Source organism: Pseudofrankia asymbiotica (assembly GCF_001983105.1).
Classification (GTDB): domain Bacteria; phylum Actinomycetota; class Actinomycetes; order Frankiales; family Frankiaceae; genus Pseudofrankia; species Pseudofrankia asymbiotica.
Genome location: NZ_MOMC01000051.1, coordinates 1 through 102,700, shown reverse-complemented (window position 1 = coordinate 102,700; position 102,700 = coordinate 1). Strand labels below are relative to the sequence as shown.

The following is a 102,700-nucleotide window of genomic DNA, read 5'->3' as shown; positions in this document are numbered from 1 at the left end:
CCAAGAAACAACTCGAGTGGGCGCTAAATACAACGATCGACGAAGCTCTAGTCTATGCTACGGCCGACCCCGATCTAGCGGTCAAGGAGCTACGGACCGTTGCCCGACGCGCTCGCGAATTAAATAGCTCGCGGCGATACGAAATTCGACTTCGGGCCATGATGGCGGCCGGCAACATCCTGAGAGATCATGGCCAGCCCGCCCAACGCGGTGAAGCGCGTCGCATATTTGCGCATCTGAAACGCGCCTATCAAGAGTTTGATGAACCACTCTATGTTGCACAGTCCACTCTGTATCTTGCCGCGACCAATGAAATGGCAAATCGCCTACCTGCGGCGGCCCACCAGTACGCGATTGCCCGGGTGATTGCCGAGTCACTTCACCTACAAAACTTCGCAAGGCGCGTGCAAATTAGGGAATCAACCGTCGCGACGAAAGAGGGTGATCTGGCCACCGCGCAGTCAGCACTCGGCAGGCTTCGCGACGACGCGGCGCATTCCGGTGATGCATCTCTTTTTATTGCCACAAGTTCGAAACTCGCGATATCCCTCATGAGGGGTAATCGCTTGGATGAAGCAGCTAGCGTCCTCTCCTCGCTCGATCAACAGGCGACCCGGACGCCTCTCCAGAGAGTGCAACTGAGGATAGTTCTCCTCGATCTTAGGCTGGCGATGCGTGACAGAATAGGAATCGAAGCAGAATTTGCGGATGTAGCTTCGCTCGTCGACGCCTACCACTTCAGACATCAAGCTGAGTATCTTGGACGTCTCCGACAAAGAATCGATCTTCCATGAGAATTGTTATTGTTTCGGCGAATCGTTATGGCGTGGCGCTGCACAAAACCCTAAAAACCAGGACAGCAAACCCTACTGTTGAGATCGGCGCAATCGTTGGGCCCAACAGACGTATCGACGACCAGATTGTCAACTATTTTACCGAAGCCCAGCGAGATGGAGATCTCGGTCTCGGTCTCCGTACGTCGCCGGGAGGAAATCTACTTCGCGAGTCGGACTACCTAGAGGCGTCAATCCCGGATGTAATTGTGGCCGCAGGTTGGCGTTGGATGATCGATGTAAATCAAGTCAGCGCAAAGCTGGCGCAATTGCGCCCGGATGGTGCACCGACCTTTCTTGGCACGCATCCCTCGCCGCTCCCATACGGTCGCGGTCAATCACCAATATCGTGGACCTTTCTGGAAGGCGCATCGTCTACCGCTCTTTGTCTATTCGAGTTGACTACAGAACCGGATGCCGGGTCAGTCTTGTGGTCCGAGAAAATTCGAATTGATCAAACATGGACATGCCGTGACCTTTACTTTGCTTGCATCAAGGCGCATGAGAATTTAGGGGCTTGGCTAGGCGAGCAGGAGGACTTGGCAGATCTCACATTACCTGAGACGTTTCGTCTAGACCGTGGACCCAGACGCAGACTCGGTGCTAGCGATGCGCAGATTCGAGGAATCTCATCGGCTGATTACAATCAAAGAGTATTTCGTGCCTTCGACTACCCCTACGGCCCGGTTTGGATTGAGATCGGTGGCACGTTGCGAGAGGTCCGCTCGTTGACGGTGCTGAGCGATCTGTCGCGCGGCGAGCCTGGTATGATCGTTCAGCAGTCCGAAAAATGTCTACTGCTACACTGCAACCCAGGGCTCGTCGAGGTTCAAATCGAATGAGGTCAACATGCCCGAACGCATCGACCGTCAATACTCTGGAATTATTTTCCTTACCGCCGAGCGGCAGGTTGTGCTCCAGCGAAGGGACAATAAGCCTGGAATAGTAAATCCAGGAATGCTTACGGCATTCGGTGGTACGGGAGAATCGGACGAGACTCCGGTCGAAACTGCGATGCGCGAGGCGCACGAGGAACTCGATATCGAAATACACGCTGACGAATTGCAGAATCTTTGCGAGCTTCCGAAGCGCGAGAATGACGGCAGTCTCACTCTCTGCACTTTTTTTGTCTACTCGAAACCTATCGATGTGACGGAGATTAACGTTCGTGAGGGCGTGGGAGCTGCGATCGTTGCACTTTCGGAGATTGAGGACGAGAATCTAATTAGTGTAACCGCAAAAAAGGCGATTCTCGAACTCCGCCGTTCACCCGCGGGGAAGTTCTCAAACTAAACCCCGGTCTGATGCAAAGAGGTCACCTCATGACTACATTGAACTCGAAATCACCGTTCAGGCTCCTTACTTCCCGTCTCGTCTACGAAAATCCGTGGCTCTCGGTCACCGAAGACAAGGTGATAAGAGCTGATGGAGGCGGCGGAACGTTTGGCGTTGTCGAGATGAAAGATGGTGTTACGGTCCTGGCGTTGACCGAAGACGGGGAAACATTCCTGGCTCGTGAATATAGGTACGGTGTCGAGCGACATACGCTGGAGCTTGTCAGCGGCGCGATCGAAGAGGGAGAAGATCCGCTGCAAGCCGCACGTAGGGAGTTGAAAGAAGAGATGGGCCTAACGGCATCTACGTGGACAGATCTAGGGCACATCGATCCCTTTACGAGCATTGTTCGATCAAAAAATTATCTCTTTCTCGCGCAAGATTTGACTGAGGGAGCGCGAAACCTAGACTCAGGCGAGGAGATAGAGCCGGTCCGAGTCGGGCTCGATACTGCGGTAAAAATGGCGCTCGAAGGCATGATCACTCATGGTGCGAGCACTGCGCTAATTCTTAAGGTCCGGCTCATGGATTACATGCAATCCGGCGATTAAGCATATAGATTTGATTGGCGGGCGTCTGTCTAATATGTAATATGGCGGCTGCGCCCTGGCTCGCCAGGTGCAGCCATCTTTACAGCCGCCTCGCGCGAACGTCCCTGGAAGAAGCAAGTCAAACGACGGATCAAGCGGTGTCGACCGACCTGCCCGGAGGTCTTTGGCCTCCGGGTCCGCGGTCTGGCGACCAGGACAGGGTGGGTACTGCACCCAAGCGTGTACCCACGCCGGCGGACGGCCTTGGACGATGGCGGACGTCAACGGACTCGACGTGCTACCGGACGAGCGGCACGCACGCCTGTGGACGTCGTCGGACGGCCTGCCTCTCCTCTTAAACCGCAGGTCAAGAACGAGCTGCCGCGCTGCTTCCGTTCCTCGGCGCTAGCGCACCTGCGGTACGGGTCGGCTTGCCAACGGGGACCTGTGCCCACCGGCCGTCGTGGTACAGAGTCAGTGACTGATCGCGATCATGCCGCGCGGTGACACCTACTCCAGCCAATGGTAGCCAGGCTGGCAGCCAAGCCGGCAGACAGCAGCGGATGAGGATGGACGTCTACGGAAACCGACGGCCGCCCGACCTGGACCGGCGGACGTCGGTGGACGACTACAGACGAGTATTCGGGAATCTCATAATCCTCCGGTCGTGGGTTCGAGCCCCACCCGCCCCACAAGCGTCTGACCTGCGGTTTTCCTCGCAACGCGACAACCCCCAAAGATCAATAAGGGGTCCCGAGGGGCGTTCCGGGTACGAACCGGGTACGTTGCGGCAGCAACCATTCCGGGACCCTCGCCCGTCAGCTACGCACCGTAGCGGCGGTGCGGACGCCTCCGGCTGGCCGTCCGGGCACTGCAGATCTGGTGCGCGCAGAAGAAAGCCAGCCGGATGCCGCATCGCCATTTGACAGCGCTGCGGTTATAAGCCCGCACCACAGAGTCGGTCGTTTCACTCTTTGCCCGATGGTCTGTCTGCGACGACACTGGCCGGTCTCGACCACACGAAGTGGTGTTGGTCATAGGCCGATGTCGAACTCTTCGGGTTCCGGCCCGTCATTGTCGGGCGCGTCGTCGATGAGCTCGTCCCAGCCTGCGGGGCGGCGGGTACGGGGAACGATTTTCGCGGCGGCCTCCGCCGCGTCTCGTCTCGCTTCCTCGAACAGCGTGGTGTAGATGTCGCCGGTGATCTGGATCGACGAGTGGCCGAGCATGTCGGAGACGGCCTTCATGTCGCGGGTGGCGTGGTAGACCACGCTGGCCGCGTTATGACGCAGGTCATGCAACCGCGTTGGTGGCAGCGCCGTTATATCGCCTCGGTCATCGACGCGTTCTCCCGGAAAGTGGTCGGCTGGGCCGTCGCCGACCATATGGAGACCGACCTGGTCCTCGACGCGTTGAAGATGGCGATCGCCCGCCGCCGGCCACCCGCCGGTGTCGTCTTCCAYGCCGACCGCGGCAGCCAGTACACCAGCCGCCGGTTCGTCAGGTTCTGCAGGAAGAAAAGGATCAGGAACTCGGTCGGTCGGACCGGTATCTGCTATGACAATGCCGCTGCCGAGTCCTTCTGGGCAACCCTCAAGAAGGAGTTCATCCACCTCCACGCCTTCGCCGGCCTGGGGCAGCTCCGCGCCGGTGTCTTCGACTACATCGAGACGTACTACAACCGCAGACGGCTACATTCCACCATCGGGTATACGACGCCCGCCGAGTACGAGGAGAAATTTGACAGAGAGGCCGTATCGGCGGCATAGTTAAATAGCTGTCTACAAAAACGGGAACGCTTCAGCCGGCATCGCCGTCACCGATCGCGGACACGCACGAACGGCCTGCTCCACGCCATCGGCCTGCCCGCCCTCGGAATCCCAGCCCTGCTCATCGCACTGCTCTCCGGCGCCGACGCCCCCCTCGACACCGACAAGCACCACACCTCGACCTCCCCACCCGCCACGGACAGCGGCTACGCCCTACCCCCACTCGGCCCACGCGCCCTCCCCGCCGCCCTCGCAGACCAAGGCGCCGGCCCGGCGGGACAGGTCCCCACCGACAGCCTCGCGACCGCCGCCGCCTCCCCCGCCATCACCACCGGCCTGGTCCGGCTCACCGCCACCGAACGCCAGATCCCCGCCCGCGTCCTGGCCGCCTACCAGCAGGCCGCCACCACCCTGGCTACCGAACAACCCGGCTGTCACCTGCGCTGGCAACTCCTCGCCGGCATCGGCAAGATCGAAACCAATCACGCCACCGGACGCACCATCACCCCCGATGGCACCATCACCCCGGCCATCCTCGGCCCCCGCCTCGACGGCGCGAGCGGTTTCGCCCGCATCCGCGACACCGACCACGGCACCTTCGACCACGACACCACCTACGACCGGGCCGTCGGCCCGATGCAGTTCCTCCCCGGTACCTGGACCGCCGCCGGCCGCGACGCCAACCACGACACCGCCAAGAACCCGAACAACATCGACGACGCCACCCTCACCACCGCCGCCTACCTCTGCGCCCACGGACGCGACCTCGCCAACCCCACCCACCTCTACACCGCCATCTACGCCTACAACCCCTCCGACACCTACGTCCGCGCCGTCCTCGCCTGGACCACCGGCTACACCAACACCACCCCCATCACCAACCCCCAACCCAGCCCGACACCAACCCCGAACCCGACACCGCCCAACACCCTCCCCAGTCCGCCGGCCACACCCTTCCCGATCAYCGACCTGACACCGCGATCAATTACCCCGACAGCCCCACCTGCCTCACCCATCGCCACAACCCCAACCTGCCCGACGGTCACCCTGACCACCAGCACCCTCGCCGCGACAACCAACACCGCCACCCTCGACATCACCGGCCGCTACACCACCGCCACGGATCTGACGACAGTCATTCACGCCGAAGCCCGCGACACCACCAGCCACACCCTCACCACCACCGACACCACCATCCCCACCACACCACCGACCCGCGACACCCTGCTCACCCGCCTCCCCCTCGACCACCTCACCACCCCCGGCCACACCACCACCATCACCGTCACCCTCACCACCACAGCCTCCGCCGGCTGCCCCACCCAGACCCTGATCACCCTCACCATCACCGGCATCACCCGCCCCAACACCCCCACCCCACCGACCCCCAGCAGCCCAGCAGCGCCCACATCCACCAGCCCAAGCCCGCAGACCGCGGCCTCGACACCAGCAACAGCATGATCACCACCGCGGTGCGCACAGGACGAACAGGACACCAGGCTCGAACCCTCGACGAGGAAGACCAGCCGCGACCGGATCAATGACCGAAGCTCGGAAGGCATGCCTCGACCCTGTGCCTGGCCGGTGCGGGCAGGGTTGATCGTCGTAGACTGAAACTCGCTGTTCGACGAAGGGAGGGCGGCACGATGACCCTGGACGAGATCCAGGCCCTCCGCCCGCGGCTTGCCGCCCTGTGTCGCAGATACGGGATCGCCGAGCTGGCGGTCTTCGGGTCCGTAGCGCGTGGTTCCGCCGGTCCAACCAGCGACGTCGACATTCTGTACGTCCGGGCTCCGGGCAACGACCTTGGTATGTCCTATTTCGACCTCCAGGACGACCTGGAGAAGCTCTTCGGCAGACCTGTCGACCTGGTCGCGAAGGACGGGCTGCACCGAGTGATCCGGGACGAGGTACTGCACGACGCCCAGGTCCTGTATGCGGCATGACGAGCTCTACCTCGTCGATCTCGTAGACAATGTGCGCGCTGTCCAGGACTATCTGGAAGACGTGACCCGGGAGCGTTGGGACACCGACCGGGTCCTGCGTGACGCGGTGCTGTATCGGATGCTGCTGCTCGGCGAGATCGCCAGCTCGCTGCCGGATGACCTGCGCGACCGGTATCCCGACGTGGCCTGGCGGCAGATCCGCGCGTTCAGGAACCTCGCGATCCATCGATACTTCGGCGTCGACTGGGCCGTGGTCTGGAAAATCGCCCACGAAGAGCCGCCGGTCCTTGAGGCACAGGTACTGACGATTATCCGCAACGAGTATCCCGACCTCGCACGGACTCTCATGCTGGACGCGCCCCCGAATACCGAACCCGGTCAGGCGCCCGAGCCGCCGCCGCAGCCGACGGGCTGACTCGCGGGCTCCAGCCAGCATCCCTGTAGGGAACGCGGATAAGTGAGCATTTCGGCCTGCGTCCGCGAGGGGTAGTTGAGCAGTTTTCGGCGCGTGCCCGGCGGGATAGTTGAGCAGTCGTGACGTGCAGGCGGCTGATCTCGATGACTGGTTGTTACCGATTGTGGCCGGTCGCTGTTCGTGGCGCGTCGAGTAGGCCGAGGGCCGGCTGGTTGGCGTCACGATAGGCCCTCCGGGCCGAGGGCGTGGCCTCGCCGTGACCGCAGCCGAGCTGCCGGTGATAAAATGATCAATCCGGACCACGCGCGGGCGTGGCCCCTCCTCCCTACCCGAGGACTACCGATGCGACGTGGCGAAGTCTGGTGGGCCGATTTCGGTGAGCGGCGACCTGTCGTCCTGCTGTCGGAAGGGGCGAACGCCGAGTTCCGGGCGATGCAGATCGTCGATCCGGTCACCATCGACATCACCGACTTCGGCCTCGAAGTGACCGTGGGTGCCGCCGAGGGGCTGCCTCTCGAAGGGGTCGTACGGGTCGCCTTCCCCCGTCCGGGCTTCACCCCCTGYACGTGGCTGGCCACCGTGACGGAACAGGACGTGATCGAGCGGGCGGGAGTGCTGTCCGGGGCGAAGCTCAGCGAGATCGAGGAGGCCCTCCGTCTTGGGGGCATCGCCACGGAGCCTGAGTTTCAGCGGCGGTCCCGGTAAGTTCCGGCGAATGTCCCGGCGAACAGAAACGCCAGGTCGAGCGCTTGCCCGTGGGTGAGGCCGACGCCTGAACCGGCTAGCTCCGCGTGGCCGCCGCTGTTACCGCGAGTCACTGCTCGAATAGCCCATGACCGGTGCTCATGTAGTGCTCAACTACAAGGCCGATTGCTCATCAATCCGCGATCCCTACAATCCCTCGGCACGAGAAACGAGCCTTCCACGGCGACGRCTGACCGATACACCCCATAAAGCCGGTAGCGTGCCAAAAGTCGATTCAGAGGTTTGACCTGCGGTTTTGCTGTTCGCTCACGCAACGCGGTGGTACTGGTTGAWCACGCCATCGAGGATCTTGCGGCGGCGGATCGGGCGGTCGAGAGGTACGACGACGGTGGCTGGGTCGTGGTTCGGTGGGCGCTGGTCTCGTCCTTGATGAGGACGATGGTCATTGAAGTGGCGGGCGTACTCGTCGAGCACGGCGGTGGCGTGGCGCTCACCGTAGAGGAGGATCTTGTCGGTGCACTCCTGGCGGACGGAGCGGATGAACCGTTCGGCGTAGCAGTTCGCCCGCGGCGTCCGCGGTGGAGTTTTCACGACCTGGATGCCGTCGGCGGCGAACACGTCGTCGAACGATCTCGTGTATTTCGCGTCCCGGTCGCGGATCAGGAACCGGAACCCGTCGAGCCGCCCATCGAGGTCCATGACGAGTTGGCGTGCCTGTTGAGTGACCCAGGCTTCGGTCGGGTGGGCGGTCACGCCGAGGATGTGGACGCGGCGCGTCTGGATCTCCATCACGAACAGGACGTACAGCCGGCGCAGCGCGATGGTGTCGAGATGGAAGAAGTCGGTGGCCAGCAGGCCAGCGGCCTGGGCTCGCAGGAAGGCGCGCCAACTGGTGTCGGCGTGGCGGCGCGGCGCCGGGCCGAGACCGGCGCCGGCGAGGATCCGACGGACCGTGCCCGCGCCGATCCGATACCCCAGGCCGAGCAGCTCGCCCTGGACCCGGCGATGACCCCAGGTGGGGTTGTCGCGGGCCAGGCGGATCACCAGAGCCCGCAGCTCCTCATCTACCGGCGGGCGGCCCATCCGGTGCGGGTAGGTCCACCGTCGGCGAACCAGGCGGCGATGCCACGCCAGCAACGTCGCCGGGGTCACCAGGCGGTATGACCTGACCTGCCGGGGCAGCAACCGGGCCAATGCGGCCAGGATGGCGCGGTCGGGCCAGGTCAACCGGGGCCGACCGACCTGGCGGCGTAGGACCGAGACCTCATGCCGCAGCACCAGCAGTTCCGCCGCCCGCGCCGCGTCGCTGCGCGTCAGCAGGACCAGCCAGCCGAACACCCTGACCATCGCCAGATACGTCAACCGCACCACCATGAACCACGATCATGCACCACTGTGGCGGGCAGCGAAATCGCAGGTCAACGGCCCGAAATTGAGTTCTGGCACGGTACAGGCTCTCCGGCCGGAGAGCCGGGACGGACCGGGCGCCGCGCGTCACCGCATCTCGGTCGGGTCCCGCGGGAGTCCCAGGATTCGTTCGGCGAGGATGTTCTTCTGGATCTGGTCGGTGCCGCCACCGATCGACACCATGTGCGCGGACAGCGCCATCAGCTCGACCTCGCCGTCCACCGGGGCGTCGGGCCCGCTCAGCAGAGCGGAGGCGCCGAGGATGTCCAGGTCGAGGTCGCGGGCCTCGCGCGCGAGCTGGGCAGCGGCGAGCTTCGCGACGTTGGCGACGCCGGGAGGCGCATCCTGGCGCATCCGGGCGCTCAGCGCTCTGGTGGCCTCGCTCAGGATGTGCAGCTGGACCACGCGATCGCGCACGAGCGGGTCCTCCCACCGGCCCGCGGCGATCGCGAGCCGCCGGGCCGCCCGGCCGCTGCGGGAGTACAGGCGTGGCGCGGATGCCTCCTCCTCGGCGGCCGCCCGGGCGACCTGCGCCACGGGCTGGTCGAGCCTGCCCGCCCGGACACCAGCCGGCGGCGTACCGCCTCGACGCGAGCCGGAGGAACGCTCGGCCGCCAGCGTCGCTTGGGCGACCTGCCACCCGGCGTCGACCTCGCCGACCACGGCAGCGGCGGGCGCGACGGCGGAGTTCAGAAAGACCTCGTTGAACTCGGCCTGGCCGTTCATCTGCTTGAGCGGACGCACGTCGACACCGGGCTGGTCCATGGGGAGCAGCAGGTACGTGATGCCGCCGCGCTTGTCGGTGGGCGAACCGGTTCGGGCCAGCAGCATCCCGATGTCCGACGTGGCCGCCTGCGAGGTCCACACCTTCTGGCCGTTGACCACCCAGCCGCCCTCCTCGAGGCGCGCGGACGTCCGCAGGCTCGCGAGGTCGGACCCGGCACCGGGCTCGCTGAACAGCTGACACGCGGTCAGGTCGCCGCGGGCGATGCGCGGCAGGAGGGTCTGTCGCTGCTCCACCGTGCCGTGGCGCAACAGGGTGGGGGCGAGCATGGTCACCGCGAACCCGTCGGGCGGGCCGACGACACCGCGCCGGGCCAGCACCGAGCGCACCAACCTGCTCACCCGTTCCGGCGCGCCGCGGCCGCCGCACTCGACCGGCCACGACGGGAAGGACCACCCCGCGTCGGCCAGCGCAGCCCACCACTGCCGGAGCGTCAGCTGCTCGGACCAGTGGGCATCGAGCCAGGCTTCGAACTCCGACTCGGGGCCGATGTCCGTCATGGGCGCAATACCTCCACCGCTTCAGTCCGTCACCCAAGAAGGTATACTAGGTGAGTGATGTTTGGCGATGGCCGCGAGGCGACTGCCGGGGCGTGCGGGTAGTGGCGACCGAGATCACCACGGAGCAGGAAGAGCTGCGCTCCGCGGTCCGCACGCTCGTGAGCGAGCACGCGACGGAGGACCGGGTCCGGGCGGCGATGGACAGCGAGGCGGGGTTCGACGAACGCACCTGGCGGCTGTTGGCCGACATGGGGCTGGTCGGTCTCGGCGTCGACGAGGACGAGGGTGGCTCGGGCGGCTCGATCGTCGAGGTGTGCATCGTCATGGAAGAGCTCGGCGGTGCGCTCGCGTGCGTGCCGTACCTGTCGTCCGTCGTGCTCGCCGTCTCCGCGCTCCGCCGCGCGGGCGACGCGGAGACGACGGCCCGTTGGCTGCCCGGACTCCTCTCCGGTGAACTCCGTGGAGCGGTCGCCTTCACCGAGGACGACGGCGACTGGGCGCTGGAAAGGATCTCCACCACCGCCGAGCCCGCCGGGCCGGACCAGTGGCACCTCAGCGGGCGCAAGAGCTATGTGATCGACGGCCACGCCGCAGACCTGCTGCTCGTCGTCGCCCGCGCCCAGGAGGGACCCACCCTGTTCGCGGTCGAGGGCGACGCGACGGGCGTGACCCGGCGTCGACTGCGGACGGTTGACATGACCCGCCCCCTCGCGACCGTGGACCTCCGCGAGGCGCCCGCGGTGCGGGTCGGCGAGGAGGGCCGGGCGCTCACGGTCCTGTCCGAGGTGTTGGACCTCGCACGCGTCGCACTGTCGGCGGAGTCCGTCGGCGGGGCCCAGCGGGTCCTCTCGGATGCCGTGGACTACGCCAAGCTGCGCGAGCAGTTCGGCCGACCGATCGGGTCGTTCCAGGCGATCAAGCACGCGTGCGCCGAGATGCTCGTTCAGGTCGAGCTCGCCCGCTCGGTGGCCATCCACGCGCGCCGGGCCGCCGACGCACAGTCCCCCGACCTCCCGAGCGCGGCGAAGATCGCCAAGACCCTCAGCGCTGACGCGTTCTTCCGCTGCGCCGCGGACAACATCCAGATCCACGGCGGGATCGGGTTCACGTGGGAGCACTCCGCACACCTGTACCTGCGGCGGGCGAAGTCCGCCCAGCTGCTGTTCGGGGACGCCGCGTTCCACCGTGCCCAGCTGGCCTCGCTTATGGATCATGAGTCCAGGGCGTGATCTGAGCGGTGCGCATCGGTTCAGGGGGATCGGGACGCCGTGATCGACAAGGTCGGTCGGTCCCGGAGGGTTCACCGTCGACCGCGCCCCCTCGGGCAAAATGCGCAACAGACTTGCGTAACAAATAATCAGGGAGCGTCATGGAAGCGTTCATCGTTGCGGCGAGCCGCACCCCGATCGGCCGTGCTCACAAGGGGTCGCTGGCCGGCTGTCGGCCGGACGACCTCAGCGCGCTGGTGATCCGGTCTCTCCTCGAGAAGGTGCCAGCGCTCTCCCCGGACGAGGTCGAGGACGTCATCTGGGGATCGGCACTCCCGCGCGGTGAGCAGAGCGGCAACATCGCACGGATCGCGTCGATCCTCTCCGGCGTCGACTCCCCTGGAACCACCGTCTCTCGCGCGTGCGGCTCGTCGCTCCAGACGATCCGTATGGCCGCGCACGCGATCCGGGCCCTCGAGGGTGACGTCTTCATCGCCGGCGGTGTCGAGTGCGTGAGCCGGGTCCCGGCCAACGACCCGATCGAGAAGATCGCCAACCCGCTGTTCGCGGACGCGAGGAAGCGTACCGAGGCACGCACGAACGCCGCACCCGGGCCGTGGACGCCTCCCGGCGGTCTCCCGGACATCTACATCACGATGGGTCAGACCGCCGAGAACGTGGCGAGCCTGACCGGCATCACCCGTGAGGAGCAGGACGCCTTCGCGTGCCGCTCTCAGGAGCTGGCGACGGAGTCGCAGAAGAACGGGTACTTCGCGGCAGAGATCGTTCCGGTCACGACGCCCGACGGAGACCTGGTCGTGAGGGACGACGGCCCTCGGCCGGGCACGACCGTGGAGGTTCTCGCGGGGCTCAAGCCGGCGTTCCGCGTCGACGGCTCCGTCACGGCCGGCAATTCGTGCCCGCTGAACGACGGCTCCGCCGCCGTGATCGTGATGAGCGAGCGCCGGGTCAGGGAGCTCGACATCGAGCCAATCGGCCGGGTCGTCTCGACGGGTGTCTCGTCTCTCGACCCGGAGATCATGGGGCTCGGCCCCATCGAGGCGTCCCGCCAGGCGATGACCCGGGCGGGGCTGACGATGGACGACATCGACCTCGTCGAGATCAACGAGGCCTTTGCCGTCCAGGTGCTCGGCAGCGCGCGTGAGCTCGAGATCCCGCTGGAGAAACTGAACGTGCACGGCGGCGGCATCGCGCTCGGGCATCCGTTCGGCATGACCGGTGCGCGCATCATGACCACGCTGCTGCACGGGCTGAGCGAGTCCGGCGGCCGGTATGGCCTGGAGACCATGTGTGTCGGCGGAGGCCAGGGCATGGCCATGATCGTCGAACGGCTCTGATCGCACCCGAGCAACGACGAACGGGCCGGCTGGAATAACCCTCAGCCGGCCCGTTCGTCGTCGTGGTGTCCGGCGACCGGTGCTGTCCGGCGCCTGTCACCGCTCAGCCCAGGCTCGGCATCCGCCGCGCCGCAGGATCCTTCAGCAGCTCGATCTGGTGGCGCAGCAGGGCCCGCGGCTCCCGCGCGGCGGGCTCGGGCAGCGTGACGGGCGCCGTCCTCGACGGCAGCACGACCGAGGCCGTCCCCGGCGACGTGACCTCGCCCCGCTGGTTCTCACACCACACCTCGATGCGCGCGATGTGCTGGTCCCCGACGACCTCCCTGCCGGTCACGCGCCCGCGCAGCCAGGTGGTGTCCCCGACGTAGTTGAACTTCCGGTGCTGCACCCGCATGCCGGCCAACCACGAGTCGTCGCCGCCCCAGTCGTTGACCAGCTGCGCGAGCCAGGTCTCCCGCAGGGCTCCGTAGTCGTAGCGCTCCGCCGCGCCAACCTTGCGGGCCCAGGCCGCGTCCCAGTGCATGCGTTGCACGATGTCGGGGACGTTGAGCTCGTTCGGCGTGTACAGGCCCGGCTCCTGCTTCCGTTTCTCGTACGCGAGCCGGAAGGCGTACGTCGGGAAGGCCTGGCCGAACCCGGCGTGCCATAGGATCACGTCCGTAAGGCGGAGCGGGCCCTTCACCCGTGACGGCAGCTCCTCGCCGACCTCGACGTCCTCCCAGAACCGGGGCTCGCGTCCGCGCCTGGTCTCCGCCGCGTACGCCGCCTCGATGGCCTCGATCTGCTCCGCGGTGTAGGGCTCGGGAGCCGGCTGGACCTCGCGGGCCTCGCCGCCCGACCGGTCCTTCGAGTCCTTCGTCGGACGACGCTCGGCGCGGATCCACGTCCCGCGCTGCAGGTGGACCAGCTCACCGCGCTGGTTCCAGCTCACGATGGCCCAGGTCAGATGGGCCGTCCTGCCGCCCCAGGAGCTCATCTTCTCCTCGACGCCCACCAGCGACCGCTTGGTGAAGATGCGGTCGCCCCGCTCGATGGGACGGAAGAACTCGTAGTGCAGGTCGGACTGGAGCGCACCCGTGCCGCGGAGCGGATCCCCGCGGTACAGCTCGGCCAGCCCGGGCTTGAGGCGGCGGGGAGGCACGTCGTCGCCGTCGAGCACGATGTCGTCGTCCGGGCGGGGCAGGTGCATCGACCAGATGAACGTCGGGGGCGCRATGAGCCGCCCCCACCGTGACTTCTCGGCGTACTCCGGGTCGCAGTACAGCGGGTTGTCGTCGCCGTAGCCGTTGACGAAGTGCCGGATGGCGTCCGGGGTGGCCTCGGAGTTGAACGCCCGCTGAGGGGCACGCCAGCCGGCGGCCACCTCGGGATCGACGGGCAGGAAGTTGTCCTCGTCGAGGTCGACACCGATGCGCGCCCGGACAGCGGCAATCTTCTCATCCGTGATCTTCCCGAAATGCGGATCGGGCATGCTGACGAACTCCCTCAGGACCGAACGACGTGCGAACGACAGGTGTCCGGGACGTCAGCTCACGGGAACGCGTGCGCGCCGCTCGGCCACCAGCTGCGCGAGCTTGTCCACCGCACCCGGGATCACGTCCCAGTCGACCTCGGCGGCCGCCGCCTCGCCACCGGCCCTGGTGACCATCTCCTTCGCACGGACCCGCAGGGTCTGCACCGCCCAGTCGATCGGGTCGGCCACCGCCGCGGTGTCGAGCGCGATCGTGTAGTTCGTGTAGGCCTCGTCGTCGTGCCAGTTGCTGAAGTAGTGGTAGTGCGGGATGTCGTCGAACATGTCCAGGCGGACGTACTCGGTGTTCTTGTCCGCGCTGAGCACACTGATGGTGATCCCGCCGTCGACCAGGCCGTCGCTGCCCTTGAGCAGCTCGTCGATCTCGCTCTGCGTCTTCCCGTTCTTCATCAGATACGCCGCGTTCAGCTTCATCTGGCGGACGCTGACCGAGAGGGCCAGTGTCGATGCCACGACGTAGCGTGCGTCGGCGGGAATGGGCGCCGGACGCGAGTGACCGACCGAACCTGCCTGCAGAACCATCTCAGCAACCCTCTCGTACGGCTCGACAGCCRACCGCCGTGCCCGCATCGGGCATCAGCGTCGCGGGATGGACCCGCTCTCCGTGGTCGGCTCGTAACGGGACCACAGACCTCACGACGCGCCGGCGGCACCCTGGCGTCACGGTCGGACGCCCCGGGCACGTGCGCGCCGGCCCCGACCGGTGTGGACCGGGCGCAGCTCCGCAGAAGTCACGGTCGCCCTCCCACCCGGTCGCACGTCCCACTCGCACCTGCTGCGCCGCTGCCCGCACGGAATCGTCCGCAACGGGGCGACGTTAGGACGCTACAGCGCGACGGGGCTCTATGCACAGTACTTGCGCAAACGCGGGTGGCCGCTAAACTCGGACGTGTCCTGGGGTTTGACTCAGCAAGGTCRCCTACCTCGTCCTTGTCGACGTCGACTCCCCGGCATGCGACGACGGCCGCTGACCGACTCTGCTGGGCAGGCACGACCGCAACCACGTCGAGACCGCCCTGCGCAGCGCGAGGCGGTAACAGCCCGCACYCGCCTCCCCGGTGGAACCCGGTGCCGTGTCGGCCGTCGCGAAATCACCCGAGCTGCATCGCCGACCMTGTTACTTCCCCACAGGGTCGACGATCTCCACCGCGGATGAACGTGCCATGAACGAACGCACCGCCGCGTCGGTGGTCAATAAGGAGCGACACATGCTGTTTCAGGATGCCATGGCGCGCGGCCTTCTCGAGCACGGTGTCACAACCATGTTCGGCCTCATCGGCGATGGCAACCTCTTCGTCGTCGACCAGTTCCACAGTCTGCCCGGCACCCGGTACGTCTCCGTCGCCGGCGAGGCGACCGCCGTCGCCGCCGCCTACGGGTACGGACAGGCCACCAACGGACTCGGTGTGGCCACCGTGACCCACGGACCCGGCCTGACCAACACGGTAACGCCGCTCGTGGAGGCCGTGAAGGCTCGGCGGCCGCTGCTGCTGATCGCCGGCGATACGAAGGCGGCGGTGAACCATCACCTGCAGGACGTACCGCAGCGCGAGATCGTGCTCTCCACCGGGGCGGGCTTCGAGCCGGTCCGGGCCCCGCGGACCATGATCGACGACCTTGCGCGGGCCGTGCGGCGGGCGGAGCTGGAGCGGCGGCCGATCGTGCTCGACGTTCCCGTGCAGTTCCAGTGGAAAGAGGTCGACTACTCTCCGCGGCGACTCGCGGTGGAGCCCGTCCAGGACGTACGCCCGTCCGAGGAGGCTCTGGACCGGGCCGCCGGGATCATCGCCAGCGCGGACCGTCCGCTGGTGCTCGCCGGTCGAGGCGCCGTGGCCCCCGCGGCGAGAGCGGCGCTGCTCCGGCTGGCGGAGCGCCTCGGTGCGCCCGTCGCCACGACCCTGAACGCCCGTGAGCTGTTCCGCGGCGAGCCCTTCGACCTGGGCATCTTCGGCACCCTGTCGCACAGCGCAGGGCTCGACGTCATCGCCAACAGCGACTGCATCATCGCCTTCGGGGCCAGCCTCAACCGGTTCACGACGGCCGAAGGTTCGCTGCTGTCCAAGCGTCGAGTCGTGCAGGTCGACCACGACCGTGCAGCATTCGGCGTCTACACGGTGCCGGACGCGGCCGTGGTCGGAGACTCCGCCACTGTCGCCGACGCGATCGTCGAGCTACTTGACCAGGCGGAGATCCCCCCGCGGCGGTTCGCCTCGCCCGAGGTGGCGGCAGAGTTCGTCAAGGCGCAGGCAGAGGAACCGGAGGACCGCAGCGGCGACGGCTTCGTCGACATCACCGCGGCCGTGCACCGTCTCGAGCACGCCCTTCCCCTGGCGCGCACCTTCGTCACCGACGCGGGCCGGTTCCTCGCCACGGCGTGGAAGGGGATTCGCGTCGCAGAGCCCACCAGCTTCGTGCAGAGCACCAATTTCGGCGCGATCGGGTTGGGCATGGGCACCGCGCTCGGCGCGGCTGTCGCCCGGCCCGACCAGCCCACCCTCTTCGTGGCGGGCGATGGCGGGTTCATGCTCGGCGGCCTCAACGAGTTCAACACCGCGGTGCGCCACGGCCTCGACCTGRTGGTAGTGATCCTCAACGACGGGTCGTTCGGCGCCGAGCACATCCAGTTCGTCMGCCGCAACCTCGATCCGGCACTGTCCCTCTTCGACTGGCCCGACCTCGGACCGGTCGCGACCGCGCTCGGCGGTCAGGGCTTCACGGTGCGCACGATGGAAGAGCTCGACGCGGCACTGGCCCACCTCCCCAAGCGTGACAAGCCCGTCCTCATCGACATCCGGATCGACCCGAACAAGGTGCCCGGAGGCGGCCACTGACGGGCCGCACCGATCGGCTGGCAAGTCCGACGAGAACACCCGGCCGTCGCGGTCGGGTGTTCTCGTCTGCGCAGCGCCCAGTTCGGCGCACCCGTGCAGCGGCTTCGGACCCACCCCGGCGATGTGACGGCACGAGAACGGACCGGGCCGAGATCCGCACCTGCGGATCTCGGCCCGGTCCGGTCGAGCTTCATGTCCGGCGACGCCTGCCTGACGGCGCGCCGGCACCAGGTCACTTCTCCTGGACGGTGGTGTGGCCCAGATAGTGCCCCAGGACGTCGTCGCCGGCGAGCTCGGAAGGGTCTCCCGACCTGACGATCTCGCCACGGCTCAGCAGGTAAGCGCATGTCGCCATGCTCAGCGCCTGCTCGATGAACTGGTCGACGAGCAGCACAGCCGTTCCCCGCTTGTTGACCGAGACCAAGAACTCGAAGATCGTGTCGACGATCCGCGGTGCCAGACCCAGGGAAGCCTCGTCGACGAGCAGCATCGCCGGCCTCTCGATGTAGGCCTGGGCCATGGCGAGCATCTGCTGCTCGCCACCGCTGAGCGTGCCGGCGGTCTGCCTCAGGCGCTTTCCCAGGACCGGAAACGCCTCGGTCGCCAGGTCCACCACCTCGCCGATGTCCGACGACGTCGACTGGAGGCGGAGATTCTCCCGCACCGTCATGGAGCGGAAGATRCCACGTCCCTCGGGGATGTAGCAGAGGTTCTCCCGGCGCCGAGCGTGCGGCCGCAGCTTGGTGACGTCCTTCTCGCCCAGCGAGATCGTCCCCTGACTTGGCTGGATCAACCCGGCAATGGTCTTGAGCAGGGTGGTCTTGCCGGCCCCGTTGGGTCCGAGGACGGCGACGAACGCCCCCGTTGGAACGCTCAGGTCGACATCGCGGAGGACGGTGATCTGGCCGTATCCGCTCCAGATCCCCTTCACGTCGAGTGCCGTCGGCGCTGGCGCGGGCGCCTCGACGGTCGTCGGGGCGCTCATCGGTCGGACTCCGAGGTACCGCTCATCGCCGGAGCGTCGAGCTCGGACCGCGACGAGGAGCCGAGGTAGGCCTCCTGCACTGCCGGGCTCGCGGCCACGACCTCCGGCCTTCCCTCGGCGATCAGAGTGCCGAACTCCATCACGTAGATGTACTCGCACAGCGACATGACCAGCGGCATGTCGTGCTCGACAATCAAGATCCCTACTCCTCGCTCCTCGACGACGCGGCGCAGGACCTGCGCCAGGTGACGTGACTCGGAGGCATCGAGACCCRCTGACGGCTCGTCGAGCAGGAGGATGTGAAAGTCACCGGCCAGGCAGCGGGCGAGCTCCACCAGCCGGCGCTCGACCGTGGTCAGGCTGCCGGYCTGGCGGTCGACCAGCTCGCTGACACCGCACAGCTCCATGGCGGAGACCGCCGCGTTGTTCGTGACGACGCGGTCGTTCGGTGGCGCAGCCAGCTGGGTCAGCGGGTTCACTCCCGCGAACCCCGCCTCCCGGCCTAGGGCGACGTTCTCACCGACGGTCAGGGAGTCGAACAGGTCCGGTACCTGGAACGTGCGACCCAGACCACGACGAGCACGGCCGGCCGGGCTCAGACGCGACACGGTGGAACCGTCCAGCCGGATCTCTCCGCCCGCGAGCCGCTCCAGTCCGAGACAGGCGTTGAAGGTCGTGCTCTTACCTGCGCCGTTGGGGCCGATCAGGCCGGTGACCCGCCCGACCGGCGCACTGAGCGTCATCTCGTTGACCGCGACAAGACCACCGAACCGGACAGTGACGCCCTTGATCTCGAGCAACCCGTCCGGCCTGGCCCGCTCGACCGCAGCTTGCCGGCCCTCCGCGGAGAGCTCCGTGAATGTGGGTCTGCGCGACGACGCGCGCCGCAGACGGTCGAACATCTTGCGGGCCTTCTCCGGCATGCTCCGCGGGCCACCCTCCATCGACACCATCACCGCGGCGATACCGAAGATCGCGTTGAGCCAGTCGACCGCCTCCGACGACGCGAAGTACGACGGGATGACGGTCGTGAGGCCGGCGACGATCGCGTACCACGGCAGCGAGGCAAACGGCGCGACCGCCAGAATGACGACGAGGATCAACGAGTTGAAGAAGTCGTAGCCGGCCTCGGCGCCCGTGACCACCTGCAGCGACCCTGCATACAGCGCACCCGCGATCCCGGCGATGAAGGCCGAGATGCAGAAGACCAGGACCCGCGTCATGTTGGTGCCGAGCCCCAGCACGGACAGCCCGACCGGCGAGTCGCCCAGCGCCCGCAGCATGCGCCCCAGACGTGCGCGCTCCAACACCATCAGCACCACCGCGATGATGACGACGAAGGCGAGGAGGAGGTAGTAGTACTCCGAGTCCGACTCGGCGAAGCTCGGCCGCGGGACGAGGCGGCCGTTGCTCAACTCCGTGAACATGAAGTTCTTGTGGTAGAAAAGCTTCTGCACAAGGATGCCGAACCCGAAGGTGGCCAACGCCAGGTAGAGGCCGGTCAGCCGGATCGCCGGAACGGCCACGACAGCACCGACCGGAACGACGATGAGCCCGGCGATGAGCAGGGCCAGCAGCCACGGGAGTCCCCCGCCCTCCCCGAGCAGCTGGGCAAACGCGGCGGCACCGACCGCGGCGAACACTGCGTGGCACAGCGAGACCTGGCCCGACAGCCGAACCAGCAACCCCAGTGACAGGAAGATCATCATCTGCGTCATGGCCGTGCTGTAGATCGGCAGCCTGGTGCCGACGAGCGACGGGACGAGTGCCAGGAGCACGAGGACGACGACCGCCCCCACGAGCCGCACGGAGCCCGGCGCCCTCCACACCGGAGGATTGCCGGGCTCCTTGGTCGTCACGGGGGCCAGCTTGCGTCGGCTCACAACCATGAGCACGACAACCAGAACGATGAAGGGCAGACTCTCCGAGACGCCGCTCAGCCACGACCAGTCGAGCTCCTGCTTCGTCGCCAGACCGCCGAGCACGCCGATCCCGAGGCCACCGACGAAGGTCAGCGGGATGGAACGGAAGAGGCCCACGGCGGCGGCACCGAAGGCGCTGACGACCCAGAACGTCAGTCGGGTCGGGTCCAACCCCAGCGACGGGGCCACCAGCAGGCCCGAGAGGGTGGCGAAGCTGGAGCTCAGGATCCAGGCGAAGCGCCGGACCCGGACCGGGTCGTAGCCCTTGGTCGACAGGAGGTCAGGGTCGTCGACAGACGCCCTCATGGCCAGGCCCAACCGGGTCCTGCGGAGCAGGATGGACAGCCCGAGGACGCTCACCAGGGAGATCCCGATGACGATGACGTTGCTGTAGGCGAAGCTGACGCCGCCCACTTGGATCCGGCTGGTGGCTCCGGGCAGGAACTCCTCGATCGGTAAGTTTTCCTTGCCGTAGAGGATGCTTCCGAAGCCCTGCACGATCAGGATAAGACCGACCGTGGCGAGCACCTTCAGGGACGTGCGGTACTGGGCCAGCCGCCGCGCCAGCTGCTCCATGCCCAACCCCAGGAGAGGGCCGACCACGAGGATCACGACGAGCGCGGACGGTATCCAGTGCAGGCCCAGGGTGACGTGGAGCCAGTAGAACACGTAGACGCCGACCGTGGCGAGAGCTCCGTGCCCGAAGTTCAGGATTCCCGAGGTGCGATAGGACAGGACCAGTCCGGTCCCTGCGAGGCCGTACACGGCACCGGACGCCAGGCCGGCGATGATGAACGGAAGGAACTCTGCCATAAGGGCTGCACCTATTCCCTAGCGGATCATCGCGGCGGGGGTCACGAGATCAGGCACTTCATGTCAGGACCCTGGGGCAGGACGAACTTGTCGCCCGCGTAGCCGTTGACCCAGTAGCAGGCACCACCCGTGGAGGGTTTGCCTTCCTCGAAGCTCACCTGGGGCGAGAGACCACCGACGTCGAAGTCCTTCAGGCCGTACAGCGCATTCGTCAGGTTCCTCGACGTCACCGTCCCGGAGACGGCGCAGGCGGCCGCCCTGAAGCCCTCCAGCCCGACCCGGGAGATCATCGAGGTCCCGTCGGCCTGGCCCAACGCGCTCTGGGCCGCCTTAGCCGCGGGCTGCGTCCCGGTCGAGGCCTTCGAGCTCGGCCCGGACAGATCGACCACTACGCCCACGGCGACCGGTTCCGTGCCGGAGTCGCCGTCCCCGGAACCTCCGGAGGCACTTGCGGACAACACAGAACCATCGCGATCGTGAGCGATGCACCCCAACGGAGTTTCTTCATTGTGACCTCGTCGTCGAGCTTGAACGGTGGAGAGTGCGTCGCGACGCCTGGCAGGCGGACCCGACCCCGGGAGCCGGACACGTCCACGCACCCGGAGACCGTGGATCACATACAGCAGTCGCTGCCGAGACAGTCGAGCGGCAACCGCCGGTCGCCACTGAGCGCACGAGAGACTCGTCGTTGCCGAGGCCGACGACTTGACAGGAGACCCCGATCGGGACGGGCTCCGTCAGACGGAATCCGCACCTGCTCGGGGGCCTCGGCCAATCCTCCGCGCCGTCATGTCGCTACCCACTTGCTGCGCTGCCAGGCAGTTCGGACCCACTGGCAGGCTGTCCTCCCGGCGACGTGGACGCGCCGACCCGCGCCGACCAAGAGCCTCAGCCACGGTCGAACGCATACTCCTTCGAGGAGCGCGAGTTCGACGTCTCCGCGAAGATGAGGGAGCGGCTGTCCTGCGGGAACTGCGGGCGGTCCTTAGGATCAAGCGGCGTCGTCACTGTCTCGAGGCTCGGACCGATGCGGTCGGCGACGCTCTGCAACAGGTCCGTGTCGAAACCGTAGACCTCGGCAGCGGTCCTCCACGCGATCTTCTCGAGCTCGTCAACCGGCAGCCCRCCCAGTGCCACCTGGATCGCTTCCTGCGTGTAGGGCGCAGTGCCCTCCGAGTGCGGGATGTCGGCTCCGAACATCAGGTTCGGAACTTGTGAATTCATAGTCTCGAGCATGTCGAGCGGACCGCCCAGGTAGCAGTTGCTCTCGAAGTACTCGGAAGGCGACTTGGTCAACTTCGACACGGCCTCTTCGAAGCTGAAGAGGTTGCCGGACTTGGACCGATAGATCTCGTCGGCGTGTGCGAGCACAGCAGGGATCGCCGCCCCCGTGGACGTCTCTGTGATGACGAACTTGAGCGACGGGAAACGCGCGAATACGGCCGAGCAGATCATGTGCAGGAGCCCGMGCGCATTGTAGAAAGGCACCTCCAGGACCCCGGCCCAGGTGCCCCCCGCACCGATGATGGCGGGCGACTCCATCGGGATCACCACATGCCGGTGCACCGGCATGTCGAGCTCCGCGCAGACGGCCCACACCGCGTCGAGCTCCGGGTAGTAGAGGTTGACCAGCTTCAGGGTGTGATCGCTGGGCAGCAGGACACCGGACAGGCCTGCCTCGCGCGCCCACCGGATCTCGGCCACCGCCTGGTCGATGTCGTCGAGGAATACCTGCGCCATACCCGCACGGCGTCCCGGCAACTCGTTGCAGAAGTCGACGAGCCAGCGGTTGTGCGCTTTCAGGCCGGCGAAGCGGAGCTCCAGCTCGCGAGACGAACGCGGACCCGGCGCACTGATCGATCCCGACGGGATGAAGGGCGGCGAGGTGTTCGGGAAGAGCACCTCGGCGACCACCCCCTGGTCCTCGGTCAGCTCGAGCCGACGGGCGCTGTCCCAGTTGTAGGTCGTTCCGGCGGACGCGACACCCGGTCGGCGGTCGGGATCGGCATTCGGGAAGTCTGTCTCGACCTGGGCCCACGCGTCGACGTACTCACCCGCCCACGCGTCGAACTCCTCGTGGTACCGCTTCTCCAGGTAGCCACGGTAGGCCATCAGGTCGGCACCGCAATGCCCGTCAGATGACACGATAGGCAGATTGCTCACCACGACCAACACCTTCCACTATCGACTCGCGACAATCTGACATTGGGCACGGGTGGGTCGGTGCACCCGGCGAGCCCGTGGTCCGCGGTCTTCGTCAGGCGCTCAGCGCGGCATGCACCCGGCACCGGCGTCGACCGGGAGCACGGCCCCGGTGATCCAGCGCGACTGGTTCCCGGCGAAGAAGGCCACCGCGTTGGCGACATCCCAGCCCGTTCCCTCGGTCCCGAGCGCCGTGGCCTCGCGCCGGGACTCCCGCCATGCGGGCGTCATGTGCGGGGCGACCATGGGCGTATGGACGTGGCCCGGGGCGACACAGTTGACCCTGACCCCCTGGCGGCCGTGGGCGACCGCCATCGAACGGGTCATGTTGAGGATCCCACCCTTCGTGGTGGCATACATCAGCTCCGGCCGCCCGAACAACCCGCCCATCGATGCGATGTTGATGATGGAACCCGACCCCTGCTCGATCATGATCGGCACCGTGTGCTTCGCCATCAGCATGATCGACGTGAGGTTGACCTGCAGGCCCCGGTTCCAATCGTCCAGCGGGGTCTCGACGGCGTCGACCCGCGGAGCCGAGATCCCGACGTTGTTGACCAGCACGTCGACCCGGCCCCACGTGTCCACGGTGGTCTTGACCAGGTCACCGGTCGCGCCGAGGTCCGACACGTCGGCGATCGCCGTGATCGCCTCGTTGCCCTCGGCCTCGATCATCTTCCGCGTGGTCTGGGCCTCGTCCTCCCGCAGGTCCACAACCACCACGCGAGCCCCAAGACGCGCGAGCAGGACTGCGGCGGCCCGCCCGTTGCCGATCCCGTCGCCGGTAGCACCGGCGCCGGTCACGATCRCCACCTTCCCGGTCAATCCGACGAGACTCTCGACCGCGGGAACCCCCCAACTCATGCTGGGCAACCTAACATCGAGGATACTCTTGTGCAACAAACTTGCGTAAATCATGGAATGCGCTCTTCAGCGGCGTCGCCACGGCTGCCCCAATCGGTACCAGACCCTGAACCGGTCTAGCGGACCAGCCGAGGAAGCTTGATCGATGCTGCCTTGTCACCACCCGGCGCTCGGCCCGGAGAACCGCCCTGGTGCCAGGTCCCTAGTACCGGACGAGGGCCGGGTCGGGTTCGAGCCGCGCATGGTCGGGGCGGTCGGCGGACTGCAGCGACTCCACGGCCTCCGCCGCACGTTCCAGCGGACAGCTACTGGTGGCCATCTTCGGGAGGTCCCATCGCCCGGACGCGATGAGGTCGATGGCCCGGACGATCGAGCGGACGGGCCTGGCCGCGGTGCCCTTGCTGCGCAGCCGTTTCCTGATCACCGTATCGACGTGGATCGAGGCCACCCCCTGGTTGCCCTCCATGCCCGCCATCACGAATGCGCTCTCGGACGAACCGTTCATGACCGACGTCCTGCTTCCGCTGCGTTGTCGGAAATCGGCTGCGCGAACCGGCGAACGCGGGTGAGAGCGACTGCCCGAAGTTGGTGGATCCAGGCCTGTCTGCAAGACCGATCTCGACGATCGGCGGGCGAACCGAAGGGGCCTACAGCCGCGATGCGTGTATCCGCCGAGGTGGCCAGTTCGCACGCCGGCGCACGATCGCGCCGGCGTGCGAACTGTGATTGTGGCGCACCCCCCGTGTCGACGAGGGCGCGGACCGTCAGATAGACGGATCAGATCCCGTACAGGGTCTGGGCGTTGCCGGACAGGACCTTGCGGCGGGTCTCGGGCTTGAGGTCGCCGTAGTACTTCTCGACGTGCTCACTCGGGACCTTCGCCGGGGACGCTGGTCCGGGCGACAGGCTGGTCGGGTGCGGGAAGTCCGTCGAGAACATGAAGTTGTCCGGGTACAGCTCGAGCAGCGGCAGCGTCGTCGTCTCGAACCATAGGCTGCCGTAGCACTGACGCCGGAAGTACTCGCTCGGCAGCAGCTCACCCGGGGTCAGAGCCCCGCCCGCCTGCCACTCCCAGTCCAGGCACTCGAGGTAGTAGGGGATGTAGCCGAAGCCACTCTCCACCGAGACGAACTTCAGTTCCGGGAACCGGTCGCAGATCCCGCTCGTGATGATCCGGCCGGCCTCGAGGTGCTTCTGCCCGCCCGACGCGTGCGCCAAGGCCCGGTCCAGGCGAGCCTGCCTCCCACCACCACGCCGCTCGAAGATCTTCTCGGGCGTCACGTAGTCGACCAGCTCGCCGGTGAAGCCGACATGGTAGTTCACCGGAATCTTGAGCTCCTGGGCGACGGCGTACACYGGGTCCCAGTACTCGTCACAGAAGTTCGGCAGGCCGATCCGCTCGAACTTGTTCGCGAAGAGCACACCGCGGTGGCCCTTCTCAATGCACCGGCGCATCTCGGCGACGCTGGCTTCGCGGCTCCAGTAGGGCAGCATCGCGATCGACGTCAGGCGGGCGGGGTCCGCCTGGGTCCACTCCAGCGAATAGTCGTTGTAGACCTTGATGCACTCGATCGCGGCCTCGCCGCCCAGCTGGTCCCGCAGGACGGGCGCCTCGAACCCGACGATGTTCGGGTACAGGATCTCCTGGTCGATGCCGTACTGGTCCATCCGCTCCAGCCGCACCTTGGCGTCGTATGCGGCGGGGTCCATCTCCTCCATCTCACGCGGCTGCGTGGGCGCGTACTGCGAGTACCCGGCGTGGCCCCAGTGGCCCACCGGCCACAGCCAGTGGTCGCCGATGCGCCAGTGGCTGGCCTTCGTAACGGGGTGCCGTTCGACGCGCGGACATGCGTCGGCGAACTTGTCGCTCACACGCGAGGTCCACAGGTCGGGCGGCTCGATCAGATGCGAATCGGCATCGATAATCAACGGCTTACTGTCCTTCTCGACAGTGGTCACTACTCATCGCTCCTTCGTCCCAACGACGGCCGAAATACGGATTCGCGTCCATTGCCGGGCCATTCGATGCAGAGGCGCCCGCCGACGGCGCTGACTCCGATAACTCTAGGCGCAGGCTGCGACCTATGCAACCAACTTGCGCAAGCAAGGTGCGGCGACCCGGCAGCGAACTGTTCGCGCGACACGCCAGCCCGGATCTTGCATGTCTCGGTCGGGTGCGAGCAGGACGGCCGCCCACCCTTGTTGATGTTGAGTTCTGCCGGCGGGCCGGGGCGTGGCCGTGGCAGGTGCCCGGCTGTCGCGCGGGGTGGACGCCGCGGCATCGAGCGCCCGGCGGCCCGCGGCCGACCACACCCGATGTTGCGCGAGGGCCCTGGCCCGGTCGATCGCCGCGAGCCCCAGGTCGGCGTCGCCGGCGAGGCGGTCGACCGTCCGCGACACCGTCGGATCCGCGGCGACCAGCCCAAACAGCTCCGAATCGGCACGCGACGGCGCGACGTCGGCCAGGCAGTCACCACCCGACCCCAGCCACCGCCAGATCCGTGAGCACCTTCGCCGGATCGTGCCTCGCCAGCGGTGGCCGCCACCGCACCGGCTGCGCCGACAGCTCATGGCCCAGCCCGCTGACCCGGACGGTCTCGGTCAGCAGCAGCCCACCAGCCGYGGACACGACACCGCGCCCAGCCGAATCGACACGGACATCCGGGTAGACACCGGTACTGTGCACCACGAAGGTGTTCCTTGGTGATGGATGGTTCACGCCCTCAGGAGCACTTCTATTTCCGACGCACCCGCCAGACAATCACCGCCATGAAAGCCCTGGGCTACCCGACGTGCGCGGATGTAGCCCGCTCGCCCCTGACGTGCGGAAGGGCCGTCGGGACGAGCCCGGCGGCCCCGCCACGCTATCGGTGCGTCCCCGGCGATCCGTCGACGGTCACCGGCTCGAAGAGAACCTCAGAGACACTTCGCGTCGGAGCCCTGAGGTAGCGTGAACTTGTCGCCTGAGTACCCGGTGACCCAGTAGCACCTCAGCACCGGGGAGGGCTTGTCCTTCTCGAAGCTCACCTTGGCCGAGAGGCCGCCGGCGTCGAAGTCCTTCAAACCGTACAGGGCGTCGACCAAGGTCTCCGACGTCACCGACCCGGAAACCGTGGCCGCCGCCGCCTTGACGGCCTCCAGCRCCACCCAGGACTGCATCGAGGTCTCGTCGGACTTGCCCAACGCGTTCTGCGACGTCAACGCCTCGCGGAATGTCGCTGTGGCGGGCACGTCCGCGTACCACGGCACGGTCGGCACCGCACCCAACGCCTCCATCCCCTGCACCTTCTGGATCTTCGGACCCAGACCGTACCCGGGCAGGAAGATTTTCGCGTCGTATCCCTGAGCCAGACAGTCCCGCCGGAACTTTCCCGCGCGTTCACTGTTGGCCACGAGGTACAGCGTCTCCGTCTGCTGCTCCTTGAGCGCCAGGCACTGCGCGGTGTACGAGGTGTCCGAGGTCGAGTACTTCAACGTGCCGTCGAAGCGGAGACCGAACCCGGGCGCCAGCTTCCCCACCTGCGAGCCCGTGGCGAGACAGACCGCGGCCTGAGCGCAGACCACGGCTGCGACGGACTTCGTGCCACCGTCCTTGATCGCGTTCAGCCCACCTTGGGTGAGGGACACGTTCCTTCCGAAGTCRCTGAACGGGATCCCGAGGGCGAACCATCCTGGGGTCGTGAACCACGCCGGATTACTCGGGTTTGCCGTGAGCACCGGGATGGTGCGCTGCTTGAGATACGGCGCCATCGCCGAGTCGGTCACACCCCCGTCGCTGGCGACAACTGCCACCGCGCCGTCGTTCTGCACCGCGTTCTGCACCGCCGCCAGCCCCTTGGCGGCGTCACTGGCGCTGTCGACCACAAGCACGCGGACGTTCCGCCCGTTGATGCCGCCATGACCGTTGACCCACGCTTCCCAGGCCTTGGCCGCCGGCACCGTACCCGTGTAGGTCGTCGCAGACGGTCCGGAGAGATCGGTGACGATCGCGACCGTGACCGGCTGCGAGTCGGAGCCTGATGCGCCGGCCGTGGAGTTCCCCGAGCTGCACGCAGACAACACGACAGCCRCAGCCACGACTAACGACGCGCACCATTTCATTCTCATGTTGTTTTTTCTCATCTTCTTCATTTTCATCTTCTTCATTTCAACCTCATCCTTGAACGTGGACGGTCATGGAAGTGGGCTCAAGCGTTTTCGAGATGCCGCTGAGCCGGTAGCACGCAACAGGCACTGCGGAGTACTCGGAAGTGCACGTCGGGCGTGGGTGCCACCCCTGGCGGTGGCGGAGCCGTCAAGCTATCGTGATCGCCGAGCCTGCGCAAGTGGGTTGCATTTGTCGGACGGTGACTGACCCGCCACGACGCCGTCGGCCGTCGGCCTGCCCCAAACCCCGGCAGGGCGGAGCACCGGACTCGGCGGAGTTAGGGTGGACGTGGGCGACACGCGACGGAACTTTTTGATGTCCATCGGTGACGCAGAGTGTTCGGTCAGCTCCGGAGAGCTCTAGGCCGTCGAGAACGGGAAAGCGCTGAAGGACGTCGCTCAGCTGGGGAGCTTGCGCACGACGTCGACCGAGTTGGTCGTCAGGTCGAACCACGCTGTGCTGGGACGAAGCCCCTCGGCGAGCCCGTCCGGTCCATCCGTGACCAGTTCGACGATCGCCGACGTCGGCAACGACGTGAACACCACGTCCGACTCCGCAGCGACCTCGCGAGGCGTCGCGGCCCAGCGGGCACCGCGTTCGAGGTACTCGCCGGCGGCCTCCGGCCTGGCGTCGTTGACGGTGAAGTCGTACCCGGCCTTCTGGATGTTCGCGGCCATGCCGCTGCCCATGGCACCGAGACCGGTGAATCCGACACCCATGACTCGCTCCTCAGGGACGTCCGCGCTGGTGGCCAGCCTGGTACCTGCCGACGGTCCTCCCAACGGTCTCTCGCGTAGGAAGGCCATGTCGACACTGCGCTCCGGTGGGGGTCTCAGCCCTTGGCAGGCACCTCGACGAGGCCCTCCCGTTTGAGCATCTCCAGGACGCCGCCGGCGTCGACGATCCCGCAGAGCATCGGCGGCAGCGGCGCCGTGACGGCGGTGGCACCGGTGGTCACGTTCGTGATCGAACCGGACGAGAAGTCCACCCGGACGACGTCACCCTCGGTGACGAGATCCTTGATCCCGGCATACTGCAGCGCCGGGAGGCTGAAGTTGATGCAGTTGCGCAGCGCGAGTCCGTTGATCGACTCCGCGACGAGCCCGGCGATGCCGATCTGTCGCATGACGCGTCCGATCGCGCGCGCGGAACCCATCCCGAAGTTCTGGCCGGCGACGAAGATGTCACCTTCGGTGACCAGATCGATCCAGCCGGGCCGGATCTCGCTCAGGAAGAACTTCTTCTGCTCCGCCGGGTCGGACTGCATCACGGCAAGCATCGGCACCATGTTGTCCGTGTCGATGTTGTCACCGAACATCCAGACCCGGCCCTCCCGGACGAGGGCCGGCGACTTCTCCGAGGTCGTCATCCGTACACCACCTGGTCCGTGTCGACGACCGTTCGCGGGTCGGTGATGACGCCACGCACCGCCGACGCGGCGACGGTGGCCGGTGAGCCCATGTAGATGAGGGCGTCCGGGCTGCCCATACGGCCGCGGAAGTTGCGGGTGCTTGCGGTCAGGCACACCTCGCCGGGCCCGATCACCCCGGTGCTGAGGCCGCAACAGGCGCCGCACGTCGAGTTCGTGACGACACCACCCGCCTCCACGATCGTCTCGACGACGCCCTCGCGCACGGCGTCCAGGTAGACCTGCTGGCTCGCCGGGGTGACGATCAACCGGACGCCCTTGGCCACCTTCTTGCCGCGGACGACGTTCGCGACCTGGCGCAGGTCCGCCAGCATCCCGTTGGCACACGAACCCACGAAAGCCTGGTCGATGGCGACCTCCTCGCCGAGCTGCGACGCCGGCAGCGCGTTCTTGGGGAGGAAGTGGGGCAGCACGACGTAGGGTTCGATCGCGTCGAGGTCGAGCGTGCGGACGTCCGCGTAGTTGGCGTCCGCATCGGGCCCTGCGGGCTCGTAGGGACCGGCTGCCCGTCCCTCGAGGAAGTCACCCAGGACGTCGTCGTACTCGAAGAGGACGAAGTCCACGCCGAGCTCCACGCACATCGTCGAGAGGGTCCGCCGGTCGCTCAGCGGCATCCCCGCGAGCCCCGGACCGCCGAACTCCATGCTCAGCCCGTTGTGGYCCCCCCACACCTGGCCGATGTGAAAGAGCACGTCCTTGCCGTATGTCCACGGCTGCAGACTTCCGGTGATCTCGTACCTGACCGTCGGCGTCACGATGAACCACGCCTGGCCCAGTGTCATCGCCTGGAGGGTGTCCAGACCTCCCACTCCGCGGCCCAGGCAGTTGAAGGCGCCTGCCGCCGCGGCGTGCGAGTCGGAGTTCGTGACCAGCTGTCCGGGCAGGATGTGTCCGCTGTCCGCGAGCACCACGTGGGAGATCCCGTGCCGACCCACCTCGAAGAATTTCTTGATCTTGAACTCGTCGACGAACCGCCGGCCCTCGGTCATGCCCTGGGCGAAGCGTACGTTGACCGACGGCACAGCGTGGTCGAACACCAGCGCGACCCGGTCCGGGTCGAACAGGCGGGTCGGGCGGAACCACGAACCGGGCGACTGCAGGATCGCCTCGTGCTGCACCACGAGGTCTGGCTCGCACACCACAATGTCGCCCGGCGCCACGGTCTCGGCGCCGGAGGACCGGGCGAGAATCTTCTCGATCCCGTTCATCGGCATGGGCTCAGCTCCTTTCCGCCAGGTCCCGCCAGGATGCCCGACGGACCTTTCCCGCGTCGTCCCGCAGAGCCTCGTCCACCCGCTCGAAGGAGCGGGGGATCTTGTAGCTCACGAGCCGCTCGCGGAGGAAGGCCCGCAGGTCGTCGTCGGAGAGCTCCGGGTTCGACAGCTGCACGTACGCGTGCACCCGCTGGCCGAAGTCCTCGTCCGGCTTGCCGACCACGACGCACGACCGAACCTCGGGGTGCTCGATCAGAGCGGCCTCGACCTCGGCCGGATAGATATTGGCCCCACCCGAGATGATCAGGTCAGCTCGCCGGTCCGCGAGGTACAGGAAGCCRTCGTCGTCCATCGAGCCCATGTCGCCGAGTGTGTCCCAGCCGCCGTCGAGCACCTTGGCCTCGGCACCGACGTAGCGGTACCGGCTCRCTACCGGCTGCTCGCTCTTGATCCACACCTCGCCGACCTCACCATGCGGCAGCTCGTCGTGGGTCTCCGGGTCGAGGATCCTCATCTGGCACCCCGTCGGCCGGCCCACCGAACCAGGGTGCTTCAGCCAGTCGTCGCCCTTGATGACCGTCATGCCCTGGCCCTCGGCGCCGCCGTAGAGCTCCACGATCCGCTCCGGCCCGAGCCAGTCGATCCACGCCTGCTTCAACCAGGCGGGGCAGGGGGCGGCGGTGTGCAGGACGACCCGCAGCGCGGACAGGTCGGCGCTCAGCCGCTCCGCCTCCGGCAGCCGCCAGAGGCGGAGCATCGTGGTCGGGACCAGCTGCATCCACTGGACGCGATGCTCCGCCATCAGCCGAAGGGCCTCAGACGCGTCGAACTTCGGCATGACGACCATGTGCCCACCGGAGAACAGCCCTTGGAACGCGTAGCTGAACGGAGCGTTGTGGTAAAGCGGGCCCGGAACGAGCTGGACGTCGCCGACCCGCATCTCGGTTCGCGTGAAGAGCGCCACCGTGGGGTCGGTGACGCCGCGCGCGCCGGCGACGATGAGTTTCGGCCGACCCGTGGACCCGCCGGACGTGGGCGCTTTCCACGAGGTCGCCACACGCTCGGGCAGCGGCGCGTCCGACAGACCGGAGGAGGGCTCGAAGCCCTCCGGCACGCCGATCTCACCGGCCCGCCCGATCACCAGCCGGGAGCCGGCGAGCTCGACGATGGCCTCGATCTCACGTTCGGTCAGGTTCCTGGACACCGGCTGCGGAGTCGCCCCGAGCTTCCACAGGGCGATGGCGGACTCGACGAACTCGAAGCCGTTCGGGAGCGCTATCGTGACGCGGTCGTCCTGAACCACCCCCATCTCCGCGTACGCGCGCGCGAGGCGATTAGTCCGCAGGTCGAGCTGCCGTCGACTGAGGGTGCGACCCGCGCAGGTCACGGCAGGCCGCCCGGGATCCTGATCGGCCAACCAACCGATGGCGGCGCCGATGGGCATCTGCGTCATGTCGAAAATCCTCTGTTCGCTGCGGCTGAACGGTCGACCGCTTGCACGGGCCCGCACCTCCCGGCGCACCCATGCGGAGACGCCACCGGGATCCGAGGGGGCCATCGACGATCACCGCGGCCGACCGCGGGCGCGGTGTGGTGGTCAGGCTTCGGCTTTGCGGCCGGCCCGCAGGCCACCGTCGATCACGAACTCCGTGCCCGTGGTGTAGGCACTCTCGTCCGACGCCAGGAACGTGATCGTGTTCGCGATGTCCTCGGACGTCGCCATGCGACCGAGGGGCAGGTTCGCGTGCAGCTTCTGGAGGGCTTCCTGCTCGTCGACCCGCTTGCGGCCCATGTCGGTGTCCACGCCGCCCGGGTGGACCGAGTTGACCCGAATCCCATACTGGCCGAGCTCGATCGCCCCGTGCCGTGCGACCGAGGCGTTCGCGGCCTTCGACGCGCCGTATGCACCCATTCCGGGGCCCGCCATCTGTATCCCGCACAGCGAGGAGGTCACCACGATCGACCCTCCGCCCTGCCTCTTCATCGACTCGGCCACGGCCTGGATGCCGTGGAAGACGCCGAGCACGTTCACGTCGAACGCGCGGCGAAAGTCGTCCGCCGTGAGGCTCTCCAGCAGCCMTTCGACCATGATCCCCGCGTTGGCGACGAGGACGTTCGGATCGCCGAAGCTGGCGGCGCACTGGTCGATGGCGAGCTTCCAGGCCTCGGGGCTCCGGACGTCCAGGTGCTGGAACCGCGCCTGCTCGCCGAGCTCCGCGGCGAGCGCGCCGCCCTGCTCGTCGAGAAGGTCGCAGATCAACACCTCGGCGCCCTCACGAACGAACTGGCGGACCGTCGCCGCGCCGATTCCGCGCGCGCCTCCGGAGACCACTGCAATCTTTCCCTGTAAACGACCGTTACCAGTCACCGCGCACTCCTTATGAACTTCTCTGTCTGCTCGGACTTGTCAGAGACCGGCGATCCACGCATCGTGCGTCATCACCGACGCCTGGCGCGGGAAGATCTTCGTCATGAGAGTCTCGTGGAGTTCCACGTCGTTGTCCTTGCAGCAGTCCGAGAGGACGACAATGCCGTAATCGAGATCCCCGGCAGTGGTGACCGTGGTGAGCACGACCGCACTGGTGGCCATGCCGGTGATCACAAGGTTGGTGATATTGTGCGCGCGCAGCAGGAGGTCCAGGTCAGTGCCGTGGAAGCTGTTGACCCGCGACTTCGTGACGACCAGATCGTCCTCGGTCGGTTGGAGCTCGGCGAGGATCTGGGTGCTGCCATCGGTACCCAGCATGGCACCCGCAGCMTTCACCCGGCCGAACGTCAGGTTGCGCTCGCCGACCTCGGGGTGGCCGGGGCGAAATCCCACCCGCACGAAGATCGTCAGTATGTCATGCTTCTGTGCTGCGGAGCGCACGCTCTGCAACCGGGACAGCAGCTCGGGGTCACTGCCGTGCAAGGCGAAGATGGCCTGCTGCAGGTCCAACACGAGCAGCGCTGATCGAGAATTGTCGCTCATCGTCACCTTCGTTTGAGGAACCGGCCCCGACTCGCAGGTCCTGATCGTGGCGCCGGTCACCTACGGCCCGGGGCGCCACGCGAGTTCCAGAGGCTCGTCAACGAGACGACCGTACGACGACACATACGGCAGCGCAAGCAGCTTGCGCAAAGCAGTCCGGGAGGTAGCGGTCCCGTCCGTCAACCCGATTCGGGCGAGCCCAACGCTCGGGAGATCCGCCGCGCGGCCGTCTGCAGTGGACCCCGGATGGCCTCGATCCGCGCGTCGGTCATGAAGTGCGTCGAGTTGCTGCTCGAGATGGCGGCGATGGTGTAGCCGTCCTCGCCGCAGACCGGCGCGGCGATGCAGCGCGTGCCGAGCCGGGACTCCTCGTCGTCGATCGCGAAGCCCTGTGCGGCGATCTGCGCCAGCTCCTTCTGCAGCGCCTCCTTGCTGGTGATGGTGTGCACCGTCAGCTCGGGCAGCGGGCAGTCGTCGAGGACCCTGGCGACCTCGTCGGCAGGGCGACCGGCGAGGATGGCCTTGCCGAGCGCGGTCGTGTGGAACGGCAGGGTCCGACCGGGTCGGGGAGGGACCGTGAACCCGTCGTCGGACTGGAACTCGACGAAGTCGAGGTACATGGCCCGGTTGCCACGGGGCACGGCCACGCTCACCGAGGACTTGATCACCGGGATCAGCTCCTCGAGGTGCCTCCGAGCCACGATCGTGAGCGGCCGTTGCTCGATCGCGGCACGGCCGAGGTGCGTCAGGGCCAGGCCCAGGGAGTATCTGTTGGTCGCCGGGTCTCGCTCCAGCAGCTCGCACTGCGCCAGGGCGCTGGCCAGGCGGCTCGCGCTCCCCTCGGTGATCCCCAGCTTGGTCGCGAGCTCGATTACCGAGACGCCGTGACGTGTCCGAGCGCAGTCGAGCGCCAAGCGCACGCGGCCGACAGTGTCGGACAACGGCGCTCGGCCGCGCTTCGTGACGGTGAGGTCACCCTCATCAGGGCGAGAGTCAGCGGCCCATGCCATCTGGGCAGCATAACCGACACCGGATGTCAYACGGGCATTGACGACGTAGCCCTCTGCGTCCCGAGGGGGCCTGTGGCAATAGAATCGCCCACGACACACCTCCGTGCACGAGATGCCGACGGTCGACAGTTCCGTGATGTGGGCGGCTCACGGCACAGATCGCCGGCTTCCCCGAGGGTCAGTCGGCCGACCCAAGGCCGTCACACGACCCAACGGCGTGAGATTGCTCTTAGCCACCAGCAGGGCGCCGGCCTAGGGTCGCCGTGTCGGTGCTCGGCGGTCTAGGAACGTTTGTGCGGCATCGCGAGCGTCGTCGGAGCGGTTCAGGTCGGCCTTCTCCCGGTCCATGTGCTCCCACAGCTCGCTGTCAAGGGAGTAGGCGTACTGCGACACGCGCAGGATCGACGCCACGGCGGCCGGGTGCGCGCCCGCGACCTGCTTCGCCACAACCATGCCAGCCGTCTCGAGGTCCTCACGAGGGACGACGCGGCTGACGATTCCACACTGGAGTGCCTCCGCCGCGGTGACCGCGCGCCGGGTCAGCATGATGTCATTGGCGTGAGCACTGCCCAACCTCCGGATCAGCCGGAAGATGGCGCCGCCGGCAGGCAGYATCCCCAGGTGCGCCTCGGGGAGGATGAACGTTGCGTCTTCCGAGGCGATGAGCAGGTCACAAGCGAGCGCGATCTCGAAACCACCGGCCACGGCGGGCCCGTTCACAACGCCGACGACTGGCTTCACCCTGGGCCGCCGAAGGATCGCCGGGCTGGCCGTCGGCGCGCTCGAAGTGAGGTCCCTCAAGTCACGACCGGCACAGAAGGCGGAGCCGGCGCCAGTCAACACCATGACCCTTGCCTCGGTCGACTCCTCGAACCAGGCGAGCGCGTCGTCCAGCTCGGCCTTCAATGCGCCGTTGATCGCATTGCGACTGGCGGGACGGTTGAGCGTCACGATTGCCACATCGTCGACGAGCTTCCTGAGGACGACGGGCTGCTCCGTTGACACGCTGCCTCCCGACTCCGGTCGAGCGTAGGGCGCCGTCGAGGACGGACCACAATCACCCGAGCGACGACTAGACCTAGTACACTAAGTATACCGCTATAGGCTTCATCGCCTAAACACGTCGCCGTCGGCAGACCGCCTCGGCGCTCGACCAGCATCCGAGGCCTTCCATGGACATTGCCGACGCGCCGACGAGCGCGGTGCTCCGCATCCCGAAGGCGGGTGAAACGCTGGCCGCCGACCTGCGGCGTCGCATCATCCGGGGCCAGCTGACGGCTGGCGACGTGCTGCCGACCGAGTCCGCGCTGATGCAGCACTACGGCGTGGCGCGCCCGACGCTGCGCGAGGCCTTCCGGATCCTCGAGTCGGAGTCGCTGATCGAAATCCGCCGCGGCAAGGCCGGCGCGCGGGTACTCGGGCCGAGCCGCGACGTGTCGGCGCGGTTCATGGGAATGGTCCTGCAGGCCGAGGGGGCCACGGTCGGGGAGGTACTGGACGCCCGTCTGGTCATCGAGCCCCACTCGGCCGGACACATCGCCCGGACCCGCGACGACCACGCCATCCAGGTGTTGCGGGCGGCACTCGACGCCGAGGCCGCCGCCCTGTCCGACGACGAGGCATTCGGGAGCGCGTCGGCCCACTTCCACCAGGTGGTCGTCGAGACGGCCGGTAACAGGGCGCTCGCCCTGATGGCGGCGATGATCGAGGGGATCATCGCTCGGACCAACACCGAGGCAATGTCCGAGCCCCTCGACGGGCACGGTCCGGCGAACCACCGGCGTGCGCACGAGGCGCACGGACGCCTGGTCTCCCTCGTCGAGGCCGGTGCCGCGGCCGACGCCGAGCTGCAGTGGCGCCAGCACCTCCAGGTCGTCACCGAATTGCACCTGCGCCGGATCGACTCCACTCGGATCGTCGACCTGCTGACGGACTGATCGAACCGCAACCAGACGGCCGTCGGCGCGCGGACCGCGCTGCACATGCTTCTGCTGCCCGCGCTGCACCCACGCTCTACCCTAGACTGACCTAGTCAACGTAGTGTACTACGTAGGGAGGTATTGATGAACGTTGCAGAGCACCTGCGGTGGATTTTTCGGCACGGAGATTCGACTCCGGCCGTGCGTTACGACGGCACATGGTGGTCCTGGGGTGAGCTGCAGACGATCAGCCAGGCCGTCGAGAAGGCCCTCACCGACTCAGGACTCGCCGAGCTCGGTGAGGTGGGCGTGCTGGTGCGGAACCGTCCCGGCGTCATCGGGTCGATCCTGGGGCTGCTGGCCAACCGGCGCGGTGTCGTCATCTTCAACTCCCACCTYCCTGCCGCCGGGGTCGCGAAGGACGTCGAGAAGCTGCGTCCGGCGGCCCTCATCGTCGACGAGGCGGACCGCGAGGACGAGCAGCTACTCGCTGCCGTCCGGAACACCGGCACTTTGCTGATCGGGTCGGACGGTCAGGTGCTGCGGCCCCGGGACCCGGCGGCCGCGGACCGGGAGCCGGCCAGGCAGCGGGGCACCGTCGCCTTCCTGATGCTGACCAGCGGCACGACCGGCCCGCCCAAGCGCGTACCGATCTCGTTCGACGACCTGGACCACACCCTCCTCGCGCACAGTCGGATCGGCATCGCCCTCACCGAGGAGCCAAGGTTCAGCAAGGCCGTCGACATCCTCGCCATCCCGCCGGTGAACGTCACCGGGATGTGGCAGATGCTCACGAGCCTGTCGCGAGGGCGCCGGCTGGTCCTGATGGACCGCTTCGTCGTGGATCAGTGGGCCGCGCTCGTGAAGGAGCACCAGGTCCGCAACGGCCGGATCCCCCCGGCCGCGGTCAAGATGGTGCTGGACTCCGATGTCGACCCCGCCGACCTGTCGACTCTCTCCGCGATCTGGGCGGGCGGCGCCCCCATGGACGTGGCCGTGGGCGAGCGCTTCGAGGAGGTGTTCGGAGTCCCGGTCCTGACCACATACGGCGCCACCGAATTCACCGGCGGCATCGCCGTGTGGTCCCTCTCGGACTGGAAGGAGTTCGGCCCGCTCAAGCGGGGCAGCGTCGGCCGCCCGAACGACGGTGTGGAGATCCGCACCGTGGACGCGGAGACCGGCGAGCCACTCGGTCCGCACGAGTCCGGGATGCTCCTCGTGCGGACCGCACAGCGCGCCGAGGCCGGCGAGTCGACGTGGGTGCGTACCAACGACATCGGCCGGCTGGACGAGGACGGGTTCCTGTGGGTCGAGGGCCGCGCCGACGGGGTGATCAACCGCGGCGGATTCAAGGTGTCCCCGCACGACGTCGAGGCCGCACTGCGCAAGCACCCGGCCGTCCGCGACGTCGCCGTGGTCGGTCTGCCCGACGAGCGACTCGGTTCGGTCCCCGGCGCGCTGGTCGTGGCCGGCGCCGCTCCCCCGGAGGTGGCGGAGCTGAAGGACCTGGTGCGGGCCTCACTGGCGCCGTACTGCGTCCCGACCGTCATCCGCTTCACCGACGAGATCCCCCGCAACGCGGGCCTCAAGGTGGACCTGGCTGCGACGAAGCAGGCGCTGACTGCGCCCTGAGGGTCGGACCCCGACCCCGGACCCGGCGTCGCCCCGCCTCTTCGCAGTCGACACGATCAGGAGCACCAGATGACCGACAAAGAAGGCTCAGACGTCGTCACGAGCGAGGTGCGCGGGGATACCTCCGTCATCAGGCTCAACCGGCCGCATCACCGGAACGCCCTGACCGTGCCCCTCGCCCGGCGGCTCATCGAGGAGCTGACGCTCGCCGAGCAGGGCTCACGCGTCGCGATCGTCACCGGCGAGGGGCGGGCGTTCAGCTCCGGCGGTGACCTCGACGCGCTGATGGCCCTCGCCGCAGACGGGTCACAGGCCGCGGTCGAGGCGATCTACAACAACTACCAGCGACTCGTGCTCACCATCCGCGAGCTCGACATCCCGGTGATCGCGGCGGTGAACGGCCCTGCGCTCGGGGCCGGGCTGGACCTCGCCGTCGCGTGCGACTACCGGCTCGTCGCCGAGTCGGGCCGCTTCTCGAGCTCGTGGATCTCGATGTGCCTCATCCCGGGAATGGGCGGTGCGTACACGGTCACCGAGGCGATCGGCTCGTCCAGGGCCACCGACCTCCTGCTCACCGGGCGGGCGGTGAGCGCGGCCGAGGCCGTCGAGATCGGCCTCGCACATTCGGCTCACCCGGACGCCGAGCTGCTGGACGCGGCACTGGCCAAGGCACGCGAGCTCAGCGTGCCCTCCAAGCGGGCAGTCGCCGCGACCAAGACGGCGCTGCGCCGGGCGTCCAACGTCTCGCTGAGGGCCGAACTCGAGAAGGTGGCGGAGGTCCAGGGCGACCTGCTGCAGCAACCGGAGTTCCGCGAACGAGCCGAACACTTCGTCCGGCAGCGAGCGGAAGGCCGCCGATCCGCGGCAGCCCGCCCGGCGACTCCGACCTCAGCACCCGTCGGCCCCTCCGGCCGGGCCGGGTAGCGGCGCCGAGCAGCGCTCCCCCAGCACTCACGCCCCAACGGACCCAGGAGGGACCAGTTGTGAGCGAAGCCTTCACGTCCGTGAAAGGGCGGGTGCTGAAGATCTGCGTCGCGTCGGGCTCGGCGAACGTGCTCGACGCGACGGCTCTCGAAGAGGCCACCCGGCGCATCCGCAGCCTGGCGTCCCCCCGGCAGGCGTCCTCCCAGGGGGTCGGCGCCGTGCAGATCGTGCATCCCGGGCGCAACTTCTGCGCAGGAGGAGACGTACGGTCCTTCCCAGGGTCGCGGCCTGGGCGGCGTCCAGCCGCTCACTGAGCAACATCAGCCGCGCGGCCCGGCTCGGCGTCCGACCAGCTGACGCAGCAGTCAGGAGACCCCGAAGTCCCCGGGCAGCCCGACCTTCACGAAGGCCGACGTGACCATTGTGGACGGACAGCCCACCCGCAGGTCGAAGGCGAGCGCGAGTGCGAGCCCGGCACCGGCGACGGGCCCCGGCAGGGCGGCGACCGAGGGGGTGTCCATGGCCTGCAGGCGCCCGGTGGTCCACAGCTGCATGTCGAGCCTGCGGGCCTTCCACTCGTCGGCCGACTCCCCCGCGGACGGGGTGTCGCCTCCCTGCTCGGCAAAACTGCTCAGGTCCCCGCGGGAGCAAAACGCCCCGCCCGCGCCGGTCAGCGCGACAGCGCCCACGGCGGGGTCGGAGTCGAACCAGTCGAGGACATCTCCCAGGGCGGCGAGCATCGCCGGGGTCGCGGCGTTCCGGCGTCCGGGCCGGTTCAGGACGACGGTGCCTACGCCGTCCTCGACCTCGGCGAGCAGCTCCTCGACCCCGGCGTCGACCGGGCTCACGAGCGCACGAGCCGCTCCGACACGAACAGGTCGAGCCGGAGATCCTCCTCACGCTCGGCCTGCCGGTACTTCGCGAAGTCGGTGACTCCCTCCTCCATCAGCACGGCGTCGTCGAGGAAGAAGTTGCCGGTGCAGCTGCGCGAGTCCCGGGTGAGGATCGCGTGCGCGGCGTCGGCCATGATGTCCACAGTGCGGGCGGTGTCGGCCCGGTCCTCCCCCAGCGCGGCCAGGTTGGTGATCGCCGCGGTGACGATGGGCGTGCGCGGCCACAGCGAGTTGGCCGCCACCCCGACCCCCGCCAGCTCGGCGGCCAGCCCGAGGGTGCACAGGCTCATGCCGTACTTCGCGATGGTGTACCCGGTGTGCGGGCCCACCCAGCGCGGGTCCAGGTCGATCGGCGGCGACATCGTCAGGATGTGCGAGTTGGTGCCCCGCTCGAGGTGCGGGATCGCCGTCTTGGACAGCAGGAACGTGCCCCGACAGTTGATGTCCTGCATCAGGTCGTAGCGCTTCATCGGCAGCTCACGGGTGGGCGAGAGCTCGATCGCCGAAGCGTTGTTGACCACGATGTCGATGCCGCCGAAGCGCGCCACGGCCTCCTCGACCGCCCTGGTCACGTCAGCCTCCTCGCGGACGTCCCCGACGATCGGCAGCGCCTTTCCCCCGACCGCCTCGATCTGCTCGGCGGCGCTGTAGATCGTGCCGGGCAGCTTCGGCTGCGGCGTCGCCGTCTTGGCCAGCAGCACCACGTTCGCGCCGTCCCGAGCAGCTCGCAGCGCAACGGCCAGCCCGATGCCGCGGCTCCCGCCGGACATGAGCACGGTCCGGCCAGCCAGCGTCCGCTCGGGCGGCGTCTGGTCGGACGACGTGGGGTCGGAAGGCGGAACTTCGGGCACGATGACCTCCCCGGTACGCGGAGATGTCTCGACGCGTCGGCTTCAGCGGCACGTCGACCGCAGACGTCGGACATCGCCACAATCTTATGCTGTTGGCGCCCGTCCGCTTATTTCCCTAATGTCCTCCGGACCCGGATCGACGAACCAGGTGCTCCTACAGCGCCACTCCGCGGCGTCTCGAGCTGCTGGATCCCCGACCCGACCGCTCGGCCGCCCCGGCGCCGGGCCCACGAACAAAGGAGGCCTGGTCATGGAAACAGTACACTCATGCCGCTCGGCTCCCCGGTGCTGTCGCCCGGTCTGTCGCCGCCCCCCGATGGCCGCGGCGCGGACCGATGCCGAGGCCGCAGATTGCGCCCACCCCTTTCGGTGACGTCGCGGAGGATCCATGAGACCCAGCCCGTCCCGACCGTTGTCCGCGGCGCCCGCAGCCGCGACACGCCCCGCAGGCCAGCCTGGCGCATGAGACGAGCCACCGTACAGCGCGCGACGTGGCGACCGCCGACCCCGCCCTCACGCGCCAGCTGCGCGTAGACTTTCCGCACGCCATAGACGCCGTAGTTATCGGTGTGTACCCGTTCTATCTCCTTCAACGTCTCGGCATCGGTAGCCGCCCGCCGCGACGGCGGCCGTTTCTTCGAGGCGTAGTAGGTGCTCGGGGCGATCTGGATACCGGCATCCTTCAGCACGGCACAGATCGGCTCGGCACCGAACCGCTCCTTGTGCCCGTCGATATAGTCGACGAATACCGGCGCGGGCGGTCGGTGAAGTCGGCCCGGGACGCGGTTCCGGCCTTTCGGCCGGTCCGTCTTCCCGGGCCGCTTCCCGCACCCGGCGTGCCCCTTTCAAGGCACCGGGCGCTCCGCGGGTCCCGCTGTCGCGCGGATTTTCCCATCAGGCGGCCGTGAGCCAGGGAGAAGGGATAACTGATCCCCGGTATCGGTAACGCGTGGTGCTCATCTTCTCCGGGTTGAAAAGTTCCCCGCTTTGGCCGGTGGGCCACCAGCCGCCGCCGCAGTAGTGGCGACGCAGTTCCTTCCAGGTGGACCGTCGGTGTTTCCGGCGTATCCATCGCCATACCGTCTCGAACGTATATCTTTTCAGGTAGGCGAAGGTCGCCGACGATACTCCCGGCCGGAAGTAGGTGCACCAGCCTCTGATGACAGGGTTGAGTCTGCGTATCAGATCATCGATCGGCTGGTTCACCGCGGCCTCGCGGCACACCGTCTTCACCTTGGCCGTAATAGCCMTGACGGACTTTCTGGCCGGGTAGGAGTAGACATAGTACACGCGCGTTCCCCTCTTTCGATGACGCTGGATGCGCCACCCAAGAAAGTCAAGGCCCTCATCGAGGCGGGTGATCATAGTCTTTTCCCGCGACAGGCACAAGCCCATCGTGGACAGGACCCCAGCGATCTCCTCTCGCAGGGCTTCGGCATCACGCCTGGTGCCCTTGACTACCAGGCGCCAGTCATCGGCATACCGGACCAGCTTGAAGTTCGGCAGACCGTTCCTCAGACGCCTGGCCCTCTCCACCTTGCCGATCGCCGGACCACCCGGCGAGCGAGCGATATGCCCATCCAGGACCGATAAGGCTACATTACTCAGCAACGGCGAAAGGATAGACCCCTGCGAGGTGCCAGTGGTGGTTGGCCTTATTAGACGGTCCTCAACGAGCACACCCGCCTTGAGGAACGCCTTCACTAGGGCAGGGACGCGCCTGTCTCCGACCCGTGCCCGCACCCTGTCCATCAGAGCTGTGTGCGAGATCTCGTCGAAACAGGATCTGATATCCCCTTCCACTACCCAGGGCTGCGGCAAGTTTGCTTGGTAGTGACCGGTAGGCCGTGGTGAGGGTTTCCCTTGGTTCCGGGTGGCGGGTCGGCGTCGGTGGCGGCGCCCGAACRAGGGCGGGCATGACCCTCGGATGATCATGGAGGTTCCTACGCCAGCCTGATCGTCCCCGAGGTGCCATGCCCGCCGCACCATTATCGTCTCCGGCCCCTGCCCTGGATCGGCTGGCTATCGCCGTGCCCACCGTTCCCCACAAGCGGGCCCAGGGCGGCGGGCTCACCCTCGACCAGCAGAACCACAACAGGATGCACAACCCGCTGCGCGCCGTCGGTGAACGCGCGAACGCCCTGCTCAAGGTCACCTTCCGCGCGCTGCGGAACGTCACACTCGACCCCTGGAAGATCGGCCAGATCGTGAAAGCCGCCCTCGTCATCCTCCACACCGAGCACGGCCGCACCACCTGACGACCACCAAACGAACATCCCGTTGTCACTACACAGCGCCACAACCGGTTACCGGGAAAGGCTCACTGTCCCGACCCCGCCATGGTCTGACCTGCCGAGGTGGCRTTAGGGAGAGATCTTGCGGACCTGGCGCAGAACTGCGTCGATGAAGTAGTCCGGCGGCCTGTACTGGTGATCTGTCACATAATGATATATCAGGGTTGGGGCAGCTATCTCGATGCCCTTCTCCTGCTCAACCCGGATCTCCGCGATGCCGAGGGGGGCCTCGTGGTCGTCGAAGCGAAGCATGATGAGCGGCCACGACGGGCGTGCGGGACAGTCCCCTAGGTTGCACTCGTGGAATCCGCGTGTCACGACGGCCTGATGGTTGACGCAAAGATATCGTAGCGCCACAAGGAAATCCTCGTCGACAGCTCCGGTGGGAAATGGGTGGCGCACATCCAGCCAGCCCACGCAGACAACCTGAGAAGAGTMCTTAAAAACTGTGTGCGGACCCCCTGCCACCTTGTACGTGTAGGGCGCGCCGTCCGGGAAGTAAGTCACGGAACTGGCACATAACGACATGCGGCCCAATGGCATGCCCCCATGCCCGGGCGGAGGAGCTGGGAGAGTCTGACAGGTGACGTGACAGTGATCGGATTTCCCATTATCCTCAATCCAGTGGGAGCATGTAGCGTGTAGTCCTGGATGAATTGTCCTGGCCTGTAGATCTTCACCGGAACAGCCGCCGGATTGCCGAGTTCTATCCCGTTTCCAAGGCGGTCGGAGATTGTGTCGCCATGTTTGCAATACATGGAGAGAGAAGTTCCCTGTGGTATGCGGATCGTACCAGCACCCGGCTGCAGCGCGCCATGTCCGCTAAACACGACCTGGCCGTCAGGACGGCCCGACAGCCCCGCCCCGGCGGCGGGGGAGCACCCCATCAAACCCAGGGGGTCCAGCGCCGCGAGCGGGTTGGTGACGTAGGCACGGGGGTTTGGGTCTGGTTCTAGGCCGAGGGGGTCGGGAGTTTCGTAACGGGCGGTGGTGGGGTCGTAGTGGCGGTGGTAGTTGTAGTTCAGGGTGGTTTCAGGATCGTGGTACTGGCCGGGGAAGCGTAGCTGGCAGGTGACCTCGCCTGGCCTGGGCTGGCGCGTGACACCCCACAGGGTCGCGCGGGCGTGCCAGGCGAGGGTGCCGTCGGGGGTGACCAGCTCGGTGGGGGTGCCGACAAGGTCGGTGASGATGGCGTGGAACTGTGCGTCGTACCAGGCCTGGTCGGCGTCGTCGGTGACGTGCCGTTCGGTCTGGGCGAGTGGGCGGAAGGTGCCGGGTTCCCAGTCCCAGGTGGTGACCGCGTGAGCGGTGACGGTGGGATCCTTCAGGTTGGTGTTCGCCCCGGCGGCGTTTGGGGCGGCGCCCGTTCCGGACCTGTCACCGGCGTCTGTTCGAGGTGTGCCTTTGCCGGTTGGTCTCGTGTGCAGGGTGTGGTGTTGCTCGGCGAGGACGACGTCGTCCCAGACGAAGTCGATCTGTTCGGCGATCTGTCCGTCGGCGTCGAGGCGTCGTTTGGCGACGCGGCGGTCGAAGGCGTCGTACTGGTAGCGCCAGGTGGTGCCGTCGGGGGTGGTGACGCCGGTGAGGTGGTCGTCGGCGTCCCAGGTGTAGTGCCAGGTCTGGGGTTTGGCGGAGAGGCGTTTGCGTTGGCGGAGGATGACACGGCCTTGGGCGTCGTGCTCATAGCGGACCGCGCCCGCACGACGGATCAGAGCGCCGGTGTATTCACGTCGACCACGTTCGTCCTCCTCGCCGTTGTCGGCGCTGCCGCCCATCGCGGGCGTCGGCGCCGGCGACGACGTCGACGACAGTGACGTCGCCGGTCGCGGCGGTGGGTCGATGGTCGGCCAGGAGGCGTGGGTGACATTCCCGGCGGTGTCGTAGGCGTACCGCTCCTGCCAGGCGGGGCCGGTGACGGCGGTGACGCGGCGCATCGGGTCGAGGTCGAACCGGCGGAGCCCGCTGGTGAGGTCGTCGATCTCGGCGAGGTAGCCGTCGGGCCGGTAGGTGAAGTCCCTACGTTGCAGGAGCCGGGTGGCGGCCGCGCCTGCCTGCTCGCCAGGCCCGCCGAGCGGCGTTCCGGCCGCCGTACCCGTCGCGGTCGGCAGGCCAGCGGTGATCGTCTGTGACAGCAGCTGGTAGTTGGCGTCCCAGGTCTGGGTGAGCGCCACAGTCGTGCTCAGCTGGTCCGTTTCGACACCGGCCTGGGCGGCGGGGGTGAGGAGGCGTTCGATCTCGCGTCCGGCGGCGTCGTGGGTGAAGCGCAGCGTACGCCCGGCGGTGCGCAGGGACAGCGGTCGGCCGGCGGGGTCATAGTCCCAGTCGCTGACCGCGCCCGACGGGGTGGACCGGCGGGTCCGCCGGCCCAGCGCGTCGTATTCGGAGGTGACCCGGCGGCCGTTGAAGGTCTCGGCGGTGATGCGTCCCGTGGCGTCGCGTTCGAAGGTCACCTCGGCGTCGGGGCTGGCCGCGTGCACCACCCGACCGGCGGCGTCGTAGGCGAAGGTTGTCACACCGTTCGGGCTGTGTTTCTCGATGATGCTGCCGAGGGCGTCACGGGTGAAGGTCACGGTCTCGCCGGCGCCGTTGGTGCGGCTGGCGAGCTGGCCGGCGGCGGCGTAGGAGTACCGCAGGATGCGGCCGTTGTAGTCGGTCTCGGTGATGAGCTGGCCGGCCGCGTCGTACTCGTAGCGCCAGACGAGGCCCTGGGGATTGGTGACCGCCGTGAGGCGTAGTTCGGTGTCGTGGGTGAAGGTCAGTCGGGCGCCGTCGGGGGTGGTGCGGGCGGCGGGCAGGTCGAAGTGGGTGACCTCGAGGCGGGTGGCGTGGCCGGCCGGGTCGACGTGTTCGACGAGGTTGCCTTCGGGGTCGTGCCGGTAGGTGTCGGTGGCGCCGTCGGGCTGGGTGCGGGAGGTGAGCCAGCCTTCGGGCGTCCAGGTGAAACGGGTGACCCCACCGATGGGGTCGGTCACCGAGACCACCCGGCCGTGCGGGTCGCGCTGGTAGGAGGTGGCGGCGCCGGTCGGGTCGACGACGGCCACGGGCAGGCCGGCGAGGTCGGTCTCGACCTGGGTGACCTGGCCGAGCGCGTCGGCGACGGCCAGCGGCCGGCCGCGGTCGTCGTAGTGGAACCGGGTACGGGCGCCGGCCGGGTCGACGGCGGCGGTCAGGTTCCCGGCGGCGTCGTAGTCACGTTCGATACGGCTGCCGTCGGCGCCGACGGTCGTCACCGGTCGGCGCTGCTCGTTCCAGGTCGTGGTGACGACGGTGCCGTCGGGCCGCGCGACCTCGACGAGGTTCCCGGCGTCGTCGTAGCGGTAGCGCACCGTCCGGCCGAGCGGATCCGTCTCGGCGATCAGGTTGTCGAACCGGTCCCAGGCGAAGGCCGTCGTCCGGCCGAGGGGATCCACCYGCCGCAGCGGGCGAAGCCGGTCGGTGAAGTGATGCTCGGTGACGTGCCCGAGCGAGTTCGTCTCCCAGGTGATCCGCCGCGCCTCGTCGTAGGCGATCGTGCCGGCCAGGAAACCGCCGGAGCCGTGCGTCGCCACCACCCGGCCGGCGCCGTCATAGGTGTAGCGGTACTGCGTGCCGTTGCGGTCGACCCAGCGCACGATCCGCCCAGCGGTGTCGTAGTCGAACCGCAGCGCCGCGCCGGAGGAGTTGTAGACGTGGGTGAGCTGGCCGGCGGCGTCGTAGCCGTAGCGAACCAGCTCCCGGCCCGGCCCGCCGCCGGCGGGTGGAGTGGCCCGCATCGAGCTGCAGGCAGCCCTGGCCGCGCTCCTCGACCACGCCCCCACCTGGACACTGGCCGCCGAACCGGTCCAACGCCCCACCTTCGTCCTGCGCGGCTACACCGCCATCCCGTTGACCCAACCACCAGCACACCCCTGAACCACCTGGGTATCCCGGCCAGGCATCCCCGGTCCAACAACGCCACGATCCTCGCCCCTTCGCGTGGCGGCGCAGGACGCGGACGCGTTCCCGCCGGACCTCGCCGGACCTCGCCGGCATCAACACCGTGACGGTCTTTCGCCAGGGCTGAACCGTCATGGACGTGACAACCACGTGGTCGTTCGTAGGTCGAGCGCGCCGATACTCCGGGCAGCGATCCGGTACCCGCGGTCGAGGCAGCCGCCTTCCTCCGGGGCGACCATGGCAGGTATGACGACACCGCCCGCCGGCCTGCCGGCCAGCGCCCCACCCAGCGCGGGCCTGGTCAACCACACGACAGGCGGTACTTCCCAGGCGGGCGTCGGTACGGGCCGGCACGGTACGGGCCGACACGGTATGCGCCGTACCGGCTCGCCTCCCGTCACCGGCCGCGGGGCACGCGCCCACCGGGCTGTCCGGAGACGCCTCTGGCCGAGGCGCTGCTGGATACCCGCCACCACCGCGCTTCTGACCTTGGGCGTGGCCTGGGTCTGCCTGGGTTCCGCCGGCGCGGTCCCCGGCATACCCGGCGTACCTGGCATACCCGGCCTGTCCGGCCGACCGGGCCTGTCCGGCCGCTTCGGCCCGGTCTCCGCGCCGGCCGCCGCCCGGGACTCCCCCGCGCCAGGCCTCGCGAGCCCGGCGCCCGCCCCGATGCTCGTGCCGCAGTCCGGTCCGGGTACCTTCACCGTCGCCACCGCCGGGGTGAACGCCACCCGCGCGGGCAGGGCGTACCGGGTGGAGGTCGAGGACGGCACCGGCATAGACCCCGACGAGGCCGCCGCGCAGATCTCCGCGATCCTGAACGACGCACGGGGCTGGTCACGCGGCGGTGTCGTGTTCCGGCAGGTCGCCGACGACAGCGCGACGCTGGTGATCCGCATCGCGAGCCCGGACACCGCCGATGCCATCTGCGCGGCCGGTGGCCTCGCCACCCACGGCGAGCTCAACTGCCGAGTCCGTCAGACGGTCGCGGTCAACCTCAGGCGCTGGCAGCTTGGTTCGCCCGAGTTCGACGGGCCGCCCGAGGAGTACAGAGCGCTGATCATCAACCATGAGGTCGGGCACTGGCTCGGGTACGGCCACCGCGACTGCCCCGGACCCGGAAAGCCGGCGCCCGTGATGATGCAGCAGATCAACGGCCTGCACGGCTGCCTCTCCAACGCCTGGCCCTACGCCCCGGACGGCACCTTCTACGACGGCCCCCCGGTGCCCTGAACGGGAGTGACGTCGCGCCCATTCGGACAGGGGCGACATCCGACGCCGCCAGAGCGGCCCACCGACGCCCCGGCCACGTCCGGGCAGCCCATGACGACCCGCTTTCGCGACGCGGCTCCGGCGTCGGACGGGCTCGACTTTGGTCGCGGGCCGCGACGACACCGGCCAGGATCGAACCATCCGGGGAGTTCCCGTAGGGAGAGCAGCCGAGCCGTGGCCATGGCCATGGCCATGGCCGCGAGATGGGACGACGATGTGACCTTGGTCAGGCCACTGGCGGCACACCAGGCCGGGAACGACGACTACCTCGACCTGATGAAGCGGGTCCTCACCAACACGATCTACCAGGACCCGCCTGTCTCCCGGGGCGAGGCCGTGTTCGACGGCGACCAGCGGGCCACCGGCCAGGACTGGCCGACCGTCGCGCACACGATGGTGGGGCGCGCCCGGCTGGACAACGTCCACGCGTGCGCCGCCACGGCGATCACCGAGGGCATTCCTGGCGACATGGTCGAGACGGGGGTCTGGCGCGGCGGGACGTCGATCTTCATGCGCGCGATCCTGCGTGCCTACGGGGTGACCGACCGGCTGGTGTGGGCGTGCGACTCGTTCGAGGGGATGCCGGTCAGCGGGCCGGGCAGCCACCCGAGTGACCAGGAGACCCGGCTGCACCTGGCCAACGCGGTGCTGGCCATCCCGCTCGAGCAGGTGCGGGCCAACTTCGGCGTCTACGGGCTGCTCGACGACCAGGTCCGGTTCCTGAAGGGATGGTTCCGCGACACGCTGCCCACCGCGCCGATTGAGCGGATCGCGGTGCTCAGGCTCGACGGTGACCTGTATGAGTCGACCACGGATGCCCTGGACAACCTGTATCCGAAGGTGTCACCGGGCGGGTTCGTGATCGTCGATGACTACCAGATCCCGGCATGCCGCGAGGCGGTCCACGACTACCGCGCGGCACACGGAGTCACCGCGCCCCTGACGCGGATCGACCAGTGGGCGGTCTTCTGGCGTCTCCCGAACTGACTCTCGCGCAACAGAAAACGAGGATCGTCGGTAGCGCCGCGCGCCGGTGCTCGCGGCCTCGGACGCCAGCGCGTCGCTCAGGTCGCGCCCGGGCGGCTCATCCGCTGTTCCCGCGGGTTGCCGCGACCGTGCGAGGGTCGCTCGGGTGCCGCCGCCGGTGACTCCGGGTCGCCACCGGCAGGTGGGCGACGTCACCCGCCGCTGGCGCGCCGACGGGCTTGAGACCAGACGACCCGGCCCGGCCGTGGTTCAGAACCGCCGCGGCGGCCGGCGCACCGGGACGGGACCGCCGAGGGCGGCGAGCTCGGCGAGCCAGAGGTCTGCCAGCTCGGCGTGCCGCGGGACGCTCGCGCTCGCCGTGAACCCGGCGCACACCTGCGTGCCGAAGCCGAGCAGCCCGACCGCGAGATACGACCGGTCGACGAACAGCGGCGGCATAACGATCAGCGTGGAGACCGCCCGGCCCGCGATGGAGAACGGGCCGGGCATCGTCCCGGCGTTGCTCGCCAAGAGCGCCACCTCCTTCGGGCGCGCTCCGGCGGACGCGGCGTCGGCGAGCAGCCGGGGCGGCGCGCCCGCTGGGATCTTCTCCAGAACCCACCGTAAGACCGTGGCGAGGCTGCCACCCGCCTTGGCGCGCTGGGTCTCCGCGGCGACCTGGGCCAGCCGCCGCAACGGGTCGGGGTCCGCGCATGGCAGCCGAATCCGTGTGCCGAAGCTGAAGTTGGAGAGCATCTCACCCTCGCTGGGGGTGCGCAGGTTGATCAGCATCAAGGCGTGGATGGGGCGACTACCGTGCTTCCACTCCGGCAGCGACCAGGCGCGCAGCGCGCCGGCGGTGGCCGCGAGGAAGACATCGTTGATGGTCACCGCGTTCCGGCGGGCGATCTGGCGCAGTGTCTCGAGTTCGGTGATCGCCCAGGTGTGCCGCGCCACGCCTCGCGGCGGCCCGCCCCAGGAGGTCAGCTGGCGCGTCCTGGGGATCCCTCGCAGCAGCGTGGCGGCCGTGCGGGCGTAGTCCCGCGCGTGCGGCGCGCCGAACGTCGGCAGGTTCCGCGTCGCCGGTTCGCTGTCGGGCCCGAACAACAGGTGCAGGGCCAGGTGCAGGGCCTTGCCGTCCTGGTGGATGTGGCTGGCCCAGAACACGACGGCGACCCTGTCGGGGGTGTGCCCGTGCAGCAGCCAGAGCCGCCACAGTGGGCGGTCCAGGTCGAGCGGCCGGGCGGCGAGCTGGTCGAGCCCCGTCCGCAGGCCGTCCTCCCCGCTGCCGGCTGGCAGCTCCTCGGCGCGGACGTGGTAGTCGAGGTCCAGCTCGTGGTCGAGTTCCCAGACGGTGTCGTCCCTGGACGCGGACGAGGACGGCCGGGAAAGGCGTTCGATGAGCGCCGGCCTCTCGCGCAGTCGTTCCGCCACGTGCGCGCGCAGCTGGGCGACGGTCAGTGTCGGATCCTCGACATACAGCGCCACTCCGAATTCCAGACGCTCCCCCGGGTTGAGCCGGCTGAAGTGCAGGAAAGCGCGGTCGCCGGCGCTCAGCGGTCTGGTTTCCGGGCTGCGCGAGGCAACGCCCGCAGATTTCTTCACCACGAGGAATCCTTCTGGTCTCGGCCGCGCCCGGTCTGAGGGCGATCGATCCGATCGGAGATCGGGCCACGTTGGAGCGAAAACTATCAAATACCGCAAACGGGGTTGTCGGCGCATGGTCGCGCGTCGCCGTCGGCCCCTGGGAGCCGGCGGTATGTCGATGGGAGTGCGGCAGCGGAGTGGCAGTGGCGGTGGCGCCCAATAGGCTTCGGACGGCACGCGGCGGAAGACCAGAAACGAAAGGCGGTGCGCAGAAATACCCGCGGCACCTCCGGCTGGCCGCCGCCGGGCGGCTCGGGCGGACGGCTCGGGCGGACGGCTCAGGCGGGCTTGAGTCCGGAGAGGTCCCGCGCGGTGACGCTGTTGCGGTCGCTCACGCTGGCGCCCAGCGAGAACTGCGGCCACAGGCCGGCGAGCTCCTGCCGGCTGCGTTCGCTCCACTCGCGGGCCAGGTCCGTGCGCGACTTGTAGAAGTTCAGCGCGTACCCGCCCGCGTGGACACGCAGGAGGGAGAAGCCGCCCGGGTACTCCTTGGCCGCGCTGACCTCCTGCAGCACGACGCCCGGCGCGGCCGGGCTGACCGTCCGGTGGTTGCGGTGGGTGTGCCCGGCGTGGTGGAGGAACACCCCGGGGGTCGACGCGTAGGTCGCCAGCAGCTGGGTGGCCTGCGTGGCGTCGAGCATGCTGCTCGCGCCGCCGCCGAAGGGCGTCCCCTCGACGACCAGCGGATGGTGGCCGAAGACGATCGTCGGCTGGTCGCGGTGTGCCTTCAGGTCGGCGGCCAGCCAGGACTGCTGGGCGGCGGACATCCCGCCGGCGTCGCCGCCGTTGCCCGCCTTGTCGTACGTGTCGAGCCCGACCACGTGCAGGCCGTGGAGGTCGTGGGAGAAGTACGTCGGCGCCGAGCCCCCGAAGAAGTCGTCGCGGAAGCAGTCGTCGCCCTGCCACTCGCCGGTGCCGCAGCCGGCGTAGGCCGCGCCGGCGTGCGCCCGGTCATGGTTGCCGCGGGCGACGAAGTAGTCCTGCCGGTAGGTGCCGAAGCGGTCGAGCAGCGTCCGGGCCCGGGTGACGTCGGTGGGGGCGGCCTCGCTGGAGATGTCACCCGCGGCGAGCAGATGGTCGGCGCCGCGGGCGGTGGCCTCGGCGACCAGCCCCTCGAGCATGATCTCCGGGTACCGCGGGAGCCCGGGCGCCTGGGAGATGCCCGTTATGGAGGTGCCGCCGACCAGGCCGGCGACGGTCTCACCGAGGTGCAGGTCGTTGCACAGCGCGATCGAGAACAGGTGGCGTCCCGGCGGTGGCTGCGGGGTGGTGAAGGTGAAGGGGCTGTCCGCGCTGGCGGGTGCCGCGGTTCCCGCCGCGTTGCCGTTCACCAGCGGCAGCGGAGTGGGCGTGGCGGGCTTGCCGGCGGAGGCCGCCCGGTAGTAATAGGTCTGGCCCGGTTCGAGCCCGGTCAGCTCGACGTAGTGGTACGGGGTCAGCCCGCCCTTGTCGTGCGCGGTCATGGTCAGCCGGGATGGGCTGGTGCCGTAGGAGATCTGCCCGTCGGCGGGTTTGGGCAGCATCCGCTTGGTGCCGTCGTCCGTGCCGGGAATCCCGGTGTACCAAGTGATCACGGCGCTGGTCTCGGTGAGGGTGACCAGCTCCAGGTTCACCGGGCTGACCGTGCGCGGGTCGACGCCGGCCGTCGTCGCGGCCGCGGTGGCGCGGGCGACGGGCTCGTCCTGGTCGGAGCAGGCGACGAGTGGCGCGGCGGCGACCAGGGCGGACCATCGCAGCAGGTCGCGGCGGGTGACGTGGCAGCGGCAGGGCACGGCGGCATTCTCCCGCATGGGTTCGACACGCGGGTGAGATCATCCTGGCCGTTCGAGGTACGGACGCGGCGCGCGCCGGGTTCGCCGCATGGTCCGGGAAACCTGGCGACGTCGTTTCCGGCGGGCTTCCGTCACGCGCGTCGCCGCTTCGGCGCGGCTGGGCGGGGCACGCCGCCGCGGATCGAATCCGACCGCGGAGCCGCGTGCTTTCCCGCTGAAGAAAGGAACTCGCTGCCGGCTGGCCGGTCCACGTGCCACTCTGTTGGTAACTGCCGCGAACCGTGACCCTCGGGACTCGGCACCCCGAGATCCGGCCCGCGGGAGGACGAACCATGACCCCGTGCGGCCTCGAAGGGAACCCGCCGATGGCCCGTCGCTCCGGCTTGGCGCACCAGCGCGCACGATCCACACAGGCGGCGGACGCGACGGGGAATCCTTCCGGACGTACGCACGACCCGCCACGGGTACCGCGGGACGGTGTAACCGAGACGGCCGGCCGGCGGACCGGCGGATGGCTCACCCGGCAGCGGTGGGGTATGGCATGATCGCGCGTTGAATCCGGCGGGCCCATCCGCCCGGTGCCACCTCCGCCGGCCCAGTCACGGCCCCCTTTCCGCCGCGACGTATCCCTGCCGCGGGCATCCACATCCTTTCTTCTGAGCGAGGCAGCATGTCCGGACGCGTGCACGCGGACCCGACTGAGCTACGGGATTTCGYCGGTGAGATAGAGACCTTCGTCGAAAACATCCAGGCCGAGCTTGAGAAGCTGCGCAAGCGCTTTGACGATCTCGAGTGGGACGACGACGCGCGGCACCACATCGCCGACCTGCTGGAGGAGTCGACCAGCCGGCTCAAGCCGCTTTCCGACAAGATCGGCGAAATTCCGCCGAAGCTGCGGAACAAGGCGCAGAAGCTCGCGGAGTATCTCGAGGCCGGCTGACCGGCAGCCAGATCACGGCACGACCTGGAGTGGATGACGGGTGGCGCTCGTCTCGGTGGTCCCGGCGGTCCTGGTCGCGCACGCGCACCAGCTCGCCGCCCTGACGGCCGGCGTCAACCGCGCCATCGCGACGCTGCGCGACGGGCTCACCGGCCTGCAGGAACAGACCGAGGAGCGGGTGCGGACCACAAGCCTGGATCTCAGGAAGGCCGAGGCCGCCGTGCGCGCGGCCGGGCGGGCGCTGGAACGCCGACGCGAGGACGAGGCACGAGCCGCTGACGCGCTGCGCGAGGCCGAGGCGGCCCTCGGCCAGGCAGGCGAGGCCGCGACGGACGGTGCGGGGGGCGTCGACACCGATGCGGCGTTCCAGGCCGAGCGCAGGGCACGCACGGCGCTCGGCGTGGCCAGCCGCGAGGTCGAGGAGGCCGAGGCGGAGCTGGAGCTCGCGAGAACGGAACGGGCTGGCGCGGTCCGACTGCGGGAGGACGCCCTCGCGCTGCGCGGCCGGGCCCGTGAGCAGGTCATCCAGGGCCAGACGTGCTCGACGTGCGCCACCCGGCTTGGCGACCTCGCGGCGAACGCGACCTTCCTCCTGGCGGGCCTGCTGGACCTGCTGGACGTGTACCTCGCGGACGTGCCAGGCCAGGCCGGGAGCGCGCAGAGCCTCCGTCAGCCCGCGTTCATGACGCAGTTCGCCGGGGTCTCCGCGCGGCACGGCCTCAGGACGTTCGGAGGTGCGGGCGCAGGCGTGGGCATCGGCGGTGTCGTGGACCTCCTCGGCGGCCTGCTCGCCGGACTTGACGCGGGCACGGCCGATCTGGAGAAGGGCTGGAACGACAGCGTTGGCCGCCGCTATCAGGAAAGCCATCTGGTTCCGATGATCAGTGGACTGTTCGAAGTGGTGACCATGGCCTTGGACATTCAGGGCGCCGTGAACTGGATAGTCGGCGGCCTCGCGGATCAGGGCGGCGGTCCTTGACCAGACCCGTCCGATTCCGACCGGTCGTGGTCGTGGGTGGGGCGCGCGGAACCGACGCGGCGGGCGAAAGACGCGGGGAAGGATGAGCGGGACCGATGAGTGAGACGGCCGCGGACGGTCCGGCGCTGGATCTGGCCGGCCAGTGGGACCAGGTGCGCGGCGACGCCCACCGTGCCATCCAGCGAACCGAGCAGGCGATCGAGAAGGCCGACACGGGCCTGGCCGATCGCCGCGGCGAGCTGGACAGGGCGCGCGGCCGAGCACTGACCGGCCACGCCGACTGGCGTGCCCGCGAGGTCGACAACCTGCTGAGCCTCGCGCGCGCGGCGCTCGGCCCCCGCTGGTCGCTGTGGGAGGAGGCGGAGCGGCACGAGACCGGCCCAGCGTCCGAGGCCAGCGTGGCCGAGGTCAGCGCCGCCGCGGCCCTCGCCGAGCTCGCGCTGGCCGTCCGCCGCCTGAAGTCGCCGCTGCGCAGGAAGCGTCGCTGGGTCGCGGTCGCCGTCGCGGCGGTGCGCCGGTGCGACGACCTGATCGCGCGTTCGGAGGCGAACGCCGCGCGCCAGTGGCAGGAGGGCATGCGGGCCGCCACGCGAAGCCGGAACGAGGCCGTCGAGGACGCGCGGCGCGGCTGGCGGCACGACCTCGCCCAGCTGCGGCGCACCGTCGACGCGCTGCGCGCCGAGCTGGACGCGGCGATACCGCCCGCCGACGCCGACTGGAGCGCCTGGCACCCGGTCTCCCGACCGGTCGACGCGCTGCGCGTCGGAACGTACTCGCGACGCGGGTGCGAGGGCGAGCCGCTGGCGGTGCCCGCGCTGTTTCCGTTCCCCGGCACCACCAACCTCGTCGTCCGGGCCGGCCGGGGCGTCCCCGGGCGCGCGGACGCGGTCCTGGGTGTGGTCGGCCGCATGCTGGCCTCGGTGCCCGCGGGCAGGCTGCGCCTCTCGGTGATCGACCCGATCGCGCTTGGCAGCGCGGTGCGGTCGCTCGCCGGCCTCAACTCCGACGACGTCCGGCTGATGGACGACCCTCTCGTGCGCCCGCAGGAGATCGAGAACAAGCTCACCGAGCTGGTCGAGCGGATCGGCCGGGTGGACCGCGACCTGCTGGGGCCGCATCGGCTCGGGTCGCTCGTCGAGTTCAACCGGCGGCCCGGTGCCCGGCCCGAGCCCTACCACGTCGTCGTCGTCTTCGACTTCCCCCGTGGGTTCACCACTCCGGAAAGCCGCACCCGGCTCGACCAGGTCATGTTGAACGGCCCGCGGTGCGGGGTCTACACCATCCTGGTGATCGCCGAGGACAACCCTGACTACCCCCACCACCTGGCCATGGGCGAGGACGGGCAGGTCACGACGGGCCCGGCGATCCTCGCCCCGGCCGGCGTGGGCGAGTGGACGTTCGAGCTGGAGCGTCCGCCCGCGTCGAGCTGGGAGGCCTCCGACGTGCTGCGGACCGTCGTGGACCGGGTCGCCGACGAGGCGCGGGACGCGGACCGGGTCGTCGTCACCCCGAAACGGATGTTCGACCTGCTCCCGGTGGCGACCCGGCCGGAGCTGGGAGGCATCGCCGGTGTCGAGCGGCCGGTCCGCCCGCGTGACCCGTCGACCTGGTGGCAGGGGGACGCGACCGAGAGCCTCGCGATTCCCCTCGGTACGTACGGCCTGGACGACCTGATGATCATGCGTCTCGGCGACGGCACCCGCAACCACGTCATGATCGCCGGCATGACCGGGGCGGGGAAGTCGACCCTGCTGCACACGCTCATCACCGTGGCGGCGGTCCTCTATTCGCCGGCGGAGCTGGAGCTCTACCTCATCGACATGAAGCAGGGCGTCGAGTTCCAGGAGTACGCGCGCCACCGGCTGCCGCATGCCCGGGTCGTCGCCATGCACAGCCAGCGCGAGTTCGGCCTGGAGACGATGCGGACGCTGACGGCGGAGATCGAGAGGCGGGCCGCTCTGTTCAAGAGGTACAAGGCGGCGGATCTCGCCGGCTACCGGCGAGCCCGGGCCGAGGCCGGCGCCAGCACCGGCGTCGGTGCCGGCGCGGACGCGGACGCGGACGCGGACGCGGACGACCCACCGTTGGCCCGGGTGCTGCTGGTCGTCGACGAGTTCCACGTTTTGTTCGACGCCGACGACGAGATCGGGCGGGACGCGGCCGGGCGTCTGGCGACGTTGGTGCGCATGGGCCGCGCCTACGGCGTCCACGTCCTGCTCGCGTCCCAGACGCCGAGCAGCCCGGTCGCCATGGGCAGTGACGCCGTGCGCAACATGGAGATCCGTATCGCGCTGCGCTGCCACGACCAGGTCAGCCGCCGCATCCTCGCCGAGAACAACCCGGCCGCCACCGAGCTGGCGCCGCGCGGTGAGGCCATCTACAACGCCAGCTCGGGCCAGCGCGGCAGGGACACGAAGTTCCAGGTCGCCTACGTCGAGACGGCCGACCGTGCCGCCCTGCTGGACACGTTCCGCGCGCTCGCCCAGTCGCGGGGCCTCCTCCTCGAGCCCCTGGTCTACGACGGCGACCGGCCCGGCGACATCACCAGCGGCGTCTTCGCCGGACTCGCCAACGCGCGGCGGGACCCCGCGGCGCCGTTGCGCGCGTGGCTTGGCGAGCCGCTCGGGCTCTCGGCGCCGGTCCACACCGACTTCTCCGCGCGCGCCGACCGCGCTCTGCTGGCCATCGGCGACGACGCGGCGAACGTGGGCGTCCTGACAGCCGTGTGCGCGTCGCTGGCCGCCGCAGGCGTCGGCCGTGGCGAGGGCCGCCTGGCGGCGGTCTCGGTGGTGGACTTCACCGCGGTCGACCAGCGGTACACCGAGGTACATGACGAACTCGCGACGCTGCTGCCCGGGCTGCGGCGGTACGGCGCGGCGGACGCCCTGGAGCACGTAGGGGAGCTCGCGGAGCTGGTGGAGAAGCGGACCATGAACGACAGCTACACCGTCGATCTGGTCGACGACTGTCGTTTCCTGCTCCTCAACGGCCTGCACCGCTGCCGCGGGATCGCGGCGGCACCGTCCTGGAGCGGCGGCGCCGCGGGGCTGGGCGTCCCTCTCGACTACCTGCTCCGCGAGGGACCCGAGGTCGGGGTGTTCGTCGTCGCGACCATCGACGGCAACGGGCTGCGCCGCGTGCACCGCGACATCCTGAACCAGTTCGGCGTCGTCCTCACCCGCCAGCGCCCGCAGCAGTACGACCGGGTCGACGCCCTGTCCGGGCTGGCGACGAACCGTCTCCGCGACGGCCAGGCACTGCTCAACGACGACGGAGACGTGACCGGCCTGCGCCCGTACCAGATCCCACCAGCCGGCTGGCTGGCCGCCTTCGCCCGCGGCCTGCCCCCACACCCGCGAGGATCCGAGCCCAGCTCATGACGAGCCGGTTCGTGACGAACCGGCTCGTGACGAGCGGACCGCCGCTCGGTGGCGCGCTGTTGTCGCGCGACCGAGCGGCGGTAACGCCCTGGCTGCCTCGTCAGTGCGCGGTCCGGGCCAGCTCCCGTTCGTCCTCGGGCCGGTCGTCGTCGGACGATCCGGATCCGGTGCCCGGGGCCGCGGTGATGGTCGTGGTCTCGTCCGCCGGTTCCACGGAGAAGTGGGGCGTGATGCGGTCGAGCCATTTCGGGAGGTACCAGTTGGCCTTGCCGAAGATGTTCATCAGCGCGGGTACGAGCATCGTCCTCAGGATGAAGGCGTCGAGGAACACGGCCGCGGCCAGACCGGTGCCGAAGATCTTGATCGGCCGGCCCGGGCTCAGGAGGAAGCCGAGGAAGACGGCGATCATGATCAGTGCCGCGGCGGTGATGATGCCGCCGGTCTCGGCCTGGCCGATCGTGACCGACCGCCTGTTGTCGCGGGTGTGCACCCACTCCTCGTGCATGCGGCTGACCAGGAACACCTGGTAGTCCATCGACAGGCCGAACAGGATGGCGAACAGCATGACCGGCATCCAGGCGTCGATCGGCCCGCCCGGCCCGGCCCCCATGCTGTCGGAGAGCCAGCCGTACTGGAAGATCGCCACAGCCAGGCCGAACGAGCCGCCCGCGGCCAGCAGGTTCATCACCGCGGCGGTCGCCGGGATGGCCAGGCTGCGGAACGCGAGGAGCAGCAGGATGAAGGACAGGCCGACCACGACGGTGATGAACAGCGGCATCTTGYGCCCCAGCACCGTCGCGAAGTCCACGTTGATGGCCGTGCCGCCGAACGTGTAGATGTGATTGGCCGAGCCGTCGTACAGCGGCGGGAGCACGGTCGAGCGCAGGTGCCGGACCAGCGTGTAGGTCTTCTCCGACTGCGGTGACGTGGTCGTCTTGAACGTCACGAACGCGACGTCCTTGGCCAGCGTGTTCGTGCCCAGGCTGCCTGGGTCGACGCCCGGGACGGCCGCCAGGGCCTTCGACACGCGCTCCAGGTATGCCTGGTCCGACGCGCCCGGGCCGTTCACCACGGCTTCCAGGGTGGAGTTGTAGCCGACGCCGAAGTCGGAGGTGATCAGGTCGTAGCCGGTAYGGGTGGTGGAGCCCTGCGGATCGCTRCCCTGGTCGCTGGCACCCAGCTGGAGCGAGAAGAACGGCAGAGCGATGACGACCATCACCGCACCCGCGACAACCGCGACCAGGACACGGTTGCGGGCGACGAACTGCGACCACCGCGCCCAGCGTCCCACCGGCCGATCGTCGATGAACTCGCCGGCCCGCACGGCCGCCCGATGCTTGCGGGGCAGTACTTTCAGCCCGAACAGACTCAGGAGCGCGGGTAGCAGGGTAAGCGAGGCGACCATCGTGAACCCGACCGCGAGCGCCGTCGCCACCGCCATGCCGTTGAAGAAGCTCACCCCGAGGGCGATAAGACCAAGGATGGCGATGCACACGGTCGATCCAGCGAACAGCACCGCACGACCGGACGTGTTGATCGCGTTGACGATCGACTCGGCGACGGGCATTCCACGCCGCAGGTTCCGGCGATGTCGCGTGACGATGAACAGCGCGTAGTCGACACCCACCCCGATCACCATCAACTCAGCCAGATAGGGAGTGATGTTCGACACATTGATGGCGTGGCTGAGGATGTAGATGACACCAAGGCCGCTGACGAGCGCGGCTATCGCGCTGGCCAGTGGCAGCACCGTCGCGGCGACGGTGCGAAACACCAGCGCCAGGATGATGAGCGCGGCGAGGAAGCCAATGAACACAGAGCTGCCCGAGCCGTCGCTCTGTCCGATGCCCTGGAAGGCGTCGCCGGTGAACTCGACCTGCAGCTGGTCGCTGTCCAGGGTCTTCAGCTCGTCGTAGACGTTCTTGAACAGGGCGGCGTCGTAGTGGTCACTTTCCCAGGTGATGGTGACCAGAGCCGTGGTGGAGCCGCGGGAGCCGTTGATCAACGTCGGGTTTCCCGGACCGGTCGCACCGTTCTTCGAGCAGTCGATCGACTGCCACGGTGTCGCGATCAGAGCCACGTGGTCGCCCGAGCCGCACAGCTTGGCCAAGGTCGGCTGCAGCTGCGCGGGAGCCGCGGTGAGCGCTCCCGCCCGACTCTTGAGCACAACCGTGCCCGCCGCGCCGTTCTGGTTGTCGAGGCCCGCGTCCTTCAGGATGTCCGCGACTGACGCCGTCTCGGTGTGCGGAAGGCTGAACGTGTCCTTGTAAGATGCCCCACCCATCGCGCCGGCGACACCCTGCACGGCGATGATGAAGACAACCCAACCGGCGACGACAAACCATCGGCGACGGATGGCGAACTCGGCGATCCCTCTCAACGGTGCTCCTGCTCAACGTCTGGCAACCGGCGAAACATCGTGGCATCGACGGTCAAGGTCCAATAGACCGCAGCTTCGCACACGCTCAAAGACGGTCGACACCTGGAGGGGGCGAGAGTGACGCCGCACACATTCTTGACCGGCTGTCGACCACGACCGAATCGTCACGATCAATGATGACGACGTGCGACGCACCGGGATCGGACAAAATCACCCCGACCCACATCGCGGATCTCGGGAGGTGCCCCTCAGGGCTATCCCGGAACGGACCGGCGCGGCCGAGGAGCGAGGGCACGTCGATGCCGATCGGCCGGGCACCGGCCGCCTGAACGCCAGCCGGCCGGGCGCCACCGCGCGAGCCCGCTTCACCAGTTCCTTCGTGACGAAGGGCGAGAGCCACGATGGACGGGTCCGCGGCGCCTCGCGTGAGCGACAGTTCTCGTGTGAGCAACGATTCCGGCCTGCCGGGCACTGATGATCGCGGTCTTCGTGAAGGGGCGGTCGATCCCGTCGCGGCCCGCCCCGCCACGGTCGCCCAGGTGCTGGACGCCGCCCTCGCGTCGCGGCCGGATGCCACCGCGGTCGAGGCGATCTCCGGCGCGTGGTCGTACGCCGAGCTCGACGAGCGGGCCGGGCGGGCGGCCGGCGCCCTGTGGTCGCTCGGCGTCCGCCCGGGCGACCGGGTCGCGGCCTGCCTCCCCAACGACCTGGACATCGTCGCGGCCTTCCACGGCGCGCAGCGGATCGGAGCGGTCTGGGCGGGGATCGGCGAGGCGCTGGCGAAGGGCGAGCAGGAGGAACTGCGGGACATCTGCCAGCCGCGCGTCGTGCTGGCCGGGCCGCGCTGCCGGCTGAGCTCACTCGGCCGCGTCGATCCTGACCGGTGGGCGACGCTGCTGGCTGGCGCCGAGAAGGCCCCCCAGGTCGAGGTCGACGTCGACGCACCGGCTGGGATCGCCTTCACCAGTGGGACGTCGGGGCGACCGAAGGCGGTGGTGCACAGCCAGCGCAACCTGCTCCTGCCGGGAGCGGTCCTCGTCGCCACCCGTGGCTGGGGGCCGGAGCTGCGCAAGGGCGACAGCTTCCCGTTCACGATCCTCAACCTGATGGTGCTGTCCACGCTGCTCACCGCGCAGGCCGGTGGCTGCGCCGTCGTGATGAGCCGGCGGGACGTCGACGGCGTCGCGGAGTGGATCTCGACCCGCCGGCTCACGGTGTGGAACGGAGCGCCGGCCCAGCTCCATGACCTGGCCCGGCGCCCGGAAGCCGACCTCAGCTCTCTGGAGGAGGTATGGAGCGGAGGAAGCGACACCCCGGACGCGTTGCGCCAGGCCTTCGCCGACGCGCACGGACTGCTCCCCCGGGCCACCTACGGCCTGACCGAGGCGCCCACGGTCGTGTCGATCGACCCGCCGGGCGAGGAGTGGCGCCCCGGCCTGAGCGGCCGGGTCCTGCCGCACTACGACGTCGCGGCCTACGACGGCGAGGGGCGCCGGCTGCCGGCCGGCGAGCCCGGTGAGCTGCGGCTGAACGCGGCCGCCACCGGCCCGTGGGCGGGGGCGTGGCGCCCGGCGCTGGGGTACTGGGAGCGGGGAGCCGTCCGCCCGCTGGAGCCGGGACCCGTCGCGACCGGTGACATCGGGACCGTGGACGGCGACGGCTGGCTGCGGGTGCTGGACCGCGAGAAGCTGGTCATCATCCGGGGCGGGGCGAACGTCTACCCGCTCGAGGTGGAGCGGGTCATCTCGGCGCACCCGGACGTCGCCCGGGTCGCGGTGTTCGCGGTGCCCGACGACCGTCTTGGGCAGCGGGTGGCCGCCCTGGTCGAGAGCGCGGGCCCGGTGGCGCTGRATCTCGACGCGCTCGCGGCGCTGTGCCGGCGGGAGCTCGCGCCCTACAAGGTGCMGGAGATCTGGTCCCAGGTCGACGCCCTGCCGGTGAACGCGATGGGCAAGGTACGGCGCACCGGCCTGCTGGAGCTCGCGGGCCTCGACCGGCGCGTCGAGAGCGGCTGAGACGACCCGGCCCGCTGGCACGACCCGCCCCGCGCCGATGCGGGCTGTCGGTCTCGGCTCTCCAGGCGCCCAGGCCGCCAAGCCTCGGGCCTCGGCCGTCGTGGGGTGCCACGCTCAGGGCTGACCCCGGCGAGGGCCGGTGCGGGGGCGAGTTGACGCGCGGCGACGCGTCCCGGTACCGCCGACGTCACCAGGCGAGACCATCGGCGCCGGCCCACGCTGGCAGCGCGGGCACCAGTAGGTGACACGTGCTTCCTCCGGGGCGTCCGACGGCGCCTGCTCAGCCACGCGGATGGCCGTGCCGCACCGACGGCACGGCCGACGGCCACGGCCGTAGACCCATAGCTCCTCGCCCGGCCTCGTCGAACCGGTTGTGATCCGCCTGGGCCGATCCGCGTTGATCATGATCATCTGTCGGGCCCGGCTGACGAGCCTCTCAAGATCGGGAACCTCGTCGACCCGGGTCCACGGCGAGACTCCGGCGACGAAACACGCCTCGATCCGATAGATGTTCCCGAGGCCCGTGAGCACGCTCTGATCCAGCAGGACCGTGCCGATCTCGCGCTCCGGGCGGGCCAGCGCGCCCGCCAGCACGCGGTCGAGGTCCCAGTCCGGCCCGAGCACGTCAGGGCCGAGATGGCCCACGACGGCCGATTCGTCGGCGGTCCGCAGGATGTCGAGAACCGGAAGCCGATAACCGACCGCGACATGCCGCGCGTTGCCGAGTACCACCCGGATCCGCCAGACGGGACCGCCGCGCCAGGGTTCGCCGGCGGCGAAGGTACGCCACGCGCCGTCCATCCGGAGGTGGGAGTGCACCGTGATACCGCCGGAGCAACGCATCAGCAGGTGCTTGCCGCGCGGCACCACCTCGAGCACCGTGCTGCCGGTCAGGTCGGCCGTCGCGTACCGCGGCACCCGGAAATCGCTCACGGACAGAACCTGCCCGGCCAGCGCCTGGTGCAGCCGGCGAGCAGCCTGGTAGACGGTGTCCCCTTCTGGCACCGGCGCCTCCCTCGAAGGACTCCGCTTCCGAGGACTCCGCTTCCGATCCTCGCTCACCCGCCCGTACTAAACGGTGCTCCACGTGTGGCCGTCGCGGGCGTAGACGGTGCGCTGGTGGGTGTCGAAGCGGTCACCGGTCCAGCGCCGGGTCGAAATGGTGAGCTGGTCGCCGTCGGCCTCGATCAGGTTGTAGCTGTTGGGCTCGCCTTTGAGGCGGTCGGAGACGGCCGTGCCGCACTGCGCCACCACCAGGCCGTCGGCCACGCCGCTGTAGGCCATGTGAAGGTGGCCGCCGAGCAGCAGGTCCGCGCGCCCGTGTAGCTGCCGCAGCGCCACATCCGATCTGCCGACCAGTCCGCGGTTTCCTGCTGACCGGGTCAGCAGGAAAGGGTGGTGCGCGACGAGCACGCGCAGGTCGTCCTCCGGCGCCTTGTCGAACGCCTCAAGGATGGCGGACACCTGCCCGGCATTGATCCGGCCCCGCGACCAGTCAGCGCGGGAGCCCCACTGCCGGGCGGTGTTGACGCCGACGACGATCAGCCCGTCGGCCGTGTGGGTGGCCGTGCCGTGCGGGTCGGTGCCGATGTGCTGTCGCCACCGCCGCCACGGGCGGGTAAACCGCGACCACAGCCGCAGGCCGGGCAGGTCGTGGTTGCCGGGCACGACCAGCGCCGGAGCCGGAAGCTCGTCGAGGAAGGCACGAGCCGCCCGGAACTCCGCCTCCCCCGCTGTCTGGGTCAGGTCACCGCACACCGCGATCGTCGTCGCGGCGACGTCGCGCAGCTCGACCAGGAGCGTGTCCACGACGGCCTGGACATTGTGGCCGAAGTGCAGGTCGGAGATCTGCGCGATCCGCGCGTTCGCCGGCTTCACGTGGCCGCTCCCGGCGCGAGGACCGCCAGCGCGCGCGGCCGGATCTCGTAGCGCAGCGGCATCGACAGCTGAGCGATCTCGCCGTCACTCATGACGCTCATCAATGCCAGCCCTGACGCCCTTATCCGTACAGCCGCGCCCTCGTGCTTCGAGATCCTCTTGTCCTCCTGCCAGCTGCCGTGAAACAGCCTGGCGGCGACCGCGATCAGGTCCCAGTTGGTCCGATCGTGCGCGACGTACACCGCGAGCCTGCCGGTGTCCAGCCGTTCCCTGCCAGGCATGGGCGACGGCCCGGCGGCCAGCGGGTTGCACGACACCACCACCGCCCTGGTCCGCGTCTCGTGCTCCCGCTCGTCGACCGTGATCGTGAGCCGCATCCGCGGGTACCGCCGGACCAGGCGTAACGCGCGGCCGAGCAGCCGCGTCGCACCCAGCCCGAGGCCACCACGGGCGTTCTCGCGAAGCCGGCCGAGGTGCGGCATCATCGCCAGCATCGAACGGCACAGGAACGGCTGGYCGTTGACCGTGGCCACGTCGATCCGGTCGACCGGAGCGGCGAGCAGCGCCTCGACGGCGCGGTCCAGATCGTCCGGCACACCCAGGTCACGCGCGAGCGCGTTCATCGTGCCGGCGGGGAGAATGCCGAGCGGTACGTCGCCGCCCAGCATGCGTTCGGCGACCGCCCGGACGGTGCCGTCACCGCCGGCGACGATCAGCGCGTCCGGTTTGCTCGCCAGCAGCTCACGCACGTCGGCCGTGAGCGTGTCCGGGTCGAACGCGCGGAGCTCGGCGGTCACATCCCGCCGGCCGAACAGCTCGACGAGATGCTCCTCCGGCGACGCGTCGCCGCTGGACAGGAGGGCGCCGGCGCGCGCGTTGTACACCACGGCGACGCGATCCACAGCACGCAGTCTACGAACCGGACGGCCATGCGCGAAGCCGCGGACAGGGCGTTATCTGGGCTGGCTGGCGTTGGGCAGCGCCGGCGCGCGCCGTCCGAGGGCGACTCGCTCAATGACGAATGCCTACGGACGCGGTCCGGTCGTCGGCGGGATTCCGACGGCTGACGTTCCTCCGGCTAACGTTCCTCGGTGGCCCCCGCGGCGCCGCTCTCGGCGAGCCAGGCCAGCCGTTCGGTGACGGTGCCCCAGCCTTCCAGGAAGCCGAGGTCCTGGTGTCGGGTGCGGGCCGCCGGGTCGCCGTGGCGCACGATGATTCGGTAGTCGGTGCCGGCGGGGTGGTCACGGAAGGTGATCTCCGCGGTCATGGCTACGGGCGCGGGGGCCGCGGGGCGCCAGGCGCTGTCGATCGCGTTGGTGAACACGATGCGTTCGAGCTCGTCGACGACCAGGAAACAGGCGTCGAGGCGCGGCGTGAACTCGGCGCCGTCGTCACTAAGCCGCGTCACCAAGGCGCCGCCGGCGCGGGGTTCGAGGCGATCGACCCGGCACAGCGTCGGGGCGGGAATCCACCAGCGTTCGAGGCTGGCCGGCTCGGTCCAGGCCTTCCAGACAGTGGCGCGCGGCGCGTGGATGAGGCGTTCGAGCGAGAGGTCGAGGTTCATGCCTGCTCCTCGGGAGAGGTGACGAACTGGTCGGGAGAGGTGACGAACTGGACGAGACGGTCGGTGTGGTCTTCCCAGCCGCGCCGCTGCTCCGCCAGCCAGTTCTCGAGCGGCTTGAGGCCGTCGCGGTTGAGCTCACAGGTGCGGACCCGGCCCGACTTCGCCGTGCGGATGAGGCCGTTCTTCTCGAGCGTGCGGACATGTTTCATGAACGAGGGAAGGGCCATGGGGAAGCCGTCGGCGAGGTCGCTGACGGTCGCCGGCCCGCGGCCGAGGCGGCTGAGCACCGCGCGCCTGGTCGGATCCGCGAGCGCCACGAGCAGCCCGTCGAGCCGCACCGAATACTGTTCCACGCGGCTAAGTATTACGAGCCGCAACACTTAGCGCAAGGGCTAAGTGTTCGTTCCGACCTCCTACACTTCCTCGCGGGGTGAACGACCGTGACCACTGACATTCGGATCACCTGGACGCTGCCMGGAAGCGGCTGGGCCGACTGCAAGGTTGAGGCGGCCGCCACGGTTGTCGAACTCACCGCCTCGTACATCAGCGCGGCTCCCGAGGATCTGCTGACCGCCGTCGCCCGGCTCGTGACGGGCGAGACCAAGACCCGCGCCCAGTTCGAGGCCGAACCCGCCGCCTTCCGCTGGATCTTCTACCGCCAGGGCGACGACGCCTGGCTGCGCATCCTCGAACTGCGCCACGGCCGCGACCACGACAACAGGGGCACCGAACTGTGCTCCTGCCCCCTGAGCGTCGACGGCCTGGCCCGCGCGGTGATCCGCTGCTTCGACCAGGTCGCGACGACCTACGGCGAGAGCGGGTACTACGGCAAGTGGGACAGGCACTTCCCCCGACTGGAACTCGAAGCCCTMCGACGCGTCTGGCGGACCTACCGCTCTACCAATGCCTCGTAGCGCGCATCGCGAGAACCGACGCCATCAGCCCCGACYGACCCGTGAGGACGGTTGTGTCGCGTGCCGCTCGGCTGATGTAGCGCACGGCGACGCCCCTTCGCCACGTCTCGATGTGGCACCGACAATGCCCCGACCGCCGGGCTTGCCGAATATCCTGGTAGGCGATATATATCGGTCATGACGACCAAGCGGGTCATGACCGAGCCCGCGTTCTTCATCCTCACCGCGCTGGTCGGCGCGCCCCGCCACGGCTACGGCATCGTCGCCGAGGTCCGTGAGCTCTCCCAGGACAGAGTGCGGCTCAAGGTCGGAACGCTCTACGGGGTGCTTGAACGCCTCGTCGTGGACGGCCTGGTCGCGCCGGACCGGGAAGAGGTCCAGCAGGGCCGGTTGCGCCGGTACTACCGCCTCACCGACGAGGGCGGCCGCGCTCTGGCTGCGGAGGCGGAACGGCAGGCCGCGAACGCCGACATCGCGTCGCGACGGCTGCGCGCGCTGCGCCCCGCGAGCGCCGGTGGCACCGCGTGAACATGCTCGAACAGCGCTACCGCGCCGTCCTGAAGCTCCTGCCTCGCGCCTACCGGCAGGACTGGGAGGACGACATGGTCGCCACCTTCCTGGCCGGCCAGCCGGAGTCCGACGATCCGGACTACTCCGAGGTCGCGCGGCCGAGCTGGCCCGAGATCGGCAGCGTCGCCGCCCTGGCCGTGCGCCTGCGCCTCGACCTGGTCCGCTTCCGGGTGGGCGGGGCCGGCGCGCCCGCCAGGAACCTTGCCTGGGGTGACACGGTCCGGCTGGTCGCGGTGCTCGGCCTGCTCGTCCACGCCATCCTGGCGGCGCTCGTCGTGGCGGAGACGCTGTGGCTGGACGGCCGGATCCCGGGCCTGGCACCGCCCGCCGTCGCCGCCGGATTCCACCTCGGTTGGCATGAGCTGTGGACCGGMGGGTTCGTGTGGATACCGGCGTTCGCCGCGCTGGTGCTCGGGCACCGACGAGTGGCCCAGGGCCTGGCACTGGTCGCCGCGTCGCGCGCTCTCGCCGCGATCTGTGTGAATGCCGAGGTGTTCGTCACGGGCCCGCCGCCGATCGCCCTGCGGGGCAGCGCGCTCGTCGCCGAGGTCCTCCTCAACACCGCGCCGGTGCTCGCCGTGCTCGCCGGCTTCCACCGTGACTCCCCGCCGGTCCGGAACCCCACGCGGTGGCTGGCCGCCTACGCCGCCCTGGTCGCCGGCGCCCTTGGTCTGGTGGTCCTCGACCGTCACGTCGGGCCGTTTTTCGACGAACCCACCTACTACACCCTGCCGTTCCTGGCCGCGGCTGTTTACTGCCTGGCAGCCCATGCCCGCCGAGGGGCGAGCCAGGGCCCGGCCTGGGCGTTCGCCCTCGTGCTACTCGCCCCGGTGGTGCTGGCCGCCCAGACGACGACCGTGCTCGAGCTCAGCCTGCTGCAGTCTGTTGGGACGACCCGCTCCGCGGCCACCGCCGCCGCCCTGGCACAGGTCGCGGCGGTTCTCGTCATCTCGGCACCGTTGGCGATCGTCGCGGGCCGTTCGTTCCGTCGGCTGCCACCGGCGTCCGCCGCCTCCACCTCCGCCGCGTCCACCTCCGCCGGCCCGCCCGGGAAGCAGACGGAAGGCCACCAGTGACAGTCCGTCGACAGCCATCAGGACCCGAGCGTGGCGAGGGCATCCCGCGGCCGGACGGAGTTGGCCCGCGGCCGGCATTGTGGCGGTGGGGGTGCTCGCGGCGTGGCTAGGGTCGACCGTGTGGAACAGGACGAACGGCTACTTCACAGCTCGTCATTCGGCGCGGCCGCGACCGCATACGCCGAGCACCGCCCTGACTACGCGCAGGCCGCCGTGCGCTGGGTACTCGAGCCCGCGCCTGGCTCGCGAGTGCTCGACCTCGGCGCCGGAACCGGCAAGCTGACCGCCGTGCTGGCCGCGGTGGGCGCCGACGTCGTCGCGGTCGAGCCCGACCCGGCGATGCTGGCGGAGCTGCGCCGCGGACTACCGGCTGTCCGTGCCCTGTCGGGTAGCGCCGAGGCGATACCGCTGCCGGACGGCTCCGTCGATGCCGTGCTGGCCGGCCACGCCATGCACTGGTTCGAGATGGCCGTCGCGGGACCCGAGATAGCCAGGGTCCTCGCGCCCGGCGGCATCCTGGCCGGCCTGTGGAACGTCGTCGACGACCGGGTCGACTGGGTCGCCGAGCTCGCGCGGATCGGCGGCAGCGCGGCCCTTGGCTCGCGAGACCTGCTCAGCAGATGGCGCGCCGCGACGGCGGACCTGCACCTTCCCGACAATGGCCTGGTCGCCCGGTTCGGCTCGCCGGAGCAGGCCGAGTTCGCGCACGGCCAGCGCCGCACCGCCGACTCCCTCGTCGCGAAAATCGCGACGCACGCGGGGATGCTGGTCATGCCACAACAGGAACAACAGGCCACGCTCGGCCAGATCCGCGCCTTCCTCACGAGCAGGCCGGAGACCGTCGACGGCGAGTTCACCCTGCCGATGCTCACCGGTGTGCTGCGCGTCCGGCGGCTGTGAAGCCATCGACCGGCCGATATTCGTGTGAGATCGCCGCACATCATCAGGACGCGCCCACCTTCATCAGGTCGATCCGCGGCAGGGTCTCACCGCGGCCGACTACGCCGCCCTCCACCAGTGGCTGACCGACGCCGCGGCATCGAAAACATGACGTGCGGCTGCGTCGTGCTCCACGCCCGCCGCACGCCCGCCGCGTGCCCTGATCGAGTACGCCTTGGCAGCGCCACCGACCGAATATCCCTACGGCGCGAAGCGGCCGCCCTGGGATGCTGTCCGGGTGACCGCTGTCCGTTCCGTGGTCCTGGTGGGGCTGTTCTCGGCGAGGGACCGTGACTACCAGGCCCGGCTCGACGTCCTCGACGCGAGGGTGACGGCGTTGGGTGGGCAGGTGCTGGAACGGTTCGTCCAGCGCAGGGGCGTCTCCGATGGCGGGGTACGGCTGATGACCACCCCGCTGTCCCGGCGCTTCCTCATCGGTCCGGGAAAGCTCGAAGAGATCGCCACGGCCTGTTCGACGAAGAACATCGACGCCGTCATCTTCGTCAATGACCTGAACGCATACCAGCGCCGCTGGCTGTCGACTCGACTCGGACGTCCAGTCCTCACCCAGACTGACCTTGATCTATCAGCGGATAGCCTGGCCAGCCCAACCCGATCTCAACCTCATACAGGTCAAAGCCACAAGCCCAATCGCCGCCGTTATCGCCGATAGTCAAGATCCATGGAGCGGCGATGCCTCAACCACGCTTGGCCGCCAGATCGACAGTCCGCCCCCGGCCGAGAGACGAGCCGCATGCCTCGGGGCCGGAACCTGAGGGTGTGCGACCGTGCCGCCGCTCCCAGGCAAAGGACTCCTTCGCGCATCCGACGGACAYCTCGTCCGGGCAAGGCGAGCACGCGGGGGCGTGACGCACGCGAACAGCGGCCGAACTTTTCGTGAAGCAGGGGTGCGTCCCGGATCGAACAGTTACCTTCCAAACCGGACATTCGACGCGAATGCGGGGTTCCGATCCACACGTTGGGCGAGTCTGCGGCCAAGGACCCGAAGGTCGGACGCGGCCAGCTCACGGCACGAGCCGTTCAGGGGTCGCGTACCGGGAACTGGGCGGCAGCGACGGTCCGTCGGCCGAGAACGGCAGATCATCATGGATGACGTGAGGCAGGGCGCCACCAGCGAGGACGCGCACATCCTCGTGGCCGATGACCGCCCGAGGAGCATCGGGACGGGCGGGCAGCCGCCAGGCTCGTCCGTCCTCGACGCATCCGGCCCTGCTGGGTACGGGGCCTTCCTCGAATCCTGGCAACGGTCTTCGCCCGCCCCCCGGCCCCGGAGCAGGGTCCCCCTGCGCGTCTGGGTCGCCAGCACCGCGACAGCGGGCTTCGCCGCCGCGGTGACCGCGATCGTCCTGATCGCGGTCACCGCGACCGGCGGCGGCTCGGCTCTGGCCACGAACAAGCCCGCGCTGAGCACGTCCGCGGCGGGTCAAAACCCCGACCGGGGCGCGCGGCCCGGGGCAGCGGCCGGCGCGGGCACAGGGGAAACGCCGGTCGACCTACCGGGCGCGCAGGCAGGGCCAGGGCACGAGGCCCCGTCGCGCTCCGGTGGTAGTTCCGACGCCGGCGCGCTACCTCGGCCGGTCGGTACACAGCCGCCGGCCGTGGGGGCCGCGGCCGGCGCCAACACCGTGGCGGGCGGACCACCGCCCGCCGCGCCCGCGCAGCAAGCGGCACCCGCGCAGCAGGCAGCACCTACTCAGGGATCCGGCTCTGGCGCCGGTTCGACGACGAGTTCGGGATCCGGGGCAGGCTCGGGTGCCGGCTCCGGTTCGACCGGCACCACCGCGCCGCCGGCCGCCGCCCGGACCACCGCGCCGCCGGCCGCCGCCCCCAGCGCGCCGAAGGCGAACCCCTACTCCGCCGCCCAGGTGTGCGGCTCCGGCTACTCCCAGATCGACAGCCACTCCCTCGCCAGCGGCTCCACGACGGCGACGATCGTGTTGATGTACAACGGCAGCTCCAACTGCGTGGTGACGCTGAAGTCCGGCGCCGGCGTGGGCACGGCCCAGGCGATGTCGGCCTCGGTGCAGGCACAGAACGGCTCGTCGAAGGTGACCGACTCCGGTTCCTACGAGTACTACGCCGGTCCGACCAGGGTGTCCGCGAAGGCGATCTGCGTGAAGTGGGGCGGCAGCCTCGGCAGCGCCTCCTGGACCAGCGACTGGTCCCACTGCGGCTGACCCGGCTCTGTCGCGTATCGCCTCCTGAGGTCACCGCCGTGGCACTGTCGTGTGCCGAAGTCGCAGTAGCCCCAGCCAGATCGACACCGCGTCGGCAGCTCATACTCGGGCCCGCATTGCTCCACGCCGCCCATCGCGCCACACACCTGACGGCCGCCCGAGGCAGCGAGGGCCTGTGGGTGGCGCACGCTGGCCCAGCCTGTGGCGCCCGCGCCGACATGCCTGGATGATGGCGCTCCGTCCCGCTACGGGACATGATCGCAGGGAGCGGCAGTGAACGACAAGATCTCGGCGATGCGACTGCCGCCGAGCACCAGTCCTGGGCTGAGCCCTGGATCGCGGATCCGCTCGCCAGCCATCCGCCAGTCGAGCACGGGCCGGTCGGGCTCCCGGCGGGCGAGCACCCGTCGGTCTCCGGCGCGCCGCCAGCCGGGCCGCCCAGCGGCGCGCCGGAAGCCGACCTCCAAGCCTTGGGTGCTGGCGGTGGGCCAGGGCGACGGCGCCCCGCGCGGCTGGTCGTGACCGGAGCCGCGGGGCTGGCAGTCCTCCTGGCGCTGGTGGCCGTCGGCATCTCGGTCTTCACTGGCGACGGCCAGTCATGGGCCGTCAAGCCAGTCTGGTCGAGCGAGCTGACCGCTCTCGGGCCTCCGATAGTGGTCGGCGAGTCCGCCATCGTCCTTCAGCAGGTCGGCAATGACGGCTCGATGGGCCCGATAGTGAAGATCGCCGCACTGGACCCGGCCACCGGGCGGGAACGTTGGTCGGCGCCGGCGAGTTTTTTCCGGCCGGGTGGATTCGAACGTGCCGTTCCGCTGGTGGTCGATGACGGTGAGACCGTCGTGTGGCTGAAGCCGTCGTCGACCAGCGTCGAATCCCCTGTGTCAATGGTCGCCGCCGACGCGGACACCGGCAAGGAGCGATGGAAGTACACGAAACCRCTCACAGGCTGGTCCCCTCCGCGTCTGTGCCAGGGAGAGTCAGCGATATGCCTCCTCGTCGAGCAGGAAGCGGGCCCTCCTACCAGGCTGGTCCTCGATGCCAGGACTGGCGGTGTACGCGGCGAGACCCCGTTCTGGCAGGAAAGCTATCTTGACGAGGTCGGCGACAACCTTCTCTCGTCCGATCGCGGCATAACCGCAGTCGCCGAAGACGGCACGGAGCGCTGGACGAAGCCGGCCGCCGCGATGTTCGGTGAGACGGCCACCGGCCTGCTGTTCCTCGGTCTGGAATCCGTGCGCCAGAACGACGTGTACGTGGCCAGCGTCCGGCACGGCATCGACAGCGTGTACCTCGAACGCGACCCCTCGAGGCGGATCGACCAGGCGGACATGAGGGTCACGGCCGGTTTCAACGCGACGACGGGCGAGCGGCTCTGGACCCAGCCTGGCGCGACGATGGGATGTCCGGGCATTCCGTTTGACCCTGATCACCCGGCTCGGTGTGTGTATCGCGGAGCCCTGCGCTCCACGCGCGTTGACCCCCTGGGAATGGAGGACTACGGCGTCACGCTGGAGGGTTTCGACCTCGCGACCGGACGGACCACGTGGTCGTGGGACGCCGGAGACGCCCTTGTTCTTCTGGGCCTGACCGAGACGGAGCTGGAGAGCCAGGGGCAGGCCCGCGACACCGTCCAGCGGGTGGGCGACAGCCGCTACGTCCTGCGCCTCCGGGGCGAGACGACCGTGCTCGACCTGGACCGCGGGCCGGTCTCCGCCGAACCGCCGGCGACGGGATGGTGCCTCGCCCAGAGCACGAACTGGAGTGGCGTCGGCTGGCCGTATCCCTGCACCGTCGACGGATCAGACGCGACGCCGCCTTCCCCGGTCGGGTCCGGTGGCGCGTTCGCGGGCGGCCACTACGTCTGGCTGGATAAGGACGGCCGGATCCAGGGCGGCGCCCTCGGGCGCTGACCAGGACCACGGAGACGGGCTGGCCGAGCCGGTGCGGTCGCATCCAACGGATCCAGCACACGCCCGATCCTGAAGATCAGCCGGTCAGACAGCCGACCTCAGGATCGGGCGTCATCGTCGTCGTCGCGGTCGCGCGCGTCCCACTCCTCGTTGCGCTGGTCGAGGCGTTCCCGCCATGCCGTCGCGTCCGCCGCGCTCGCGTACGGGCCGAGACGACGGTGGCCAGGGACATCCGGCGGGTTCTCCGGGCGCTGGTGCTCCATGCACCACCACCATCCCGTCGGGTTCCACGCATGCCCATCCGGGGCGCCCGACCCGCCCCGCCCACCCAGCCCGACGGCCGCGGCAGCGCGGCGCAACATGTTGGCCATGATCGGACCCCTACCCCGATATGACCATGATCGATCTTCCGGTTAGTCGGGCAGGGCCTGGCGACGGTTCGCGTCGACAACTCGGCATGCCCGCGACACCTCGGAACCTCATCCGTCCACCACCGTTGTTGTCAGGAGTCGCGGAGAGTCCGCCCGACCCCAATCCCGCACGGCCCCTCACGCGCATCCAACGGAGAGTGTTCGGGTGCACACGGCTGAAATGGCCAGGGAAGGACGACCACGACCGCGGCGGGGTAAACCCCCGGACCCACGCGGTCCGGGGCAGAGTGGTTGTCCGCCGAGACGCCGACACAAACGCGGATCGTGTCAGATCAGCCCGCCCCCAGGCGCGCCCATCCGACACACCCCGATGGGGTGGAGGCGAACTGTGGCGGATTGGCGCGTCCATGGACGCGCCAATCCGCCACAGTTCGAGTTCGGAAGTCGCCGCGGCAGTGGCATCGACAATCCGCAGATTTCGATCAACGTTGTGGCTCGTCATTTGGAGGCGCCTGGACAGCCGGGACGCGCGGCGGGCCTCTGCCAGGCCTAGGCCAAACGGCCAGACCTGCTGATCGTGGTCCGCCGCCCGAAACTGAGGCGTTCCAGGTCGCCTACACAGACCGTCAAATAGCCGAATGTAAGGACAATGCAGACCGGTTCCCCGATGGCTGGGGTCGGGTTGCGGTGGCCAGGGCAGCCGCCGACGATGACTGGGCCATGCGTCGAGGGATGTGGCCGGGGGGGTGACCATGGAGCCGCGGTGTCCGGAGTCGCAGCACACAGACGGCACCAGCGAGATCACCTATCAGGCGCGTCGGTTGACGGTGACCGTCGACGAACCGTTCGATCGTTTCCGGGCGCGCTTCGAGCATGCCGTCCCTCGCTTCGACGCCGACCGATTCGCGGAGCTTGCCCGTGTGGACGCCTCCTGGGACGAGGTGAGGCGCGTGGCGGCCGAGAACGCCCCGCACGAGTTCATGATCTACTGGAGCCTGGACGCCTCGCCCCTGATGCGTCTCGCCGGCGGCACCCGACGATGCGTCGAGTACCTGATGGGCAACCATGTGATCGCCGAGCGGATGTACCGCCACGACCCGGCCGCTCTCCTGTACGCGCCGCTTCGCCTGGCGATCTACGAGGGCCCGCCCGGCAAACAGGCAGCCACGGACTCGCATGACGAAGGCGCGCGGCCCGTCGCCGCCAGGGCCGAGACCGCCGGGGCGGAAACCGCCGAGGTCGAGACCGCCGGGGCGGAAACCGCCGAGGTCGAGACCGCCGGGGTCGAGACCGCCGGCACCCGTACCGCCGGCACCGTGATCGCTCGCGCCAGGGCCTCCGCGTTCTCGCCTGAACCGGCGACCTGCCTGACCATCGACCAGCCAAGCGCGCGGTTCGCCGGACTCGGCAACCCGGACATCACCCAGGTCGGCCTGGAACTGGACCGGAAACTGGCGGACCTGCTGGATCACCTCCACGCTCCGGTTCCCGAGGCGATCGCCGCCATGGGCGGGTTCGGCGCCGGCTAATCGACGGCCCGGCCCGAGACGCCGCGGCCGAGGCCGGATTCTCCAGACAGATCAAGTAGATGCTGGCGAGCAGGCCGTGAGTACGTGGGGAACCGCGCGTGCGGGACTGACTACCGGCCGTTCCCATTGCGCTCGCGGTCAGCCGAAGGTGAAGGAATAGGCGCTCAGGCCTGGCGAAAGGCTGACCTCCAGCGTGCTGTGCTCCGGCGACGGGCGGTCGACCAGCGTGTAGATGTTGGGCGCGCCCGAGACCTGGTAGGTGGTCGTCTTCCCGTCCACGGTGGCGGTGACCGCGCCGGTGCCGCCGATGTTGAGGTAGACCTTGCTGGCGGCGAAGCTCAGCTCGATGCCGGCGTTCTCCTCGGCGGTGAGGGCTTCCTCGTCGACGGTCCAGGTGCCCGTGAGCGCGAACATGTCGTCGGGGACGGACTCCGGGTAGGTGAAGGTTCTGCGGCCCGAGCCCAGCGGTTGCTGGGTGCCGTTGTTCACCCGCGCCGAGCCGAGATAGGTCTCGGGGGTCTGGTCCGGATTGTTGGGCGTGGTGTCGGCGACCTCGGTGCCGGGTGGCAGCGTGGCACCGGGGTGGGCGGCGGTCAGGAGCTGGCGGATCAGTGACTCGGTGGTGGAGTACTCCCCCTCTCCGATCGCGACGTGCCGCACCTGGCCGGTCGCGTCGATGAGGTACTCCGCGGGCCAGGCGTTGTTGCCGAAGTTGTTCCAGGTCGTGTAGTCGTTGTCCAGAGCGACCGGATAGGTGATGTGAAGCCTTTTCGCGCCGGCGGCCACGTTGCCCGCGACCTGTTCGAAGGCGTACTCGGGGGTATGCACGCCGATCACCACCAGGCCGGCGGCCTGATACGCGGAATACCAGGACTGCACGTGGRAGATCGCGCGCTGACAGTTGATGCAGGAGTATGCCCAGAAGTCGACCAGGACCACCTTGCCGGTCAGATCGCTGCCGGTCAGCGGCGCATTGCCCGGGGTGTTCAGCCATTGCTGGATTCCGGAGATCTCCGGAGCCTTGCCGCAGTCCTCCGGGGCCGGTTCCGGATTCTGCGCACAGGCGGCCAGCCCCACGGCCTGGCCAGATCCGAGCAATCCCGAGGCTCCGGCACTGTCGAGATCGTCGTTCAGGCTGGCCGTGTAGTCGGGAACCGTGCGCTGCAGCGCGTCGGTGACGTTGAACGTGAGCGCCACGGCCAGCGCGATCATCAGAGCGCCGGCCGCGATCCGGATGCCACGCTCGCGGTACCGGAAGGCCCGGACACGCTCGGCGACCCCGCGACCGGCCAGCGCGAAGCCGAGCAGGGGCAACGCGGTCCCGCAGGCGAAGGCCACGGTGAGCGCGACCGTGCGCAGCCCGATCGTGCCCGTGGCGCCGGCCACGGTGATCGCCGCGAGCACCGGGCCGGCGCACGGCACGTAGACAGCCCCGAGCGCCAGGCCGAGAACGAGTCCGCCGTGCTCGCCGCTGACCTGGCGTTGGCCGATCCGGGAGAAGGGCCGCTCGAGCAGCTGCTGCACGGGCGGGAACATCATGGCGATGCCGATCAGGACGAGGGCGACGAGGCCGGCCCAACGCACGATGTCCTTCGGCAGGGGCAGGACGCTGAGCACCAGCGTCCCCAGCAGGGTGAAGGCGCTGAAGCTGAGAGCGAGCCCGGCGACCACGAGGTAGGGCCGCCTGCTCGAGCGCCGAGCCGCGCCATCTCGCTCACCCCGCGCGGTCACGTCGCCCCGCGCGGTCACGTCATCCTGTGCGGTCGCGTCGCTCTGCGCGGTCACGGCTTGCCCGGGTCGCGTGCTCTGGACGCCACCGGCGAGGAAGACCACCGGCAGGACGGGCAGCACGCAGGGCGAGATGCCGGTGATGATCCCGCCGACGATCCCGATCAGAACAAGCGTGATCAGTGCAGACCTCCCACACGACGGCCGACCCGCGATCGTCCGCGGCGACGCCCCGCTGCCCTGAGCAGGCTAGATCGCGACCCTGAGCGCCACGTTAAGTCTCCATCGGGGACGGACCGATGAGTTTCGCCCGCCGGTGACGTAATGGCTTCGTAAGCCCGGACAGCTCAGAAAGCCCGAACAGCCCGGAGACGTCGGAATCTGATCAACAGCGCGGCGTGGCATCGGTGGCGGCACGCGCATGAGCAGGTGTGCCGCCCAGCCACGACGCGCTGGCGCCGCCGATACGCCCGCGCATCCGCCTGAGTACCGCCGCATGAGCCGGTCTGCCGCGCGGCGCCGCCCCGCGCCATGGGGCGGCGCAGGGCGGCGATGCAGACCGGCTGGCTGGGCGCTTACTCGGCATCCGGGGCGGGGTCCCCGCCCTTGCCTGCGGATCCGCGGGTCGGGTTGGTATCTATGCCGCGCTCAAGCACCGCGAGGCCTTCGGAGATCGCACTCGCCAGATCGCCGCCGTTCAGGAACCAGTTTGTCTGGGCCGCCTGGATGACGCCTCCCACGGCCCCGGCAAGAATCGTGGGCAGCAGGGCGTCGGCGGGAGCGCCGAGGCGGGAGCGGAGGAAATCGGCGATCACCCTGTGCGTGTTGAGCTGGATTCCGCCGAGCACTCCCCGCAGCAGCATGGGAGTGGCCGCGACGACCGTTATCCAACGCCGAAGCAGCTCTTTGTCCTCCGCGGTGAACGCTTCCTCCAGCGCGACACGTATGGAATGCAGCGGCGGCTCGTCGGCGGAACGGGCCATGAGCCTCGCCCGGAGAGTCCTGCTCCGCCGCTCGAGCCTCAGCTGCAGGACGTCTTCCTTTGAGGGGAAGTAGCGATAGAAGGTACGGACGGAGATCTGTGCCTCGACCGCGATCTCCTCGACCGTCGTCTCCATGAACCCGTGCTGCTCGAAGAGCCTGAGCGCGACACCCTCCAGCTCGGAGGTCATCATCTCGGAACGCTTCTCGCTCAGGCGCAGCGCGAGCGATTCGGATGCCACCTCCGACCTCCGTCCGGTGCTCGGCTCGTTCCTGGCGGCCGGCGAGGGCGCCCGGCGCAGTCTACGTCGGCCGGTTCCGCCCATCGAGCACTCGCCTTACCAGCGAGCGGCCGCTCGCACTCGGGAGCGACCGGCGACCGGCGACCGTGGCCATGGCCACGGCCATGGCCACGGCGTCAAGATCCGGTCAGCCCCAATCGGCACGCTGAGCCCGAATGCGTCGGGCACATTCGGGCTCAGCACGCGAGTACTTCTACTTTCCGATCTGCGAACGTGCGGCGGCGTTCACGAGCTCCACCGCGTCAGCGGGGCGCAGGAATCCACGAACGACGCCGACCGTCGTCGCCTTGCTCCATTGAGCGACGAACTGGCCATGGTTCTTGTAAAGACCGGCGAGCGTGCTGGCACTGAACGGCACGGTGGTACCGAAGAGGCCGCAGAGCACCGGTGTGTTCCCCACGCCGGCGAGCGTCGCGATCGGGGCGTCGACCTGCGGGGACCGCACTCCGCCCAGGGCGTTGCCGTTGGCGTCCTTGGCGAACACCACCGGCGACACACCCGTCGTCTGCAACAGCGGCCCGCGAGAGGGCTCCACGCCCTTGGCGACCCACTGGTTCAGCCAGAAGACAGCCGCGTCGAGCACCCAGTGCGCTCCGCCGGTGTTGATCGGGAGCGTRCAGGCACCGGCCGAGGTATCGGTCGGCGGGTTCTGCATGGCGGTCAGGTTCAGGATCGCGCCCTGCCCGTCGCCAAGATCCGCCGGACCGATCTGCAGCCCGTAGTGGTCGAAGTGCGCTGTCCCCGCGACCTCCCACGCGCGGAATCGTTTCGTGTCCGGCTGACGGGCGGCGAGATTGCTGCCGGCGACGTCCGTCTCGGTCTGGAAGACGAAGACGGGGACGTTGAGGTCGTCTCGGATCAGGGCCGGTGACGGCACCGGCACGGTGGGGGTCAGCGCGGGCGGCGCCACCTGAGCGAGGGCCGCGCCGCTGGCACTGCGACTGTGCACGAGGAACCCGTCGTAGACGCGCGCGAGCGGGTGCACCGCGTCGATGTAGGTGACGAGGCGGGCCGCCGACTGCGACTCCCCGGCCGCGATCAGCTCGCGTGGTTTCAGGCCGCCCAGCATCAGCGCGGAGTCCGCGCGCAGCGCCTGCCCGGCCTGCGAGTAGATGTCGTACGAGTAGCTGTCACCGGGATGGGACAACGGCGCGTACCGCACCGGGTTCCCCGGGAGCAGCGCCGGGTTGTTGCCCTTCGCCGTCTGGACGCCGGTCCACTGCGCCGAGACACCGACCCAGGCGAAGCCCTCCCGGACGAGCTCGTTGTGGGTCAACGTCCAGTCCGGCCCGGCGTCGACCCCGCCGCTCACGTTGAGCCATTCGACGATGACCGTCCCGTTGAACTTCTTCGGGTCGACGGGGCGCCGGACCACCGCACGGGTCGTGTAGGGCGCGGTGCCGCTCGGTGCGACTGCCCATTTGCCGTCGCTCGTCAGCGGGCTGCCGGACGTGTAGCTGGTCGCGGTGCCCGACAGGAAGAACTCCGACTCCTTGTAGCCAATTTTGGCCAGGTCGAAGTTGGTGGAGAACACGAACTCCGCCGGCGTGCCTCCCGCCACCGGTCCGGTGACGGCCGGCACCGGGCCGGCGGCCGAGGCCGCCTCCGCGCCCAGGAGCGCGACCGGTAATGCGGCGAGCGTTACCGCCAACGAAACGAATAACCCAGATAAAACGGTTCTACGACGTTTCCTCATCCGATCGCTCCCACTGGTCATCGCCCCATCATTGGATTTCCGAGAGAAGCGACGACCCACGCGGGATGGCCAGGGCTGTCGTTGCCACTCGCGGACGAAACGTGGATGAAACGGAACCGTAAAGGGTTACTCAGCTCTCGTCAAGACATGACAGAAGTGGCACATCGTGCCATGCATGGCCTGACGCGCATCCAGTCACGGAGCGGGGTCGGCCAGACCCGCACCCCTGGAAGCGGCACAATCCGTGGCGAATCAAAGGCGGAGGGTGCAATCGGGGGCGTGCGGACACCGCGAACCCGCGAGTGTTGCCCGGCCTAATCGGGGAAGTGTGATCACAGAACGATCGCCGGCGGACGATGAGGAGGCCCGCATGTCTGTCACCCCCTTCCACGATCTGCCCCTGGCCGACCGGAAGCGCTCCTGGGACGGCGCGGCGGCCGAGAAGCGGGTCCGGCGTTGGGCGCACGCGCAGGACGCCCCGAACGGCAAGTACCGCGAGGCGCATGTCTGGTACGACCGGGACAAGAAGGACGAGTTCACCGGCTACAAGCTGCTCATCGCCGACGTGATCGACGGCGAGCTGACAGTCGTGCCGCGCGGCGTGATGGCCGCGGCGGCGGTCATGCAGGGCTCGCGCGGCGGCGTCGACCTGCCCGAGGCCGACATCACCCGGGTCAAGAACCACCTGGCGAAGTACTACAAGAAGATGGGCGACGAGGCTCCCTGGGAATGATCGACGGCCATCCGGGCCTCAGGCCGAGCACTGAAAACCGAGAACCGAGAACCCATGTTCGAGAATTTCGTCGACGAGCGGGTCGCTGTGGGCGAGGTGGAGCTCCGCGTCCGGCACGCCGGTGACGGGCCGCCCGTCCTCCTGATCCATGGCCATCCGCGCACCGGCGCCACCTGGCACCGCGTCGCCCCGCGACTTGTCGAGCGAGGATTCACCGTGGTCTGCCCGGACATGCGGGGATACGGCGGCTCGGGCAAGGCGCCGGTGCGCCCGGATCACTCGCAGCAGTCCAAGCGCGCCGCCGCGCGGGACATGCTCCACCTCATGCGATCCCTGGGCCACCGCACGTTCGCGGTCGCCGGGCACGACCGCGGTTGCTACGTGGCCCTTCGCCTGGCCCTCGACCACCCGGAGGCGGTCAGCCGGCTGGTGGTCATGGACGGCGTACCCATCAGCGAGGCTCTCGCCAGGTGTGACGCCACCTTCGCGCGCCGCTGGTACCACTGGTTCTTCCTCGCTCAGCCAGACAAGCCGGAACGGGCCATCATGGCCGACCCCGACGCCTGGTACACCAGCGATCCGGCGGTCATGGGCCAGGCGAACTACCAGGAGTTCCGCACCGCGATCCACGACCCGGCCACCGTGCGGGCCATGCTGGAGGACTACCGAGCCGGCCTCGGAATCGACCGGGAACACGAGGAAGCCGACCAGCGCGCCGGCCGAGCCGTCCAGTGCCCCACCTTGCTGCTGTGGTCGACCCGCGACGACCTCGAAGAACTCTACGGCGATCCCGTGGCGATCTGGCGACCGTGGGCAAAGACGCTTCGTGGCCTCCCCATCGACTCAGGCCACCACATGGCGGAGGAAAACCCATCAGCGGTCCTCGACGCCCTGCACCACTTCTTCGCCTGAAAGCCGACCCGGTACGTGGATCGCTAGGTTTCCGGTCATGACGCAGCCGGTGTACCTCGACGCCACCCGGGCCGCCTACGACGCCATCGCGAGCGAGTACGCCGCGCTGTTCGCTGACCCGCTGGCACGCAGGCCGCTCGACCGCGGGCTGGTGACCACGTTCGCCGAGCTCGTACGTACCGGGCCGCCCGGACCGGTCGCGGACCTCGGCTGCGGTCCCGGCCACCTCACGGCCTTCCTTCACTCTCTCGGTCTCGACGTCTTCGGCGCGGACCTGTCCCCCGCGATGATCAGCCTTGCCCGCCGGGCGTACCCACAACTGCGGTTCGACGTCTCGACGATGACCGACCTCGGCCTGGCAGACGGCACGCTCCGCGGCATCGTCGCCTGGTATTCGATCATCCACGCCCCGCCCGCCGCGCTGCCCGACAGCTTTACCGAGTTCCACCGTCTCCTGGCCCCCGGTGGCCAACTGCTCCTGGCCTTCCAGAGCACCGACCAGTCCGACGGCCCACCCCAGCCGTTCGATCACAAGGTCATCACCGCGTACCGCTGGCCCACGGACACCGCCGCGGCCCTGCTGCGCGACGCCGGCCTCACCGAGACCGCGCGGCTCGTCCGAGCGCCCGGCGACACCGACCGCTTCCAGCAGGCCTTCCTGCTCCTCCGCAAACCCACCTCCGTGGAATAGCCACCCGCCGTATTGACCCGGCGGATCTTCCGGCTCATTCTGAACGCATGTTCAGAACGGATGTTCAGAACGACGGACATGGGAACGAGCCGTTCGACGTAGCTGTGATCGGCGGTGGGCCGGCGGGCATGGCGACGGCCCTCCGGCTGCAGGCCGCCGGCCTTTCGACGGTGGTGCTCGAGGCGCACGGCCATGTCGGCGGGTGCGCGGGCTACTACCGCAGGCGGGGCTTCTCCTTCGACGTGGGTGCCACCACGCTCGTCGACTTCGCGCCCGGCGGAGTCGGCTTCGAGCTGCTCGAGAGCGTCGGAATGAGCGCGTTGGACGCCCGGGAGCTGCCGGGCTACGTCGCCCACCTGCCCGATCGCGAGGTCGTGCTGCACCGCGATCCCGCGCTCTGGCACGCCGAGCGGCTGCGCAAGCTCGGTGACACCGACCGGCATCGGCGGTTCTGGTCCCTGCTCGACCGGTTGGCGGAGACGTTCTGGCGGGCGAGCCGCTCGGGAGTGCGCCTCCCGATACGCGGGCCAGCCGACGCGCTGCACGACCTCCGGGCCGTCGGAGTGGCCGGCGCGCCGCTCGCCCGCTACGCGACCTGGACGCTCGGGGACGCGCTGCGCCGGCATCACCTGCGCGACGACGCCGCTCTCGTCGGGCTCCTGGGAATGCTGGTCGAGGACACCGTGCACGCCGCCGTCGACGACGCCCCGCTGATCAACGCGGCGCTCGGCGTGACGATCCGTGGCGCCGGCCTCAGCCGCCACGCCGGGGGCATGCACGGCTTCTGGCGCGCGCTCGTGACGCACTACCGGGGGCTGGGCGGCCGGCTCCGCACGGGCGGCGCGGTCTCACGGGTGGACGGCGAGACCGGCGCCTACCGGGTGGCGACCCGCCGCGACACGGTCCACGCCCACCGGATCGTGTGCGCGGTACCCGCCGCCACCACGGCCGCGATCTGCTCCGGTCTTCCGGTCGCCGGCAGGCTGCGGGCCTACCTGAAACGCGACGCGGACGCCCTCGGGGGCGCGTGTGTGGTGTTCCTGGGCGTGCCCGACGGTGAGACGGCCGGGCAGGAGCTCACGCATCATCAGTTCCTGCGCTCGTACGACCTGCCGCTGGGCGACGGAAACAACATGTTCCTCTCCGTCTCCGAACCCGGGGACACCCTCAGCGCGCCACCGGGGCACCGCGCGGTCATGATCTCCACGCACACCGAGCTGGCCGCATGGGCGGGGCTCGACGACGACGCCTACGAGCAGCGCAAGAAATGGATCGGCGAGCTGCTCATCACCTGTGCGCGGCGCGCCTACCCGTCGCTCGGGGAGCGGGCCGTGATCGCTCAGACCGGCACGCCACGCAGCTATGAACGGTTCGGGTTCCGCCCGGCGGGCGCCGTCGGGGGCGTCCGCCAGAATCCGCGCAACACCAATCAGCACGCCGTCCCGCACGATCTCGGCGGCCGCGGCCTCTGGCTGGTCGGCGACTCGACCTGGCCGGGCCTGGGCACGGTGGCCTGCGTACTGGGCAGCCGGATCGTCGCGGAGGGGATTCTGCGTGAGCGGGGCTTCAGCCGGTGACCTCGACCGACCTGTCCAACCCGTCCACCCCATCCAGCCCGTCCACCTCATCCGGGCAGTCCGGCCCATCCAGGCGGCCCGGTGCGCCGGGCCTTCCCGATCCGCCCACACYGGCGGACCTCGGCGCTGATCTGCTCGTCACCACCCGCCGGCAGCGGTGGACCGCGCTCGCCCGTCCGTTCGCCGGCGTGCTGTGCTTCACCGCCGCGGCGTGGGCGGGCTGGTGGTGGCTCACTCCGGTGATCGTCTTCGGGATCTTCGTCGCCGTCGTCACGGTCACCCACGACGTCGTGCACGGCACGCTCGGCCTTTCCCGGGCCGCCACCGACCGGGCGCTGTTCGCCATGGGGCTGGTGCTTCTCGAGAGTGGGCACGCCTACCGCGCCACGCACACCCGCCATCACCGCCTCTTCCCGCACCCCGACGATCCCGAGGGATATCCCGCCGAACTGTCGCTGGTAGGCGCGGCGTTCCACGGGCCGGCCTTCCTGCCGCGTCTGTGGTGGTGGTCCTACCGTCAGGGACGTGACCGCGGCTGGCTGCTGGCCGAGGCGGCGGCGCCGATCGCCGCGCTCACGGCGGGCGCGCTGGCCTGGCCGCACACCCCGGGCGTGCTGGTCTACGCGGTGATGGTGATCGCCGGCAGCTGGGTGTACCCCCTCCTGACGGTGTACCTGCCGCACCACGGCTACGGCGACACGCCCCTGACGCAGACCCGGACCCTTCGGGGGAGGATCATTCCGGCCGTGTTCCTCGAGCTCACCTACCACCTCGAGCACCATCTGTACCCACAGGTGCCCAGTCACCATCTCGCCACGCTGGCCCGGCGGCTCGACGGCTACCTCGCCGCGCACGGCGTACGACCGGTGCGCGTTGTCTGACACCCGCGGGCGCGTTCTCGACGCCACCCTGACCTGCCTCGTGCGCCATGGTTATGGAGGCACGACCGCCCGGGCGATCGCGCAGATCGGCGGATTCGCGCCCGGCGTGATCTACTACCACTTCACCGACCTCGACGACGTCCTCGTCGCGGCCCTCGCCCACACCTGCGAGTCGCGCGTCCAGCGATACCGGGACCAGCTGTCCGGCATGGACCGGGCCGGGCAGGCCGTCGAGGTGCTCCGCGGCCTCTACCTCGAGGACACCGAGGTCGGGCACGTCGCCGCCGTCCAGGAGATCTACGCCGGCGCGCGGCCAGGATCGCGGCTGGCCGCCGCCCTGGCGCTGGAGACCCGGCGGTGGGAGGAACTGGCCGTCGAACTGCTCACCACGCTGCTGAACGGCAAGCCGTTCGCCACCGTCGTACGCCTGCCCGTGCTCGCGAACGCGGCCGTCGCGTTCTACCTCGGCGCGGAGACGCTCGCCCACCTCGACAACGACTCGTCCCGAGTGACCGAGTTCTTCGACCAGGCCGCCCGGCTCGCCGTCTATTTCGACAGGATTCCTCGGCTGCGAAAGCGCGGCCACCAGCCTTCCTGACGCCGGACGCGCCGGACGCGCCGGTCACGGCGTCCTCACGGGCCGCCGGACGCCGGACGCGGTCGACGCTGGCAGGTGGCGCGCGCCGGCAGGCGACGTACGCCGCAGGTGACGTACGCCGGCTGGTGACGTACGCCGGCTGGTCACGTACGCCGGCGACCGGCTTACGCCGGCGAGTCCGCGGCCGCGGAGGCCGGGGCCACGCGCGGCCGCGGCACGCCGCGGGCGGCGAGCTGCTCGAGAAGCTCGGCGGCGCGCTGCTCCCGGCCACAGGCCTCGATCTCGGCCCGCAGCCGGCGGGCGGTGGCGGCGAAGGCGGGATCCCCGAGCACCTGCCGGACGGCGGCGCGGACCTGCTCGGCGCTGGGTGTCTGGGTACGCAGGTCCACGCCGACCCTGGAGTAGGCGACCCGCGCGTTGACCTCGATCTTGTCCTCGGTCTTCCCGGCACCGACGATCGGAACGCCGTGGGAGAGGGCGAGCTGCACCCCGCCGTACCCACCGTTGGTCACGAGCACGTCGACGCGCGGCATCAGCTTGTCGAAGGGGATGAACCGCTCGACCCTGGTGTTCGCCGGCAGCGGCCCCAGCACGGCCGGGTCGGGACCGCCGGTGACGGCGACGACGAGCAGGTCCCGCTCCCCCGCGAGGGCGGTGATCGCCGGGCGTACCAGCTGGTCGAGGTCGGTGGCGACGGTTCCCTGGTTGACCAGCACCACCCGCCGGCCGCCCGCCAGGTCGTCCCACCAGGACGGTGGCCGCCAGGTGGGGTCGGGCCGCGGGCGCGGCGGGCCCACGAACCGCACCTGCTCCGGGATGTCCGGCACGGGATACTCGAAGCCGGGCGGGCTGAACTGCAGGTAGAGCCTGGTCGCGAGCGGGAAGTCGAACACGGAGGCCCGGGTCGGCGGCAGGCCGAAGATCTGCCGCGCCTTGTTGACCTCGGTCGTCATGGGGCGGAACAGCACCTTCCTCATGGCGGCGTCCATGGCCCGGTTACGGACTCGGCCAAGGGGTCCGCCCGCGGGCCGCAGGCCGAACCCGAACGGCGCCAGTTCCCGGCTCGGAAATGCCAGGACGCTGATCCCGAACCCGGCGAGCGGCGGTCCGCCCAGGTCCTGGACGAGGGTGCCGCCGATGAAGCCGGTGTCCCCCACCACGACGTCGGCGGGCTCCTCGTCCAGCAGCGCCATCAGGTCACGCACCTGGCCCGCTACCGGGGCCGCGAACACCTGGGTCAGGTCGAACCGCAGCTTGCGAATGCCGGACAGTTCACGGCGCTCGGGGTAATGGCCGTCGAGACCCCGCTCGCTGTAGTCGTGGTCCGGGTTGGTGATGGGGTGGAAGGTCGCGCCCGTGGCGGCGATCCGGTCCGCGGACGCGACACCGGTGTACCAGCGCACCGAGTGGCCGCGGGCGACCAGCGCGCGGGCGATCGGCAGAGCGGGCGCGGTGTGGCCGACGGCGGGGACGGTGGCGAACAGAAAACGAGCCATCTGGTGGCCTCACATTTTAAACAAAGCGGAAAGGATCTCCGTCGTTGACGCACAGTCGCCGCCGAAATCGCGCCAGAGCCAAAAAGGAACGGCGCCACATGCGCGACGGAACCGAATATGAGACAGCCCGCGATATGGGCAGTCCCGGACGCGCGGCCGAACCATGATCGGCCGCGCTCCGGCCGGGACCGTGAACGGGGCTTAACGGGGTGAGCGGCGACAGCGGCGAGAGCGGCGCGGACGCGGTCGACGCCGGCAGGTGGCGCGCGCCGCGCGGTCGGATCGGTCAGGGATCGGATCGGTCAGGAAGTGGGGGCCGGGGTGGGGAGGAGGGCGGCGAGGGCGGCGGGGGCGCGGAGGGGAAGCAGGTGGTTCTCGCCGGGAACGACGGTGGTGCGGGTGTCGGGAAGCATCGCGGCGAGGTACTCGACGAGGCGGTGGGTGAACAGTGGGCTCTCGCCGCCGGCGACGAGATGGACCGGCTGCTCGATCCGGCGGGCCAGCTCCTCGTCGAAGTGCCACCCGACGAGCGAGGGCACCTCGCCGGTGAAGCAGTAGCCGCAGTCGCGTTCGGCGCGTTCGAGGCCGGCCTGACCGAGGGCGGACTCGATCACGGAACGGAAATCGGGGCCGCACAGCGCGCCCAGGAACGTGTCGAAAGCGGTGCGCAGGTCGCCCTGGGCGGCGGCGCCCATCGCCGCGCCGAGGGCGGGGCCGATCGCGGCGGCGACCGCCGCCCGGTCCGCCGGCGGCAGGAGCGGGTCGATCAGCGGCGGCTCGACCAGGACGAGCTCGCCGACCAGCTCCGGGTGGTCGAGCGCCAGCTGCAGCGCGACCACGCAGCCGGACGAGTGCGCGAGCACCCGGGCCCGCTCGATCCCGAGGCGACGCAACAGGTCCGCGCACTCGGCGGCGTGGTCGGCCACCGACATCGGCTCGGCGGGTGCCGGGCTCGAGTACCCGGTGCGGGCGACGCGGATCCGACGCAGGCCGGCGACGGCCGGCTCGCGCTCGAACGGGACGAACCAGTCGGCGAAGGCTGCCGCGTGGATCAGGACGATCGGCTCGCCGTCGCCGCCGGAGTCGGTGTGTCGCATGGAGGTTCTCCTTCTTGGGCTGTGGCCGGTCTCGGGCTGTGACCGGTCTGTGTCCGGCCTGCAATCGGTCTGCAATCGGTCTGGGGTCGGGTCAGTCGGCGTAGAGACGGATCTCGATGCCGTCGGGGTCGTGGAGGCCGACGAGGACGGTGCCGCCGTGATGGCCGGTGACGAGGCCGCCGTGCTTCTGGTCGATGGCGGCCAGGTGGTCGGCCCAGGCCCGGACGCCGTCCCGGGTCGGGACGCCGAGCGCGACGAGGTCGAAGCCGCGAAGGGCTGTCGCGCGCTCGGGGTCGTGCCGGAGCGCGATCGGGGTGGTGCCGTTCGGGGCGTTGAGGGCGACGCCGCGGAGCTCGCCGTCCTCGGTGAACTCGATCGCCACCTCCAGCCCGAGCACCCGCAGGTACCACTCGGCGCTGGCGCGAACGTCGCTGACCGGGATCTTCACGTGGTGGATCGGTGCGAGGTCAGGCATGATCTCTCCATTTCGCTAGAGTCGACTCTAACGACTCATTGGAGTACTCTCTAGCGAGTGAGTGACTCCGTCAAGGACAGGCCGAGTCGGGTCAACGACAAGCCGAGCCGAGCCGAGAAGACGCGGCTGACGAGACGGCGGATCGTCGCCGCGGCGGCGGACCTGTTCCTCGGCGAGGGCTACGGCGCGACGACGCTCGACCAGGTCGCGGCACGCGCGGGCGTCGCTGTGCAGACCGTCTACTTCCATTTCGGGAACAAGGCGACGCTGCTCAAGGAGGCGCTCGACGTGGCCGCCGTCGGCGACGACGAGCCGGTCGCGCTGCTCGACCGGCCGTGGCTCGAGGAGGTGACCGCCGAGCCCGACCCGGCCCGGATCATCGAGCTCTGGATGAACGTTGGCCTCGAGATCCTGGGGCGGGTCGCGCCGCTGCTCGCCGTCGTCCGCGCCACCATGGGCACCGATCCCGACCTCGCGGCGCAGTGGGAGGCGAACGAGGCCGAGCGCCGCACCGCGTTCCGCGCTCTCGCCGGCATGCTCGCCGACCGCGCGGCGCTGCGCCCGGGGCTCACCGTCGACGACGCCGCCGATCTCGGCTTCCTAATCTCCAGCGCCGAGAACTACATCCTCTCCACCGGCGCCCTCGGCTGGTCGCCAGAACGCTGGCGGAACACCACGGCCACCCTGCTCGCCCAGGCACTGCTCGGCGAGACGCCCAGCTAGCGGCCGAGGGGGCGGCCCCGCGGAACCTGGGTCAGCCGAACCGGTCGGCGAGGTCGCGCAATCTGCGCGCGGCGGCGAGGGCGGCCTGGACGCCGTCGGCGCCAAGCATCGCCGCTGTTCCCTCGATGGTGACGGCGTAGCGCAGGTGCCGGTCCCGGGCGTGGTCCCGGCACGGCAGGCAGGTGACGCGTTCGGGATGGGGGGACGTCGAGGCGTATGGCACCTGCGCGCCACATCCCGCCCGCACCGTGCGCGGCGCGTCCCCGACGAGGCCGAACACCGATGCCGTCAACGCGCGCGTGTCGGCGCTGGTGCTAGGCACGGTCCACTCGACATGCACATGCGGGTCGTCCACGTTCCTCCTTCGAACCCGTCATCCCGTTCCGGGTCCGCCGGCGCCGGTGACGTGCAGAGGACTGGACTCCATAACAGCATGCGCCTCCGGCTGCCCGCCGCCGCGGTGACCGTCAACAGCCTGCACCCCGCGACCTACATGCCCACCAAGATCGCGCTCGCGGAGATCGGCCGCCACATCGACAGCATCGACGTCGGCGTCTCCGCCACTCACCGGCTCATCGCGAGCGCCGAGGTCGCCGGCGTCACCGGCGTCACCGGCCGTTTCTTCGACCGGACCCGCGACACGGCACCCAATCCCCAGGCACATGACAGGGAAGCCCGGGCCGAACTGTGGACACGAAGCCTCGAACTCGTCGACCGGGCCGACATCTCTGCCTGACCGGACCTGGCACGGGGCGCGCGGCTCAGCCCCAGCGCGTGAGGTCGGACGTCGCGGCGAGGTCGGTGGCGACGTCCAGCAGGTTGCGCCGCACCGGCCTGTCGTGGGCGGGCAGCCACGCGACGACGGTTTCGGCCCGGTCCTCGGCCAGCGGTACGAACACCACGCCGGTGCGCCGGATGCTGTTCGCCGAGCGGGCGAGCCGGGTCACTCCGACGCCGGCGGCGACGAGCCCGAGCAGGTTCGACACGCCGCCGGCTCGCTGGACGACCCTTGGCGTGATGCCGGCGGCGGCGAAGTCCCGGTCGTATTTCTCGTGCCATGGCGGCCACGACTCCCGCGGCGTCAGCACCCAGTTCTCGTCGGCCAGGTCGGCGAGGCGCAGCTCGGCGTGGTCGGCGAGCGGGTGGCCGACGGGCAGGACCGCGCAGACCGGTTCCGTGGCGAGCGTCCGGGTGGCCAGATCAGCGACGAGGGGCGGACGCGTGAACGCCGCGTCGAATCGGCCGTCGCGCAGCCCGGCGACCAGCTCGTCGATCTGCCCGTTGTGGGTGGTGAGCTCGATGCCGGGAAAACGCTCCCGTAGGGCCCGCACCACCGGCGGCATCATGTAGTTGGCGGTGGAGGCGAGGAAAGCCAGGTCAAGGTGGCCGATCTCGCCGCGGCCCGCGCGCCGTACGACGGTGACGGCGGCCTCGGCCCGGGCGAGCACGGCGCGGGCCTCCGGCAGGAATGCCCGTCCCGCGTCGGTGAGGCGGGTCCCACGGGTGTCCCGGTCGAACAGGCGCACCCCGAGATCGCCCTCGAGCGTGCCGATCTGCTGCGACAGCGACTGCTGGGCGATGTGCAGCTGCCGCGCGGCAGCCGTGAAGCTGAGGTGCTCGGCGACCGCGACGAAGTATCGCAGGTGGCGTAGCTCCACGGTCACAGGATCAGACTGTAACCATGAAAGGAAACATGTGTTGGCCCAGTTCCGGCGCTCCGCGCCAGGGTGGAGGCGACAACGCACGGGAAAGCGTGCGGACGACCTGGACAGGGACGCGAGCGATGATGACTGAGACTGGCCGGGTATGGCTGATCACCGGATGTTCCGCGGGATTCGGCCGCGAGCTGGCATTGGCGGCCCTGGCGGCTGGTGACCGGGTGATGGCGACCGCTCGGCAGCCGGATCGGCTCGTCGATCTTGTCGCCACCGGCGGGGAACGGGTGCGGACCGCGCGGCTGGACGTCACCGACGAGGATCAGGTGGCCGCCGCGGTCGCGCGGACACTGGCCGAGTTCGGCCGCGTGGACGTGGTCGTCAACAACGCCGGCCACGGCAGCGTCGGCGCGGTCGAGGAGCTGGACCTCGCGGACCTCCGGGCCCTGATGGACGTCATGTTCTTCGGCGCGGTCGCGGTGACCAAGGCCGTCCTGCCGCACCTGCGGGCACAGCGGGGCGGGGCGATCGTCCAGGTCAGTTCGATGGGTGGTCAGGTGACCATGCCGGGTTTCGGGGCGTACTGCGCGGCGAAGTTCGCGCTGGAGGGCATCTCCGAGGCGCTGGCCGCGGAGGTCGCGCCGTTCGGCATCCGGGTGCTGATCGTGGAGCCCGGGGCGTTCCGCACCGAGTTCGGCGGGGCGCGGATGCACCGCTCGCGGGTGATCGAGGCGTACGCCGCCTCGACGGGCCCGACCCGCGCGGCGGTTGACGGTATGGACGGCGCCCAGCCCGGCGACCCGCGCAAGGCCGCCCACGCCATCCTCGCCGCTCTGGACAGCCCCGAGCCGCCGCTGCGGCTGGCGCTGGGCAACGACGCCGTCGACAGCATCGCCGCCCATCACGAGCTGGTGCGCGCGGATCTGGCGCGGTGGGAGAAGCTCAGCCGCGCGACGGACCTGGAATGAGCCGTCATCTGTCTCCCGGACCTCGCTGAGCCTCCAAAGGCCGCCAGCCCCTCCAGGCCGCCGGTTTCCGAAGCCCGCCGGTCTTCGAAAACCGGTCCGGGCCGGGCCCTGGCGTGGGTTTGGGCCGGTGGCTACCGTGGGGGCGGTGATCCGCTGGCGGGCTCGGCGTGGCAGGGCGAGGGGACGACGGGACGCGGCGGGGGGCAATGGCATGGACAGGTCACGCAGGTGGGTCTCGCGTGGACCGGTGGCGGTGGTCGCAGGCGTCGCCCTTGGGTTGGGGCTGCTCACCTCGTGCGCCGACGACAACCCGTCGCCACCGCCGCGGACGGCCGCGACGGCCGCGACGGCCTCCTCCGCTCCGCACGGCTGCCTGCCGGCGGATGACCCGGCGGCCTCCGTGCGGGGCGGCTACGGGGTCGGCCAGACCGAGGTCACGTTCGTCGACCACAGCCGGCCGACCGACGCGGTGCCCGAGCGCGGCCTGGCCGGCAGGCCCGACCGCACGATTCCGGTCGTCGTGAGCTACCCGATCGCCCCGGCGGCCGGCGCCGCCCGGGACGCCCCGGCCGTCGCGGGGGCGGCGCCGGCGCCAGGGCGGTTCCCACTGGTCGTGTTGTCCCACGGAGTGACCGCGAACGGGACCGGCGTGGCCACATTCGTCGCGGCGCCGTTCGTCCGTCAGGGGTACGTCGTGGTGAGCCCGACCTTCCCGCTGTCCAGCGGTCCCGGCGGGACGATCTTCGACCTGCCCAACCAGCCGGCCGACGTCAGCTTCGTCATCACGTCGATGGGCACGTGGAGCACGGCCGCGGGCTCACCGCTGGCCGGCCACCTCCAGGCGGACTGCCTGGCGATCGCCGGCCACTCCCTCGGCGCCGCGACCACGCTCGCGGCGGCCTACCTTTCGTGCTGCCGGGACCAGCGGGTCAGGGCCGTCGTGTCGCTGGCCGGAGTGCTCGCCCCGTTCAAGGGGACCTTCGCCGACAACCCGCCGGTCCCGCTGCTGATCGTGCACGGCGACCAGGACGAGACCGTGCCGCTGGCCAGGAGCGCTGACATCTTCACGACGCTTCGCGGGCCGCGCTACTTCGTCACCCTGCGGGGCGCCGGGCATACGACGATGTTCCTCAACCAGGCGGGCCAGACGCTCAACCAGTCGGTGACCGCCTTCCTCGACGCCTATCTCAAGGGCGACTTCACCGCGCTGCGCGCGCTACCCGACGACATCCGCCGCTCCACCATCGCGACCTACCAGGCCGCGGACTAGCGACCTACCAGGCCGCGGACCAGCGACGTACCGGGCCGCGGACCAGCGACCTGCCAGACCGAAGGCTGAGGACGACACCGGACCAGGGTGGCGACACACCGCGCGCCTGTCGCGCCCCCGGACGCACCCCGACGTCACGCGACATCTGGTGCCTCCTGACCAACCTGACGGGGCTTCCGTGATCGCCACGAGCACGCCAGGGACCGACAGTTCACGCGCTGTCGCGGCGGCCACATCGGGCGTGTCGCCGGCGAGGTGCTGTTAAGCTTCTGCACTGCCGCCCATTGCGACGGTGCCGCCGGGATGTTTCCCGAACGAGTTCCGGCCCGATCTGGCCACGATGGTCAGATGGGCCGACGTTCGCGAGCGGCACGTCGTGGCCGCCGTGACGCATCCGGGACTCGTCACCCCGCCGGCTGAGCGCCCGTCGCGCCTTGGCCGCGAGGTATGCCCTCATGAACGCGTCGTCCGGTCCAAGCACGCTCGAAAACACCCCGTTCTCGTCACGATCCAGGACCGCCACGGGCACCACTCCCGTCCCGACGGTCCCCGTCACCCGCGACTTCAGCCCACCGCCCGTCCCGACGACACCGCCGCCGGTAGCACGCGCGGCCCCGGCCCCCAGCACGACAACCCCCGGCACGACAACCCCGGTCACGACGARCTCGGGCACGACGGCAACTGAGGCACCGCGCGCGACGACGTGGCCCGTCGAGGCGCCGACGGCCTCAACGCTCCCGGCCCGCCAGGTCCTAGAGCCGGCCGAGGCCGCGCCCGAGGACAGCGAGGGGACCGACGACGAGGGCGGCGGCGCGGCGGCGTATCGGTGGCTGCTCGGCCTCCCGGGCGCCAAGCCGATGATGGCCGCGGGGCTGCTGGCTCGGCTACCCATGGCCATGATCGGCATCGGTGGCATGCTCCTGGTCGCCGCGACCACCGGCTCCTACCGCCTGGCCGGCGCGGCGACGGCCGCCATCGCGCTCGCCGGAGCCGCCGCCGGGCCGCTGATCGGCCGCCGTATCGACGTCTCGGGCCCGCGGGTGGTGCTGCCGGTGCTCGCGGCCGCGCACGTCGCCACCGGCATCGCCTTCCTCGTCGCCGCGCTCGCCCACGCGCCGGCGTCGCTGCTGCTGCTCGCCGCGGCCGCCACCGGCGCGACCCTTCCCCAGGTGGGCCCGGTGGCCCGGCAGCGCTGGGCGAACCGGCTCGGCGACGACCCGCGCCTGGGCGCCGCCTATGCGCTGGAGTCCGCGCTCGACGAGGTCGCCTTTGTCACCGGGCCGGCCGCTGCCAGCGTGCTCGCCGGGGTCACGCCGTCGGCCGGCGTGGCGGCCGCGCTGCTGTTCGCCGCTGTCGGCACCTCCGCCTTCGCCGCCCTGCCCGCCGCCGCCGCTCCCGCTCCCCCGGCTCCCCCGGCTACCCCGGCCGCACTGACTGCCACGGCTGCCCCGGCTGCCCCGGCTGCCCCGGCGGTCCATCGCCGGGAAGCCGACGTCCAGCGAGGGCCCGGCACCAGCCTCGGCGAAGCGTCGTCGACCCGTGCCGCCGGGACGCGCCGGCGTCCCGAGCGCGAGCGGTCCGTGCTGCGCGCCCGCGGCATGACACCCGTGCTGGTGGCGGCCGCCGCCCTCGGGATGTTCTTCGGGACGATGGACGTCGGGCTGATCGCCTATGCCAGGGCGAACGGCTGGGGCGGCGCGGCCGGGCTGCTGCCAAGCCTGTTGACCGCGACCAGCCTGGGCGCCGGGGTCACCTACGGCATGATCCGCTGGCGGGTGAGTCTGGTACGCAGGTATGCCATCACCGCCGCCCTGCTGGCGGCGGCCACCGCCCTGGTTCCGCTCGCCGGCTGGGTGGCCGGTATCGGTGCCGTCGCGGTCACGGTCGCCCTGRCCGGCCTGCCGCTCGCACCGATGATCATTACCAGCACCACGATCGTCGGCGAGCTCGTCCCCGCCCATCGCCGCACCGAGGGGTTCAGCTGGATCGTGATCGCCAACGGGGTCGGCGTCGCCGCCGGCGCCCCGCTGGCCGGCGCCGTCGTCGACCGGTTCGGCACCACCTGGGCGCTCCTGGCGCTCGCGGCCTGCGGTTGCGTCGTCGCCGCGACGTCGCTGCTCGCCGCCCACCGCCTGCGCGCCGGTCGCATGGGCCCTGGGCAGGTGGATCCGGCCGCGGGACGACGAACGGAAGCAAGTATTCACTAAGTTCTTGTCTCGATCCGTCGACTCGCCTAGCGTGTCCCGTGCCTCGGCGGGAGGCGGACGGTCGGCGTCGGGCCTGAAAGCGGGCGCCTCTCAGCTGGAGGAGACAGACATGATCGAAGACCAGGTCGTGACGGCGTTACAGCGCCACTGGGAGGACGGCTTCAACCAGTACGACCTCGACCTCGTGATGGAACCCGTCGACAAGGACATCGTGTTCAGTTCGCCGTTCGTGCCGCGGCTGACCGGGGACCCCGAGAAGGTGACGATCGACGGGTACGACGCCTTCCGCGCGTACATCGACGACTCGATGCGCCGCGTCCCTGACATCAGGTACTCGCTCGACGCGTCCTTTGTCAGTACTCAGACGATCGTGTTCGTCTACACCTGCAACTTCGCCGACGGGCAGGCCAAGACGGGCGCGGACTCCATCCGCCTCAACACGGCCGGCAAGATCGTCGAGTGGCGCTCCCACTACTCCTTCAACCCCGAGGCCATCGACAGCCTGATCCAGGACTGAGCTGATCCAGGACCGAGATCTCGCCCGCGGTCACGAGCCGCGAGGTCAGTGCTCGGGTGGTCGGGAGCGGTGCCGGCGGCGGGGATCTCGCCGCACTGGACGACGACGAAGCCGCCGGTACCGCTGTACTCGATCTGAGCGAGCTCGCCGGAGGAACGGCCGATCAGGTTGCCGAACTTGAAGGTCGAGACGAGCCGGGTGCTCACGCCCGCCGTCCAGGCGACCGCCGCGTCCCGGTCGACACATACCGGCTCGTCCGTGGGCARCACGAGAGGGTTGCCGAGACACAGGACGGCAACGGCTCCGGTACCGGAGATCTCCGTGTTGAACATGCCGCCGGCGATCATCGCGCCAAACCCGCCGGACGTCTTCGTAATCTTGTAGTGCAGGCCGGACTCCAGCGCGGGCAGACTGCGACCGTTGACGGTGAGCCGGTCGTCGTCCAGGTTGAAGACCGAGATGTGGCTGCCGGACTCGGCGAACCACACGGTGCCGCGGCCTTTCGCCCGCATGAGGTCCTGGCCCTCGCCGGTGACCGCGCGGCGCAGGTGCCCCCCGAGACCGTGCCCCTTGTACGCGAAGTCGACCTGCCCCCGGTAGGCTACCATCGCCCCCTGCTTCGCGTACATCTCGCCGCCGTCGAGGCGGACCCGTAGCATCCGTTCGCCCTCCTCGAGGGCGAACGGCGGGCCACTGGCATAGTCAGCGGCGTGTTGCGCCAATGGTTGACTTCCATGGCCGTAACCTCGCTCGCCACCCTGCCACGCCATCTTGGTCCCTTCCGATGGCCACCAGCACGGCTGGCCTATCGATTGACGAAACCCAACGTCGCTCTGCCTGCTACATATTGGCCCGGCATCGGCTGACGCACACCCGGTCTCCGATTTCCGCCATGCGCGAAAGCCACCCCCGGCTTCACCCCGACCGCAACGAGGAGAGCTGAGATGTCGACCGAGCAACCGTCTCGCCGTGAGTTCCACATCGAGCGCGAGCTCGAGTTCGAGGCCACGCCCGAGGACTACTGGGACGCCGTCACCAACGGCAACGCCGCCTGGCTGTGGCCGATCCAGCCGCCCGAGCCGCGGGTAGGCGGCGCGGTCGACGCTCTCGGCACCGTGGAGGCCTGGGAGCCGCCCCATCATCTGGTCCTGCGCCAGGAGGGGCCGGAAGGCTGGTTCAACCAGCTCGAGCACATCGTCGAGGCGCGGGACGGTGGCACGACCTGGGTCCGCTACGTGCATAGCGGTGTGTTCGTCGACGACTGGGACAACCAGTACGACGGCGCGGACAAGCACACCGACTTCTACCTGCACACCCTCGGCCAGTACCTGCGCTACTTCACCCGCCGCCCGGCCCGCTACGCGAGCGCCGACGGACCGGCGGCGTCGGCCACGCGCGACGGTGTCGACACCCTGCGCCGCGCCACCGGCCTGGCGGACGCGCGGGTGGGCGACCAGGTCCAGGTGACCATCCCAGGCCTGGCGAAGCTGGACGCGGTCGTCGACTACCTGAGCCCGCACTTCGTGGGTCTGCGCACCGGGGACGCGATGTACCGCGTCTTCGGCCGCGGAGCCTTCGGCGCCCCGACCTCCGTCGCAGCCCATCTCTTCGCCCCCGGCGCCGACGAGCCGGCCACCGAGAAGGCCCTGCGCGCCTGGCTCGAGGAGATCTACGTCTGAGCCGGGATCAGGTCACGCCGGGCGCGGCGGACGCGGCGTCCCCGGCTGGCGCGGCCTCCCCGGCCTCGACGTCACCCCCGGCCGGGGCCTGCCGTCGCGGGCGCAGCAGCGCGGCGGCCAGCACGATGCCGGCGGCGACGCATCCGCAGGCCACGAGCAGGCCAAGCCGGTTCCCACCGACCAGCGCCTCGGCCGGGCTGTGGCCGGTCCTCGCCAGCGACTCCGAGCGTCCGGCGGCGACCGTGCCGAAGACGGCGAGGCCGATCGCCGCCGAGATCTGCATGGAGAGGTTGACGATGCCGGACGCGAGACCCGCGTCGCGCGGCGGCACGTCCGCCAGAGCGAGCGTCGTCAGTGGGACGAACGCGGCACCGCCGCCGAGGCCGAGGAGCACGGTGACAAGCAGCATGCGCGGCGCGTACGCCGTCCCGATCCCGGCGCCGACGAACAGGAGCAGTCCCACCAACATGATGACCATGCCGCCGATCAGCACCCGGTGGGGCCCGAGCCGGGCCGTCAGCCACGCCGCGAGTCCGAGTGACATGGCCGCGACGACGGCCGTCTGCGGCAGGAACGCCACGCCGGTGGCGATCGCGTCGAAGCCGAGCACCTGCTGCAGGTAAAGCGTTCCGAAGAAGAAGTAGCCGTACATGCCGGCGGCCATCACGGCGCGCACCGCGCTGCCGGCGATCAGGCTGCGCTGCCGCAGCACCCGCGGCGGGATCATCGGGTCGGAGATCCGCGCCTCCCAGCCAGCGAACAGCGCGAGGAGCACGAGCGCGAGCGCCCCGGTGCCGAGGGTGGTCGCGGAGGTCCAGCCGACGTCGGCCGCCCGCACGATCGCATAGATGCCGACCAGGAGTGCCACGGTGACCAGGACCGCGCCCGTGACGTCGACCCGGCCGCGCGGCTGGCCCCCGTCGCCGCCCGACCGCCGGTCGAGGAGCAGCGCGCCGCCGACGAGCGCGGCGACGCCGATGGGGATGTTGATGACGAAGATCCAGTGCCAGTCGAGCGCCTGCGTGAGGATCCCGCCGAGCAGCAGGCCGACCGAGCCGCCGCCGATCGAGACGAGCATGTAACGGCCGATCGCGCGGCCACGCTCGGCCGGGTCGACGAACTCGGCGACGATGATCGCCAGCACCGACGACGACGCGAACGCGCCGCCGACGCCCTGCACGAAGCGGGCCGCGACCAGCGTCGGCACGGACCCGGCGAGCGCGCAGGCGATCGACGCGGCCGTGAAGACCACGATGCCACCGAGGAACAGTCTGCGACGACCGATCAGGTCGCCGAGCCGGCCGGCGACGAGCAGCAGGCTGCCGTAGCTGATCAGGTAGCCGTTCAGCGCCCAGGTGAGATCGGCCTGGCTCACGTCTAGATCCGTCTGGATCGCCGGCAGGGCGACGTTCACGACGGTGGTGTCCAGCATGACCATCAGCTGCGCCACCAGCACGACGATCAGCGCCAGCCAGCGGCGACGGGCAGCTCCCGCGGTGRCCGCCGCCTCGTCTCCGGGGGCCGGGGCCGCCGCGGCTTGCTCCATGGCGTCGGCCGAGGGCCCCGCCCTTCCAATGTCAATCTCGCTCACGAGATAGTCACTATACAGGGACTATCTATGATCGCGAATCATATACTGTCCGTGACCATCATCCGATCTTGATCGACACCTTCATGTTACGCTTGGGTCGCCATGGCACTCACGACGAGTCCGTCCGTCGAGGCGGATACCACTCCAGCTGACGAGCCGGCCCTCGCGAGCACGCACGTCCCAGGCGCGCTGGTCCTGATGACCCGGCTGAGCCGCCAGGTCTACCGGATCGCGACCGACGACGTCCTCGGCATGGGCCTCAAGCAGTTCGTGCTGCTCAACCAGCTGCACGAGGACGTCGGCGTGCCGCAGCAGCAGCTGGCCGAGCATCTGTGCCTGGGCGCGAACATCCTGGTCCTGCTACTGAACGGGATCGAGAGCGCGGGCTGGGCCGAACGGCGCCGCGACCCGGCCGACCGCCGCCGTCACCTCGTCCACCGGACTCCAGCGGGCACCGCTGCCCTCGCCAGCGCCGAGCAGGCGATGGACAGCGTCGAGGACCATGTCCTCGACAACCTCTCCGCCGAGGAGCGCGCCGTCCTGCGTGACCTCCTCGCCCGCGCGCTCGCGGACTGACCGGCCGGCGCGGCGGCACTGCCTCCACGGCCGCCCAGTACTTCAGGAGCGCGACGGCCTGCGCCCGGCTTCCCTGGCCGCGGCCGGCATGGCCGGCGCCGGCGCGACAGGTAAAGGCAACGGCGACAACGCGGGGACGGACCTGGTGACCTCGTCTTTTGCGACCAGGAACTCGCCAGGATGCGGCTCTAGCGTCGCCGCCGGCGCGCGCCGGGGCACCAGCGGCGGCCTGATCACCTTGTCCGACTAACCGATCCGGCTTCGCCATATGTCTGGCCGGCGGCGCGCGGCGCGGTAGGCTCACATTGCGACATCGGGGACATTGTTGTTTCGGGCACCATCTTGACCGCGCTACGGGGGTGCGCGTGCTTCGATATGTTTCCGCCTCAGGTGGAGAAGCGCCTTCTGATGGATCGCTGGTCAGCGGATCGCTGGTCAGCGGATCGCTGGTCAGCGGATCGCTGATGGTCGGCCATGAGGGTGGCTTCTGATGGCTGGGCTGTTCGCCGCCGATGTGGGCGTCGCCCGACAGCTGTCGAGCGACCTTTCGTCGATTCGGACGTCTCTGACGTCGCTTGGGACCGATCTCAGCGGGATGCACGGGCAGACCGGTTCCAGCGAGGTCGAAGCGGCGCTGGACCGGTTCGTGCGTAATTCCTCAGACAGCCGCGGCAATCTCGACAAGTTGCTGGAAAGGGCGATCGGGCTGTTGAACGGGCTGGTCGACGGCACGGACGCGGTGGACACGGCGCTGGCCCAGGGCCTGGACCCGCTTGTGCCGTCGCCCTCACCGTCGCCCACGTCCGCGCCGGCATCGGCGACCGCGCTGTGAGCGCGGCGGCCACGCGGGCGGCGGTCTCGCGGTTCACCCTGCGCGTGCCGGACTCGTGGTTCGAGTTCGACGTCTGGCGCGCCACCCGCACCGGCGACCTGTCCCGCCTCGTCGACGCGCGCATCGCGAAGTACCCGCGGCTGCGGCCACACCGCGCCACGCTGCTCACGCTGCTGCGCGAGCTCGCCGAGCGGGCCGAACGGCAGGGCGCGGTCTACGGCGCGACCGCCACACAGGACGAGGAGGGCACCGGCGGCCTCGTCGCCACCCTGCTGGTCTTCCACACCCCCGGCGCCGACGACCCTGCCGGCAACACGGTCACAGCGATCGCCAGCCAGGTCAGCGCGACCGCGCGGACGGAGTCAGGCGAGCCGTGGCGAACGGTCGAGATCGTGACGATCCCCGCCGGCGAGGCCGTCCGCGTCCAGGGCGTCGAACGCCACCTCGTCGACGGCGTCCCCTTCGAGACCGTCACCATGCAGACCCTCGTCCCCGTGCCCACCGCTGCCCCTGAGCCCGCTCCGCCTGGGTCGGCTGGGTCGGCTGGGTCGGCTGGCGAGAGCGTTGACGGCCCGGGTGGTGGCGGCACCATGGCGGCGAGCGGGGCGGTGGAAAGCGGGGAGGGCGCTGGCGACGCCGATGGGACCGACGGCGTGCTGAACGTCGTGCTGACAAGCCCCCACACCGCGCTCGCCGAAGAACTGCTCGACCTGTTCGGCGCCATCAGCGACACCCTCACCTGGTCCCCGGAAACTTCGTCGACCTGACCGTTCCCGAGCCGAAAGGCAGGCCCAGCAATGGCAAACATCCACGTCGACTACGAGGCGATCCGAGGCACGGCGACCGCGCTGTCCCGAGCGCAGACCGACATGGAAAACCAGCTGACCACCCTCAAGACGATGATCGACCAGCTGGTCACCAGCGGCTTCATCACCGACCAGGCCTCCGGACGGTTCCAGACGGCCTACACCAACTGGGACACCGGCACCCGCCAGGCCATCACCGGCCTGGAAGGCATGAGCAAGTTCCTCACCGAGGCCGTGACGCAGCACGAGAGCCTCGACACGTCGCTCAGCTCGGCCGCCGGCGGCTGATTCGTCGCGGCTTGAGCGGGCGGGGGCTGGGCCGCCGGGGCTGGGTCGCCGACGGCCGGGCCACCGACGGCCGGATCGCCGACGGCCGGGTCAGCGCTGGACCGTCGGCGGCGGGCCGTCGGCGGCGGGTCGCTGAGCGGCGCAGCCCCAGCCGCGTGGCCGGCGCCGCCCGCACCGGCCACGCGGCAAGGCGACCGCGCCGCGACGACCCCGGGACCTCCTGGTGCCTGCCGCCCACGCCAACGTTCACTCGTGAGCGTTCTCCCGCCGCCGCCTGGCCACTAGATCACCACCACCGTGTTGTCGCAGTCATGTACCGGGCCAAATCACGACCGCGACAACACGCTCGCGACGATCACGATGGATCGTGGACCGGGTAGACCTTCGCTGCCGCGGGACCCGGCGTGATACCAGGCGCCGCGTACTCCCGGCATCCCGCGCCGCCAGCCTCATCGCCGCCAGGACCATCGCCGCCAAGACCGCCGCCGACCAATCGGCCGGTCACGACGTTGGCCGGCGACCGGTCGCGACGAGCCGGTCGCCACGTGGCAGCCCTACCACCCGCGCACCGCCACGCATGGCACGTACCAGTCGGGAGCACGCACGGATGAGTGGTGAGTGGCAGGCGGTTGGTCTGGGGGCTGATCCGACTCCGGGTGATCCGGAGGCGGTGCGGGCGCTGGCCACCAAGCTGGATCTGCATGCGACGACCGCTGATGGGGGCACGACGCGTCTGCGGACGATCGCGACCGGTGGCGGGGGCGATCTGGCGATGGAGGGCGGCTATGCGGCCTCTTATGCGGAGGCGTTGCGTGATCTGCCCGACCAGCTCGCCAAACTCGCGAAGGCCTACCGCGGCGCGGGTGTCGCCCTGGCGGCGTACGCGCGAACGCTGGCTGACGCGAAGATCCAGTCTGGTGCGGCGTTGCGCAATGGTCTCGATGCGCAGGTTCGGTATCAGGGTGCTCTGACGCAGGTCGAGGT

The 102,700-nt window shown here is 69.5% G+C and carries 95 protein-coding genes and 3 pseudogenes; 50 read left to right on the top strand and 48 right to left on the bottom strand.

The genetic code is table 11. The features are described from left to right. The 4 genes from BL253_RS42450 to BL253_RS25305 form a co-directional block, all read left to right on the top strand. The coding region (locus BL253_RS42450; RefSeq protein ID WP_158230416.1) for a hypothetical protein at positions 1-794 on the top strand (794 nt) is incomplete at its 5' end. Then, the gene (locus tag BL253_RS25315; RefSeq protein ID WP_081438680.1) at positions 791-1,675 is read left to right on the top strand and encodes a formyltransferase family protein; all 885 of its coding nucleotides are present in this window, start codon (positions 791-793) and stop codon (positions 1,673-1,675) included. The genes BL253_RS42450 and BL253_RS25315, both read left to right, overlap by 4 nt. 7 nt (positions 1,676-1,682) lie before the next feature. Further along, positions 1,683-2,126 carry an NUDIX domain-containing protein gene (locus tag BL253_RS25310; RefSeq protein WP_076819731.1) on the top strand — a complete coding sequence of 148 codons (444 nt, stop codon included), beginning with the start codon at positions 1,683-1,685 and terminating at the stop codon, positions 2,124-2,126. 29 nt (positions 2,127-2,155) lie between these two features. Next, a complete protein-coding gene (locus BL253_RS25305) occupies positions 2,156-2,719 on the top strand; it encodes an NUDIX domain-containing protein (RefSeq protein ID WP_076819729.1) in 564 nt (187 codons plus the stop codon). Between the two features lie 1,013 nt (positions 2,720-3,732). On the opposite strand, the gene BL253_RS25300 is transcribed toward BL253_RS25305, so the two are convergent. Further along, positions 3,733-4,083 (bottom strand): tyrosine-type recombinase/integrase, encoded by a 351-nt coding sequence (locus BL253_RS25300; protein ID WP_081438683.1) that lies wholly within the window; start codon positions 4,081-4,083, stop codon positions 3,733-3,735. Here BL253_RS25300 and BL253_RS25295 point away from each other — a divergent pair. Beyond that, the gene (locus tag BL253_RS25295) at positions 3,982-4,467 is read left to right on the top strand and encodes an IS3 family transposase (RefSeq protein WP_338013750.1); all 486 of its coding nucleotides are present in this window, start codon (positions 3,982-3,984) and stop codon (positions 4,465-4,467) included. The two genes, BL253_RS25300 and BL253_RS25295, sit on opposite strands and share 102 nt — an antisense overlap. Positions 4,468-4,680: 213 nt before the next feature. Here BL253_RS25295 and BL253_RS25290 read toward each other — a convergent pair whose 3' ends face one another. Next, entirely contained in the window at positions 4,681-5,073 is a 393-nt protein-coding gene (locus BL253_RS25290; RefSeq protein ID WP_131831568.1) for a hypothetical protein, read from the bottom strand. A gap of 30 nt (positions 5,074-5,103) precedes the next feature. Between BL253_RS25290 and BL253_RS42445 the strand changes: the two genes are divergently transcribed. The 4 genes from BL253_RS42445 (at position 5,104) to BL253_RS25270 (ending at position 7,533) form a co-directional block, all read left to right on the top strand. After that, positions 5,104-5,928: a lytic transglycosylase domain-containing protein gene (locus BL253_RS42445; RefSeq protein ID WP_076819724.1), complete on the top strand. Its 825-nt coding sequence runs from the start codon at positions 5,104-5,106 to the stop codon at positions 5,926-5,928. A 185-nt stretch (positions 5,929-6,113) separates the two neighbouring features. Continuing rightward, the gene (locus BL253_RS25280) at positions 6,114-6,413 is read left to right on the top strand and encodes a nucleotidyltransferase family protein (protein WP_076819722.1); all 300 of its coding nucleotides are present in this window, start codon (positions 6,114-6,116) and stop codon (positions 6,411-6,413) included. Continuing rightward, a complete protein-coding gene (locus BL253_RS25275; protein WP_076819720.1) occupies positions 6,403-6,828 on the top strand; it encodes a HepT-like ribonuclease domain-containing protein in 426 nt (141 codons plus the stop codon). Before BL253_RS25280 ends, BL253_RS25275 begins: the two co-directional genes overlap by 11 nt. Before the next feature lie 342 nt (positions 6,829-7,170). Further along, positions 7,171-7,533, top strand: a complete 363-nt coding sequence (locus tag BL253_RS25270; RefSeq protein ID WP_076819718.1) for a type II toxin-antitoxin system PemK/MazF family toxin — start codon at positions 7,171-7,173, stop codon at positions 7,531-7,533. Positions 7,534-7,839: 306 nt separating this feature from the next. On the opposite strand, the gene BL253_RS25265 is transcribed toward BL253_RS25270, so the two are convergent. After that, entirely contained in the window at positions 7,840-8,907 is a 1,068-nt protein-coding gene (locus BL253_RS25265; protein WP_076819716.1) for an integrase core domain-containing protein, read from the bottom strand. Positions 8,908-9,027: 120 nt separating this feature from the next. Next, entirely contained in the window at positions 9,028-10,224 is a 1,197-nt protein-coding gene (locus BL253_RS25260; RefSeq protein ID WP_076819714.1) for an acyl-CoA dehydrogenase family protein, read from the bottom strand. A 92-nt stretch (positions 10,225-10,316) separates the two neighbouring features. Between BL253_RS25260 and BL253_RS25255 the strand changes: the two genes are divergently transcribed. Both BL253_RS25255 and BL253_RS25250 read left to right on the top strand, forming a co-directional pair. Then, positions 10,317-11,453: an acyl-CoA dehydrogenase family protein gene (locus BL253_RS25255; protein ID WP_338013749.1), complete on the top strand. Its 1,137-nt coding sequence runs from the start codon at positions 10,317-10,319 to the stop codon at positions 11,451-11,453. A gap of 140 nt (positions 11,454-11,593) precedes the next feature. Then, positions 11,594-12,790, top strand: a complete 1,197-nt coding sequence (locus BL253_RS25250; RefSeq protein WP_076819710.1) for an acetyl-CoA C-acetyltransferase — start codon at positions 11,594-11,596, stop codon at positions 12,788-12,790. A 103-nt stretch (positions 12,791-12,893) separates the two neighbouring features. Here the strand turns inward: BL253_RS25250 and BL253_RS25245 are convergent, their stop codons facing one another. Together BL253_RS25245 and BL253_RS25240 are read right to left on the bottom strand one after the other, a co-directional pair. Then, positions 12,894-14,261, bottom strand: a complete 1,368-nt coding sequence (locus tag BL253_RS25245) for an FAS1-like dehydratase domain-containing protein (RefSeq protein WP_076819708.1) — start codon at positions 14,259-14,261, stop codon at positions 12,894-12,896. Positions 14,262-14,315: 54 nt separating this feature from the next. Next, positions 14,316-14,774, bottom strand: coding sequence for a DUF7700 domain-containing protein (locus BL253_RS25240; RefSeq protein WP_131831567.1), 459 nt, complete (start codon positions 14,772-14,774; stop codon positions 14,316-14,318). Positions 14,775-15,529: 755 nt separating this feature from the next. Between BL253_RS25240 and BL253_RS25235 the strand changes: the two genes are divergently transcribed. Then, the gene (locus tag BL253_RS25235; RefSeq protein ID WP_076819754.1) at positions 15,530-17,152 is read left to right on the top strand and encodes a thiamine pyrophosphate-binding protein; all 1,623 of its coding nucleotides are present in this window, start codon (positions 15,530-15,532) and stop codon (positions 17,150-17,152) included. A 232-nt stretch (positions 17,153-17,384) separates the two neighbouring features. Here BL253_RS25235 and BL253_RS25230 read toward each other — a convergent pair whose 3' ends face one another. The 17 genes and pseudogenes from BL253_RS25230 to BL253_RS25150 all read right to left on the bottom strand — a co-directional run bounded on the left by BL253_RS25230 (position 17,385) and on the right by BL253_RS25150 (position 35,714). Beyond that, positions 17,385-18,137, bottom strand: a complete 753-nt coding sequence (locus BL253_RS25230; RefSeq protein WP_076819705.1) for an ABC transporter ATP-binding protein — start codon at positions 18,135-18,137, stop codon at positions 17,385-17,387. Next, on the bottom strand, positions 18,134-20,872 hold the full coding sequence (locus BL253_RS25225) for an ABC transporter permease subunit (RefSeq protein WP_076819704.1): 2,739 nt from the start codon (positions 20,870-20,872) through the stop codon (positions 18,134-18,136). The genes BL253_RS25230 and BL253_RS25225 overlap by 4 nt, the downstream gene beginning before the upstream one ends. A 41-nt stretch (positions 20,873-20,913) precedes the next feature. Continuing rightward, positions 20,914-21,270, bottom strand: a complete 357-nt coding sequence (locus BL253_RS25220) for a hypothetical protein (protein WP_131831566.1) — start codon at positions 21,268-21,270, stop codon at positions 20,914-20,916. 490 nt (positions 21,271-21,760) lie between these two features. Beyond that, positions 21,761-23,038, bottom strand: coding sequence for an amidohydrolase family protein (locus tag BL253_RS25215; protein ID WP_131831565.1), 1,278 nt, complete (start codon positions 23,036-23,038; stop codon positions 21,761-21,763). Positions 23,039-23,137: 99 nt separating this feature from the next. Continuing rightward, positions 23,138-23,992 (bottom strand): SDR family NAD(P)-dependent oxidoreductase, encoded by an 855-nt coding sequence (locus tag BL253_RS25210; protein WP_241835104.1) that lies wholly within the window; start codon positions 23,990-23,992, stop codon positions 23,138-23,140. Between the two features lie 148 nt (positions 23,993-24,140). Then, positions 24,141-24,443 (bottom strand): MDR/zinc-dependent alcohol dehydrogenase-like family protein, encoded by a 303-nt coding sequence (locus BL253_RS25205; protein ID WP_076819696.1) that lies wholly within the window; start codon positions 24,441-24,443, stop codon positions 24,141-24,143. Between the two features lie 272 nt (positions 24,444-24,715). Further along, a complete protein-coding gene (locus BL253_RS25200) occupies positions 24,716-25,897 on the bottom strand; it encodes an amidohydrolase family protein (RefSeq protein WP_076819694.1) in 1,182 nt (393 codons plus the stop codon). Positions 25,898-26,206: 309 nt separating this feature from the next. Continuing rightward, positions 26,207-26,627: pseudogene (locus BL253_RS39560) on the bottom strand (transposase); the annotation flags it as partial. A 227-nt stretch (positions 26,628-26,854) separates the two neighbouring features. Further along, complete coding sequence (locus tag BL253_RS25190) at positions 26,855-28,084, bottom strand: ABC transporter substrate-binding protein (RefSeq protein ID WP_081438677.1); 1,230 nt, start codon at positions 28,082-28,084, stop codon at positions 26,855-26,857. Positions 28,085-28,483: 399 nt separating this feature from the next. Next, complete coding sequence (locus tag BL253_RS25185) at positions 28,484-28,804, bottom strand: NAD(P)-binding domain-containing protein (protein ID WP_076819690.1); 321 nt, start codon at positions 28,802-28,804, stop codon at positions 28,484-28,486. A gap of 113 nt (positions 28,805-28,917) precedes the next feature. Beyond that, a complete protein-coding gene (locus tag BL253_RS25180) occupies positions 28,918-29,454 on the bottom strand; it encodes a LeuD/DmdB family oxidoreductase small subunit (RefSeq protein ID WP_076819689.1) in 537 nt (178 codons plus the stop codon). Further along, a complete protein-coding gene (locus tag BL253_RS25175) occupies positions 29,451-30,728 on the bottom strand; it encodes an aconitase/3-isopropylmalate dehydratase large subunit family protein (RefSeq protein WP_076819687.1) in 1,278 nt (425 codons plus the stop codon). Before BL253_RS25175 ends, BL253_RS25180 begins: the two co-directional genes overlap by 4 nt. A gap of 4 nt (positions 30,729-30,732) precedes the next feature. Further along, the gene (locus BL253_RS25170) at positions 30,733-32,172 is read right to left on the bottom strand and encodes an AMP-binding protein (protein ID WP_241835107.1); all 1,440 of its coding nucleotides are present in this window, start codon (positions 32,170-32,172) and stop codon (positions 30,733-30,735) included. 153 nt (positions 32,173-32,325) lie between these two features. After that, positions 32,326-33,096 carry an SDR family NAD(P)-dependent oxidoreductase gene (locus tag BL253_RS25165; protein WP_076819684.1) on the bottom strand — a complete coding sequence of 257 codons (771 nt, stop codon included), beginning with the start codon at positions 33,094-33,096 and terminating at the stop codon, positions 32,326-32,328. A 39-nt stretch (positions 33,097-33,135) separates the two neighbouring features. Continuing rightward, a complete protein-coding gene (locus tag BL253_RS25160; protein ID WP_076819752.1) occupies positions 33,136-33,699 on the bottom strand; it encodes a cysteine hydrolase family protein in 564 nt (187 codons plus the stop codon). 179 nt (positions 33,700-33,878) lie between these two features. Further along, positions 33,879-34,640, bottom strand: a complete 762-nt coding sequence (locus BL253_RS25155) for an IclR family transcriptional regulator (RefSeq protein ID WP_076819682.1) — start codon at positions 34,638-34,640, stop codon at positions 33,879-33,881. Positions 34,641-34,961: 321 nt separating this feature from the next. Next, the gene (locus BL253_RS25150; protein WP_081438674.1) at positions 34,962-35,714 is read right to left on the bottom strand and encodes an enoyl-CoA hydratase/isomerase family protein; all 753 of its coding nucleotides are present in this window, start codon (positions 35,712-35,714) and stop codon (positions 34,962-34,964) included. Positions 35,715-35,881: 167 nt separating this feature from the next. Here BL253_RS25150 and BL253_RS25145 point away from each other — a divergent pair, with 167 nt between their 5' ends. The 4 genes from BL253_RS25145 (at position 35,882) to BL253_RS41865 (ending at position 39,498) form a co-directional block, all read left to right on the top strand. Then, complete coding sequence (locus BL253_RS25145; RefSeq protein WP_076819680.1) at positions 35,882-36,646, top strand: FadR/GntR family transcriptional regulator; 765 nt, start codon at positions 35,882-35,884, stop codon at positions 36,644-36,646. A gap of 126 nt (positions 36,647-36,772) precedes the next feature. Further along, positions 36,773-38,260: a class I adenylate-forming enzyme family protein gene (locus BL253_RS25140; protein WP_076819678.1), complete on the top strand. Its 1,488-nt coding sequence runs from the start codon at positions 36,773-36,775 to the stop codon at positions 38,258-38,260. A 69-nt stretch (positions 38,261-38,329) separates the two neighbouring features. Then, on the top strand, positions 38,330-39,184 hold the full coding sequence (locus BL253_RS25135) for an enoyl-CoA hydratase/isomerase family protein (RefSeq protein ID WP_076819676.1): 855 nt from the start codon (positions 38,330-38,332) through the stop codon (positions 39,182-39,184). Positions 39,185-39,243: 59 nt separating this feature from the next. Then, positions 39,244-39,498, top strand: a complete 255-nt coding sequence (locus BL253_RS41865) for a hypothetical protein (RefSeq protein ID WP_131831564.1) — start codon at positions 39,244-39,246, stop codon at positions 39,496-39,498. 51 nt (positions 39,499-39,549) lie between these two features. Here BL253_RS41865 and BL253_RS25130 read toward each other — a convergent pair whose 3' ends face one another. The 4 genes and pseudogenes from BL253_RS25130 to BL253_RS25115 all read right to left on the bottom strand — a co-directional run bounded on the left by BL253_RS25130 (position 39,550) and on the right by BL253_RS25115 (position 42,863). Then, positions 39,550-40,032, bottom strand: coding sequence for an enoyl-CoA hydratase-related protein (locus BL253_RS25130; protein ID WP_076819674.1), 483 nt, complete (start codon positions 40,030-40,032; stop codon positions 39,550-39,552). Further along, positions 40,029-40,928 carry an SDR family oxidoreductase gene (locus BL253_RS25125; RefSeq protein WP_076819672.1) on the bottom strand — a complete coding sequence of 300 codons (900 nt, stop codon included), beginning with the start codon at positions 40,926-40,928 and terminating at the stop codon, positions 40,029-40,031. Before BL253_RS25125 ends, BL253_RS25130 begins: the two co-directional genes overlap by 4 nt. A gap of 407 nt (positions 40,929-41,335) precedes the next feature. Next, positions 41,336-41,692, bottom strand: a pseudogene (locus BL253_RS44010) (IS3 family transposase); the annotation flags it as partial. Between the two features lie 130 nt (positions 41,693-41,822). Next, the gene (locus BL253_RS25115; RefSeq protein ID WP_081438672.1) at positions 41,823-42,863 is read right to left on the bottom strand and encodes a group II intron maturase-specific domain-containing protein; all 1,041 of its coding nucleotides are present in this window, start codon (positions 42,861-42,863) and stop codon (positions 41,823-41,825) included. Between the two features lie 110 nt (positions 42,864-42,973). Between BL253_RS25115 and BL253_RS25110 the strand changes: the two are divergent. Next, positions 42,974-43,186: pseudogene (locus BL253_RS25110) on the top strand (transposase family protein); the annotation flags it as partial. Between the two features lie 105 nt (positions 43,187-43,291). Here the strand turns inward: BL253_RS25110 and BL253_RS41860 are convergent. Together BL253_RS41860 and BL253_RS25100 are read right to left on the bottom strand one after the other, a co-directional pair. Beyond that, a complete protein-coding gene (locus BL253_RS41860) occupies positions 43,292-43,729 on the bottom strand; it encodes a DUF7919 family protein (RefSeq protein ID WP_131831563.1) in 438 nt (145 codons plus the stop codon). Next, positions 43,726-46,974, bottom strand: a complete 3,249-nt coding sequence (locus BL253_RS25100) for a putative adhesin (protein WP_081438682.1) — start codon at positions 46,972-46,974, stop codon at positions 43,726-43,728. Before BL253_RS25100 ends, BL253_RS41860 begins: the two co-directional genes overlap by 4 nt. On the opposite strand from BL253_RS25100, the gene BL253_RS40455 reads away from it, so the two are divergent. From BL253_RS40455 to BL253_RS25090, 3 genes are all read left to right on the top strand, one after another. Beyond that, entirely contained in the window at positions 46,964-47,113 is a 150-nt protein-coding gene (locus BL253_RS40455; RefSeq protein WP_198946389.1) for a hypothetical protein, read from the top strand. The two genes, BL253_RS25100 and BL253_RS40455, sit on opposite strands and share 11 nt — an antisense overlap. 519 nt (positions 47,114-47,632) lie before the next feature. Then, positions 47,633-48,370, top strand: coding sequence for a DUF3152 domain-containing protein (locus tag BL253_RS25095; protein ID WP_198946388.1), 738 nt, complete (start codon positions 47,633-47,635; stop codon positions 48,368-48,370). Positions 48,371-48,625: 255 nt separating this feature from the next. Then, entirely contained in the window at positions 48,626-49,396 is a 771-nt protein-coding gene (locus BL253_RS25090; RefSeq protein WP_338013748.1) for a TylF/MycF/NovP-related O-methyltransferase, read from the top strand. A gap of 249 nt (positions 49,397-49,645) precedes the next feature. Here the strand turns inward: BL253_RS25090 and BL253_RS25085 are convergent, their stop codons facing one another. Continuing rightward, entirely contained in the window at positions 49,646-50,983 is a 1,338-nt protein-coding gene (locus tag BL253_RS25085) for a wax ester/triacylglycerol synthase domain-containing protein (protein WP_076819666.1), read from the bottom strand. A gap of 317 nt (positions 50,984-51,300) precedes the next feature. Continuing rightward, a complete protein-coding gene (locus tag BL253_RS25080) occupies positions 51,301-52,812 on the bottom strand; it encodes a purple acid phosphatase family protein (RefSeq protein ID WP_241835102.1) in 1,512 nt (503 codons plus the stop codon). A gap of 652 nt (positions 52,813-53,464) precedes the next feature. Between BL253_RS25080 and BL253_RS25075 the strand changes: the two genes are divergently transcribed. The 3 genes from BL253_RS25075 (at position 53,465) to BL253_RS25065 (ending at position 58,093) form a co-directional block, all read left to right on the top strand. Next, on the top strand, positions 53,465-53,734 hold the full coding sequence (locus tag BL253_RS25075; protein ID WP_131831562.1) for a WXG100 family type VII secretion target: 270 nt from the start codon (positions 53,465-53,467) through the stop codon (positions 53,732-53,734). Between the two features lie 40 nt (positions 53,735-53,774). Next, positions 53,775-54,713, top strand: a complete 939-nt coding sequence (locus tag BL253_RS25070) for a hypothetical protein (protein WP_076819662.1) — start codon at positions 53,775-53,777, stop codon at positions 54,711-54,713. 95 nt (positions 54,714-54,808) lie between these two features. Continuing rightward, entirely contained in the window at positions 54,809-58,093 is a 3,285-nt protein-coding gene (locus BL253_RS25065; RefSeq protein ID WP_076819660.1) for an FtsK/SpoIIIE domain-containing protein, read from the top strand. A gap of 100 nt (positions 58,094-58,193) precedes the next feature. Here BL253_RS25065 and BL253_RS25060 read toward each other — a convergent pair whose 3' ends face one another. Then, positions 58,194-60,473 carry an MMPL family transporter gene (locus BL253_RS25060; protein WP_076819658.1) on the bottom strand — a complete coding sequence of 760 codons (2,280 nt, stop codon included), beginning with the start codon at positions 60,471-60,473 and terminating at the stop codon, positions 58,194-58,196. Between the two features lie 443 nt (positions 60,474-60,916). Here BL253_RS25060 and BL253_RS25055 point away from each other — a divergent pair, with 443 nt between their 5' ends. Then, entirely contained in the window at positions 60,917-62,488 is a 1,572-nt protein-coding gene (locus BL253_RS25055) for a class I adenylate-forming enzyme family protein (RefSeq protein ID WP_241835101.1), read from the top strand. Positions 62,489-62,602: 114 nt separating this feature from the next. On the opposite strand, the gene BL253_RS25050 is transcribed toward BL253_RS25055, so the two are convergent. The 5 genes from BL253_RS25050 to BL253_RS25030 form a co-directional block, all read right to left on the bottom strand. Further along, positions 62,603-63,493 (bottom strand): DNA-formamidopyrimidine glycosylase family protein, encoded by an 891-nt coding sequence (locus BL253_RS25050; protein WP_076819657.1) that lies wholly within the window; start codon positions 63,491-63,493, stop codon positions 62,603-62,605. Positions 63,494-63,559: 66 nt separating this feature from the next. Then, positions 63,560-64,366 (bottom strand): metallophosphoesterase family protein, encoded by an 807-nt coding sequence (locus BL253_RS25045; protein WP_076819655.1) that lies wholly within the window; start codon positions 64,364-64,366, stop codon positions 63,560-63,562. After that, positions 64,363-65,253: a diacylglycerol/lipid kinase family protein gene (locus BL253_RS25040; protein WP_158230414.1), complete on the bottom strand. Its 891-nt coding sequence runs from the start codon at positions 65,251-65,253 to the stop codon at positions 64,363-64,365. Before BL253_RS25040 ends, BL253_RS25045 begins: the two co-directional genes overlap by 4 nt. A 191-nt stretch (positions 65,254-65,444) precedes the next feature. After that, the gene (locus tag BL253_RS25035) at positions 65,445-65,930 is read right to left on the bottom strand and encodes an SRPBCC domain-containing protein (RefSeq protein WP_076819652.1); all 486 of its coding nucleotides are present in this window, start codon (positions 65,928-65,930) and stop codon (positions 65,445-65,447) included. Further along, complete coding sequence (locus tag BL253_RS25030) at positions 65,927-66,283, bottom strand: ArsR/SmtB family transcription factor (protein WP_076819650.1); 357 nt, start codon at positions 66,281-66,283, stop codon at positions 65,927-65,929. The genes BL253_RS25035 and BL253_RS25030 overlap by 4 nt, the downstream gene beginning before the upstream one ends. 87 nt (positions 66,284-66,370) lie before the next feature. Between BL253_RS25030 and BL253_RS25025 the strand changes: the two genes are divergently transcribed. From BL253_RS25025 to BL253_RS24990, 7 genes are all read left to right on the top strand, one after another. Further along, positions 66,371-66,844 carry a hypothetical protein gene (locus BL253_RS25025; protein WP_198946387.1) on the top strand — a complete coding sequence of 158 codons (474 nt, stop codon included), beginning with the start codon at positions 66,371-66,373 and terminating at the stop codon, positions 66,842-66,844. A gap of 177 nt (positions 66,845-67,021) precedes the next feature. Then, entirely contained in the window at positions 67,022-67,372 is a 351-nt protein-coding gene (locus BL253_RS25020; protein WP_241835100.1) for a PadR family transcriptional regulator, read from the top strand. Further along, positions 67,369-68,490, top strand: a complete 1,122-nt coding sequence (locus tag BL253_RS25015; protein ID WP_076819649.1) for a hypothetical protein — start codon at positions 67,369-67,371, stop codon at positions 68,488-68,490. The genes BL253_RS25020 and BL253_RS25015 overlap by 4 nt, the downstream gene beginning before the upstream one ends. 120 nt (positions 68,491-68,610) lie before the next feature. Further along, a complete protein-coding gene (locus BL253_RS25010) occupies positions 68,611-69,390 on the top strand; it encodes a class I SAM-dependent methyltransferase (RefSeq protein ID WP_076819647.1) in 780 nt (259 codons plus the stop codon). A gap of 304 nt (positions 69,391-69,694) precedes the next feature. Further along, the gene (locus BL253_RS25005; RefSeq protein WP_131831561.1) at positions 69,695-70,102 is read left to right on the top strand and encodes an HflX-like GTP-binding protein; all 408 of its coding nucleotides are present in this window, start codon (positions 69,695-69,697) and stop codon (positions 70,100-70,102) included. 433 nt (positions 70,103-70,535) lie between these two features. Beyond that, positions 70,536-71,627 (top strand): serine/threonine protein kinase, encoded by a 1,092-nt coding sequence (locus BL253_RS44005; protein ID WP_241835099.1) that lies wholly within the window; start codon positions 70,536-70,538, stop codon positions 71,625-71,627. 518 nt (positions 71,628-72,145) lie between these two features. Continuing rightward, positions 72,146-73,537 carry an outer membrane protein assembly factor BamB family protein gene (locus BL253_RS24990; protein WP_076819641.1) on the top strand — a complete coding sequence of 464 codons (1,392 nt, stop codon included), beginning with the start codon at positions 72,146-72,148 and terminating at the stop codon, positions 73,535-73,537. Between the two features lie 98 nt (positions 73,538-73,635). Here BL253_RS24990 and BL253_RS39555 read toward each other — a convergent pair whose 3' ends face one another. Continuing rightward, entirely contained in the window at positions 73,636-73,908 is a 273-nt protein-coding gene (locus tag BL253_RS39555; protein ID WP_081438667.1) for a hypothetical protein, read from the bottom strand. A gap of 827 nt (positions 73,909-74,735) precedes the next feature. Here BL253_RS39555 and BL253_RS43015 point away from each other — a divergent pair. Next, positions 74,736-75,437, top strand: a complete 702-nt coding sequence (locus tag BL253_RS43015) for a DUF302 domain-containing protein (RefSeq protein ID WP_198946386.1) — start codon at positions 74,736-74,738, stop codon at positions 75,435-75,437. 138 nt (positions 75,438-75,575) lie between these two features. On the opposite strand, the gene BL253_RS24980 is transcribed toward BL253_RS43015, so the two are convergent. The 3 genes from BL253_RS24980 to BL253_RS24970 form a co-directional block, all read right to left on the bottom strand. Further along, positions 75,576-77,330 carry a cytochrome c biogenesis protein DipZ gene (locus BL253_RS24980; RefSeq protein WP_476644123.1) on the bottom strand — a complete coding sequence of 585 codons (1,755 nt, stop codon included), beginning with the start codon at positions 77,328-77,330 and terminating at the stop codon, positions 75,576-75,578. Positions 77,331-77,740: 410 nt separating this feature from the next. Further along, positions 77,741-78,388, bottom strand: coding sequence for a TetR family transcriptional regulator (locus BL253_RS24975; RefSeq protein WP_076819637.1), 648 nt, complete (start codon positions 78,386-78,388; stop codon positions 77,741-77,743). 253 nt (positions 78,389-78,641) lie between these two features. Next, a complete protein-coding gene (locus BL253_RS24970; protein ID WP_241835097.1) occupies positions 78,642-80,099 on the bottom strand; it encodes an alpha/beta hydrolase domain-containing protein in 1,458 nt (485 codons plus the stop codon). Positions 80,100-80,514: 415 nt separating this feature from the next. On the opposite strand from BL253_RS24970, the gene BL253_RS24965 reads away from it, so the two are divergent. Genes BL253_RS24965 through BL253_RS24940 form a run of 6 tightly spaced genes read left to right on the top strand, consistent with a single transcriptional unit; the run spans position 80,515 to position 85,536 of the window. Next, positions 80,515-80,877 carry a hypothetical protein gene (locus BL253_RS24965; RefSeq protein ID WP_076819633.1) on the top strand — a complete coding sequence of 121 codons (363 nt, stop codon included), beginning with the start codon at positions 80,515-80,517 and terminating at the stop codon, positions 80,875-80,877. Between the two features lie 54 nt (positions 80,878-80,931). Then, entirely contained in the window at positions 80,932-81,789 is an 858-nt protein-coding gene (locus BL253_RS24960) for an alpha/beta fold hydrolase (RefSeq protein ID WP_076819631.1), read from the top strand. Positions 81,790-81,826: 37 nt separating this feature from the next. Then, positions 81,827-82,480, top strand: a complete 654-nt coding sequence (locus tag BL253_RS24955) for a class I SAM-dependent DNA methyltransferase (RefSeq protein WP_076819629.1) — start codon at positions 81,827-81,829, stop codon at positions 82,478-82,480. A 47-nt stretch (positions 82,481-82,527) separates the two neighbouring features. Further along, positions 82,528-84,057 (top strand): phytoene desaturase family protein, encoded by a 1,530-nt coding sequence (locus BL253_RS24950; RefSeq protein ID WP_076819627.1) that lies wholly within the window; start codon positions 82,528-82,530, stop codon positions 84,055-84,057. Then, complete coding sequence (locus BL253_RS24945; RefSeq protein WP_241835095.1) at positions 84,054-84,938, top strand: fatty acid desaturase; 885 nt, start codon at positions 84,054-84,056, stop codon at positions 84,936-84,938. The genes BL253_RS24950 and BL253_RS24945 overlap by 4 nt, the downstream gene beginning before the upstream one ends. Then, positions 84,931-85,536, top strand: a complete 606-nt coding sequence (locus BL253_RS24940) for a TetR/AcrR family transcriptional regulator (protein WP_076819625.1) — start codon at positions 84,931-84,933, stop codon at positions 85,534-85,536. The genes BL253_RS24945 and BL253_RS24940 overlap by 8 nt, the downstream gene beginning before the upstream one ends. Positions 85,537-85,700: 164 nt before the next feature. On the opposite strand, the gene BL253_RS24935 is transcribed toward BL253_RS24940, so the two are convergent. The 3 genes from BL253_RS24935 to BL253_RS24925 form a co-directional block, all read right to left on the bottom strand. After that, positions 85,701-87,032 carry a nucleotide disphospho-sugar-binding domain-containing protein gene (locus BL253_RS24935; protein WP_076819624.1) on the bottom strand — a complete coding sequence of 444 codons (1,332 nt, stop codon included), beginning with the start codon at positions 87,030-87,032 and terminating at the stop codon, positions 85,701-85,703. A gap of 302 nt (positions 87,033-87,334) precedes the next feature. Further along, positions 87,335-88,129 carry an alpha/beta fold hydrolase gene (locus BL253_RS24930; RefSeq protein WP_076819622.1) on the bottom strand — a complete coding sequence of 265 codons (795 nt, stop codon included), beginning with the start codon at positions 88,127-88,129 and terminating at the stop codon, positions 87,335-87,337. Between the two features lie 91 nt (positions 88,130-88,220). After that, the gene (locus BL253_RS24925; RefSeq protein WP_076819620.1) at positions 88,221-88,604 is read right to left on the bottom strand and encodes a VOC family protein; all 384 of its coding nucleotides are present in this window, start codon (positions 88,602-88,604) and stop codon (positions 88,221-88,223) included. Positions 88,605-88,661: 57 nt separating this feature from the next. Here BL253_RS24925 and BL253_RS24920 point away from each other — a divergent pair, with 57 nt between their 5' ends. Beyond that, positions 88,662-89,327, top strand: coding sequence for a TetR/AcrR family transcriptional regulator (locus BL253_RS24920; RefSeq protein WP_076819618.1), 666 nt, complete (start codon positions 88,662-88,664; stop codon positions 89,325-89,327). Positions 89,328-89,358: 31 nt separating this feature from the next. Here BL253_RS24920 and BL253_RS24915 read toward each other — a convergent pair whose 3' ends face one another. After that, positions 89,359-89,682 (bottom strand): hypothetical protein, encoded by a 324-nt coding sequence (locus BL253_RS24915; protein ID WP_076819616.1) that lies wholly within the window; start codon positions 89,680-89,682, stop codon positions 89,359-89,361. A 78-nt stretch (positions 89,683-89,760) separates the two neighbouring features. Between BL253_RS24915 and BL253_RS24910 the strand changes: the two genes are divergently transcribed. Then, positions 89,761-90,063, top strand: a complete 303-nt coding sequence (locus BL253_RS24910; protein WP_241835094.1) for a Rossmann-fold NAD(P)-binding domain-containing protein — start codon at positions 89,761-89,763, stop codon at positions 90,061-90,063. Positions 90,064-90,088: 25 nt separating this feature from the next. Here the strand turns inward: BL253_RS24910 and BL253_RS24905 are convergent, their stop codons facing one another. Further along, the gene (locus BL253_RS24905; RefSeq protein ID WP_076819615.1) at positions 90,089-90,991 is read right to left on the bottom strand and encodes a LysR family transcriptional regulator; all 903 of its coding nucleotides are present in this window, start codon (positions 90,989-90,991) and stop codon (positions 90,089-90,091) included. Positions 90,992-91,110: 119 nt separating this feature from the next. Between BL253_RS24905 and BL253_RS24900 the strand changes: the two genes are divergently transcribed. From BL253_RS24900 to BL253_RS24885, 4 genes are all read left to right on the top strand, one after another. Further along, positions 91,111-91,950 carry an oxidoreductase gene (locus BL253_RS24900; protein ID WP_241835093.1) on the top strand — a complete coding sequence of 280 codons (840 nt, stop codon included), beginning with the start codon at positions 91,111-91,113 and terminating at the stop codon, positions 91,948-91,950. A gap of 247 nt (positions 91,951-92,197) precedes the next feature. Beyond that, entirely contained in the window at positions 92,198-93,220 is a 1,023-nt protein-coding gene (locus BL253_RS24895) for an alpha/beta hydrolase family protein (RefSeq protein ID WP_241835092.1), read from the top strand. A 455-nt stretch (positions 93,221-93,675) separates the two neighbouring features. After that, positions 93,676-95,427, top strand: coding sequence for an MFS transporter (locus tag BL253_RS24890; protein ID WP_076819612.1), 1,752 nt, complete (start codon positions 93,676-93,678; stop codon positions 95,425-95,427). 109 nt (positions 95,428-95,536) lie between these two features. Next, the gene (locus BL253_RS24885; RefSeq protein ID WP_076819610.1) at positions 95,537-95,944 is read left to right on the top strand and encodes a nuclear transport factor 2 family protein; all 408 of its coding nucleotides are present in this window, start codon (positions 95,537-95,539) and stop codon (positions 95,942-95,944) included. On the opposite strand, the gene BL253_RS24880 is transcribed toward BL253_RS24885, so the two are convergent. Beyond that, complete coding sequence (locus BL253_RS24880; RefSeq protein ID WP_420801713.1) at positions 95,899-96,714, bottom strand: AIM24 family protein; 816 nt, start codon at positions 96,712-96,714, stop codon at positions 95,899-95,901. The two genes, BL253_RS24885 and BL253_RS24880, sit on opposite strands and share 46 nt — an antisense overlap. 174 nt (positions 96,715-96,888) lie before the next feature. Here BL253_RS24880 and BL253_RS24875 point away from each other — a divergent pair, with 174 nt between their 5' ends. Further along, positions 96,889-97,623, top strand: coding sequence for an SRPBCC family protein (locus BL253_RS24875; RefSeq protein WP_076819609.1), 735 nt, complete (start codon positions 96,889-96,891; stop codon positions 97,621-97,623). A 7-nt stretch (positions 97,624-97,630) separates the two neighbouring features. Here the strand turns inward: BL253_RS24875 and BL253_RS24870 are convergent, their stop codons facing one another. Beyond that, entirely contained in the window at positions 97,631-99,214 is a 1,584-nt protein-coding gene (locus tag BL253_RS24870; RefSeq protein ID WP_241835091.1) for an MFS transporter, read from the bottom strand. A gap of 102 nt (positions 99,215-99,316) precedes the next feature. Between BL253_RS24870 and BL253_RS24865 the strand changes: the two genes are divergently transcribed. The 5 genes from BL253_RS24865 to BL253_RS24845 form a co-directional block, all read left to right on the top strand. Next, a complete protein-coding gene (locus tag BL253_RS24865; protein WP_076819604.1) occupies positions 99,317-99,790 on the top strand; it encodes a MarR family winged helix-turn-helix transcriptional regulator in 474 nt (157 codons plus the stop codon). A gap of 490 nt (positions 99,791-100,280) precedes the next feature. Then, positions 100,281-100,622 carry a hypothetical protein gene (locus BL253_RS24860; protein WP_076819602.1) on the top strand — a complete coding sequence of 114 codons (342 nt, stop codon included), beginning with the start codon at positions 100,281-100,283 and terminating at the stop codon, positions 100,620-100,622. Beyond that, the gene (locus BL253_RS24855) at positions 100,619-101,389 is read left to right on the top strand and encodes a hypothetical protein (RefSeq protein WP_076819601.1); all 771 of its coding nucleotides are present in this window, start codon (positions 100,619-100,621) and stop codon (positions 101,387-101,389) included. The genes BL253_RS24860 and BL253_RS24855 overlap by 4 nt, the downstream gene beginning before the upstream one ends. Before the next feature lie 30 nt (positions 101,390-101,419). Continuing rightward, the gene (locus BL253_RS24850) at positions 101,420-101,716 is read left to right on the top strand and encodes a WXG100 family type VII secretion target (RefSeq protein WP_076819599.1); all 297 of its coding nucleotides are present in this window, start codon (positions 101,420-101,422) and stop codon (positions 101,714-101,716) included. Between the two features lie 607 nt (positions 101,717-102,323). Next, positions 102,324-102,700 (top strand): hypothetical protein (locus tag BL253_RS24845; RefSeq protein WP_198946385.1); only part of this gene is annotated, 377 nt, incomplete at its 3' end.

Excerpts from the sequence above, each read along its gene's own strand:
- BL253_RS25315 (WP_081438680.1), top strand. The coding sequence starts at position 791 with ATGAGAATTGTTATTGTTTCGGCGAATCGTTATGGCGTGGCGCTGCAC.
- BL253_RS25310 (WP_076819731.1), top strand. The coding sequence starts at position 1,683 with ATGCCCGAACGCATCGACCGTCAATACTCTGGAATTATTTTCCTTACC.
- BL253_RS25305 (WP_076819729.1), top strand. The coding sequence starts at position 2,156 with ATGACTACATTGAACTCGAAATCACCGTTCAGGCTCCTTACTTCCCGT.
- BL253_RS25300 (WP_081438683.1), bottom strand. The coding sequence starts at position 4,083 with ATGGTCGGCGACGGCCCAGCCGACCACTTTCCGGGAGAACGCGTCGAT.
- BL253_RS25280 (WP_076819722.1), top strand. The coding sequence starts at position 6,114 with ATGACCCTGGACGAGATCCAGGCCCTCCGCCCGCGGCTTGCCGCCCTG.
- BL253_RS25275 (WP_076819720.1), top strand. The coding sequence starts at position 6,403 with ATGCGGCATGACGAGCTCTACCTCGTCGATCTCGTAGACAATGTGCGC.
- BL253_RS25260 (WP_076819714.1), bottom strand. The coding sequence starts at position 10,224 with ATGACGGACATCGGCCCCGAGTCGGAGTTCGAAGCCTGGCTCGATGCC.
- BL253_RS25250 (WP_076819710.1), top strand. The coding sequence starts at position 11,594 with ATGGAAGCGTTCATCGTTGCGGCGAGCCGCACCCCGATCGGCCGTGCT.
- BL253_RS25205 (WP_076819696.1), bottom strand. The coding sequence starts at position 24,443 with ATGAACGGTTCGTCCGAGAGCGCATTCGTGATGGCGGGCATGGAGGGC.
- BL253_RS25185 (WP_076819690.1), bottom strand. The coding sequence starts at position 28,804 with ATGGGTGTCGGATTCACCGGTCTCGGTGCCATGGGCAGCGGCATGGCC.
- BL253_RS25180 (WP_076819689.1), bottom strand. The coding sequence starts at position 29,454 with ATGACGACCTCGGAGAAGTCGCCGGCCCTCGTCCGGGAGGGCCGGGTC.
- BL253_RS25145 (WP_076819680.1), top strand. The coding sequence starts at position 35,882 with ATGGACATTGCCGACGCGCCGACGAGCGCGGTGCTCCGCATCCCGAAG.
- BL253_RS25135 (WP_076819676.1), top strand. The coding sequence starts at position 38,330 with ATGACCGACAAAGAAGGCTCAGACGTCGTCACGAGCGAGGTGCGCGGG.
- BL253_RS25080 (WP_241835102.1), bottom strand. The coding sequence starts at position 52,812 with ATGCGGGAGAATGCCGCCGTGCCCTGCCGCTGCCACGTCACCCGCCGC.
- BL253_RS25065 (WP_076819660.1), top strand. The coding sequence starts at position 54,809 with ATGAGTGAGACGGCCGCGGACGGTCCGGCGCTGGATCTGGCCGGCCAG.
- BL253_RS25035 (WP_076819652.1), bottom strand. The coding sequence starts at position 65,930 with ATGAACCTCGACCTCTCGCTCGAACGCCTCATCCACGCGCCGCGCGCC.
- BL253_RS25020 (WP_241835100.1), top strand. The coding sequence starts at position 67,022 with ATGACGACCAAGCGGGTCATGACCGAGCCCGCGTTCTTCATCCTCACC.
- BL253_RS44005 (WP_241835099.1), top strand. The coding sequence starts at position 70,536 with ATGGATGACGTGAGGCAGGGCGCCACCAGCGAGGACGCGCACATCCTC.
- BL253_RS39555 (WP_081438667.1), bottom strand. The coding sequence starts at position 73,908 with ATGGCCAACATGTTGCGCCGCGCTGCCGCGGCCGTCGGGCTGGGTGGG.
- BL253_RS24965 (WP_076819633.1), top strand. The coding sequence starts at position 80,515 with ATGTCTGTCACCCCCTTCCACGATCTGCCCCTGGCCGACCGGAAGCGC.
- BL253_RS24960 (WP_076819631.1), top strand. The coding sequence starts at position 80,932 with ATGTTCGAGAATTTCGTCGACGAGCGGGTCGCTGTGGGCGAGGTGGAG.
- BL253_RS24955 (WP_076819629.1), top strand. The coding sequence starts at position 81,827 with ATGACGCAGCCGGTGTACCTCGACGCCACCCGGGCCGCCTACGACGCC.
- BL253_RS24950 (WP_076819627.1), top strand. The coding sequence starts at position 82,528 with ATGTTCAGAACGGATGTTCAGAACGACGGACATGGGAACGAGCCGTTC.
- BL253_RS24935 (WP_076819624.1), bottom strand. The coding sequence starts at position 87,032 with ATGGCTCGTTTTCTGTTCGCCACCGTCCCCGCCGTCGGCCACACCGCG.
- BL253_RS24930 (WP_076819622.1), bottom strand. The coding sequence starts at position 88,129 with ATGCGACACACCGACTCCGGCGGCGACGGCGAGCCGATCGTCCTGATC.
- BL253_RS24925 (WP_076819620.1), bottom strand. The coding sequence starts at position 88,604 with ATGCCTGACCTCGCACCGATCCACCACGTGAAGATCCCGGTCAGCGAC.
- BL253_RS24910 (WP_241835094.1), top strand. The coding sequence starts at position 89,761 with ATGCGCCTCCGGCTGCCCGCCGCCGCGGTGACCGTCAACAGCCTGCAC.
- BL253_RS24900 (WP_241835093.1), top strand. The coding sequence starts at position 91,111 with ATGATGACTGAGACTGGCCGGGTATGGCTGATCACCGGATGTTCCGCG.
- BL253_RS24885 (WP_076819610.1), top strand. The coding sequence starts at position 95,537 with ATGATCGAAGACCAGGTCGTGACGGCGTTACAGCGCCACTGGGAGGAC.
- BL253_RS24875 (WP_076819609.1), top strand. The coding sequence starts at position 96,889 with ATGTCGACCGAGCAACCGTCTCGCCGTGAGTTCCACATCGAGCGCGAG.
- BL253_RS24865 (WP_076819604.1), top strand. The coding sequence starts at position 99,317 with ATGGCACTCACGACGAGTCCGTCCGTCGAGGCGGATACCACTCCAGCT.
- BL253_RS24860 (WP_076819602.1), top strand. The coding sequence starts at position 100,281 with ATGGCTGGGCTGTTCGCCGCCGATGTGGGCGTCGCCCGACAGCTGTCG.
- BL253_RS24850 (WP_076819599.1), top strand. The coding sequence starts at position 101,420 with ATGGCAAACATCCACGTCGACTACGAGGCGATCCGAGGCACGGCGACC.